Here is a 115,343-nt window from a genome sequence, read left to right as displayed (position 1 = left end):
CCAGATGCTCTCGCTTGCAAATACGTACTCGCAAGAAGAGGTAACGGATTTCGAAGCACGCGTCACGAAACTCTTGGGGCATGCACCGGCACACGGTTATACATGCGAGCTGAAGTTCGACGGCGTCGCGATGAGCCTTACCTATCGCGATGGCAAACTGGTGCGCGGCGCAACCCGTGGCGATGGGACCACCGGAGACGATGTGACAGCCAACGTTCGAACGGTGCGCTCGGTCCCGCTCACGATTCGTTCGAAGAAGACGAAAGCCGGAACGTCGTTCGAGGTACGCGGTGAGATATTCATGAGCATCGAGGGCTTTCGCAAGATGAACCGAGAGCGTGAAGAACTCGGCGACGAGCCATTCGCTAACCCCCGCAACTCGACGGCGGGCACGTTAAAGACGCTCGACGCGCGCGAGGTCGCAAAACGTCCGTTGCAGTTCGTTGCATACCAATTGTTGCTCGAAGGCGATGATCGCGCCGTATTGCCGACCCAGACGGCCCGGCTCGAAGCGCTCAGAGACCTCGGCTTTCCTGTCTCGGAATACACGAAGAAGGTCAACGATATCGACGAGATCATGGCGTTCGCCATGAAGTGGCAGGAAGCGCGCGATACGTTACCGTTCGAGATCGACGGTGCGGTCATCAAAGTGAACTCGCTTGCCGAGCAGGACGAACTCGGGACGGTCGCGAAGTCGCCCCGTTGGGCGATTGCGTATAAATTCGAAGCGCGACAGGCCCGCACGGTGCTCAACGACATTACGCTGCAAGTCGGCCGAATGGGGACGATCACACCTGTTGCCGAACTCGAACCGGTGCAACTGACTGGTATTACGATCCGCCGGGCAACACTGCACAACGCCGACGAGATCGAGCGCAAGGATTTCCGGATCGGCGATACAGTGATTATCGAACGCGGCGGCGATGTGATCCCGAAAGTGGTCGGCGTCGAGTTGGCGAAGCGTCCGAAGCACGCAAAAAAGTATCACTACCCGACAACATGCCCTGCCTGCGGAAGCGCTATCTCGCGGCCGGAAGGGGAAGTCGGCTGGTATTGCGAAAATCCGGAATGCCCGCCGCAGGTGATCGCGCGCATCACGCACTTTGCTTCGCGCGGCGCGATGGATATTGCCGGGCTCGGCGAGCAATCGGTCGAGCAGTTCGTCTCAGCCGGGCTGCTACATACGATCGCCGATGTGTACGAACTTGCCGACAAGCGCAATGCATTGCTGTCACTCGATCGCATGGGCCAGAAGAAACTGGATAACTTGCTCGACGGGATCGAACGCAGTAAGCAGCAACCGGCCGATCGTGTACTTTTCGGATTGGGCATTCGTCACGTCGGTGCGAGCATCGCAAAGCTACTAATCGGCGCGTTCGGTTCGATCGACGTTATTGCGGAAGCAGAGGTCGATGCGATCGACGATGTTGCGGGCATCGGACCGGAAATCGCCGCAAGCGTGCATCGCTACTTCCGGCAATCGAAGAACGCCGCGATCGTCAACCGCCTGCGCAAGGCGGGGCTGCAATTCACCGCCGCAGTTGCCGAGCGGATCGAGTCGGAGTTCTTCTCAGGCAAGACGTTTGTATTGACCGGGACGCTCACGTCGATGACACGGGACGAAGCAAAAGAGAAGATCGAGACGCGTGGCGGCAAGACGAGCGGATCGGTCAGCAAGAAAACGAATTATGTCATTGCGGGCGCCGAAGCAGGCTCGAAGCTCGAGAAGGCGCAAGAACTCGGCGTGAATATTTTAAGCGAAGAAGAATTTCTCGCGCAACTCGGATAGCACATATTCTTTATCATCATCGATCATGATCCCATCGCGTCCCCTCGATTTCGGCGGTATTATCAACGAAGCGCTTCGCATCATCAAACTGACGTGGTGGCGAACGGCGCTGTTGTATGTGCTTTGCTCGATCCCTTCCGTACTCGTCTTGCTTGTCGGCGTGCATGGCTTTGTGGCCGAGGCAACGAACAGTGCAGACCGCTACCTTGGTCGTTCCGAGGAAAACCTCCAGGCATTTCGCGATTACACGCTTGCTCATTCCTCGCGGACGGACCAACTGACACTCTATCGCATCCAATTCCCGAGTGTGGTAGATGCGGTCGATAGTGTACGCGAGGTGGTGCAGACGGCCTATCCCGATTCGTCGGTCGCACGTGCGACACTGCAGGTGCGTGTGGATAGCATCGTCAACGCAGCCAACCGCGGAGTAGCGCCGACATTCTCTCAGTTCGTCGAACCGTACCTGCAATCGCTTTACTGGATCGGGGCGGGCATGCTGCTCTTGTTGCTCACCGGTGCAGCATTCACGGTCGGATCGTACGATATCGCTGCGCGCGCATTCGAACAACGAGCGCTTCCGTTGGCACGGGTACTGAAGCAGTCGGTACAACGGTGGATGTGGCTGTTGGTGGTGCAGTATGTTGCGATCGGCATGGCGATGCTCGTTGGGCTTGGGCTCGTCGTCGGTCTCGGTTCTGTACTGGGCGTATTCGGCGAGGTGATGTCGGTTCTGTTTGCGTTCGGCCTCGTCATCTATGCGCTCGTGCGAGTGTCGTTCGCGCCGGTTGCGCTCGTGAGCGAAGATCTTGGCCCGATCGAAGCAGTGAAGCGAAGCTTCGAATTGACGGCCGGGTATTGGTGGCGGATCGTCGGTGTGCTAATCCTCTCGGCGATCATGATCGTGACGGCCAGCACCATCGTCAGACTCCCGTTCTCGTTCATGGCACAATTTAATGAGCAATTCCTGATTGATGTCATCCATGCGCGAGCCGGGAGCGTACAGATGTTGTTGCAGCATGTGCTCTCGATGCTCGACACCATCGCATGGGTGGGGCTTATCCCGAATGCGCTCGTTGCGTCGCTCTTTCCGGCAGTCATTACGACGTTCTATTACGACTTACGTACGCGTCTCGACGGACCGCTCGAGTATCACTCCGATACGACACAGTTGACGCCGGCTGCGGATACCCCGACGTCCGGAAGCTCCAATCCGTCCGAGCCGCCGGCAGGTAGCGATTCAGTTTGAATAGTGAGCAATGTAGCGTCATTCTGAGCGAAGCGAAGAATCCCTCGATGAAACGCAGTGAGGCTCCGCCACAGGGATTCTTCGCTTCGCTCAGAATGACAGTGTGAATATCAGAATGACAGTGTGAATAAAGCCATCGGAGTTACTCCTTGCCGACACCCTACTGAGACGAACCGACACGAATAATTGTTAGCCACTTTGAAAGCCCGCGGTGCGAAGTCTCGCATCGCGGGCGTATTGTGCTTTTTAAACTATTCGTCGTGACTTCGTTACTGTCAACTCTGCAATCTGTCGCTGCCCGCCTGGAGGGGATAGCCACGTTGATCGAATCGGTGGGGGATGTGAATACGCGCATTCGCCTTGCAAATGTCTTCGCGTCGTTCGATGCCGTGGTCGTCTCCGAGATATTCGCCAATTCCCAGCGCGAGATCCTGCTCACGACCGAAACCACGGCCGATGCCGAGCGACTCTACGACGATCTCGTCAAACTCATCGGCGAAGAATCGGCAGTGCTCTTCGCGCGCATTGAGCATCAATCGAAAGTGACGGCGGCGCTCGGGAAGAATGTCGTGGACACCGAGAATGTCGGGCAGTTGCTCGAAGGCCTCGAACGGATCAGCTCTGCCGAATCGCCGCTCGTGATTGTCGCGCAGGCTGATTGTCTGTCCATTCCCGTACCCGCTCCTGCCGAATTCAAACGCGAGACACTCACGCTGCGAAGCGGTGAAGAAGTTGGCTTCGACTTATTGCGCAAGTGGCTTCGCGAGCACCGTTTCGAACTCAAGAATTTCGTTGACGGATGCGGCGATTTTGCCGTTCGCGGTGGCATTGTCGACATCTTCCCGTTCACCGAGACCGTCCCGTACCGCATCGAGTTTTTCGGCGACACGATCGAGTCGATCCGCGAGTTCGACGTCATTAGTCAGCGGTCGATCGCACACCGGCAGGAGCTCGTGCTCATCCCGAATGCACTCGAAGGCGAAGAGGTTGTTCGTACGGCAAGTGTATTCGAATATCTCGAGGAAAATGCAATAGGCATCACGATCGAACCCGAACGAGTCGCCGGAGTGCTCGAAGAAGCGGGCCTTGCGGAGGTGGCCCTGAGACTCAGCGAACGCACCAATATCGCCATCTCGAACTTCGACGTGCCGGGATACTCCACACTCGATCTTGGCATTCGAAGACAACCGAACTTCCAGGCGAACCTGAAGTTGATCCGCACCGAGATTGACAAGCTCCTCGCCGAAGGCACAAACGTCGTGCTGATGGCCGAAACGGCGGACCTCGTCGGTCGATTAGAAGACCTCCTCAACGAGCAGATTCATCCCGAGCACGAGAATGAGTTCGCTAGCGAAGAACAACGGGGGAGCGTGCAGTTCGTCACACCCTCACTGTCGTACGGATTTAGCCTTCCTGCCGACCAGAAGACGGTCGTCTATAGTGAGCATGAACTCTTCGGCAGACGCCGTGAGAAGGGCACGGCAAGCAAGAAGCGCAGCTCCCGTTCAAAAGGGATCTCGTTGCGCGAACTCCGTTCGCTCAAGCGCGGCGACCTGCTCGTGCACGAGGATAAAGGTATCGGCAAGTTCATGGGGCTCGATACGATCGAGATCCAGGGCTCGAAGCAGGAGGTCGTTCGACTCTCGTATCGCGATAACGATACACTCTTCGTCAATCTCGACTATATTTCCAAACTCTCGCGATACAGCGCGGCCGAAGTCGCGACCGAGTCGGTTACGCTGTCGAAACTTGGATCGGCGGAGTGGCAACGCACTCGCGAGAAGACGAAGAAGCGGCTCAAGGACATTGCACGTAATCTCATCAGTCTCTATGCAAAGCGCAAGAAGCAGACCGGCTTTGCATACAGCAAAGACGACGTGCTGCAGCATGAAATGGAAGCGGCGTTCTTATATGAGGATACACCCGACCAGGCGCGTGCGACAGAAGACCTGAAGAAGGATATGGAAAGCGGTTCGCCGATGGACCGGCTGGTCTGTGGAGACGTCGGGTACGGCAAGACCGAAGTTGCCATGCGTGCAGCGATGAAGGCAACGCTCGATAAGAAACAGGTCGCTGTTCTTGTGCCGACAACGATCCTCGCCGAACAGCATGAGCGCTCGTTTCGCGACCGTCTCGAACGCTTCGGGGTAAGTGTGGCTTCGCTGTCACGCTTCAAGACCGCCAAAGAGCAGAAAGAGATTCTCGCAAAGCTTGTGGCCGGCACTGTGGACGTTGTTATCGGCACGCACCGGATATTATCGAAAGATGTCATCTTCAAAGATCTCGGTCTCTTGATTATCGACGAAGAGCATCGCTTCGGCGTTGCGGCGAAGGAGAAGCTGCGCGAGCTTCGAGCGACGGTGGATACGCTGACCCTGACGGCAACACCGATTCCGCGAACGCTCAACTTCTCGCTTCTCGGCGCACGCGATCTTTCGATCATCGAAACGCCGCCGAAAAATCGGTTGCCGATCCAGACCGAGATCATTACCGAACTTGAATCCGACACTGTCCGCAAGGCCATCCAGCGCGAGATGGAACGAGGCGGACAGATCTATGCGATCAACGATAAGGTGCAGGATATGGAGCTCTTTGCGACGAAGCTCCGGACACTCGTACCGCGAATGCGTGTAGGGATTGTCCATGGACAAATGCCTTCGACGTCGATCGAGAAGGTGATGCGCGATTTCCTCGAACGCAAGATCGACGCCCTTTGCGCGACGAAGATCGTCGAATCGGGTCTCGACGTGCCGAATGCAAATACGATCATCATCAATCGCGCCCATAACTTCGGTCTGGCCGAGCTCTATCAGCTTCGCGGTCGCGTCGGTCGCTCGAACGAACAGGCGTATTGCTATTTGGTCACACTGCCGATTAAGAATCTCTCGAAAGACTCGCTGCGACGGCTCGAAGCGATGGAAGAATTCTCGGAGCTCGGTGCAGGCTTCCAACTTGCGATGCGCGATCTCGAAATTCGCGGAGCGGGAAATCTGCTCGGAGCCGAACAGTCCGGCTTTATCAACGAGATCGGTTTCGAACTCTATCAGAAAACACTGGCCGAGGCGGTGGAGGAATTGAAAGAAGAGGAGTTCAGCGATCTGTTCAAAGACCTGCCGAGCGATCGTCGTACGAACCCATACATCAAGCGTTTCGACGACGATGTCGAGACGGTCAAACTCACGCTTGGTGTCGATGCGCTCATTCCCGAGCATTATGTCGAGGACGACGCAGAGCGTTTTGCGTTCTACCAACGCTTCGCACGAATCACGAAACAGCCGGAGCTTGACGAACTCACGAAGGAATTTAAGGATCGCTTCGGACCGTTGCCGGAAGAAGTACGTAACCTTGCGCATATCGCATCGATCCGTACACTTGCGATCGCGCTCGGCTTCCGCAGCCTGGGAGTCGACGATGCCTCGCGCACGCTGCGTATTTCGCTTCCGCCGGAAGAGCAGACGAAATACTACCACGAGTTTTTCCCGCGAATCCTCGATGCGTTCAAAACGATCGGAGAGGCACGTGTCAGATTAGTACCGGATGGAAAGAAACTGCGAATCCTCGTGAAGCTGCAATCGGCGCCTCGTTCGATCGAACGATTGGTCGAGATCGAGACGGTTCTTACGACGATCCTTGAGTCGGCAGCTGCAGGCGCCGTCGCAGTCTAGCGGTAGAGTGCGTGCGTTTCGATATACTCGATCACCGCATCCGGGACCATATACCGGATGCTTTCGCGGCGGGTAACCCGCTCGCGGAGCATCGTCGAAGAAAGCTCGACGATCGGGGAGTCGAGTTCTTCGACCATACTGCGCAGATGCTCGTCGATCGGCTCGCCTTCGGTCGTGCGTTTGCACACCACGACTCGACATTCCCTGACCAACGCCTCGACCTGATGCCAGCGTGGAAATTGTTCGAGGTTATCATGACCGACAATCAACACGAGTTCGTCCGGGGCATGCGTCGCTCGAAGTTCGCGGATCGTATCAATTGTGTATGACGGTCCTGTACGGTGTAACTCCATCTCCGATAGCTCGAACGCAGGGTTACTTGCGATTGCGAGGCGGGTCATGGCGAGACGATCGTCCGCCGATGACTGCGTATGATTCTCTTTGAGTGGATTCTTATCGGCCGGGATGAAGAGGATCGTATCGAGCTGTAGCGACACGCGGGCATATTCGGCCACGATAAGATGCCCGAGATGCGGGGGATCGAACGTGCCACCGAAAACGCCGAGGCGCATTATGAACGTTTACGATTGAGAATACGGAATTCCGTGCGACGATTCTTCTGACGGTTCTCCTCGGTGTCGTTCGGCGCGACCGGTCGGCTGGAGCCGTAGCCTTTGGCAATTACCCGCGAGGCTGCGATACCGTGCGAGACAAGATACTCGCGAACGGCATCCGCACGATCTTGCGACAGCTTGCGGTTGTATTCTGCCGTACCGACGCTGTCGGTATGTCCGGAGATCTCGATCTTCAGCTTTGGATTTTCCGAGAGCAACTTAACCAGATTGCGCAACTCGGTGATCGACTCGTTGCGAATGGTCGCTTTGTTGAAGTCGAAGAAGATATTATTGAGCGTGATCGGCTCGGCGCTCGAATCGCCTGTCTTGTTGCCCGTGTCGCTTGGCTTATGTGTATCGGTAGGTTTCCCGGTGTCGGTGGGCTTGCCGGTGTTCGTGGGAGTTTCTGCGATAAGATTGGTGTCAAGCGACGTCAACTCGATTTTGTAGGTGATCTCGGTGTACGATGCCGTATCCGGTACGGTATAATGCTGCGAATAGAACGCATGTCGCGGTGCACTTGCCGTGATACCATACTGACGGCCAGCCGTAATCGGGAAGTAGAACAGCCCGGTGATTGCATTCGACGCATACGAGCCGACAGGTTCGTCTTTGACGAGGTCCGAGAGTTCGATCTTTGCGCCGAGCGGCCGGCCGGTTTGTTTCTCGATGACCAAGCCTTTGACGAGCGTCACCGGATGCGGCGCCAGATCAGGCGGCAAAATCCCCTGATAAATATCGAGCCCCGCACTGCCACCGCGATCGCTCGAGAAGTACACAGTCTTGCCTTGCGCCGGGACGGTGAGGAATTCGTCTTCGCCGCTCGAGTTGATCGGCGAGCCGAGATTGATTGGGTCGCTCCAGGTGCCGTCCGGTTGTTTGCGCGTAAGAAACAGATCGTGCCCGCCGTACCCAGGATGTCCGTTCGACGAGAAGTAGAGGCTGACGCCATCCGACGCGATGTACGGGCAGCGCTCGCTGTATTCGGTGTTGATGGTCGGTCCGAGATTCACGGGCTTTCCCCACGAACCGTCGGAGTTGCGATACGATACCCAAATATCTTCCGAGCCGTCGATCGATCCCGGTCGGCGGCTGCTGAAGTACATCGCATTTCCGTCCGGTGAGATGGATGGCTGCGCATCCCATGCTTGCGAATTCACGTCGCGTCCGAGGTTCTTCGGTCTGCTCCAGTTCGTGCCTTCGAGTGTGCTATAGTAGATGTCGCAATCACCGAAACCGTCGGGGCGGCGACAGAGCGAATAATAGACCGTTTGTCCGTCTGGGCTGATCCCGATCGCTCCTTCGTCGTCGTTAGAGTTGACCGGCGCCGGCATCGCGATGCACGCACCCCAATTGCCATTGCCGTCGCGTTTGCTTGCAAAGATATCGTCGCCGAAATCTTTCGTCTCGGCAAATCGGCGCGCATTCGTCGACGGGCGGCGAGATGTGAAGTAAAGAATAGAGCCGTCGGCGGTGATGGTCGGGGCAAAGTCGTCGTACGACGAGTTAATATCACCGGCAACTTTTGCAGGATCCGAGGTATTCTTGGGCTGCTTTTGCAGCTCGATCGACTTTTCGGAATACTGGATGAGAAATGTTGCATCGCGAACCGCCGCCGAATCCTCGGGGACGAGCGGTGTCATGCGCCAGAGGAACATCCGATAACAGATCACCGCACTATCGAGCTGGTGAAGCGCTTTATACGACGAGCCGAGATTATAATAGTTGTAATCGTCGAAGGTCGAGTCGAGGGCGATGGCACGGCGGAAGAACTGTACGGCGCGCTTGTAATTGTGCAGCTTCTGATACATCGCACCGATGCGGGCTACGGGGTACGGGTACTTCGGATCGGCAGCAATCGCTTTGTTGTATTCGAAGAGCGCTTCGGGATACTTGCTCTGCTGCTCCAGTTCGAAGCCGTAGCGGCTGGCATCGAGCGCATCTTTCTTTGGCTGTGCCCGAAGCGAAGGTGGCGAACTAAGCAGAGAAAACGTTAGTATCGTACACAAAACGACGAGGGAGCCGATACCGGATGGTACACAGCGCAGTGACCGCGATGAGCGGTTCGTGATGTCGGCGGTAAGCTGGTTCAAGTATTTTCCGGCTTTCTCTCGATACGTACCTGGATCACCTCTTTGGGTGTACGTTTGACAACTACCAGTCGTACGTTGTCGGTTTCAAAAGATTCGTTGGTCTCGGGGATATGCCCGAAGAACTTGGTGACGTAGCCGCCGACCGAATCGTATTCGTCGGCTTCGGGGATACGAAATCCGTCCAGAATGTCGTCGATCTGCGCATTGGCATCCTCCACCGGCAGCGTCGCCGAAAGCGTCACGCTGTGGTGTTCGGCATCGATGGTAACGGCCTGTTCTTCGTCGTACTCGTCCTGGATCTCGCCGACGATCTCTTCGATAATATCTTCGAGCGTGACGATGCCTGCCGTGCCGCCGAATTCGTCGATGACGATGGCAAGGTGGAGCTTGCGAAGCTGTAGTTCGCGCAGCAGTTCGGAGATGAGCTTCGTTTCGGGGACGAAGATCACCGGACGAGTTATGTCGTAGAGGATGATCAGGTCCGGATGCTCGATGAGCGCCAGGACATCTTTCGAATACACGACACCGACGATCGTATCGAGCGTATCCTGATAGACAGGCAGGCGGGTATAGCCTTCGGCAACGATCCTGCGGATTACTGTCTCACGTTCGCTTTCGATATCGATCGCGACGATCTTCGTGCGCGGGACCATCACCTCGCGAACGGTCTTCTCGCGGAAATCGAAAATGTTTTCGATTAACTCATTCTCCGTTTCGTCGATCACGCCCGTTCGCGTGCCTTCTTCGAGCATGACAAGGAATTCCTCTTCGGAAATACGCGACTCCGAAAAACTCGCAGAATCCTTGAACGGCTTGAGCACGACGTTCGCAATGATGACCGGCAGTCTCGTGACCGGTTTTGCGAACGGTAACGCCCGGAGCACAGGCAGACCGAACAGGAGGGAGAAGCGGACGTTGCCGTGAAGCGCGATCGACTTCGGGATGAGCCCGCCAAACGTCAGCAATAGCGGTGCAAGCGCGAGGATTGCAACGGCGAACCCGATTGCCGTCGAAATGACGCTGCTCGTATGCAGAAGCGACGAGGCAAGCGCCTGCAGATCGTCGAGCGCTATGAAGCTTGTGAATGTCGCAGCTAATACTACCGCAAGGATGGTCGCGCTCTGGACGAAGGCGAGAAATTCCTCCGGCCTCGATTTGATCTCGAGCACCGCTGCCGCACGGTCGCGGACCTTCTGGCGCTCATGCTCGTCCTCGATCAGTTTGCGCAGTCGGGATTTGCGGACCGTGAGAATGCTCGTCTCGACCATCGAGAAGACGGCATAGACGGCAAGTGAGAACACGACAAGCGTTATCTCAAGCGATAGGGGTAGCATGGTTACATGCTCTCGGGCGCGGAAACGCCGAGGATCGTACAACCGGCCGCGAGCACATACTTCGCTGCCAATGCGAGCGCAAGACGCGCCGACTGCAACGGCTCGGGCTGGCCGACGATACGACAATCATGATAAAACTTATGGAATCCTGCCGCCACCGTACGTAGATACTCGCAGATATGGTGCGGAGCCGACCCTTCGGCCGCCCGCACGACGAGCGTGGGGAATTGCGAGAGCAACTTCACGAGTTCGCGTTCGCTCGGGTGGGTCAGGACGTCGAGGTTACTCTCGGCGAGCTTCGTCGTATCGATCTGCTGGTCTGCGGCAAAACGCAGGATGCTCGCGATACGGGCATGTGCATACTGCACGTAGTACACCGGATTCTTTTCCGATTGCTCCTTTGCAAGCGAGAGGTCGAACTCGAGATGCGACCCCACTGCGCGCATATTGAAGAAAAACTTCACGGCATCGACGCCGACGTCGTCGATCAGTTCGTCGAGCGTGTACGTCCCACCCGATCGTTTCGAGAACTTCACTAGCTCGCCGCCATTCATGAACGACACCATCTGGTGGATGATCACTTCTACGTTCGCGGGGTTGTATCCAAGCGCTTTTACCGTCGCCAGAACGTCGGGGATCGTCGCAATATGATCGGCGCCGAAAATATCGACGATATGATCGTACCCGCGGGATAGTTTGTCGCAGTGGTAGGCGATATCCGGCAAGCGATATGTCGGTTCGCCGGTGGACTTGACGATCACGCGGTCCTGCTCCATCCCCATTTCCGAAAGCTTGAGCCACACGGCTCCGTCTTTATCGTATGCAAGCCCTTTGGCCTTCAACTCGGCAATAAGATTGGCGATCTTGCCGCTGTCGTAGAGCGACTGTTCGTTGAAAAAGACGTCGTGCTTGACCTTCAGGCGTTCGAGAGTTTTTTTAATGCGACTGAAATTCGCTTCTTCTGCAAATTTCTGGAATGCGGAAAGCTCGGCTGTACGGTAGCCTTCGCCGTGCAGCGCGATGAGTTCTTTGGCGATCTCGATGATCTCGACACCATGATACCCATTCTCGGGCAACTCGATCGATTCGCCGAGCTCCTGTAAATACCGCACACGGGTAGAGATTGCGAGGTTTCGCATCTGGTTGCCCGCGTTGTTAAAGTAATACTCGCGCACGACGGTGTACCCGGCCGCTTCGAGCAGGTTCGTGATCGCAAGTCCGAGGCAGACTTGGCGGCCGTGTCCGGCATGCAGATTGCCGGTCGGGTTGGCGCTGACCCATTCGACGTTGACCGTCTTGCCCGCATACTTCGTCGAGCGGCCGTACTTCGGTCCGGCGCTTAGAATAGAGCGCAGACTGTCGGAATATTGTCCCTGCGAGAATTTGATATTAATAAACCCCGGTCCGGCTACTTCGATCGTATCGAGCCAGCCGATACCTGTCGTGGACCGGATCCGTGCGGAGATCTCGTCGGCGACGGCACGCGGCGCCTTCTTCAGCGGCTTCGCGAGTTGCAGCGCGATATTCGTGGCGAGATCACCGTGGTCGCTATTCTGCGGAACGGTGAACTCGATGGCTCCGGCAAATTCCGGATGGATCTCTTTGACGGCCGAAAGAAACAGTTGTTGTAGTTGTTCGTCCATTACAGGGTTCGCAAGACTCTAATCCTCGCTGTCGGCGCCAGGCGGCGCATCGGCAGACGAAAACTAAATAACGCGGTTTTCGCTTCTAATACTCCTAACCTATTGGAATTTCAATAGGATTGGACTTAACCCTTTCAATCGAAGGAACTTGAAGATTCTCGTTACCGGCGGTGCCGGCTTCATCGGAAGCCATGTCAGCGATGCCTTTATCGGCGCCGGCCATGAGGTGGTGATTCTGGACGATCTCTCGAGCGGCAAGCTCGAGAATGTCAACGCGAATGCGGAGTTCGTCCATGGCAATATCAAAGATCGCGGATTCGTCGAAGACCTCTGCGAACGCTCCCACTTCGACATCATCGACCACCACGCCGCGCAAATCGACGTCCGCAAAAGTGTCGCCGACCCCGCCGCCGATGCCGATACCAATATCCTTGGTTCGCTCAACCTTATGGAAGCGGCTCGCAAATTCGGGGTGAAACACTTTATCTTCGCATCGACCGGCGGAGCCATCTATGGAGAACAAGATTATTTCCCGGCAGACGAAGAGCACCCGACCCGTCCCGAATCGCCGTACGGTGTGGCAAAACGCTCCGTAGAGTTATATCTCGAATATGAACGCAAAGCCTACGGAATGCGGCACACGATCTTCCGGTATTCCAATGTGTACGGACCCAGACAGGATCCTCATGGCGAAGCGGGCGTCGTGGCGATCTTCTGCAACGCACTGATCGAAGGCCGCCAAAGCTACATCTTCGGGGATGGAAAGCAAACCAGAGATTATGTCTATGTTGCGGACGTCGCAGCCGCACATCTCGCTGCGTTACATACGCTGACAACTTCGAATACGTATAACATTGCAACCGGGATCGAGACGGATGTCAACACACTGTTCTCGGTACTCAATGAACATCTCTGTGATGCGAAGGCAACGGCAGAGTATGCTCCGGCACGGCTCGGTGAGCAGTTGCGGAGTGTGTGCGATCCGGCGAAGGCTGCACGAGAACTCGGGTGGAAGCCGGAGGTGTCGCTTTCCGAAGGATTGCGCCGAACGGCTGACTATTTCAAGCAAATGTTAACGGCATGATGCGACGCCTCGCATCGCTGCTGCTGTTGTTGCTGGTCGCCGGTTGCGCCGCGATCCAGCCGCCTCCCGGCGGAAAAGAGGACAAAACACCTCCGAAAATCGAAGAGGTTACGCCGGCGCCGCAGTCGCTCAACGTCTCGCGCACGACAAAACTCCACTTCCAGTTTCAGCACAATCTTGATCGTAGTTCGTTTACCAATGCGATTACGATCACGCCGTATATGAGCGGCGTCGTCAAGTACGATTGGTCGGGGTATGACGAAGTCACCGTGAATTTTCCGGACACGCTTCGTGCGAACACTACCTATATCGTGACACTGACAAAAGAACTGAAAACGATCCGAGGTGGCGCGCTGACAGAACCGTACCAGCTTGTATTCTCGACCGGTCCGGCCATCGACACAGGATTTATTCAGGGGAATATCCTCCCGGCGATCACAACAGGTGCAGCAGTTGACCTGAAGAATGTGTCGGTGTTCGCATACGATATCAGCACGATCTCGGCGGATACGCTGCATCTCGACCGCGTTCGACCCGATTATATTACCCAACCGACCGACAAGGGCGTCTTCGAATTTCGTGCGATGAAGCCATCGCACACGTACCGGATGTTTGCGATCGTCGATGAATTTCGCAATCGGGTCTTCGATCCGGGGATCGACGCCTATGGCATGCCGAATAGCGATGTAGAACTGCGGGGCGCCGCACGCTATGGTGTTCGCATTCGCATGATGCCGAAGGCAGATACGTCGAAGCCACAACTCACCGATGCCGAGGCCAACGATGTGTATCACATTCGGGCCCGATTCTCGAAAGCGCTTGACAGCGCCAGTGTGCGCGCTTGGAATTTCACTGTGTCAGACAGCGCAACTGGTGTGCGACTTCCGGTTGCCGCAGCATTCCGAGGAAATATCGAAAAGGCCGCGGGCACTGTGATGCTGATGCTCGGTACGCCGATGTCGAAGAACGCAGTGTACAAACTCACTGCGCTTGCCTCGGTGCATGACATGGCCGGCAATGCACTCGATACCGGTGCGAACGTCAGTTGGATTCGCCCCCTCTCGGCGCGCGATACATTTGCTGCTCCGCATTTCGGCGGTATTCCATTCCCGGACAGCATTCGAGGCGTGCTGCCGGAGTTCATGCAGGTGCTTAGTTTCAGCGACGCCGTTGATACCGCGGCGTTCGAAGCAGGTGTACGCTTGTTCGATTCGACAAATAAGCCCGTCACACTGCAATTCACCTGGCTTGATGGTATTCGCGTGCGTGTGGAAACAGCACAACCATTGTTGCCACGTGCGCTCTACCGGTTCGAGTTCAAGGGTACGTCTGTGGTGCCACCATCCGCGGTTCACGCAACGGCGAATAAAGATACCACGATCATCACGCACTTCTTCACCGCAGAGAGAACCGAATACGGAACGGTCAGTGGTTCGGTCACTACCGCCGATTCGTCACGATCGGGCGCGAGCATTGTTGTCCGGCTTATCTCGAGTGACGGAGCCTGGAACAGAACGCTCGCTCTGCCAGCCGGAACACACAACTATGTCTTCGACAAAGTCCCCAAAAATCGTTATCGAGTACAGGCATGGTTGACCGAACGTCCGGATAGGGGATACGAAGGCGGGACGCCGATCCCTCTTAAATTTGCATTGCCAAGCGGCGACTATCCCGATGAGATCGATGTGCGCCCGAAGTGGACACTCGAGCACATCGACATACAATTACAGTAACTACCCATCATGAAGCATCTGAAACGTGCACTGACGCTCTACCCGACGACGTCGATCGTTGTGGGTTCGGTCGTCGGCTCCGGCATATTTGTCGTGCCGGTATCGATGGCCGCCGAACTTGGAAGTGCAGCGACAATGCTGCTCGTCTGGGTCGGTACCGGGATCCTGACACTCTTCGGAGCGCTGACGCAGTGTGAACTCATCGGACAGATGCCCCGCACCGGCGGCCTCTACGAATATCTTCGTGAGATCTACGGCGATTTTATCGGCTTCCACTATGGGTGGGCGAACCTGATGATCGCCGGCTCGGGCGCGATCGCCGCGATAGCGTTGATCTTCGCAACATATCTCGGCGAGTTCGTCTCACTGCCTGTTCTCTTCGGCTCGCTTGCAGAAGTACCGTTCCATATTCCGTATCTCGGGGATGTGTTTCCCTTCGCACATTTCACCGAGAAGCTGATCGCTGCAGGCTTGGTCGTGTTTCTGACATATATCAACGTTCGGGGTGTGAAAGTCGGCGCGATGCTTCAGAGTATCTCGACAACTGCGAAGGTTGTCGCATTGCTTGGGATCTGCGCCGTTGCCTTCATTGCCGGGTCGCATGTAGGGTCGGTCTCGCATTGGACGAGCATGGCCCCGAAGGGAACGACACTTTCGTCGTGGACGCTGCTCGGGGCGGTTGCTACGGCGGTCACAAAAGCATTCTGGGCGTATGACGGCTGGGGGAACGTTGCCTATATCGGCGGCGAGGTGAGGGAGCCGGAACGGACACTGCCTCGGGCGATTATCCTCGGGACACTCGTCTTCACCGGATTATATCTTCTGCTGAATCTTGCATACCTCTATATTCTTCCGGTCGCAGAGATAGCGGCTGTTCCGAATCAACGCGTTGCCTCCGCAGTCGTAACCGCAGTGCTTGGCGCCGGTGGAGGAGGGGTGATTGCAGCGCTGATCATGCTTTCGACGTTCGATACGACGAATTCGACGATCCTGACGAATGCGCGCGTGTATTATGCCATGTCGCGCGATAAGCTCTTCGTCCCCGCTGCATCGTCGGTACACGAGCGGTATCAGACGCCGAGCATCGCGCTCTGGCTGCAAGGCGGATGGGCATTGTGCCTGCTCTTTAGCGGCTCGTTCGATTTGCTGCTCGATATGTACATCTTCGTCAATTGGGGACTCTATGTATTGATGGCGCTCGGCGTGTTTATCTTGCGCGTGCGTCAGCCCAATCGCGACCGTTCGTTCAAGGTACCCGGCTACCCATTCGTCCCGGCAGTCTTTGTGATCTTTGCAACTTCTTACCTCGTTGTGACACTCATCAAAGATATCGCCGCGTACAATGCGGGGGAACAGCCGATCATCAGCAGTCTTGCCGGTGTTTTGCTCGTCCTGAGCGGCGTGCCGTTCTACTATTATTGGAAGAACAAGCGCGAGGTAGCAGCGCATGACGCACGATCATAATCATTCCTTACCGTAGCGAGACGTATGAACAGACTCGATATTCTTGGCATTGCAGCGCATCCGGACGATGTAGAACTCTCCTGTGCCGGCACATTCCTTGCCGCAAAACGCAGCGGGAAGCGAACGGGTATTCTGGACCTGACACTCGGCGAGCTTTCGACTCGCGGAACGCTCGAGACACGAGCGCAAGAAACCGCCGAAGCATCGCGTATTCTCGAACTCGATTATCGTGCGAATCTGCAATTCTCCGACGGCAATATTCCTGTTGACGAGGATTCCATTCATGCCGTGATTCGCCAGATTCGTGCGACGCGCCCGTCGATCGTGTTCTGTCCGCATTTCAGCGAGCGCCACCCCGATCATGAAGCGGCTGCCGAGTTGACGCACCGTGCCGCATTCTATTCCGGTCTGGCGAAAATCGAAACACTCGGTGAAGACGGCAAACCGCAGGAGCCGTATCGTCCGCTGCTTGTCCTGCATTTTATGCAGACATATGTCTTCGAACCGAAGATCATCATGGATGTCACGAATGTGTTCGACGATCGTCTGCGCTGCGTGCAGGCATACGGATCGCAGTTCGGCAGAGGAGCACGCGGCGCAGCGCTTGAAACAAACGAGCGCGAGACGTTTCTTACTCAAAAGGGCTTCTACGAATGGATCGAGGCCCGAGCCCGACACTATGGGATGCAGATCGGCGCGCAATTCGGCGAGCCGTTCTGGTGCCAGGGGACGCCGGGTGTTACGAATATCTTCGATATCGTGACGAAACGGATCGCATAGGTCGTAGTACCGTTGCGTCTGCGTTGTTTCGCCGATATCTCTTAGTATGACCACCCACGTTCGCATCGTCGCAGCTTCGGTTTCGATCCTCTTGGTCGGGCTGCTTGCCGCATGCTCGTCACAAGTGCCGGCGCTGCACGAGACTCCGTGTTACGTGCCGACGATCGAGTGCAAACCCGGCCAATACAGCGGGGTGGGGCTCGATACGGCGAACGTACAGAGCGACGGGTATCGGTATCACATCGATCTGCTGCCGTCTCCGGTCAATTCCGATTTCAACGACAACGCGATCGTCTTCCTCGACCAATCGCATGCGGCGATCAGCGCAGAACGTACGTCGCGCGGAGCAGGCCGCCAGCCGAAACGCGATGCCGATTCGATCTACGAACATCAACGCCTCCTGCTCTCGACGTTCGGGGGTGATCTGCAGTTCTCGCCGCTTCGTGAAGTGCAAGGGACCGATTCGTTGGAGACTGTCGGCGCATGCTGGTACAGCGTGGCCGATGGACTGCTCTACTTTACCGCGAAAGCTCCGAATGACGATGCCGACGATTACGATCTCTATACTGCGCGCATTTCGGTTGCCGGAGATATTGCGACGCTTGACGATATCAAACGACTTTCTTCGGTCGATCAGCCGAATGCCTTCGACGGGCAGCCAACCGTTTCGCCGAATGGTTTAACACTGGTCTTTACTTCGGATCGCCTCGGCGGATACGGCGGCACCGATCTGTGGATGAGCCGCCGTGCTTCGGTCTCCGTGGTGTGGCCCGAGCCGACCGCGCTGCCCGGCCCCGTGAATTCCGAGTGTGATGAGATCACCCCTTCATTTTCGCGCGACGGGAAAAACCTTTTCTTTGCGTCGGATGGCCATGCAACCGTCGGCGGCTACGATCTCTTTAGTACAACGACCGACTGGAAGAATGTTCGCAATCTCGGAGCGCCTGTCAACTCGCAAGCCGACGAAGTCTTTCCCTACGAGTTGAGCGACTCGCAGTTCTTCTATAGTTCAAGTCAGAAGGCAGACTTTAAAGGGATGAATCTCTTCGAGGTTCGACGCACGAAGATTGATCGTCAGGTTGCCTCAGCAGATCCGCGGCAGCTTCCCGATTCGATCAAACTGCACGGGCACGTACTCCTTCCGAAGCTCGACCGCAGCGGTTCGCCGGAAGTATTTGTCCGCGATGTCGCACGCGATACCGAGATTGCGCGAAAACCGACCGATACTACAGGCGCATACGCATTTACAGTACAGAACGGTCGGCAATACGATGTCGGCGCGGACGTACAGGACAAGTTCTACGATGTGCACCGTGTCGATCTTCGTCACGAAGCGGAGCCTGTTGTAGAGGTGCCGCCGCTATCGGTCCCCGACACGCTTGTACTGCGGATCAATTTCCCGTTCGATGACGATGCGCATCCGTACGATTTCGTCTATGACGACGGAGGGAAACGCTCGGACACAAAGTGGCAGACATCGCTCGATCTGTTGGCACATTCGATCAAGTCGAGCTCGTCATCGTTGAACCGTGTGTTGCTCTATGGTCATACCGATTCGCTCGGGACAGATGAATACAACCGGGCGCTGGCGATGCGCCGTGCAACCTTCATCGCACGAGAACTCGAGAAGCGGGGGATCGCCGCCAAATTATTAGTGATCGCCTCGAAAGGCCGCACGTCGCCGGTTGCACGGCGCGAAGGGGAGGATGACGAGACGTACCGTCTGCGGTGCCGGCGCGTGGAATTTGTCAAAGTGTTTGGGAAGGAGACTACTCGATGAAGCCGCTGCTTCTGCTGCTATTGCTTGGGACGGTGCTCGCCGGCTGCGTCACGCGCACCGAACTTGACAGCTATACGATCACCGTACGGGATACTTCGTACCGTGCACGCGTGCGGAATGTCCCGGGCGACGACAATGGCGTCATCTTCCCATCATCGCGGCTAACGAGCGTACATAACGGGACGATCTCCTACGATTCGACGTATGAGCGAAAGTACCCTGACTTCCTGCGATATGGCTTGTTCGAATTCGGCGGGTTCATCACCGGCGCAAGCGGGCCGGGCCTCGGCGCGGGGTTGCTCGGCGTCTATACCTTACTCGATTCCAACGAGATCAAAAGTCTTGCAGCCCCGCGAGAGAATAGCATGTTCAAAGGCCGCCTCGTTCGCGTGCTGCCGTTGGAATACCGGCTGCGATGGTTCGACGATGCGCCGAATTGGACGATCGGCTGGAGCGCATACGAAAGCATTGCGCAGAACACCGATTCGTCGAACACGCTTACGAGCGTCGGGACGAACCTCTACATTCGCAAGCGGTACTGGTTCCGCGACCATGCGCCGTTTCTGTTTGCATCGCCGTTTTTCGGTATAAGTTTATATCCGTCGTTGTATGTAAATCTTGGGGGCGAGCTGACGTTCGGCTCGTTTGGCGGTTTCAATATTCGTGGGTATCTCGGCCTCGCAAGCGGCTTTACATGGCAGGGCGCGTTGCCACAAGGGGCGACGGCACATTCGATCACGACGGTCTATACCGGTCTCGGCGTCAGTGCGCTCGATTTTGTCAACAAAGTATCCGAGACCGAGCATGAGTGGATCGATTATCTGCACTCTGCCGTCGAGGTGTCGGCCGTGGACGTCGATCTGTATTACGGCACGGCCGGGTACTCGAATCTCTTTTCGAAAAATGTCAGTCTGCCGTTTACGGGCGTTGGAGTACAGGTCGCGACAGCGCATTTTCCGTTGGGCATTCTCAATGGGAAGTTTTGGGCAGGGACGTCGCTCTTCAAGTTCTTTGCGCTTGGCTACGATCAAGCGCTTATGAGTGTGCTGCCGTTGCGGTTTGGATATCGCGAATATTTGATCGCCGAAGATCTGACGGTCGAGCCATTCATCGAAGCCAACTATTATCCGTCGTCGTTCATCAACCTTGGCGCACGCTTGAAGCTCAACACATTTCGCGACATCACCGTCGGGATCAATGCTGGGTACGCGGCAGGATCGAGCGGTGCGTTCTATCCGAGGATCTTTACCAATAATGCCAGTGTGATCCGTGGCGAACTCAGCTCGTTCTATCTCGGCCTTTCGCTTGGTCTGAAAGACCGCTATAACACTCCCGAACGAGTTCATCAACTCGAAAGGATCAACGAGCAATGGTAGTCCGTGGTACACGCATGCTGATCGTCTGCGCTGCGCTCGCCGTATCGGTACTTGGTTGTTCCGATCCGTATCGATTTACGATCGCATCGAGCGATCCGGTCGATTGCAGGGTGTTTACGGCGTTGCATAGTGTCGAGCGTGTCCCGTATGGATTTCAAATGAAACCGAACTCGGTGGTGGGCATGACTTCGCTGGAGTATACGCAATTCATCTGGCGTGGGATCGTCCGAACGCACGGTGGAGAAGGATTCGCGCTCTTGCTGCGACCGACGATCGAAGAGACGGTGCGCGACTCCGGACTCATCCTGCACTTCTACACATCAGGCGGCATGGCGCTCGATTCGGCAAACACACGGCTCGAACGCAACCCCGCATTCCGATTCCCACAGGATTCGAATGCGCTTGTAACGATCTACAACGACGAAGATTTTTTGCAGGTGACCGTTGGGTGCGATACGGTGCTGCGCCGACATTCGATGCGCATGGAATCCGACGATCTCGGGATTCGCTCGGGCGAGGGGACGGAGGTTACGGTACTTGGTCCGGTCTGGAAACAACACGCGCCGCCGATCGAGATGCATGTACGATCCGGCCGGGACCTCTAACGCAGCGGGTCGGCACGGAGCAATTGGCCGAAAACAAAACACGCCCGGCCTTTCGACCGGGCGTGTTCGTACTATCGTGCAATAACGACTTACTTGATAGCGTCCTTGAGGCCCTTACCGGCAGCGAAGCGGGGAACCTTGCGTGCTGCGATCTTGATCGTTGCACCGGTCTGCGGGTTGCGGCCCGTACGAGCCGAACGCTTCGACACCTTGAACGTGCCGAATCCGACAAGCGACACCGCGCCGCCCTTCTTGAGCGTCTTGGTGATGGTTTCAACGATGGCTCCAAGCGCGCGGTCGGAATCTGCTTTCGAAAGTCCCGACGCTTTCGCCACGGCATCAATGAGTTCTGCTTTGTTCATAAGAAGTGGTATGAATGAGAGTGTAAAACAGCGTACGAATTTCTTTCTCTGTCCCGCATCGTATGATCATGGCAGCAAAGAAAGGAACTCGAATATACAACAAAAATTACCTCGTCGAAGCAAATGCTTCCAGCGATTCGCATACTGCTCCGGTGCGTGTCGACCGATGGGGTCACCCCGTTGAGAGTGCCGTCTGGCGGGCGTTCCGCGCTGGGGAAGTAGACGATACAAAGATAAGGAAGAATTGTCGTGCCCGCAAAAAATCAGAATGTCCAGCGTGCGGCCAATCGTCCTTCGACAAGCGGTGCACTCGACGATCGATGTGCATCGTACTCGTCATGTACGAGTGTGCTGTACCACAAACTTCCATAGAGTCGAAGCCCCAACGCATCGACATCATCGAGCACCACGACGACGAGCGGACCGAAACGGGCGATGCGTTCCTGCAGCGACAGCGATGTCGAGATCGCAGTGTTCGGTGCGGATCGTAATTGATAGAACGCCCGTGCGCCAAGGCGGACAAGCGTCGGCGAATGTGCCGAGCGGTCGTCGATGTCGAACGTTACTTCGCCCGATATCTCGCTGGTACGAAGCAACGGACGCTCGCTGAACGCATCGACGTTATATGCGCCGCGTTCATACAAGCCCACCGTTACATTCGACGATACGGCGCCGAAGGCCCGCGGAAATAACGGCATGCGGCCGGTCCTGATGCGCACGCTATCGCTGCCGTTGACGCCGCGGATGAGGTAATCGCGACCCGCGATCGGATCGATCGTCGGCAGAGTAAAATCATACACGGCATAATTCGAAAACACCTCTGCCGAGAGGACATTGCGAAGCGATCGGTTCTCGAAGAGCGTCGAGCCAGTAAACGAGATTGTCTTTCCCGTGTAGTTCTGTGCGCTGCGGTCGCTTTTGAGATACACCAAATGACTGCGTGCGAGCCGCAACTGCGCCGAAGCCGAAAACCGGTCGTTGAACACATGTGTGTAGAGTAACAGCGCGTTCAGATATAACTCATCGCGGTCATCGTGATTATCCGGGCTCGGCGTATCGTAGCGCAAGAGCCGTGAGGAAACGAGTGCGACGATCGAGTCGCGTGCGGCGACCGGAATACCGATGTCAATACCTGCGGTCGATTGTCTGCCATCGTAACTGGTCGCTTCGAATATATCCGACAGCCGCTTGAGCAAGGTGTTCGACGCGAACGGAAATGCCGATGCGGTGACGTCGTTCGTCTGTGAATTCTCGACGTAGCGTACCGAGGCGCCAAATGTCGGCGCTCGGCCGTTCGTCCATGCAGCGGGCGACCATTGCAGGCGGCTCGAGAGATCCAGATCGAATGCAGTCGTCGATGATGGCAGCAAAAACGATGAGGACGTGAGAAAATTTGTCGGGGTCGTCGAAAGGTCGATCCCCTTGGTCTGACGGTCGATCGTGCGCGGCGTGACCGTGCCGTCGAAAAGAAAATCGAGCCGCCTGGGGACAATGGGGTAATGCAGCGAATTACGAATGTCCACGGTCATCTCGGAGCGTTCTTGCCGTGCATAGGGCGCGAGCGAATCGACGTTGAAGTAAAAATCCTGCCGTTTGAGCGTGAAGCCGATCGACGATTCGTTCGAACCTCCGTCACCGAGCGAGGTCACATAATGGATTCGGGCGCCGTCGTTGCGGCCGGCTTCGCCGAGCGAAGGGAAGCGGCGCTCATCGAGGCGGGCGCTCAGATCGAGCAGTGAGCCGTCGGCGACACTGATTGGCTCCGTCTCGGCTCTGGCCTGGATAATGCTGCCGGTCGATTTGCCGTAGAGAAACGATTTGTATGCAAGCCCTGCGCTTGCCGAGACATTCAGTTCGTCGAGCGCAGCATAGTCGGCTCCGGCAAGTGCATAGCCGTCGCTCACGCGTTGCAGCGAAGAGAAGATCGTCCCGAGCGCCGATTGCGGTTGATTGAGCGAATATGTATTGCCGAAGAGCGTAGTACTCAGCCCAAGCGTGCGCGCGACGACCGGGAAATCGGAGCGCAGATACGCCGTCCCCTCGTTTGTTCGGGTGCGCGTATCCTGACGAAGTTCCGAACGCGCTTCGCTGGAGAAGGAGATCGACGGGTGATAACTGAGCGGGTCCTGCGGATGAAAGGAGAGCTGCGACCCCGCTGACCAATTATAGAGCGAACTGGTATGATCGAAGCCGAACTCGAGCGAACGCACATCATGGAATTGCGTCATCGAGTCGATTACGGGCAGCGAACTCACCGCTCCCGGATGCCACCACGAGCGCGCAAGCGTATCGAACGTCTGGGCCCAGACTGTCGATACGCCAAGAAGGAGAAATACAATGACAGCGACGACGCTCTTCACAAGTACGAATATACCAGTGAAGATCGGTACAGATTACTTATTGCTTCGGCTTGACGAACACGGTGATCGTATCGCGCGCAGCGCTGCCCCAGCAGCCGATGCCGCCATCGATGTGATTAAGCGACGGCTGATAGGGGATGATCGTCTCGGCGCCATAACCGATGGCGCGCTTGTAATCGACCCAGTTGGTGTCCATCGCTAAGAGCGTGATGCGATTCGGGCCGAACCAGCCGAACAAGCGAGAATAGATCTGCATGTTCGGCGCCGTCTGAATAAAGCCGTAGCGGACGTATGCATTCGTATCCACCGGTGGGCCTTGCACGCCGGTATTGATCTTCCCGAATGTCGTATCGAGCGCCGTGATCTGAAGCATGTATTTCCGATTCGGCTCGTCGACGGGACCACCCTTCAACGTAAAGTTGAAGTTCGTCGCATTGGTCGTATCGAGGATCAGGATGCGATCTGTCGGAAACGCAGTCTCGCGATTGGTGATCTGGATCGGCATCGGGACGATCGTCGCACTGGTCGCAGTCTGTCCGCCGGCTGTCACTTTGAGGAAATACGTTTTCCCGCCTTCGACGGTGAGTGCTGATTTCGGCAGCGAATAGCGACCGGGACGGTTCGGGATTTCCGACAGCGAATAGTCGGTGCCATCGACCGTGACCGTCACGCTTGCACCACGAATCGCAGAAGCAGAATCGCTGAAGGGTTTGGTGTATTCGGTCGTCCAGTGCAGGATCACCGAATCGATCCCTTCGCCGGGATAGATGAACCCTTGGATCACGATCTGAGGGGCATATTGCGATTCGATCGCGCCGTCACAACCGGCGAATGCAGCAGCGGCAAGGAGCAGAGTAATGAGTGATTTCTTCATGGCGCTTAAAATTTTACGGTGAGACCGAATGTGGGAAGGATCGGCAGTAAGCGAACGTCCTCGCTCGTTGCCGGATCGGTATCGGTATTGATGCGTCGGAACCACACGTTACGGTGGTTGTAGACATTATAGATATCGATGTCGAACTGCGCGTTCTTCTTGTCGCTGAAGAAACCGAAGCTGTAGGTTGCCGAGAGATCCAGGCGATGATATGGCTCAAGGCGCAGTCCGTTTTTCGAGCCGCTGATCGGGATCAACTTTCCGCCGTAATCCGGCTCGTATGCCTCATAGAGCGCGGTAGTCTGCGAGTAGGGCTGGCCGGTCGCATACACAAACGTTGCGCCGACGGTCCAGCGGTCGTTGATGTGGTAGCTGCCGACAATGTTCAGATCGTTGCGCCGATCGTATGTCGGTGCAAAGGGAGCGTTGTTATCGATGGCCGGAAATTTGCGGCGTGTGTATGCGAGCGAATAGCCGATCCAACCGGTCCAATCGCCAATCTGCTTTTGCAGGAAGATCTCGAAACCATACGACCACCCGTTGCCGACGAAGAACACGTCGCTGAGTTTGCTGCCAGTAATAATATTCGGCTTCAACTCGACGAGGTTTGTCATGTTCTTATAGTACGTCTCGACCTCGAGTGTGAAATCTTCGAACGGCACGGTCGAGAATCCGAGGACGTACTGTTCGGCCCGCTGCGGTGCCTGTGTGCTATCGACCGGCATCCACAGATCGAATGCAGAGAACAGCGGGTTCGATGCGAGATCGAGATATTGGTGATAGATGCCGTAGCTGCCTTTAATCGTCAGGTCCGGATTGACGATATAGCGGGCACTGATGCGCGGATCGATGCCGACATCGTTGCGGGTGGAAATACCGTCCACACGCAGACCGGGCGTCAGTGCGAGGCGGTCGGTCGCTTTCCATTCGTCCGAGACGTATCCTGCATAATACCACGGACGTTGATCGATATTCGCGTTCGGGGGATTGTCGCCGGCGCTGATTTTCAGCAGGAAGTTATACTTCGATAGCTGAATGCCGGTCTTGAGCACGTTGGAAGCAGAGGAAATGTACTCGAGATCGCCGTGCAGCGAGTAATCGTAGATCTGGTTGTCGAAGGAGAATGATGAGGCTCCGAGCCCGAATTTGAGCAGGGAAAAATAATGGCTCCCGGTAAAGTTGAACTTCGTAAAAAGATCGGCAGAGAACAAGTGTGTCCAGTTGATCGACCCCGACTGGTTGCCCCAGCGGATGTCTACTTGTGACGCTTGTGCTCCGTTATCATAATACAATTTGTCGAGTCCGCCATAGCCGGAGACGGCGATCTTGTCATTATCTCCGAGCGACTGCACGAACTTGCCGTTGAGGTCGTAGAAATAGTAATTCGGCAAGTCCAGGCTTTCGCGCAGCCCCGTTGCGCCGAGAATGGCATCGAGATAGGTACGTCTGGCCGAGAACGTCATCGCGCCGTTGCCGACCGGTGTTTCGATCGACGCTCGGCTTGAGATGAGGCCGAGATACGCCGTGCCGTGCGTGTTGTAAAGGTCGCCGTCGTTGTTCGTGACACTGAGCACCGCAGAAAGTCTTCCGCCGTACTGTGCTGGAAAGCCGCCTTTGATCAGCTCGACATCTTTGATCGCATCAGGATTGAACGTCGAGAAGAAACCGAAAAAGTGGTTTGGGTTATAGAGGGTGCTGCCATCGAGCAGGATGAGGTTTTGGTCCGGCGAACCGCCTCGGATATAGAGGCCGGCTGAGATCTCGCTCACCGTCTGCACACCGGGCATGAGCTGTAGGATGCGGAAGATATCCGCTTCGCCTGCTTTCGGCAGACCGGCAACTTCCTGCGGGCGGATCGCGACGGTCGAGACTTGCGGCGATTCGCGTCGATCCTTGAATCGGTCGGTCTCGACAACCACCTCACTGCCCTGCAAGCTTTCGGGCGCGAGCAAGATGTTGAGCGTGCGTTTTTCGCCGTCCGACAGTCGGATGCGTTGTGAGTACTTTTTGTAGCTTAGCGACGTGACTTCGAGGAGCAAGTCCTCGTCCGGCGGCAGGTAGAGTGCATAATACCCGCTCTTGTTCGTGATAGCGCCTCGCTTGAGCGCCCGCACGCGAACGGTAGCGCCGATGATCGTCTCGCCGCTTGCCGAGTCCTTCACGAAGCCGGAAAGTAATGCCGAAGCAGAATCGGGTGGCACGACGATTGCGCTGCGAACAGGCTCGGTCGGTGCTGCAAATGCTGTCGTCGCCAGGGTGAGTAGCGCGAGTGTTGCCAGTAGAAGTATCCGTTTCATCGCCACAACAGACGATGTATTCGGGGGAATATTGTATGTCATATTGAGTGAAATTGCCGGTCCGCGGGCGAGCCGGTGGCCGATATCGGCCGAACGTGAATGTGATAATCGAAATACGATTTGCGCTATGCTACGCGGCAAGCACGTGCCTGTTACACACATCCGAGAATGTGTACGGAAAATCCTCTTGGGGTGGATTGCGGCCTACTGTACGATCGGCAGGATCGTCCCGGGCTGTTCGAGGCCCGTTTGCTCATTCGGTTCGACCGTCGAAATCAGGAGCGGGGTAAGATCATACACGACTTCGCCGCGGTCGTGGCCGCGCTCGGCAACATGGGCAGATACCTTCACATCAATGAGCTCGCCGAAGAGTGTCGCAGAGTTCGAACGCAGGATGCGCACACGGCGGTGTTCGCCAACCTCGGCGTCAATGCGCGGGAAGACGACCATCTTATTGGTATCGGTACGGCCTTTCCACTCGGACTCGTTCTTCTTCGAACGGCCTTCGACCAAAATGGTGTGTTCGGCGCCGATCTCGGCAAGGTTCTTGCGAGTCGAGATCTCGTTCTGCAACGTGATGATCTGGTTCAACCGACGTGTCTTTTCTTCGAGCGGGACGTCGTCTTCGAGCGTGTCATACGCCTTCGTGTTCTGACGCGGCGAGTAGTTGAACATATACGCACCCTCGTACTCGACCTCGCGCATCACCGCCATCGTCTCGAGATGATCCTCGAGCGTCTCGGTGCAGAAGCCGACGATGATGTCGGTCGAAAGCGCGGCCTGTGGCATTGCCTTCTTGATCATCTCGATGATGCTCATGTAGTGCGCACGCGTGTACGTGCGGTTCATGAGCTTCAGGATGCGATCGGAGCCGCTTTGCAATGGGAGGTGGATATACTTGCAGATGTTGTCGTACGAGGCCATCGTATCGACGAGCTTCTGGTCGAAATCCTGCGGGTGGCTTGTAGTGTAACGAATGCGCACACTGGGGACTGCCTTTGCGCATGCGGCGAGCAGATCGGAAAAGTCTTTGCCTTCGTCCTCGAACGAGTTCACGTTCTGCCCGAGGAGTGTGATCTCGCGGAAGCCTTGCCCTTCGAGCTGCTTGCATTCGTCGGCGATCGACGCGATCGAGCGCGAGCGTTCGCGGCCGCGCGTGAACGGCACGACGCAGAACGTACAGAACTTGTCGCAGCCGCGCATCACGGAGATAAACGCGCTGATGCCTTCGGCACGGAAGGGAAGAATGTCGTCGTAGGTCTCTGTTCGAGAGAGCTTGATGGCGATGCCAGCTTCGCCATCGGCGCGGGTCGATTCGACGAGCTGCGGAAGTTTGCGGTATTCGTCCGGGCCGACGACGAGATCGATGATGTTCTTGTCGCTCTTCAGCAGGTCCTTTCGCAGATGCTCCGCCATGCAACCCAGCACGCCCATTACCATCTCAGGCTTGCGCTTCTTGAGGCTGCGCCAGTGGGTGAGGCGGTTCCACACTTTGTCTTCCGCGTTCTCGCGGATGGCGCAGGTGTTCATCAGGGCAAGATCAGCCTCATCGAGCTCGGCCGTAGGCGTATAGCCCGCCTGGTTGAGCACCGAGAGCACGACCTCGGTATCCGCCACATTCATCTGGCAGCCATAGGTCTCGATATAGACTTTTCGTTGCGACATAGCGGTATATAAACCCTCTCGGAGCCGGAGGGGTTCGGGGCTCTGGCAGGCAACACAAAGCGCGGCCCGGAGTCTTAGTGCACGAATGGGATCGAGAGTGTCTTCGTCTCGCCGGAAGCTGTACGGGCCACGCAGAGATAGCTACCCGATGACAGTGCGGCGGCATCCCAGTTGAACGTGTGGTCACCTGCGTCGAGATCGCCTGAGTAGAGGGTGGAGACCTCGGAGCCGAGAATGTTCGTTATCACAACCTCGACATGCTGCCGGCGTGTACTCGTCAGAGTGAACGACGTTCTGCCAACGGAAGGCTGTGGCAGTGCCCGAAGTGCAATAGTAGCTGCTTCGCCGCTATTTGAGGTTATCGGCACCGAGCGGTCAGTGGCATCCCTTTTCCATATTCCGGCTCCCCACGTCGCTGCATATAGTTCTTTCCCCCGGACGGCCAGGTTGAAGATGCTCCGTTCTTTACCGTGGGAGGTCATTCCCATCCCTTCGTTCATGCTCTTCCAACTCGATCCGAAGTCTGTCGAGACGTACACTCCTCGAGCGACCGTGCCAACGAATACTGTGGATCCGATGACCGCCATTGTCTCGATCGTCGTATCGAACCCGTAATTCGCGCTGATGTTTGCCCAATGATCTCCGTTGTCGTCCGAACGAAAGAGTCCGTCATACGTCCCGAGAAAGAGATGTGGCCCGACGGAAGTCATGCACATGATCTCAAGATTAGTCAGACCGGTGTTCACGGTCTTCCATGTCGCTCCGGCATCGGACGACCGATACAATCCCGTTTCGGTGCCGCCGGCAAACAGGTAGGGCCCGATCGGGGTGAAGGTCCCGATGGATTTGTTGCTCAACCCGGTAAGTTGCCATGTCAATCCGTCATCGGTCGAGCGATAGAGTCCATCATAAGTGCAAAAGAATAGCGTCGTGTCAACCTGTGCAAACCCGTATGCACTATGGTAGATTAGTTCGGAGGTAAGGCTCGACCAACTCACACCGGAATCTCTTGACCGATACAGTCCGTCGTCGGTGCAAGCGTATATGCTCTGGCCCTGTGGAATGATAGAGCCGATGATTCCGACCCCGATCTCCGGAATTCCGTCGGGGGGCAAACCTGAGTCACTTGGCACCCAGTGTAGCCCGTCGTCGGTGGAGCGAGCGAAATGGCTCCAACCAGCGCCGGCCGTTAGGATGCCGAAATCCCCGACGGCGACACACCGTTCAAAACCGCTTGTGAGTCCGTCATTTGATTGGGGCCATTCGCGAACGGTTCTGCCGCTCCGATAGACGCCACGATAGTCTCTGCCGATCAACAAACCGCTGTCAGTTGGCGTTACTACATCGGTATACTGCATGAAAAGACCGAGGTAGCTTACACCCCATTGCTCGCTTCGGGAAAGCTTGTACAATCCTCCTCCCTTGCTGGCAACCAGAAGGCTCGTGTCGTCTGCGACAAGAGCCCGAAATCCCTTCAACTGAGAAAATCCGATCGTGTCAGGCGGGGCTACTGTCGAATCCCACGTATTGCCGTTGTTGGTCGAGTGCAAGAGCCCATCACCACGGATCGCAAATATGTCAGACTGGCTGACAGCGAGAGCCGTAATGTTGTTGAACGACGATGGCGTGGTTGTGGTCCAGGAATTCCCGTGATCGCTCGAGCGGAAGATGGCGCTATCGCTACCAGCGAAGAGCGTTGTGTCGGACACAGCCAGGCAAGTCATGCCGTCTCGGTATCGCAAGCCTTGGCTAACGCTACTCCACGTGAGGCCATGATCGAGCGAGCGAAACACTCCGTTCTGGGCACAACTGACAAACAGCTCGCTGCCGAGGAGTACGATGGCATTCACGTTCAGAAGTCTCGGGTCAGAAGAGATCATCGACCAACTTGCACCGCTATCGAGAGATTCATACACGCCGGAGTCTGCGCCTCCAAATATGCTCGAACCGGCTACCGTAAAGCATCCTATCCAGTTGCCCACGACCCCGGAATCACTAGGCGACCAGTGATGACCGCCGTCGGTCGATGCGAAGACCCTTGAGTTCGTTGCGGCCAGTACCCGGCGTCCGATCCTTCCAAACGCGGCAATACTTCCTCCGCCGGGTCCGTTGAGCTGTTTCCACTGCGCGACGGCATCTGCGTGCGGCAGTACCTGCACGAGAAGGACGAGAAGTGCGAACCGGATCCGGTGTTTCATCTGTACGACCTCGTGAGTGATTGGACGCTTGGACATTACTGCACTCAGAATAGTGACAACGACACAAAAGATTCCAGCGGGCAAATCTCCAAAGCTCACCATCTAATGCTCAAGTACGTTCCAGAAGCTCAGATTCTCCTCTCAGGGATTCGTTCTCCGCACAGATCGAGGTCCGTAAATCAACTCCGGCACAGGCAGCCGGTTTACTCCATCCTGCGCCTAATTCAGGAATGACTGACCTATCCCTTTCGTTAAGTCAAGCGGGAAGCGTTTGTTATTCTTGAGGATACAACTATGAAGATCCGTCTCACCCTCGCCGCAGCACTGCTCTGCATTTCGTCCGCCATTTCGTACGGTCAATTTTGGCACGTCATGCCGCCGCTTGATAAGGATAATAGTATCAACGTGTGCTATGCCAACGATGACAAGCGCATTTTTTACCTTGGGAAGGACGACGGCGGGGTGAAGAATATCTTCGCCATCGACGTCAAAACGCTCGCGGTGACGCAGGTGACGAAATTCTCCGATGCTCCGGTCGTGCGGTTCGTGGGCGTCCCCGGCAAACCGTTCTTGATCTATATGCGCGCATCGGCGGCACACCCGACAGACTATCATCTGTATAAGATCGACAATAACGGCGTAACCGTGCCGGAGGATCTCACGCCGACGGGAGACGGTATCGCGAACACGATCGTCGGCGCGCAGTATAACGGACGCTATATCTACTATTCGTCGAACAAGACGAATCCTGCGAAGATGGATTTCTACCGGTACGATGTCGCACAGAATATCTCCGAACTGGTATTCGCCAACGACAAGAACTACTCGTTGCACGCATGGTCGCGCGACCAGAAGCATGTACTCATGAGCGATGCCGCCGGTTCTAAATTATTCATTTCGGATGTCGAGACGACCGAGCGATTCCCGCTGTATTCCGCACCGCAAGCCCATTCGATCGCTGCCGCGATGTGGACGCCCGATAACAAGCAACTGCTTGTACTCGAAAGTGACGGAACGACGAACGAACTGAAAGTCATGGACATGACGACGCCGGAATCGGTAAGTCCGACAACCAAGACACTCGATACGGGCGCGGTGACCATGATCGGCGCGTCGATCAACGGCCGTTGTTTCTACGAACGGAAAGGGGATGTGCTTGCGGTCAACGATTATCAGGGACAGAATATCACGATGCTTCCGAATGGCATCGACGTCACGACCAATGCGAAAGAAACGATGATGCTGCAAGTACAGCACGGAGCCGACGGGGTAAAGCTTCGCATCTACGATATGACGAAGAAGGCCGGTGCCGAACCGATCATCATCAAGAACTATTAGACTGCCGTCGGGCGTCTCGTGGTATTTTTGTAGCGATCACTTCACTCTGATCCATGGACGCTTTTCGCATTGAAGGTGGAAAACCCTTGCACGGCTCTGTTCGTGTGAGCGGCACGAAGAATCTGATCTCCAAACTCATCGTCGCGTCGACGCTTGCCGATTCTGCGAGCGTCCTGACGAACGCACCGCTGACGCTCGGCGAAACGGAGATCACCTCCGATATTGTCCGCTCGCTCGGCACGAAGATCGCCACGAGCACCGACGCGCACGGCACGATCACGCCGCATACTCCCACCTTCGAGACGTCCGTCATTCCCGACCGATTCGCACTGCTGAACCGCATCCCGATCCTCCTGATCGGACCGTTGCTGCATCGCAGCGGCAAGGCGAGTGTCCCGATCCCGGGTGGCGACAAGATCGGCGCGCGGCCAGTTGATTTCCATATCAACGCGCTCCGCAAGATGGGCGCGCATATCGAGCATAAGGATTCGTACTACCACTGCCACGCCGATTCGCTGCGCGGCGAACATATCGAGTTAAAATTCCCGAGCGTCGGCGCGACGGAGAACATCATCATCGCCGCGACGCTCGCCAAGGGCACGACGATCATCGACAATGCGGCCGTCGAGCCCGAGATCGTCGAACTCATCAAGTTCTTGCAGAAGATGGGCGCGATCATTTCGATGGGCACGAACCGCCGCATCATCATCGAAGGTGTCGATCGCTTGCACGGCGCCGAGCATCGCATCATGCCCGACCGCATCGAAGCGGCATCGTTCGCGTGCGCGGCCGTGGCCTCGAAAGGGGATGTGTTCATCGAAGATGCCGACCAGTCGGCGATGCTCACGTTCTTGAACCAACTTCGCCGCGCTGGTGGAGATTTTGATATTACGAACGACGGCATTCGCTTCTATTATACCGGCAAGCTCAAAGCCATCGCCATTGAGACCGACGTTCATCCCGGCTTCATGACCGACTGGCAGCAGCCGTGGGTGCTGATGATGACGCAAGCCGAAGGACTTTCGGTCATTCACGAGACGGTGTACGAGAACCGCTTCGGCTATGTGCAAGAGCTTCGCAAGATGGGCGCGCATATCGAGCTCTATAATTCCTGTCTCGGCGGGGGAGAGTGCCGCTTCACGACGCTTGCGTATCCGCACTCAGCGGTGATCTTCGGTCCGTCGAAGCTCAAAGGCGCGGATATCGTCATCCCAGATCTTCGCGCAGGGTTTGTCTATCTCATCGCCGCAGCGATCGCAAACGGCACGAGCACGATCACCGGCATTCACCACGTCGAACGTGGGTATGAGAATATTCAAGGCAAACTGCAGGCGCTCGGCGTGAGCATCGAACGGATCCAGGCCTGAGGTTCGTAGGGGCGACGCATGCGTCGCCCGTGGACGGGGTGTGTGCGAGAGTTGCGGGCGAGGCATGCCTCGCCCCTACGAAATATTGATGTTGTCGTACAAAAAAAGGCGGGGTAACACCCCGCCTTTTTAGTAGACGCTTCAGTGAAGCACTTATTGCTTCTTGATACCGGTCGTCTTCTTGCCGACTACGCCACCCGGGGTGGTCTTTGCGGTCTCGTGCTTGGTCTGATCGACCTTGCCTGCAGCCGGAGCCGTTTTGGCCGGAGCGGCCTTCGGAGCTTCTTTCTTTGCGGGCTCTTGCTTCGCAGCGTCCGGAGCCGGACCGGCGATGAACGCCGTGATGTCGGCGCCGAGCTTCTTGTGATCGTCCATTGCCTTCGAAGCGCTGCTGGTGCATGCCGAAAGCTGTGCGTTCAAGCCGGCGATTGCAGCCTTGAGTTCGTCGTTCGTCTCGGTCTTGGCGTTGGCGTATGCCTTGAGGCTGTCATGCATCGCGTTCATGGCCGGCATCATGTCGTCCATTTTCTTGATCTCTGCCTTGAATGCAGCGATCTTCGCGGTGTCGGCCTTCGGGGCCTTGGCAGCCTCGTCGAGCTTGGCAAGCCAGGCCTTGTGATCGTCCATCATCTGCTGAGCCTGCTTGGTATCGTCACCGATGACCTTATCGGCTTCCGCCTTCTTCGCATTGAACTCCGTCACGAGCGCTTCGTCGCGCTTCGCACCGCAACTTGCCAACGTGATGCCGAGGGCAAACACGAATAGCAACGAAAAGAAAGAAAAGTGCTTCTTCATAGTTGTTGTGATTGAAATGAATGCTTCGTAATAACCAGAACGCAAAAACATCATTGTGAGCCCGGGCGGTTTCGAACCGACGACCCTCTGATTAAAAGTCAGATGCTCTACCACTGAGCTACGGGCTCTGCCAACCCCCGAAATACCAACGTATAACGAGAGACCGCGTATAACGTGGATTTGGAGAACTGAGTGCCCTGCCTACAGTTGCAACCCCGTCCTGCTTGCCAAGGGGCCGATTCGGTCAACTTCCCCGGTTCGGTTGTGCGATGGGGTGAATTATTCATATCCTCTCTATGCAGATAGTGAAGAGTTCTAATAAATCAGCGTTTATGTTGGGTAGCCTCATTTGAGGTTGGTGATCGATTGGAATCAACCACCCCAACCCCGCCTTGAAAAGGCGGGGCGTCTTATCTACTTCGCTTACGCAGGATTGAGGGGTATGAGGATCGTTAGTTTCGTAGCTGTTGAAGCAAGTAATCAATCCATTGTTTAGAGTAATCTTCATTGATAGCGTAAGCAGAGATAATGATAACCCCTCCTTTTCAAGGAGGGGCTGGGGTGGTTGATTCGAGCTTGCCGCCTCCCCCTCGTTTGATCTCCTCGATTCGCTTGATGATATTCGTCACACACCTGTCTACGCTAAAGTGTACTTCGCCGTCGGTGAAGCGTATCACATCGATATTGTTTGCATTGAGGTAGGCAGTTCGGCGGAGATCATATTCTTGTTGTTCGGGTGATTCATCTGTTGTGCCGTCGATCTCGACAGCGAGGTGAAAATCGGGACAATTGAAATCGACGATCTACGGCACGAGTCCGTGCTGACGGCGGAATTTGTAGCCGGAGCGGTGGTTGCGTAATCCGTGCCACATCTCACGTTCGGCACGAGTAGGATTGGAGGGTAGTTCGCGCCGGCGTTCCTTGTGCTCAGTCGTGTTGTAGAACTTGCGGAGCATGTGCGAAGATACGAATCAACCACCCCAACCCCGCCTTGAAAAGGCGGGGCGTCTTTTCTACGTTGCTTACGCCGGTTTGAGAGCTGTTCGGATATCCGGCTTTGCAGTTGTTGAAACATACTATCGCTTTCTCAGCGAAGTATTCTCACTGGACGGCGTTCGTAGGGTGCATCGTGAATTTGGATTGCTGGGATGCGGACGAATCTAAAATGTATGGTGTGAAGTATGCATTCGTTCAAACCTTGAGGGATTCTTCGCTTCGCTCAGAATGACGAGCGGGGGGGGGGGGGGGGGGTACGGGGGGGGGTTTATCGGTAGCTCACGACCATCTTTCCTACGCCGGTCGAGAGGCGGAGGGTGAGGATCGGGGCGCGGGACTGGTCGAAGCCGACGCTGGTGTAGTAGCCGTCACGGCGCTTGTTCAGGCCGCTGAACGAAAAGGAGCTGAAGAGATTGTCGTCGTAAAATGCCTGGACTCGGGCAGCGCCGGGCGGGATATTAATGACGACTTTGCCGCAGCCTACTTCAACATTCGCGTCGAGATCGCGCTGCATGGTACCCGTGAAGTTGAGTTCGTAGTAGCCAATGCCGCCGGTGAACTTGAATGTCTTGACGTTGTAATTGCAGATGCCGTCCATCGTACATTCGCCAAGCCCTGCATTGACATTGCAGAACTCCATCACCGAGCGATTCTGGGTGCGGGCAACGATACGCGACTTCGACGCTTGGTTCTGAATGCCCATGCCGACAACTGCGAGACCGCTGATGTCGATCACCGACTCGCCGAAGCCGGTTTCGGCCCAAAGGTTGATCGGGATCGTGGGGTTCAAAAAGACTCGGGAATAGTCATCGCTGCTCTTGGCGGAAGGGACGGGAGAGTAAAAATCGTTGACATCGCGGACGTAGTGAGTGCCGCCGTCGGTTTGGATCGTCCCGGCGCCGGTGAGGGTAAATCGTCCGTTGCTGGCCCAGGTACCTTGCGCAAGCTCTTGTTTTCGCTGGAGCATTCCGTCGTCGGAGCCGAGGGTAATGCGCAACGTACCGATCGAGTAGTCAGAACTTGTCAGGTATCGGTAGTGCATCGGCGGCGGATCGTCCTCGTCGTCGGCCTTCGTCTCGATGATGGCGGCAAGGTTCGGGTCTCCGTTTCCATAGACGCCGACGGAGCCGTAGGGCGCTTTGATGATGACGTTCATTCGATTCTCACGATGCTGCGGATCGCGGTCGACGGCATATCGCCACAGCTTCGCAGCGGCGTATGCGGTCGATGCGACAGCAAGGACCGAAGCAGCAGCGATAGCCGCCGTCCGGTTGGAGAGTCTGAATGGTTGCGAAATTCGCAAAACCTGTCCCTTTGTGTCGGTGATCAGAGAGTGAAACGTACACCACATCCTCGGGCATGGGCCCGGGTATCATCTGACCCTACGCGAAGCCGGTGCCAAATGTTACAACACGCGAAGTGAAGAAATTTTTGAGAATTTGGGCATTTCGCGGTGCGAACCCGAACACGCGGCGAAGGTGAGGTGTTAATTGTACAGAGAGGTGGCCCCGGCCACCCACTCTGACAGAAGGTTCGGCGGAGGAAACGATAGGGTCAACAACGCCAAAAAGAACCTTACAATTATAGACTATGGGCGACTGATCCGATTTGTACCGATTGCAGGCCTCACCGTCCGCAAGGACGGAACTCCAATACCGGTGCGCCGTGCTGCTTGCAGCGCCGCCACCTGCGGGACAGTGGAAGCAAAAAGTAACAAATGCAGATGCCCACTGTATCAGGGCTCGGTTCTTTTAGCCCTTGTTCCGACGGGAAACCGTCGGCAGACTTCGGTTCGGGATCCTGCCGATCCATGTATGCTCTTGAGCATGCGTCCTTCGGCGAACGGTGACTACCCGAAGCTGTGTCCCTGTCGCGGATCTCGCCGCCTTCTGTCAGAGGATATTTCGTTCGCCCGATCACGGGCGCAGCCAGTCTATCCAATGCGCGCACTTCGAGTCGGGATCACCGGAAAAATCGGCAGCGGGAAGTCCACCTTCTCCGATGTCCTGCGCGAGAAGGGAGTCGAGGTGATCGATACCGACACCCTCGCGAAGGAAGTGATGTCCTCCGACCCGACACTACGGGCAGAACTCGTTGCGCTGCTTGGTCCTGATACGTATCGCGACGGTTCACTCAATACATCCTTTGTAGCTTCACAGATATTTAGTGACGAATCGAAGCGTCATGCGGTAGAATCGCTTGTTCATCCGGCAGTGATGCTGGAGGTGGAACGACGTATCGCCAATGCAACGGCCGGAAGCGTCGTCGCAGTCGAGTCTGCAATTCTGGTTCAGACGGGGTACGATGAGCTTTTCGATGTACTGGTAATGGTTTGGGCAAGCGATGAGTCCGTCATTGAACGAGGCGTCGCAAGCGGAAAATTTAGCCCAGAGGATATCGAGCGGCGGTTGAGGGAACAAGATTATAGTGATGAAATTAAAGGGTTTGCCGACTTTCTAATAGAGAATAATTCGACAAAGGACGCACTGCGGTCCAAGTGCGATACCATTTTTGGTATAATCCGGGCGATGGCTTTCGGTGTATTACCTCCCGAGCCGTTACGCTCGATCGAGCCTTCGGAGGAATAGTCGCCCGAAGTGTGGATAACCAAGTTGTCCACAAAATGCTTTTGCCGGTTCAGTCGTAACAATTTGTTAATATATTTGTATCGTAATTCTTTGCTCTCTACATCTGATTTTTTCTTTACTCGAACATTTCTTTATTTCACATTGGAGGAACATACATTATGTCACGATTCCTACTGAAATCCTGTCTCACGGTACTTGTTGTTGCATCGCTTGTTAGCCTGTCGCGCGCGCAGGACGACGAAAAGATCGTCCGTCCGAGCACCAAAGCAGGTTCTGCAGCGTGGGAGTTCAGCTTCGGCGGTCTCTCGACGCTCGGGATGGCTTCGGTACCGATTGCAAACGTGAACGAAGGTGGCACCCCGATCGCGGTCGTCGGTGCAGGTTACAAGTATTATCTGTCGGACGATATGGCCTTGCGTGCATTGCTCGGCTTCTCGACCAGCAGCGATGGTGACGAGGATGTGACCAAGTCTGCGACCGGAAAGACGACGAACACCAGCTATGGTATCGCCGTCGGTGTCGAAATGCACACGCATGCGGTGTACTCGACCTCTCCGTACTTCGGCGCACAGCTTGCATTCGGCGGCGCAAGCACCGATAACAAGCGCACCAGCGGCGGCAACACCACCGAGAACAAGGGCAGCGGTACGACATTCGGTATCGGCGTATTGGCCGGTTTCGACTGGTATTTCACGCACGGACTTGCCGTCGGCGCAGAGTATATGCTCGGCTTCAGCTCGATGTCGTCGAGCACGACGACCAGCTCGGGCAGCACCAGCACGACGACCGACGCACCGTCGAGCACTGCGATCGGCATCAGCAATGCCGGCAACGTGCACCTCGTCGTACACTTCTAATTCGATCATAGCACTGCATGATCATGAAGCGTATTTATACATCGCTTTGTGCTGTCGCAATCGCGCTGACGATTACCTCGTCAGCGCGAGCGCAGGATCAGTCGCAGAGCATCCGTCCCATCACAACCAAAGGGACGATGGCGATGGAGTTCGCCTTCGGTGGCCTTAGTTCGATGCAGATGGGTGCTGTGGATCTGGCGCAGATCTTTCTTCCTTCACAAGGTGAAGGGGGAAGCACACAAACGTATCTGGCGGCCGCAGGCGTAAAGTACTACATCGCCGACGAACTGGCGTTGCGAGGTTTGCTTGCGTTTTCGACGTCGACCTCCGGCGATCCCGATCCGACGAAGTCTTCGAATGGGAAAGACGTTCAGACGCTCTTCGGCATCGGTGTTGGGGTTGAGATGCATACGCATCCGGTCTATGCTGTGTCGCCGTATTTTGGCGCTCAGCTAACCTTTGCCACTTCCGGGTTGACAAATACGAAGAATCAAGTCGATCGTGCCGACAGCAAGGATGCATCCACGCTGGCCACGACAACGGTCGAAACAAAGAGCAGCGGCAACGGAATCGGGATCGGCCTCCTCGCCGGTTTCGATTGGTACGTGACGCATGGTATCGCGATCGGTGCGGAGTACACCTTGGGCTTCAGTACTTCGTCGACCAGCGAAACCGTATCGGGAACGACGACGGACTATCCGTCAACGACCATGATCGGTATCGCCAGCGGCAACATCCATATGCTCGTACACTTCTAAGCAATCGATCGAACCCGGTCGATGTTCACGATGCCCCTCGAAATCGAGGGGCATTCGTTTTCTATCAGGTTTGTTAGACGGCCCGTGAAAGAAACAGACGTACTGATCCTTGGCTCCGGCTCGGCCGGGGTGTTCTTCGCGTTGCAGCTCGCACAGCGTTCGAAGCTGCGAATCACGATCGTGACCAAGAAAGAACGCTCCGAATCGAATACCAACTACGCGCAAGGCGGCATCGCATCGGTGATCGATGCCCACGATAGCTACGAATCTCACGTGCGCGATACGCTCATCGCCGGTGCCGGCCTCTGCGATCTGACGGCAGTCGAGACACTCGTGCGTGAAGGCCCTGACCGCATTCGCGACCTGATCGATCTCGGAGCTCGGTTCACCACCGACAAATCCGGCAACCTTCACCTCGGCAAAGAAGGCGGTCATTCGGCCAATCGCATCGTCCATGCAAAGGACCTGACCGGGCGAGAAGTCGAGCGTTCGCTGCTTGCGGCGATGTCGCAACACAAGAACATCACCTTGCTCGAGGATCACTATGCCGTTGAACTTCTGACCGATCATCAGCGCGTAGGGCGTAAGCCGCGCAACGGCAAGGCGACCAAGTGTTACGGCGCGTATGTGCTCGACGAACGCACCGGGAAGGTCCATATCGTCCGTGCTCGTCAGGCGGTCATGGTCGCAACCGGTGGCTGCGGGCAGGTATATCTGCATACGACGAATCCGTCGATCGCGACCGGCGACGGTATAGCGATGGCCTACCGTGCAGGTGCGACCATTGCCAATATGGAATTTATCCAATTCCATCCAACGGCGCTCTATACCGGCACCGAAGGCAATGCTTTTCTTATCTCCGAAGCGGTGCGCGGTGCAGGCGGTGTTCTGCGCAACAAACAGGGCGAGCGGTTTATGAAGCGCTACGATCCCACTCGTCTTGAACTTGCACCTCGCGATATTGTTGCACGCGCAATCGATGCCGAACTCAAGAAGCACGGCGACGACTATGTACTGCTCGACCTCTCGCATCTCGATGGCAAGCACGTTCGCGACGAATTCCCGAATATCTATGCGCAGTGTAAAACGATCGGCATCGACATTACGAAGCAGCCGATTCCAGTCGTCCCCGCAGCTCATTTTAGCTGCGGCGGAATTCTGACTGACCTCAACGGTCACACCAGTATTGCCAGGTTGTATGCTTGCGGCGAAGTCGCCGTGACGGGTGTGCACGGAGCGAACCGGCTTGCGAGCAATTCATTGCTGGCGTCGCTCGTGTTTGCAAAACGTGCTGCCGACGACTTGCTCGAGGATCTGCTGGCGAAGTCCGACGTGCCGGATGTCAAACTCGAGGAGTGGGATGAATCCGGCACTGAAAACGCCGAGGAATGGGTTGTCATCCAGCATGATCGCCGTGAAATCCAACAATTGATGTGGGATTACGTCGGCATCGTGCGCTCGAACTATCGCCTCGAACGTGCAAAGCGCAGGCTCGAGCTCATTGCGAAAGAGATCGAGCAGTATTATCGAAAGACGAGGGTGACGCTGCCACTGCTGGAGCTGCGTAACATTGCGATCACTGCGCTCCTGGTGGTACGCTCGGCGAAAGCACGTAAAGAGAGCAGGGGATTGCATTTCACGACCGACTATCCGCAGCAGAACCCCAAACTCGCAACGAAGAATACGTTGCTGCAACAACGATTGTAACTACTTCGCGAAAGGAGAGACTCATGGCTCATGCACAACCGGCTCATGCGAAAGATGCATTCAGCAAGTCCGCACTTGCTCATATCGCCTCGGCCATCGCAGATGCCGAACGTGATACCTACGCCGAGATCCGAGTAGCCATCCACGACGAGCGAGAGACGGAGCTTTCGGGCAAGCCGCTAGCGGACGTCGCGAAATCCGAATTCGCGAAGCTCGGCATGCATAAGACGGCGGCGCGCAACGGACTGTTGCTCTTAGTCCTGTACTCCGAACGCAAGTTCTACATTTATGCCGACGTCGGTATTCATAGCAAGACCCAACCCGAAACATGGACCGATGTTGCGGCACAGCTTGGTAATGATTTCAAGCAAGGGCATTTTGAAGAAGGCGTCACGAACGCTCTGAAGAAGATCACCGAGCATTTGCGTGGTGTACTCTCGAAACCTGCCGAACGCTCGAACGAACTCTCCAACGAAGTATCTATCGGCTGAGTAGAATGCCCCTCCAACCCGCTACCATCGCCCTCGCACAAACAAAAGCTGTCATCGGCGACGTCGCTGCGAATGCCGCTCATCATGCCGAGATCACCCGTCGCGCAATTTCTGCTAAGGCCGATGCGATCGTGTTTCCCGAGTTGTCGCTGACCGGTTACACGCTTCGCGATCTGAACATGGATGTCGCGCTCGATCCATCAAACTCGCCGCTGTTGGCAGAGTTGCGCGAACTCAGCAAGGAAATTACGATCGTCTGCGGCGGCGTCGAACGTGCATCAAATGGTGGGCTGCACAATGCCGCGTTCGTGTTCGAGGATGGCTCGCTCATCCATACCCATCGCAAGATCTATCCTCCGACCTACGGCATCTTCGAAGAACAACGTTATTTTCTACCCGGCAACAAGGCGCAGGCGTTCGAATCGCGCCGGCTCGGGACGGTTGGTGTACTCGTCTGCGAAGACTTGTGGCATCCGTCGCTGCCATATCTACTGGCATATCAGGGGGCACAAGCGATCATCACCATCGCTGCAAGCCCGACACGCCTGGCCGGTGTGGGCGATGAGGATGGCCCGACGAATTACAAGATCAACCGCGAACACCATGTGACCTTCGCACGACTCTTCAGCGTGTATGTCGCGTTCTGCAACCGTGTCGGCGTCGAGGATGGGGTAAATTTCTGGGGCGGCTCGGAAGTCGTCAGCCCGGACGGCTCAGTACTCTCTCGCGGAGCATTCTTCGATGAAGACCTCGTTCTCGCAACGCTCGACCCTTCGCTCCTCGCCCGCACCCGTGAAACCTCTCGCCACATGCTCGACGAAGACCTCCTGCTCATGCGGCAGATGATGGACGAGACGGTGATGAAGAATCGTTCTTAGCTCGACACGATGCAATTTTGTCGGGAAAGAATCCGCCATCCCGCTTGTTATACTACGCTATCGAATAAGCCCCCTGTTGGCTTGAACTCAATGCTTAGTTATTAGTATGGCAAAGAAAACCGCAGTGAAACCCTCGGGCAAACGCCGCTTCAGCGACGAGGACCCGGCGAGTTACAAAGAACCAGCTCCCGTGAAAGGCACATCCGCTGCCACCGCTCACCCGCACGAGAGTCCGCTCGAGTCCATGATGCGGCGGTTCGACAAAGCACAAGAAATTCTCAACCTCGAACCCGGCATCTATCAGTACCTGAAGACGCCGGTAAAGTCGGTGATCGTCTCGATCCCGATCGTTCGCGACGACGGCTCGACCGAAGTATTCGAAGGATATCGAGTCATTCATAACGATATTCTCGGACCCTCGAAGGGCGGCATTCGCTATGCTCCCGATGTTGATCTCGACGAAGTGAAGGCGCTTGCCGCGTGGATGACCTGGAAGTGCGCGGTCATCGATATTCCGTTCGGCGGCGCCAAGGGCGGCGTTCGCTGCGATCCGCGCAAGCTCTCGCAGCGCGAGATCGAAGCCATTACCCGACGCTACACCTCCAACATGCTCGACGTTTTCGGGCCGGAGCGCGACATCCCGGCACCGGACGTGAATACGAACGAGCAGGTCATGGCCTGGATTCTCGATACGTATTCGATGCACATGCGCCGCACCGAGCCCGGTGTTGTTACGGGCAAACCATTGGTGTTGGGCGGCAGCCGCGGTCGTCGCGAAGCAACGGGGCGTGGCGTCATGCATGCGACGCTCAGCGGTCTGAAGAAGCTCAAGATTTCGCCTTCCAAGGCAACAGTTGCCGTCGAAGGCTTTGGCAATGTCGGCTCGATCAGCGCAGCGTCGCTCGAAGATCAGGGCGCGAAGATCCTCGCGATCTCCGATGTTACCGGCGGGTACTATAATCCGAAGGGGATCGACATCGACAAGGCGATCAAGTGGTCCGACGATCACGGTCATCTGCTCGAAGGATTTCCGGGTGCAGAGAAGATCACGAACGAAGATCTGCTCGAATTGAACGTGGACGTCCTCGTGCCGGCAGCTCGCGAAGACCGAATCACCGAGGACAACGCTGCGAACGTGAAAGCGAAGCTGATCGTCGAAGGCGCCAACGGCCCGACGAGCGCCAGCGCCGACTCGATCCTCGAATCGAAGGGCATCATGGTCATCCCCGACATTCTTGCGAATGCCGGCGGTGTGAAGGTGAGCTACTTCGAGTGGGTACAGAATCGCATGGGCTATTACTGGGATCTCGAGACGGTCAACAAGCGACTCGAAGATGCGATGGTTTCGGCCTTCGACCGCGTGTACGAGAATTCGCAAAAGCACAAAGTGTCGCTGCGTCTGAGCTCGTACATTCTCGCGATCGATAAGGTCGCTCGTACGCTTCGTCTGCGCGGTATCTACGGTTGATGCCCGGACGTTCGTATATCGTGTGTGCAATGGTGTTCGCCCTTGTTCTTACAAGGGCGAATGCATTTTCGCAAGGTGTGGCCGCGCTTTCCGATGCGCGCTTCGATTCGCTCGGCCGAGTCGCGATGGCGAATTTTGTCGAAGGGAAGTTCTTCTGGAAGACGCATTTCGATCTGCTCGTGCCGAAGGCTGACTCCGCGCTTTTCTCGCAGTTCGCCACGCAACGAAAGGACAAGCACGTGTTCTATGGCACTGACGCAGCGGCGGTGCCGAAAGTCGCTGACGACACCGAGCGGCAGTTACACGTCTTCTCTTCGATTCGCCGTACGATCAGTTACGAACAGGGCGGGAAAGACACCGTCTTTGAGCGTGCGACGATCTCGGTCAACGGCTATACGCCCGGATACGTGACAACGCCGTTCGTTTCAACATTTGAGGTATTTCGTGACACAATTGTACCGTCGGTGCGTAGCATACCCATGGCGAGCGGCGACGAGCAGCACTCGTTTTGGGACGGAACGTTGAAGCCCGTTCTCGTGACGGTTGGGGCAGCGGCAATTGTCGCACTCTTTTTTCTCATTCGCAGTTGAACCGTTCTTGTGAAGAACCTACTGACGATCGCACTTGCATTCATCGCCGCAGCGCTTATCTCCTGCGGTCCGACGAAATCCACCGAAACATCGGTCGGGAAGTATTCCCCCGAAAAACGGTTCGCCGACGGCAAAGCGGCCTATGGAAAAGAAGACTGGCTGCTCGCGACTTCCATTTTCGATGAAGTCCGGTTGCAGGCGCCGACCTCTGAATTTGCTGCCGAAGCGGCGTTCCTCGAAGGGATGTCGCGCTACAAGAGCGAGACATATATCAGTGCCGCCGTCGATTTTCGTGCGGTGCGGCGCAACTACCCGAATTCCGAATTTGCCGACCGCGCACAGTTCATGGTCGCCGAATGCTACTACGGTCTCTCGCCGCGAACGGAGCTCGACCAGACATACACTGGCTACGCCATTACCGAGTATCAGACGTTTCTTCGCGATTGTCCGAGAGCCTCGAAACCGCTCCAGGATAGTGCCACGTCGCGCATCGCGGAACTCCGAAACAAGCTCGGTGCGAAGGTGCTGATGTCGGCGGAGCTGTATATTAAGTTGATCGACCGGAAGTCTGCATTGAAGTATTTCGAGCGCGTGCTCGATCAATACTACGATACGCCGTCGGCCAGCGAGGCGCAGCTTCGCATCGCGGAGGTGCAGTACTCGCGCAAAAAGTCTCGCGAAGCGATGGATGCACTCGATGCGTTCGATCAGAAGTACCTCTCGTCGGCAACGCCGGCGCAGCGCGAACGCGCGATGAAGCTTCGCCAGCAGATCTCGCTCAAATAACTCACCCCACCACCACCACCATGAGCAAGCAACGACCGAAACGCGTCAGCGCATCGAAGATCGAGATGACCGAACTCGTCCTGCCGAACGATACTAACGTCCTCGGCAACCTCCGAGGCGGTACGCTCATGCACTGGATGGATATTTGCGCAGCGCTTGCCGCAGCAAAGCACTCGGGACGCATCTGCGTGACGGCCAGTGTCGACGAGATCAACTTTCTCGGTCCTGTGAAGTTGGGTCAGGTCGTGCATCTTCGAGCAAGCGTCAACCGCGCGTTCACGACTTCGATGGAAGTCGGGGTACGTGTCGAAGTCGAAGACATTCACACGGGTCACCACCGTCACGTCAATACCGGTTACCTGACGTTCGTTGCTATTGACGAGATCGGTCACCCTGTGCCGGTGCCGGAAGTCGTCCCGGTAAGCGCCGAGGAGAAAGCCCGCTACAATGCTGCTTCCGTGCGTCGCCACGACCGCCTTGCTCGTCGCCGCCATATCGCCGAAGAAGAAGCGAAGCTCGCGAAGGCGGCCGCCAAGAAACGCTCGAAGTAACAACCCACCGTGACGAGCACCGCCACGCTTACTGCCGAAGGACTCACGAAGCGCTTCAACGCTGCGCCTCTATTTGCGCCCGTCTCGTTCGAACTGCGTGCCGGCGAGATCGTCGCGATCACCGGTTCGAACGGCACCGGGAAAACAACGCTACTGAAGATGATAGCAAGCGTGCTCTCGCCAACGAAGGGAAGCGTTGCCTATCACGTCGAAAGCAAGCCGATCCCGAAGGACGAGTATCAGCCCTATCTCGGCTACGCAGCTCCGTATCTCGAACTCTACGCCGAACTCACGGCGATCGAACATTTACAGTTTATCGCCGAGCTCAAAGGCAAGAGCATGGATAGCGGCGAGTGCGTCTCGCTGCTGACATCTCTCGGCCTCGAGGCCGCCGTTGCGCATTCCGATCGTCAGGTGAAGCAGTATAGCTCCGGCATGCAGCAGCGCGTGAAGCTCGCAATGGCCTTCGCACTTGCGCCACGATTTATCTTCCTCGACGAGCCGAGTTCGAATCTCGATGCCGCCGGCATCGAACGTCTGTTCCATCACATCACCGACGCCGCACACAATGGCGCCATCGTGATGATCGCCACAAACGACGCGGCCGAAACGGAACTCGCGACCAGACGAGTAGCGGTCGAACGATACGTCGCCCCCTCACGCCAAGCTTGATGCGTCATTCTGAGCAAAGCGAAGAATCCCTTGAGGTTGACGAGACTATTCAGGTGTCCCGAAAGAGATTCTTCGCTTTGCTCAGAATGACAGCTAATTGAACGATTGCTTTGAAATTTACCCTCACCCATACCGACCCCACGACCAAAGCCCGCGCAGGCGTGCTCGAGACCGATCACGGTACGATCGAGACGCCGTGCTTCATGCCGGTCGGGACGCTTGCAACCGTGAAGTCACTCACGCCGCGCGATATCTGGGAGACGGGCGCACGCATTCACCTGGCGAACGCATACCACCTGTATCTGCGCCCGGGCACCGAGATCGTGCGCGAAGCCGGCGGCATTCATCGCTTCTCGAATTGGCAGGGTGCGGTGCTCACCGATTCGGGCGGGTATCAAGTCTATTCGCTCGGCGATCTGCGCAAGGTGACCGACGAGAAGGTGACGTTCAAAAGTCATCTTGACGGGTCGAAGCATGAGTTTACGCCGGAGAAAGTGATCGAGATCGAACGCGATCTCGGGCCGGACATCATGATGGTGCTCGACGAATGTCCGCCGTCGAACGCCGAGAGGAAAGTGGTATCGCGCGCGGTCGAGCGCACCATCCGCTGGGCGCATCGCGCCAGCGAGCACTTCCATGCGACCAAGCCGCTGCATGGCTACGAGCAGGCAATGTTCCTCATCGTGCAGGGCGGTGTGCATCACGATCTGCGCTCCGAGTGCGCCGACGAACTCGTGAAGCTCGATTCGTTCGGCTATGCGATCGGCGGCCTTGCTGTCGGCGAACCGAACGAGGTGATGTATGAGGTCACCGACCATACAACCAACCATCTTCCAACCCACAAGCCGCGCTATCTGATGGGCGTCGGCACACCGATCGATCTCGTCGAGTGCATCGCACGCGGCGTAGATATGTTCGATTGTGTGATGCCGACACGCAACGCCCGCAACGGCCAGCTCTTTACCCGCAACGGCAAGATCAACATCCGAAACTCAAAGTTCAAACACGACTTCACCCCGATCGACCCCGAGACCGATTCCTACGCCTCACAGAATTTCACCCGCGCATATCTGCACCACCTCTTCAACACCGGCGAAATCCTCGGCCCCGTCCTCGCGACAATGCATAATATTGCGTTCTATCAGGGGGTGGTGAAGGAGGCAAGAAAGGCGATACAGGAGAACGAATATTATCGGTGGCGGAGGAAGTTTGTGGGCAAAATCAAGCAGATTTGAGGTTAAGCTACCGAAGTAAAAATTGGTTTGAAGCTAGGTCTTGACTTAGTGCAGTTATTGAAGTACCAATCCAGAGTTTCTGGGCGGCAATACATTCCTCCCGAACATAGTGCTTTAGGAGGAATACATGCAATAAGTTATATATAAGAGATTTCTATCGCTGAAATACTCACCCCCTTGGTTTGTGTGGTTAGCTGACTAATGTAACTAGTCAAAGCTACTATGGGAATATTAACAAGACTGTCTTGTTAAATTACGTCTAACTGCGCTTCCTACAAAATCTCGTGTAGAGTAACAATTTTTATATAAGAACTCTTTAGATTATGGAGAAAATCTCAGTCCAGTAATAACCTTCAAGAAGAAGAATTGGAAAGTCTGGAGTCGCTTTAGTCCCAAGTAAAAGATGGCTGTGCGATAATTGTCGTAATAGGGGTCCTGCTAGAATTTGTTGTACACCACCACGTCTTGGAGGCCACAATTTCGTTCTGGTGGGACGATATCCCGACGATGATCATTGCTGTGGAGATAGAGGGGGAGATATTGAGTTCTCATAGAGCTCGTGCAGCGTCCACCACACGCATCGAACGGCTATGGAGTAACGCAACGTATGCAAAGATGAGAAGCATGTCAAGATACCTTCGAAGAGAAAAGTTTGCACTGGCGCTGTCTGATAAGCCAAAGTCGGACGTTGAACTGGCCTTTAAGCCCGAAGATGAGGAATCGTACTTTCTTGCTTCTCAGCTAAAATGGGCGCTCGAAAAGGCCAGCTCGAATATCGTTCGAGTAAGACCTATTGACGAAAGCGAAACGGACCCAAGATATGTGGATCCTTCATCACCAATCTGCTCGAGAATTGGGGTGGGCTTCGGTGGTATTGTTTTGAGAACCAGGGAGGGTGGTGAACCTTTCGTCTAATTACGAGGCGATCATGCGGTGGGTGCTCTTTTGCATGCGATTTGGGCTGGGGATATCCATCATGCGGGAACAACCATTACCGACCCTAAAATGCCTGCTGGACTCATAGTGGTATATGTTACCCCAAGAATACAAGGATAATTTGGGCACGTTCTCGTCAAAGAGTACCCGCTGTTATTTGTGAGTTTCCTTCTTCTTTTCGCACTGTGTTCGTTCAGCGGACAACCCGGATCTGTATCCAGGTATAAGGTTGAATAACAAACTGGCGGGCCACATGCTCTGTGCAAGAGCAGCCCGACCACCGAAGAACCCTACAATGAACGTAGAGGCCACTCTACCGACCGAGTCGCGTGGTTTGAATACAGCAGCACTCTTGGCAAGTTCGAAGTCTGCTTGTTGAGCACGTACAAGTCCTTCAGGCGAGAACCAATGAACCCCTCCGTCTCCCCAAGAATTTTGTGAGACGTATAGACGTAAGTAATTGTAGTCCATGTCGTGTCTACAACATGCTCGATCGAGCTCATCCAACACTTCGTTACAGTGAGTCTTAGTCGAATCGCAGTCATTGCCAGCTCCACACCAAAAACCATACTTTTGGTCTTTGACAAGTCTATGCATAGCCTTGACCTGTTCGTGGGCCTGCGCGGGTATAGCAGCATTTGCCTTCGCTGTCGCAGTCTGATGTCCGACGGCGTCATCACCAAATTTCCTTTGGACTGTTGCCCAATCCGTGGGAGCGTACGCATGCTTACGGTTGATGAAGCCATTATCCGACTGAGTGGTGCGTCCACCCCCCCCCTGTTGCACTGTATGCGTCAGTTCATGCGCCAGCAGATGTTTGCCGTCGGAGGATTCGGGGGAGAACTTGCCGGAGTTGAAGAAGATGTCGTTGCCGACGGTGAACGCTTGGGCGTTGAGGTCGCGCGAGAGTTGGACGGCGGCTCCATCGGTGTGAACCCGGACGCCGCAGAAGTCCGTGCCGAAGCGGCTTTCCATGAACGACTTTGTCGGCGCAGGCAAGGGGGTTCCGCCGCCTCTGTTCGCTTCGATTGCGGATGCGATCTCGGGGCTTGTTTTGAAGCCGTCACCACGTCCTGCTCGTTGGATGAAGGAGGCGGCAGGCATTCGATGGATCTTCTCCTCATCGCTGCAGGCGGCGCACTTACGTTGGATGAATCCAGGCTCCGGCATTCTCATGACACGATCGGCGACTGCATCGGCCTCGTGTTCGGCGGGGTCGTGAGCAAATCCGACGGTCATTGCACGCTGAATGCGAACCGCACTTGCGGACGCTGTGGAAGTCGTTTGTGGCTGCGCTATCGTGGCATGTCGTTCTGACATAGGACAACCGATTATACCAAGGCTCTAACTTACGAATATTTTCGGAATATCCGGTACACATTTTCCTCACAAAATGAAGGAAATGTTGAGGGGTGCCCGTAACATTAAATCATTGACGGGCACCTTGACAGGCTGGGGAAGATGTTGTATCTTGCCGCTGATATGTATGGGCACCATGTTCCGAACGACGAAGCATGAGAGGAATGCAACCGGGCGAACTACCCGATCATAGTTCAAAGCGTATGGCTCCGAGCTACCCAAAGTCCGCACCCGCGGACTTTCGTGTTTCTGGGAGGAAGGGTACGTGCGTGTGCACAACGATCTCGTTGAATAATAATATGGTTGCAGGTATAGGTGCTCGCAAATTATTGAAGTTACGGGGAGGGGGGAAGAATGTAAAATGTAAAATGCAAAATGTAAAATTGGGCCGTTGCGAGGGTTTTCAGGTCTGGGGGGAACGACCTCCGGCCGCTTGGGCCTGTCGAATGTTTCCGTAAATCCGTCTGTTTTAGTGGTTCTGTAAATTAACCTGAACGCATGAATCTACTTTCTTACGGCATTCTCTTGATGGCACCCCAGCAGGGTGGGCAGGACGCGGGCTCGAGCATGGTTTCGACGCTGGTCATGTTCGGCTCGATCATCGTGATCTTCTATTTCATGATCTATCGTCCGCAGCGCAAGCGCCAGAAAGAGCGCGAAGAGCTCATCACCAAGATGGACAAAGGCGATAAGGTCATTCTCTCCGGCGGCATGCACGGCACCATCAGCGCAATCGAAGACAAGACCGTCCTCGTGACCGTTGCCGAGAACACCAAGATCCGCTTCCAAAAGAGCGCGGTCGCAGAAGTGCTGCCGAAGAATTGAGAATCAGGAATTGAAAAGAGATCGTCATTCTGAGGAGTGGCTCTAGCCCGAGGAAGAATCCCTTCAGGTCTGCACGAATGATCGAGGCACACGGGAAGGGATTCTTCGCTTTGCTCAGAATGACGATCTTGTTGAAGAGGTGAGGTACGTATGCTGAACACGATTGACGAAGCCATTCAAGACATCAAGGCCGGGCGACTGGTCATTGTTGTTGACGATGAAGAGCGCGAGAACGAAGGTGATTTTATCACGGCCGCGGAAGTCGCGACGCCGGAGACGATCAACTTCATGCTGCGCCACGGTCGCGGTGTGCTCTGTACGCCGATCACCGAAGCCCGGGCTGCCGAGCTCGAGCTGCCGATGATGGTGGATGTCAACACCGCGCTGCATGGCACACCGTTCACGGTCAGCATCGACTTCATCCACGGCACGTCAACCGGCGTCTCCACGAGCGACCGTGCCGCGACGGTCCGCGCCATTGCGAATCCCCGAACACATGCCAAGGACTTCGCCCGTCCGGGTCATATCTTCCCGCTGCGTGCAGTCGAAGAAGGTGTGCTGCGCCGCGCAGGACATACTGAAGCGGCCGTCGATCTCGCACGCATGGCCGGGTTCTATCCTGCGGGTGTGCTGGTCGAGATCTTGAACGAGGACGGCACGATGGCCCGCTTGCCGCAGCTTCGCAAGCTTGCCGATGAGTTCGGCATGAAGATCATTTCGGTGCAGGACCTCATCCGTTACCGCACCGAGCGAGAGAAGATGATCGAGAAGATTGTCGAAGTCTCGCTCCCGACCTATTACGGAAATTTCCATCTCCACCTCTACCGTAACAAAGTGGACGGCAAGGAGCACATCGCCCTCACAAAAGGCGATATCTCCGGCGGCGAGCCGCCGCTCGTACGAGTACACTCCGAGTGCTTCACCGGCGACACTCTCGGTTCGATGCGCTGCGACTGCCAGGATCAGCTTCACGCCGCGATGATGATGGTCGAACGCGAAGGTCGCGGCGTCGTGCTCTATATGCGCCAGGAAGGCCGAGGGATAGGCTTGGCGAACAAGCTCAAAGCGTACAAGCTGCAAGAACAGGGCAAGGATACGGTCGAAGCGAACGAAGCGCTCGGCTTCAAACCCGATCTTCGCGACTACGGTATCGGTGCGCAGATCCTCGTCGATCTTGGCGTGCGCAAGATGAAATTGATGACGAACAATCCGAAGAAGATCGTCGGGTTGGGAAGCTATGGTTTGGAAGTCGTTGATCGCGTCCCGATCGAGATACCAGCCAGCGAGCAGAACGCGAAGTATCTCGCGACAAAGAAGTCCAAGCTCGGCCACCTCCTCGGCGGCCACACACACGGCCTCGAGAGCATCGTACAGGACCTAACGGATACGCCGTAAGGTCCCGAGAAATGGAACACTTTAGTTATAGGCCTTCGTTTTAGAACTGCACAACGGGAGGTATCTTGCCCACACCGGCGAGATGCCTTCTTCCTTTTTTGTAGGTAGACGAATATGTCCGGTAAGTTATACGTGACCAAAGAGCGCCTCTCGGAGATCGAGAAGGAGCTACAACATCTGAAGATTCACGCCCGCAAGGAGATCGCATCGAAGATCGCCGAGGCTCGCGCGCAGGGTGACCTCAGCGAAAATGCAGAGTACGATGCCGCGCGCGAAGAGCAGGGGCTCTTAGAGCTTCGCATCCATAAGATGGAGGTGATGCTCGCGAACTCGTCGATCATCGACGAATCGCAGATCTCGACCGATAAAGTTGGGATGATGTCGCGCGTGCATGTGAAGAACACGAAGACGAAAAAGGTCAACATCTATCAACTCGTCAGCGCCGACGAAGCGGATTTCGAAGGTGGGAAGATTTCTGTGTCTTCGCCGATCGGGAAGGCGCTGCTCAATCATGTCGTGGGCGATACGGTACAGGTAAAAGTACCGGCTGGCACGATCGAGTTGCAGATTACGGAAATTACTCTCTGAGGAAACGAGTTTACAGTGCTCGAAAATTGAACGCCGCCCGGATGGCGAAATTGGTAGACGCAGCAGACTCAAAATCTGCCGCCAGCAATGGTGTGTCGGTTCGAGTCCGACTCTGGGCACAATGATCCGATCGGTCGTGGACTTGGGCCGACGAAACCAACCGTTATTCGGCCTCGCGTGATTCTCTGATCTTCTCCCACAACTCGGCGACCAACTCCTTTATGTTTGTTCCTGCAACGGCGCTGATGATCATCGGCTTCTTGCGGTCGAAACGAAGCGCTTCGTAGGACTTCAGTTGTTTGCTCTCAAGCACGTCGGCTTTTGTAATGACCACAATGCGAGGCTTTTTCAAGAGAGATTTATCGTACTGGCCACACTCTTCTTTGAGGATCTTGTATGCAGTCGAGGGATCTTGTTCGGTGTCGGAGCCGTCGAGCATGAACAAGAGGATCGCGCTGCGCTCGATATGGCGCAAGAACTGGTGCCCGAGGCCCCTGCCTTCGCTGGCGCCTTCGATGAGCCCGGGAATATCAGCGACGACAAACGAGCGATGTTCTTCGGGCGCTTGGACGATGCCGAGATTCGGGACAAGCGTCGTGAACGGGTAGTCGGCAATCTTCGGCTTTGCGGCGGAAACGCGGCTGATGAGCGTTGACTTGCCGGCATTCGGAAAACCAACGAGCGCAACATCGGCCAGCAGCTTCAGTTCGAGTTCGATCGATCGTTCTACGCCGGGTCGTCCGTCGGTTTTATGACGCGGCGCTTGGTTGTTGGCGTTCTTAAAATGGCTATTGCCGAATCCTCCGCGTCCGCCTTTGGCAATCACGACTTGTTCGAACGGATCGGTAAGATCGGCAAGTTGGTCGCCGCTTTCTTCATCGCGAACGACCGTGCCGACCGGCACTTTGATGATGACATCCTTCCCGTCACGACCCGTCATGTTGTTGATGCCACCCGGCGCGCCGTTCTGCGCTTTGTACTGACGAATGTAACGAAAATCGAGAAGCGTCGAAAGCTGTGGGTCGGCCATGACGATCACATCGCCGCCGTGACCGCCGTCACCGCCGGCCGGCCCGCCTTTGTCGACGTATTTCTCGCGTCGCCAGGCAATGATGCCATTGCCGCCATTACCGGCGGCGATCGTAATATGTGCCTCATCAACGAACTGCATGCGTCTCGCTTCCTTGAAATTTCATTCTGATTACCGACGCCCATTTCACCAGGAGCTTCGGTGTGTGCTCGGCCTTTTGCAAATGGATGACAGTTTCGAGATTCAGTAACGCATCCTCATACCCGACGGCTGCGTCGATCATCGAGACGAGACGCTGGTACTCGAACGTGTTGCCGTGGAACAGATCGTCGATCGTCTGTTTACGAAGCTTGTTCGAAATGAACAGCGAGATCGGCGGCATATTATTGCTCTGTTGCTCCTCGCTGTGCCGCATGTGCGTTGGCAGTGGCAGATGTACGCCTGCTTGTCGAAGCTCGTCGAGAAATGCTTTATACCGTTCTTCATCGGGAAGCTCGGCAACGACTGGTTCGGTTACCGCTTCAGGAGGTTTCGGTACCTCAAGCGGACGAATGTTCGACTTGATGAACACTGCAAGAGCGTGCAGATCGTTTACCGAGTGATCGGCAAGCGCAGCAGGTTCGATTCCTTTATCGGTAACGATTGCATGTATCAGTACAGCGAGCACGCCTTCCTCACTGAATCGCTCCTGAAAGAATCCATGCACCGGTTGGAGGTACGTCGCGATCTGCTCGACACTCGCATTCGAAAGTGCGAGATACTCGGTGTGACGAACGAACGCACGGCGCGCATCACGATCGGAATTGGCACCATTAACCCGAAACCACTCGAACAGAAATTCGCCGTAGTAGGGATAGTCGGTCAGTGCCGCAAGTTTATCGACAACCGATGCGCCGTGATCGGTATCGAGAAAATCGACGAGGAAGGCATTCGGCGTGAGCAGATATCGTGCACAAAGCGAATGTGCTTCGCTGACAAGGTGCTCGCATTCCGCCGGGGTAAAGAGCTGTTCGTCGTCCTGCTCGCCGAGGAGCATGCGAAGAAACGCCTGAACATTGGAGGGCATCACGACGACGTCGAGCACGCGCGAAAGCCGGAATCGCTCGGTCTCGGCCGGTTCCTGTGCATAGAGCCACGAAAGGACGCGTTGCGTCCTTGTGCTGGCTACTTCGTTGACGATTTCGGGTACGGTCATGGGTCGTTCTGCGACGCTACATAACTCGATTTTGAGCTAAAAGGATGCGCGAATCTCGGCTCGTGCTGTATGTGTCAAATGGCTGCCGGAGGCCGATGGTTCGGAGCGTCCATCATAGGAAACATTGACGATTACGCCACGCGATATCTCTTGATCCGCACCGAGCGACCACTGCCATGTGATACCTTGTGCCAATCCGTCAGAAACGCCGTACGGAAGGAATGTTGCATCGGCAGTATGGGCGATGAATTCGTTTCGTGAGAGTTCTGCCCGAAACGAAAGGGCTGTTGAAATTGCATAGCGAGCAGAGGCGCGGAGAATATCGATCGATGCAGGACGATCGGCCAGATATATTGCGTCTCTGATCGATGCGAACGAAGCAAAGAGCGAATAGCTCATGCATGCACCAAGCGGATCGAGCGATAAGCGAAGATCGCCCCAATACCTGCGCGATTGCTGCGGACGATTCGACGACAGCGAAGAGGTCGCGACATTTTCAACAACCTGTCCGCCATTCTCCTCCGAGGTAATCTCATCGGAGAGCCGAAGCCGTGAGCGGAGGCTCAGCTCGCGATGATACGATCGTTCGAGACCGGTCGTGTATTGCGATGCAATCCGTCGTTCGTTCCACCGCATGCGAAATGAGGCGCTCGGATTGTTGTCGAGTACATCGATGTCTTGCTGAAACTCTTGTATGCCATGGATGGTGGTCGAGTCGCGGAGAAAATGCGAGAGCCGATAGAGATAAATATCCGAGGTGGTGCGATCGGTGCTATTTTCATCGACGCGGATATACGATTCGAACGAAAGAGGTGAAAGCAACTGCAACGGATTCGACGCCGGAAGCTGCGAAGGCATGAACCGCAGACGATAACTCGAATGAAGATCGACGGTCGGCTCCAGTTGATCGCTCGGGATCGTAAGCAAAATATATGTTCCTTGATCGGCATATCGGGCAGGTTGGAATTCCTCTGCATCCTGCTTCCCATTCTTATTGAGATCTCCGAGGTACATATAGTTACCTTGTCCGGGCGGGACGGCGAAGAACAGGCGTTGCATGGCCGCAGTACGCAGCTCTGAGCCTTGATAGTCTGCTTCGACGGACACCGCACCATTCCCACTGCGGTACCGAGGGACAATGTGCAGCAGCAGACTGGAATTGTCACCACCATTGATTGCTTTCGACAGACTATCGAGAAATGTACGAGAGTGCATACCGAGATCAACCTTCGCCGAAAAACCGGAATGCGGCGTCAGCGAGGCCGAGAGGACGAATTCGGAGGCGTGTGAAATGTCCTGCAGCAATGCGTTGCGTACACTATCGTCTGTTCGATATGTGTACCGGGCACTCAAGGTACCGGTGCCGGTAAGCGATGCTGCAACACCACCGCCAATTTCGGAGAAACGAAAACTCTCAGGGAGAAGAGAATCATTTGAGAAAGAAGCGCCATCTGTGCTCTTTCGGACGGCGTGTGTGTATGATAATGTCGGCTGCAGAGAAACAAGCGAATCGGAAATGACTTTTGTCACTGCCGCCGCGAACGTACTCCATCGCGAATCGACGTTGAGCGACGAGTCGCTTGTTGGGGTCAACGAATATGCAAGCCGTAGATCGGGAAGAGGTAAATGTGTGCCGTCGAATGTCGCGCCGTATGAGTAATTGGTTGCCGAGTATGCATTGCTACCGAGCGAGTACGAACCTACATCCATAGAAAGAGCGAGGCGTGAAAGAGCCAGACGTATCCCGGCGGTCTGTTCGTGTTCGTCGCGACCGAGCTGCGCGGTGCCGAGCGAACCATTTTCGAGACCATACGCTCGCATCGATTCGACGTTGCGGATGCGATCGAACGGAGCGAACTCGGCGGCGGTGAATGCGTCACTTGCCCGCACGGATGCAACGATGGGGAACATACCGTGCGCGATCGTATCGTTGTAGTCCGCACGAAGACGATATGCATTCGCCGAGACTGCGCCGAGAGACGAAAATCGGTTCGCGTTGAGTGCGCTGATCGCCCCGTCTGCGTACAAACCGAGTCCGTCGAATGGCCGCAGTGTCAAGGTTGCACTCGCGAGTTGATGTAATTGGGGAAACGGAAGAAACACCAAGGTGTCGTAATCGCCGCGTCCGGGACCGACGTAGGAATACTGACCAACGCTTTCGCGTACGTACTGACCTTTCCCTTGCCCTGCGAATCCAAACGAAATATTATAGATCGAGTTGATGGTATCGAAGGGAGCATATCGGTAAAAGCGGCTGCTTGCACCTGCGATAACAGTATCGACGGGGGAGTAGTACCCGCGGGCCCGTCCATTGCTATCGCGAGCGGCGATCGTGACCCCGCTTTTCGATGCGTTCGAAGGATCGTTGCCGGCTGCGGAGAGAATACTCTTGTCCGAATCACTGAGCGATAGTTCGCGCGGATTGTTCGGGTCGTCGCCTTCACGCAGATAGCTTGTGGTGAAATTGATTCGATTGCCCAGGAACGACGTCGATTGCTTGGCAACAATAAGTTCGCGGCTATATTGTTCGGCGGTATATTCGAAATCGACGGTGATACGCGACGACGCGGTTACGATGCGCTTGGTTGTGAACTGGATCTGAGCGAGACCGTAGTCGATGACATAGTCGTTCTGCTCACCTCGGGTCATGAGCACACCATCGATATATACATGTTCGGTCCCCGCAATGACGATGATGGCTTGCTCGCCGTTCTTGCCTGTGAGTCTGTACGGCCCCTGTACACCGTCGAGACCCTGAAGACTGTTGGTGACGAACTGGCCTTTTGTCACAGAATATCCAGCTGCGACAGCCGTCGGGCCGATTTCGACGGCGGCCATTGCGCCGAGCACTTTGCGCGAGATTTGATCGAAGTATCCTGAGGACGGCAGCGAATCTTGGCGGATATTCGATAGTGCGAGCGGAAAGTCGCCAATAGTGGCACTGAACCGCTTTGGCGAGTGGAGTTCAATATAGATTCTGTCGATGTCACGAAGTGTCTGGGTGTTGCCTTCCGGTTGCAAGGGGGTAGATTCTTCGCTGAGCGCACCTTTGAATTCGAGGTCGTCACCGAGTGCGCCAGAAAAAGATAGATTGAAACTGTTATTGAACGTTGCGTCCTGGCTGGTACCGACTTGCACACCTCGGGTGATGCCTCCGGCCTTTGAAAATGTAAAGGGCTCGCTTGGCTGAGGAGACGGTGTCGAAGATGTTCGTGATCGGGTTACCGCGCTGTCGCGTATTGCATCGGCAGTATTTGTATCTGCGCTGAACAAGGTATACGATCGCTTGAGCGATGTTGCACAGAGATCGCAACTCACATCGAGCAGGTGTGTAGCAGAATGTTCGCCGGAAAGCGATGCGCCGAACAAGAGCGAACGAACGGATGGAGCGAGTACGATACCAGGTACGCCGTCAGAATCATCGATCGTGAAGTCAACCCCATTGCGTAGTGTCAGCGAATTGTCTACACGAAGTTGCAGCGACGAGAGTACGAAGAAGGAATCTGCGAGGACGACGACGGAGTCGGTGGCAGAGGTGAGGGTGAAGGTATGGGCGTATCGCTGCGCACACGAATCCTGCGGATGGTAACACAGCAGCGCGAGGAAGCACAATACGAGTAGGGTACTGCGACGTGGCACGCTTGTAGAACACGCAGGAGCCACCGGTTAATTGCGGCGACGAGGGTGATGGGAAGTCACTTTTGCATCCCTACGCGCGGGGTGGGCCCCTTCGATGACAATGACGAATTCGCCTTTGAAGGGGTGCGCCGCGAAATAATCGCAAATCTCGCCGATTGTCCCGCGCAGGATACGTTCGCCGGCCAGTGTCAGATCGAGCGCGACACATGCTCTGCGTTCGACAGGGAGCCCGTGTGCAAGATCGCTCAGTACTTGCTGAAGCCGGTACGGCGCTTCAAGTAGCACCAGTGTTTCGGTTCGGGTGCGAAGCTCGCGAACGGCGGTGGCACGACGATCTTTTTCGCGGGGCAAAAATCCGATGAAGGAGAATTGCCGAAGCGAGAATCCACTGACCACCAGCGCAGCCAATACGCTCGATGCACCGGGTACCGAGACGACGGGGATCTGTCGCGCAATACACTCGCTTACAAGCGCATCGCCGGGATCGGCAAGTAACGGGGTACCGCAATCACTGATAAGCGCAATGTTCTTGCCTGCTTCCAGCTCGGTGATAATATCCGTTTCTGCCGTGCCGGTGGTATGTTCGTTGAGGAAATGAAGGGGCTTGTCGATCTCGAGTCGTCGCAGGAGCGCACGCGCGGGTTTGGGCTCTTCGCAGGCAATGAGATCGCACGTTCGCAGGACGTCGATGGCGCGCAGCGTAATATCGCGCGGATCGCCGATCGGCGTGGAAACGATGAAGAGCGTACCGGCTTGACTCATTCGATGCCTTTGCCGGAAGCAACCGCCTGACGATATTCTCTGGCGAAGAGCATGATTACACCGGTCGTCGGTACGGCGATCAGCATCCCAAGAAAGCCGAGGAAATACGCAAAGACAAAGACAGACGCCAGAATCAGGATCGGCGGGATGCCGACACCTTTGCCGACGATGCGCGGACCGAGGAAGTAGGTTTCGAGCATGTGCATCCCAAGGATGATCGCTGCGCCGATTATAAGATTGCCGGCAGTGATTGGCATCGTGATAACGATCACGATCTCCACAATCACGACACTCGAGATAAGACCGATAAACGGAATCAGGTCGAGCAGCATGATCATCACACCGAGCAGCGATGCGTACGGGACGCCGGCAATCGTGAGCGCAATCCCCGAGAGTGTGCCGATAATAATTGCCACGATCGACTGACCGCGGATGTACCCATACAGCACCTTATCGATACCATCCATGAGCGCACTCCAATGTGGGCGGCGTTTGGCCGGGACAAAGCCAAGCAGGCTCGGGCCCAACTTATACCAGTCTTTCAGCAGATAGATTGACGCGATAGGGATCAGGATCAGATCAAGCGTACGCTGCAACACCGAAGGCAGAGCCGAGACGATCGAGAGCGCAATACTCGGAAGTGTCGCCGTGAAGTTCTTAAGGGCCGGGTAGAGTTCGTTATTAAGGAATTGCGTGACGTATTTCCCGGGAATGCCGAGCGAAACGAGGAAACGACGGATGCTCTCCTCGTCGAAGCGGATCTCGTTATTCTGGAAGAAGTCCGAAAGTGTCCGAAGCAGCGCCTCGGCTTCGTTGACAATGAGTGGGACGATCAGGTAACCGGCAAATCCGACGACACCCACCAGCAGTAGTACAATGATGATCGACAGCCATGTTCGCGATAGCTTCCACTTCCGGTGCAGCGTGGTCACCAACGGATTGAACAAATAGGCGATCACCATTGCAACGATGAAGGGCAGCAAGATGCTTGCAAGTGTCGATACGAGCCATAAGCCGAACAGTGTTGCGCTCGTCAGCAGGATCAATCTGGCTGCACGATATTCGCGCAACGGGTAGAGCAACAACAGGATCGTCAGGACAAGCAGGAACGGCTGAATACCGTTTGCGATCAAGTAGAAGAGTGTTGCAAGAGCGAGTGTGCCGGCCGCGATTGCAATTCCGTCGAAGCGGTTCGCATGCTCGCTTCTGCGTGCTTCCTCTTCGGGGGGCAGGGGTGGGGTGGTCCCCGAAACGATCAGGTTCTCCTGGTTCGGCACAGCGGGTTCAATCTACGTAATAGTACGTTCAAATATACGCCGTAACGGACGCAATGCTACGATGTTATGCATTGAGTGGAACGGTAGCGGGCGGCAACTTACTTGCCGGAGGCAGGTGTGCCGATGGCGTAGGTCGGCGTGCGCAGCACGTCGGAGAGGGGGCGGTGGAAGAGGCCGTAGTCATTCGCGTCGGCGAAGACGTTATTGACGACCTCGAGACGGACATGCGCCGTCCCACGATTGTTAAAGCCAAGCTTTGTTGCGGCCGCTTCAGAAACGTCGATGATGCGATGGCCGACGTACGGACCGCGGTCGGTAATCTCGACGATGCAGCTCGAGTCGTTGTCGAGATTGACGACCCGCACAAGCGTACCGAAGGGAAGCGTCCGATGGGCAGCCATGAGCGCATTCTTGTCGAACGCCTTACCGGAGGCAGTCTTACGGTTATGGAACCGGTGACCGTACCATGAAGCGGTCCCTTCCATTGCCGGGGCAGAGCGAACCTTGAATTTTTTGTGGTGGCTGCGATTCGCCTGGATGCGGCGCTCGCGGGGAGCTTTGTCTTTGCCTACAGTCTTTGCGACCGCTTGTGCCGCCGTTGCGCCGATCGAGACAATTGCGGTAAGCCAGAGGAACGTGGTTGCGAGCGCAACGCGAAGCGTGGCCTGTACGCGACGGCGAAGGCGCTCCTCAGCCGTGATCACAGCCTTGGGCAGGGCCATCACCACCTGAGTGGAGGTGTCAACGACCTCTTTGGAAATCCGCCGTATGTCGGTTACCGTATTCAAGTGACCCTTACTACGTTTCCCGTGCCGGAATAGTTTCAGTTGCGCTACATGCAATTCTCATGCCATATTATCAATTCCGGCACGTAATTTCTTACAAAACAGTAATTTATTTCACTACTCAAGATCGTCGTCCGATTGCTGCTCGTCGGAATACGCGCGTTCGACGATGCGACGGTCGAGCAGGAGGTCGTTGAAGTCATTGATCTTTTTTGACCGAGTTGGTTCGGGGTCAAATTCCGCATAACCGATTATTTCCTCATCACTTGAGAGGAGAACCGCAACCTTCCCATTATAGCCGATGATGGCGCTTTCGCCTCTGAAGGTTAGCTCTTCGTCGCCAGTCTCAGCCTGGAGAGTCTCCGAACCAGTGCGATCGGCAAATGCGACGATGACCTTGTTCTCGAACGCGCGGACCCGGAGCGTGTCGAGGAGCATCCCGGTCGTGGTCACGATATTCGACGGCATCGCAATAACCTCGGCTCCGGCCATCGCAAGTTGGAGTGTGACTTCGGGGAAGCGCCAGTCGTAACAGATCTGCATGCCTATCTTGATGCTGCGGTCTTCGCGAAGGGCGAGATCGAACACCGGGTAGCCCAGGTCGCCGTGCACGAAGACCATCTTTTCATAAGAGAAGAGATGAACCTTGCGATAGATACCGGCGATGTCGCCGAAGGCAGAGATGGCGACGGCACTATTAAAGACGTCCTCACCGTCGAGTTCGGCAAACCCGAGGACGACGGCTGTCTCGGTTTGGGCCGCGACTCTGGCGATGCGCTCGATCTCGGGTCCGTCGGGTTGAACGGCGAATGGCGTTGCATCTTCGGTCGAGGAGAATGCATATCCACAGAGCGCTAGTTCGGGAAAGACGAGGATGTCCGCGGTGCTTTCGCGAATGAAGCCGCAGATCCGCTCGATGTTCGCATCGATATCCTTATGGACCGGCGCGAACTGGACTACTCCGATGACGGGCAAGTGCCTCTCTTCTTCTTCTTCAATCATGGCGTTCTCGTTTGAGTCGTTTCATTGCGATCCGGACGTAGTCCGGGTTCATTTCGATACCGGTAAACATACGTCCGAGCCGCTTGGCAACGACCGATGTCGTCCCGGAGCCGCTAAAGAGGTCGAGCACGCGGTCACCGGGGTCGGATGAAGCTTCGATAATACGCTCGACAAGTGCTTCGGGCTTTTGGGTCGGGTGCTCGGTGTTCTCGGGCATCGACCAAAAGGGGACGGTAAGGTCTGTCCAGATATTCGACGGATGTGTGAGGCGTTCGCGCTCACCGTCTGGGGTCTCGTACCAATCTTTCGGTTTGCCGTTTTCGCGGTATGGCGCAATGACGCGTTTGCGAAGCTTGACCCGTTCTATATTAAAGGTATAGTGCTTTGGGTCTCGCACGGCGAACCAGATGTCCTCCATGTTCTGCTTCCAGTTATGTTTTGCGCCTCGGCCTTTCTCGCGCTTCCAGGTGATGCGGTTGAGAATGTGAAATCCGGCTGATTCGAGGACGTCCTGATAGAATCCGCTATGCACCCAATCGGTACAAATATAGATCGATGCATCCTTGCGCAGCACTGAGGGGAGCAGTGCGACCCATTCGGCAACCCATGCGCGGTATGCCGCCTCGGTCTGGCGGTCGCTGCGATTGCCGAAGTCTACGCCGTTATTGTAGGGCGGATCGGCAATGGCGAGTGGAAAATTCGCTCCTTCGAGCTGCTTCAGCGCCGGTACTGCGTCGCCGAGGAATATCTTGTTCTTAGTATTGGTGCGTGGATCTGTGAGCCGCGGAAGTGGTTTCGCCCTGTCGGCGGCCGTGAGCCTAAGTGTTTTATTGCGAGGTGAGGGCATCGTTTAGAAACCGAACGCGACGGAAAGCGTGATACTCGTATCCTTATAATTATACTGCTTGATCGTCGATTTGTACTTCGAGTACTGGACGGTCAACTCCGGCGTGAACGAATCGAACGCACCGAGGAGCCGGTCGTCGAAGACGAATAGGCGGGTGAGGTCGAGTGTTGCGATCGTGCCGTCATCGGTTCTCGCCGGGATATTGGCTTTGACATTTGTTCGGACTAATCCTTTCCCGTATTCGCGGCGCTCGAACGCGAGGTCGAACGTCGGGCTGATATCCCAGAATATCCGTGTCGTAGCGAAGGCCGAGTATCGTGTTAGCTCGTAGGAGTAGGGATCGTCCGACGCCTGGCCGCCGATCTGGCTGCGGCCGAGAATCGCATTGAAGAGATACGGATGCAGTTGTGACGAGCGAGTAAGAGCACTTGCAGCCCCGAGACTGAGTCGATCGCCAAGAAAGAACGCCGCACCGAGACCGATTGCGGTCATCGAGAAATTTGACGGTTCGGTATATTCACTGATGATCTTTCCGCGCGGTCCGGTCCGAACCGAATCGAACGGGTGCAGATAGTTTGCAAAACTCATCCCAAACTGCGCGCTGAGCACGACCACCGATCCAACGGACAGGTGTCCGTCGAGTCTGAACTTATTCTCGTTGTAGGTATAGAGCGTATCGTTTGGGTATTGGTGCGAACCAAAGCCGTATGTTGCGCCAACACCGAAATGCTCGGATGCGTAATACGAAATACGCGGCTCGAAGGTGAACTGGGTGTAGGAAAACGCCTTGTACTTCGTCGAGTTTGTCTGTTGTTCGTACACGGCTGGAATCGACAATAGCGTCGCAAGTGTCGTGCTTGTTTTTGTGGGCGCATCTTCGCGGATGCTCAGATCCTGCGAAGAACTTTCCGACAAGTCAGTGATCGCATCGACGAGCGTAATCACCGGGGCATTTTCCGTCGCTACAGCGTCCGACGGTCTGAGCTTTGCGACGATCGGCGCTGGCAGAGCCTTTTGCAGTGTATCGATCGGTGCGGAAGCAAGCGGTGTGAGGTCATTGACGGCACTTGCTCGCTCCATCAAGCCCCGAGAGGCGACCAAGACCCGACGGATACTGTCGCTGACCACCGGCCCGACAGACAGCTTGGCAAGAAGGCCGAGCTCCATACCAATCTCTTCATTGAGGACTTGCTGGACGCTGGATGTAAACTCGCCGGAGCGGAGCACTTCAGCGACAGCGGCTACCGATTCCGATAACGAGTCTTTGAGCGAGTATGCTGCATCCGACGAATCGTCGCTCATTCCTACAGCATCGATATCAAGCGAATCGAGTCGAGTGCTCAACTGCTCGAATGCGATTGCAAGTCCTTCGATCGAGTCTTTTGCCGATTCGGGAGCAGGGGGCGCCAATTCCTTTACAGCCTGCGTCGTGTTGACAACGGGAGGCGTGGTTGTCCTGGGTGGGACAGGGAGTGGTTTCGGAGTGTCTTCGTCGAGGTAGAATGCAGCAGTGATGCCGAGGTCGTACTTGAAATAGGAATTGTTGCTTGAAACCGAAGAGTAGTACGGGTTCGTCGCGGCTTCGAATGTCAGGCTATTGATGCGCGAGAGCGCAAGTTTGTATTGCAGATCGACCGAAGGCAGAAACGGGCGGTCAGGTGCGGTGGTGTCGGTGCCGGCGGCGTTCGAAGACGAATTTACGCCGATGCCGACATTGCCGCTAAACTGCGCCCGGGCTGCTACTGCAACGACAAGCAGCAATGCGACGAATGTTCCCGTGTGTAGAACAGATCGGGGTACGAATGAACGTGAGAAGAGTCTCACGATCTTGGGGCGTTCACTGCGGTCCGTGTACAAGATGAGTATAGAGTGCCGAATACCTCGGATCGGCGCCGAGCGAGAGCAGCAGATAGCACAGCCACATTGTAATACCGACCGAACTCGGTACGGAAAAATTATCGTCGAGCTTCAGACGTACGCTCATCGCCTCGACGAGTGTCCCGACCAGCACGCCGACGAAGCCAATGCCGTATTCAATGGGCAGCCCAAGCACCTTCGGAGCGAGGGCGACGACGATCATCGCACTCACGAGAAATGCGGTCGAACCCTCGACCGATTTATCGAAGAATCGGTGGCGCCCAAACCGCCTGCCGATGAGCGCACTCGTCGCATCCGAGACGATTAGCGTCGCGAACGAGGTGATCGCGATCACCTTCGGAAACAGTACGACACAGAACACAGCGCTGATCAGGACATACGTTCCGCCGGAAAGTAGCTTCTTACGAGAATCTGTTTCGTGGGGACGAAGAATCTTGCCGAAGACCATCTGGAACATCTTATCCACGACAGGGACGTAATGACGTCCGTAGTCGATCACGAACGCAAGGATCGTCAACGGCAGCAAAATCCACAGTAGTGTGGACTCCGGCACGAATGCGTAAAAAATCACGATGGCGAGCGACGACAAATGAATGGACTTGCGCACAAGTTCATTCGACATCGAGATCTGTCGCTCACGCGGGGTCACAGGGGTTGTTGCGATTTCCATAGAAACGAACTGCGCAAAAATACGAGGATTTGTACGCATGGGGCGGATATTGTAACAACCCGAGTGCCTGCCGAGTAGCGATTGCGACGGAATGGCACCTGCCGCACTTGCTGTTATAGGTCCGATTCATCAAGAACCACATCGCGTGAACGGCTTTCGATCAGTGTATTCTATTATCATCGCGGCGCTCTTCCTCCTGCAAGTGCCGGCTCGCGGGCAGAGTGTACAATGGGCATCGAGCGTCATCTCGTTTTCATCGCAGCTTGGCGACAAGGAATACTCTGCCAAGCAGGTCCTCGGGAAGCCGAACAAATGTCCAGCTTCGGGCGACAGTCCGTGCGCATGGGTCGGAAAGAACGACGGCCTCAGAGGCGGAGGCGAGGAACGTATAAAAGTCGGCTATACAACGCCGATGCGGATCCAGCAGGTCGCGATCGCCGAGAATAGCGGGCCGGGCGCTGTGCAGCAAGTGATCCTCTACGACCACGAAGATAAGCCGCACCGGGTATTTTACGGCGAGCCGGGGTCGGTCGCTGTTGCTTCGCGTGTCATGAATGTCTTTTTCAAGCAGACGACCTACAAAGTATCGGCCGTCGAGCTTGTATTGCAATGCGGGAAGGTGCCGGGATACAATGAGATCGATGCGATCGGGATCTCGGACAGCAAAGATCCAGTCAAAGCGACGATCAATATTGCCCCCGATTCCAAGGTAGCCGGTTCGAAAGAGAATCTTGGGTACGGGGTAAATTCTCCCTACGACGAGGTGTTCCCGGTCATCTCGCCCGATGGACACACGCTCTACTTCGATAGAAAAGATCACCCCGGCAACTACGGGTATTCCGATAATATTTGGTATTCCACTCTCCAGTCGAATGGGCAATGGGGACAAGCGATCAATCCCGGCCCACCGCTCAATAGCGGTCGTGGCAGTTACCTCGCTTCCATTACTCCGGACGGTACGATGGCGCTGCTCGGCGGTGCGTATCCGAAAACGAAAGGAAGCTACGAAGTTGAGGCCGGCATCTGGACATCCACGCGGACCAAGAACGGCTGGGCGGCACCGGTCAAGCTACAGATAGACAGTTTTTACACCCGGCATCGCTTCATGGAATTCTGTCTGGCCAACGATGGAAAGACGATCCTCGCGAGCTTGCAGCGATCCGATTCATACGGTGTTCGAGATATCTACGTGTGTTTCCGTCGTGACAACGGCACCTGGACCGCACCGAAGAACCTTGGCCCCATCGTGAACTCGGCCGCTGATGAAGGGATGCCGTTTCTCGCTTCCGATGGAAAGACGCTCTACTTTTCGAGCGATGGCTTCGCGGGCTACGGATTAGTGGATATGTACCTCACCCGTCGCCTCGACGACACATGGGAACACTGGAGCGAACCGCAGAATCTCGGTCCCGATTTCAATACTCCGGATTGGGATGCATACTACACGGTCCCGGCATCGGGTGACTACGCCTATTTCGTCTCGAACAAAGGGGCGGTTGGCGCGCTCGATATTTTTCGGGCTAAGCTTCCGCCGTCACTGAAGCCGAACCCGGTTGTGCTCGTGAGCGGGAAGGTGTATGACGAGAAGTCCGGCAAGCCGCTCCAGGCGGAGATCCGCTACGAAATCTTACCCGGTGGGAAGGATGCGGGCATTGCACATACGAACCCGACCGACGGAAGCTATAAGATCGTGCTTCCGGCCGGGAAGATGTACGGCTTTCGTGCGGAAGTGAAAGGATATATTCCGGTCGATGAAAATTTGGATGTGAAGAAAGTCAAGGAGTACGAGGAGATTACGCGTGACCTGAAACTCGTGCCGTTCGAAACGGGACAAACCGTTCGCCTCAATAACATCTTCTTTGATTTCAACAAGAGTGTGCTGCACGAAGAATCATACGCCGAACTCGACCGCCTGGTGGAGATGATCAAATCGAACCCTGCCATGCACATCGAGATCGCCGGACACACCGATAATGTCGGTTCGCCAGCGAAGAACCTCCGCCTGAGCGAAGACCGCGCGAATGCTGTCAAGACATACCTCGTAAAGAAAGGGATCGACACCAAGAAGTTAAAGGTCGTCGGCTACGGCAGCAGCAAACCCATCGCCAAGAACGATACGGAAGACGGACGCCAGCAGAACAGGCGAGTGGAGTTTACAATCCTGAAGTAACCTAGCAACTCCGGCTTGTTGCCATTATAATTCGAGATGGAGGTGTCTATTCACCCAATACACCACCTCGCTCTCATCGCGCACCTACCATATAAATAGAAGGATTTACACAGGAGCTTTTGGGAATAGGGATAAACGAAAAACCCCGGATGACAGAAGCCATCCGGGGTTTTGAATAGTAAGATTGCGTGCTTACTTGAGATCGACCTTTGCGCCGGCTTCCTCAAGCTTCTTCTTGAGAGCCTCGGCATCAGCCTTCGAGACTGCTTCCTTCACAGTCTTCGGTGCGCCATCGACCAGATCCTTAGCTTCCTTGAGGCCAAGACCCGTCGCTTCGCGGACGGCTTTGATGACGTTGATCTTCTGTGCGCCTGCATCAGCAAGAACGACGTCGAATTCGGTCTTCTCTTCGGCTGCTGCCGGTGCAGCACCGCCTGCGGCAGGCATCATGCCTCCCATCATCACCGGTGCGGCTGCAGTCACGCCGAACTTCTCCTCGAGCGCCTTCTTGAGCTCGGCGGCTTCGCCAAGCGTCAGGCTCGAGATTGTTTCAACGATTGCATTGATATCTGCCATGATTCTGCTCCTCGGTTATAAAACGTGAATAGATTTGAAGCTATACGTGAGTGCGTAAACTTGTTAGGCTCCTGCTTCGGCCTTTTTCTTCTCGATCGCGTCGACGACATAGACGAGGTCGCGCTGCAACGCGCCAAGCACGCCGACGATCCCGGAGATGGGGGAGTGCAGGCTGCCGACGATGCTGGCCATGATCTCTTTCTTGGTCGGCATCGAAGCGAGCGTCTTCAGCTGCTTGCCGTCGTACATCGAGCCGTCGAGCCACGCTGCCTTGAACTGGAGCTTCTCGACCTTCTCGGTAAACTCTTTGAGGACGCGAGCCGGAGCAGCGGGATCTTCAAAACCGAATGCGAGGCCGGTCTGGCCTTCAAGAGCGGTATTGATCTGGTCGTTCGAGATGCCTTTAGCATCGAGCGCACGCTTGATCAGCGTATTCTTTGCGACCTTATACTTCGCGCCGGCCTTACGGAACTCGTTACGGAGCTCGGTTGCCTGAGCGACGGTGAGTCCTTTATAGTCGGTAAAGTAGATGCTCGAAGCTGATTCGAGAATCTCACTGAGTTCGGCTACGGCCTGTGCCTTTTCTTCGCGCGTCATTGCTGCGTCGGGTTTGCGTATCCTGAAAAATCGGTTATTTTCTCCCTCATCCTTTTTGAGGGAGCCACTGTAAACTGTTGGTATGGTTGAAAAGTTCAAGAATCGTACCGAAAAATGTGCATATGCAACCTGCGGGGTGGGGATGCGTAGGCCACTGGGGAAGCCCGAGGTTCGGAAACTTTCCCCCGTACCTCGGCATTCTATATTATACGAAGTTTTTTACTCATTTTATTATTGGAGAGATTGTATGCGTAAAGTATTGATGCTCATTGCGTTGGGCTCGTTCATGGCAACCGCGGTTACTTCCTATGCCTGCGACGGCGACAAGGCGTGTGCCATGAAGGGCAAGAAGGCCAGCAGCTCCTGTTGTGCAGCAAAGGGGACGAAAGCGGCGGCCACCAAGGCGGACCCGAATTGTAAGGTCAAGAATGGCAAGGACTGCAGCAAGGACCCGAACTGCGTCAAGGAAATGGCCGGAAAGAAGTCAACGAAGAATTGCTGCGCGAAGGACGCCAACAAGAAGTCCTAAGTCAGGATCGTATACCCTGAAAAAGCACGAGGCGCCGCAATATGCAGGCGCCTCGTCTGTTTTTAGAAGGTTCGTACAGCGTGGCTATGGTCGTGTGACGGTCATCGTATATACTTCATTGTAGTTGACATCGCGAGCGTGGATGTAGGCCACGCGATCTGCCGCGGGTGAAAGTGCCACAAGACTCAGCACATCGCGGGTCAATTGTTTCTCAACTCCGGTATGCAGATTCCGGGCATACATCGCAAGCGTCTTGGTCGAGTCGGAATTCAGATCGTAATGATTATACACGAGCAGTCCTTCGTCAGCCGAGATATCGAAACTTTCGACGTCGATCGGCACGACGGTAGCCCGGGCCATCGTATTAAGATCGACCTTGTCAACGGAGTAATCGGTCGTCTTTCCGGACTGGTTTCGAAGATAGAGGGCATTGGTACTCGCAACATACACGGCATTATGAAAGGCAGTGGATGCTCCGCCGAGTGTCGTCCGAAGCGTTCCGGTCGTATCGTAGATGACAACCTGAGAGCCTGCACTATCGCGAAGCGTCAACGCGAATTGCCCGTTGCCAAGCCAAAGACCCGGCTGCTGCTGAAGGTTCGAGACGTCGAAGCTGGTCACCGTCCGTGTTGCGGCTGAGCCGGTCTGCAGATCGACGACGACGACGGTTCGGATCGTTCGGTTCGACGGCGATATTGAGCCGATAGCGTAGTGTAGATCCGGCGAAACAGCATAGAGATGAAACTGGAGATACCGTTTGGTGTAGGCGTTTGTGCTTGGGTTAATCGTATAGAGGTCTCCACCGAGCTGCGTTGCGACAAGCGAATTATCCGGCGTCGTAAAGACGGAATACGAGACGTCGGGCACCGCGGACTGATCGCAAGAAATTGTTTTATTAAGCGAACCGTCGGAATTGAACCGTGCCAGATTATATGCGGCGGTCGGTCCGGTTTGGTACTGCGTCAGGGTGTACTTCTGGATCAAACCGTAGATTGCCCCGCCATCGTGTTGCCAGCGCAGCTCGACGATATCTTGCACATCGACGGTCGACGAGATATTGTCGCAGCCGCTCAGAAGCGCAGCGAATACAGCGATGACGGCAACGAGCCGGAACGGAAATGGATGAGTCTTACGCACGATTCTATTATATGACACGTTGAGCGAACGGAAGTTTCGAACGAAGGATGAACATCGTACGACGAAGTTCTGTTAACAGGAGCTTCCATAATAACGAGACTGGACGCATGCACGCCATTATTCCTGTTGCTGGGGTAGGGTCGAGACTTCGACCGCATACCTATACGCTTCCGAAGGTTCTCCTGAACGTTGCCGGAAAGCCGATCCTCGGCCACATCCTCGACCGATTACATTCCGACGGTGTTACCAGCGCGACGATCGTTGTCGGCTACATGGGCGATCTCGTCGAGCAATATGTCCGCGATCATTTCCCGGAGTTGACGGTCAACTTCGTGACGCAGGAAGAGTTACTCGGCTTGGGGCACTCGATCTGGGTGGCTCGCGAATTCATCCCGGTCGATGGCAGTCCGCTGTTCATTATTCTCGGCGATACGATTTTCGATGTCGACCTCAAGAGTGTCTTTACATCGAATGCTAGTGCGCTGGGGGTGAAGGTTGTCGATGATCCACGCCGGTTCGGTGTGGCAGAACTTTCATCGGGATACATTTCGAAGCTGGTCGAAAAGCCGGATAATCCGAAAACGAATCTTGCAGTCGTCGGGCTGTATTTTATCAAGAACCCGCTACTCCTGCGCCAAACGCTTGACGAGATCGTCTCGGGCGATCGTCGTACGAAAGGCGAGTATCAGTTGACGGACGCGCTGCAACTGATGATCGATCGCGGAGAAAAGTTTTCGACCTTTACCGTCGACGGATGGTTCGACTGCGGAAAGCCTGAAACGTTGCTCAGCACAAACCGTCACTTGCTCCAGAAGAATCTGACGACACGCGATGTTCCGGGCTCGGTGATTATCCCGCCGGTGTATATCGCACCGAATGCGGAGATCACGAATTCGATCGTCGGCCCGTATGCGACAATCGGGCTCGGTGCCAGCGTCACAGATTCAATCGTACGCAACTCGATCATTGGTGACGATTCTCGAGTAGCAGGTGTTCTTCTCGACAACTCGATCGTCGGCAACAATGCCGATGTCAAGGGAGGATTCAAGCGTATCAACGCCGGCGATTCTTCCGAGATAGATTTTCAATGACGATCGTCGCAGCCTCGCACAATGCTGCGCGCTCATTTCTGAACAAATACTAAGGCAATACGATATGGCATACCTGTTCACGTCCGAGTCGGTTTCCGAAGGACATCCGGATAAAGTTGCAGATCAAATCTCCGATGCGATCCTCGATGCGTTGCTTGCGCAGGATCCGAATTCACGTGTCGCATGTGAAACCTTCGTGACAACCGGTCTTGCTGTCATCGGCGGCGAAGTGACGACGAGCGCGTATGTCAATATTCAAGAGGTCGCGCGTGAGGTCATCAATCGGATCGGATATACGAAGGCAGAGTATATGTTCGACGGGAATTCCTGCGGTGTCTTGAATGCAATTCATTCGCAATCTGCCGACATCGCAATGGGCGTCGATACCGGCGGAGCGGGCGATCAGGGTATGATGTTCGGGTATGCGACGAACGAGACACCCGAGTTTATGCCGGCGACGCTCGTCTATTCACATAAGTTGGTGAAAGTCCTTGCAGACATTCGACGCAACGAAGCGGCATTGATGCCGTACCTGCGTCCGGATGCGAAGTCGCAGGTCACGATCGAATACGATGGCCGTCAGATCAAACGCGTTCATACGATCGTCGTTTCAACCCAACATGACCCCGAAGTGACGCAGGAACAGATTCGTAAGGATGTCATCGCGCATGTGATCCCGCGAGTGATCCCCAAAGAGTTGATGGATGCCGATACGATCATCCACGTGAACCCGACGGGTCGGTTCGAGATCGGCGGGCCGCACGGCGATACCGGTTTGACCGGTCGAAAGATTATCGTTGATACCTACGGCGGTAAGGCTCCACACGGCGGCGGTGCATTTAGCGGCAAAGATCCGTCGAAGGTGGACCGCTCTGCTGCGTATGCCGCTCGCCACGTTGCTAAGAATATCGTTGGTGCCGGATTGGCGGAAGAATGCACGGTTCAGCTTGCCTACGCGATCGGCGTTGCTCAGCCGGTGTCGGTGTTTGTCACGACCCATGGCACGGGCAAGATCGGCGATGAAGAATTGTCCGACATCATCATGAAGAATGTCGATCTCACGCCGCGCGGTATCATTACCCGTTTGGATCTTCGCCGTCCGATCTACCAGGCAACCGCTGCCTATGGGCATTTCGGTCGTGACGAGTTCTCGTGGGAGAAGCTCGATCTCGTCAAGATGCTCAAAGCAGAAGCCGAGAAGGTTGCCGTCGCCGCGTAAGTGCCGGACTGAACGAACTATGTTCGTTCGTTGATTATAGAATGGAGCGATCTACGATAGTGGATCGCTCCATTTGTATATATGGCTTTCGATGTCGTCGGTATTGGGGAGGCGCTGATCGAGTTCGCAGAGGTCGAACCGAACCGCTACGTGCAGTCCTTCGCCGGCGATATCGTGAACTCATTATATTATGCCACGCGCCTCGGTCTACACACCTCCTTCTATTCTACCATCGGAGGCGACACGTTCAGTACTGACCTCCTGAAGTTCTTCGATCAATGTGGTATCGACCGCTCTTCGCTCAAACGGAGCACGAAGAATAACGGTCTCTACATCATCCGCACCGATAGCAATGGCGAGCCGTCATATACCTTTTTTCGTGACGATTCTGCGGCCCGTACTATGTTCGACTCGGTATCGGACGATGAATTCGAGCATGCCGTTAACGATGCGAGGGTATTGTTGTTCTCGGCAATCGGACTCGGAGCGTCGAGTAACCGCGAACGCTTCATCGACCTGATCGTGCGGCGCCCGACAAACCAACTCGTATTTTTCGATACGAATGTTCGGCGAACGCAATGGAATGATATGGGTGCGTTGCGGTCGTACGTCAAAATGCTTGCCCCACGGATCGATATACTTTCCACGTCGAGATCTGATGATGAAGCAATGTTCGGTTCGCGATCGGCGGACGAGGCGTTGCAGTATTATCGTCAGTTGGGAATTCAGCGAATCATCCTTCGGCAAGGGAGCGATCCGGTCGAAACGCTCTTTGACACCACCCGGCAAACGTTCGTCGTGCCGTCAGCGCCACGCGTGATCGACACGACCGGCGCAGGCGATGCATTCAACGCGGCGTTTATCGCTGCGTTCTTGAAAACACGGGACACTGCAGCCGCCGTCCGGATAGGGATAAAGGCGGCAATACAAGTGATCGGATTTCGTGGTGGAATCGTCCCGCAATTCGATCCAGTACTCGTAACTTCTACCGTATGAGCATTCATCTTATCGGCAATGCACATCTCGACCCTGCCTGGATGTGGCGCTGGGACGAGGGATTTGCTGCATTTGCAGCAACCTGCCGCTCGGCGCTTGATCGTATCTCGGAATCGGATGAGTTGATCTTTACAGTATCGAGTGCCGCTTGTTTTGATTTTATTGAACGCACCGATCCGCAGTTATTTGAGCGTATACGAGACGTGGTGCGAGCCGGGCGATGGTCTCTTCAGGGAGGCTGGTGGGTAGAGCCCGACTGCAATCTGCCGAGCGGTGAATCATTCATCCGACAAGGCCTTCATGGGCAATCGTATTTCGAATCGCGATTCGGGGTTCGATGCGATACGGGGTACTGCATCGATTCGTTCGGTCATAATGCAAACCTCCCTGTGCTATTGTGTGCATGCGGGATGCAACAGTACGTGTTCATGCGACCAGAAGAACGCGAGATGCATCTTCCCGGTGCGCTGATCGAATGGAGTTCGATGTCCGGCGATCGTGTGCTTGCATATCGGTTGCCGTTGCATTACTCGAACTTCGAATTCTCAACTCGCCGAAAGTTAGAATTGCTCTCAAGCGATCCGTCGTATGATGCGTCCAAGACGTGGATGATTTTTTTCGGTGTCGGCAACCACGGAGGAGGTCCGACGAAGGCAGAGATTGCGGATATTCGTTCGATGATGCAAGAGAGGGAGGATCTCACATTTAGCGATCCATCGAGATTTTTTCAAGTAGTACGGAATCAGCGGCAGACAGTACCGTCATTCACTGGCGAGTTCTATCCCCATGCCATCGGTGCATACAGTGCAAATGCACGGATCAAGCGATTGAACAGAGAAGCAGAAACCGGCTTGGTTCGTGCTGAAGTATTGTCGGTACTCGGTGAAATCTCCACCGGTCACTTCGCCGATTGGCAGGCGTTGCGTTCGGCATGGGATCAAACCCTCCTCAATCAATTCCACGATACCCTCGGCGGAGTGTCGACAAGGGAAGTAATGCACGATGTCGAGCTTGCATACAGTGAAGCGATCTCCGTTGCAGCAAGACAGGAACGCATCGCAGTAGCCCGGATTGCTTCTACGATCGATACTACCGGTGCGATTGAATCGTTGATCGTTTTTAACCCTACAAACTCTATCAATCATCGTGTTGTAGAGTTCGAGCTGTGGCACCCTGAAGCAAGTGAACGGGGTGAACGCCTGGAACACATTTCGCTCCGCGATAGCAATGGTCAAGTACATCCTACTCAGATCGTCGAAGCCAGCGGCAAGATCGGCGGAGACCGTGTTCGCGCTGTGGCTATGGTGGATGTTCCTTCGCTTGGTTGGTCCACGTTCGACATTCTCCGACATTCGGCCAGCCAACCAACTTCTTCGCCTCTGATTGTTTCCGAAGCCGGCTTATCAAATGGTCTCGTTTCGTTCTCGCTCAACGAAGGTGCCAGTGCCGACTGGGTGTATCGAAGTCCGACTGTGCACCGAGACGAGAGCGATACGTGGGGACATGGCATTACTGGGTTTGGAAACCCGATCGGCGAATTCACGATCAAATCAGTCAAACTGATCGAATCCGGACCGCTTCGGTCGATGCTACGGATCGAGAGTCGGTATTCTTTATCGACCCTCATTGAAGAGATTATAGTCTACGCCGAGGAATTAGTAATCGAGCATCGGATCCGACTCAATTGGCAGGAACAGGGAACAGTCTGCAAGTTGCATTACCCATTGCCTGCCGATACTACCCTCGGTACATGGTCTATTCCGTACGGCGTCATCGACCGCCAATTCGGCGAGCAGGAATATCCATTTGGAGGCTGGTTCTTCGCACGCGGGGGGAGTAAAGGGATTGGGGTTATCGCTCCGACCAAAACAAGCGCGAGTTGCGACGGTACCTCCTTGGGGCTGACGATTGCTCGTTCGGCTCTGGCAGCTCACCATGTACCACCCCATGTGCTCGGGGAAAATGAGACTCTCCATTACCTCGATCAAGGTGAGCAGGTGTTTACAAACTATGTTGTATTGGGCAAGCCCACTTGGCAAGACGCAAGGATGCCCCATCGATACGACCAGCTCTCGAAGGGTACTCCGCATGTGATCGAAGGGGAGCATCCAGGGCGACTGAGCAGGACAGTCTCGGTATTTGAAATTCACTCCGACGGTCTACTTACGACCTTGAAACGTCCGCATGTAAAATCCGAACCAAAGGAGTTAATTGCAAGAATTATCGAATCTTATGGTAATGCTAATTGCATGCTGGGCCTTCGCAATGCGCAAGGCCAATTAGAGAACATCGAGCTAACGCCATGGGAGATTGCAACAATACTTATACAGAGTTCAGGTATCCGCAAGACTTCAGCACTTGAAGACTAACTGCCCACAAGAGAATTCAGCAAACGTGCTTGTAACTTTAGAATATGCCCGGCGTTTCTAATCTGGAGGCACTGAGCGCATCGTATATGAGCGAAAAAGCGCAGGATATCAAAATCGCCCTTTCGGACGAGGACTTATGGGCCGCTTTTACCGAAGGCGAGGAGTCTGCCTATACGCTCCTGTACTATCGCCATGCCGATCGGTTGTATTCGTACCTGAAGATGCTCTTGAGCTCGCCCAAGTTTCGTTCAAGCGCAGACGATATCTATCAGGAAACGTGGGTTCGGGTATTTCAGGGGCGAGGGAAGTTCACGAGTACCGGGACTGGCTCGTTCGCAGGATGGTTGTTCCGGATTGCGCATAATTTGTCAGTGAGCCTGATGCGCCGGCCGCATACAGTGACAAACTTCAACGAGCTGCCGGAAGATTCGAAGGCATTGCGTACGGCATCGGTTCCGGCCTACGACCCGCTGAGCGATAACCGGAGCGTCGATGAGGTGCTGGCGATTTTGCATCGGGTGGTCGACGAGCTGCCGATGCCGTTCAAAGAAGTGTATCTCCTTTCGGAGTTCGAGCATTTGAGCATCGAACAGGTCGCCGAGGCAATCGGCATCACGAAAGGGAATGCGAAGGTCCGTTTATATCGTGCTCGCCAAGTAGTTCGCGAGCGAGTACTATCCGAGTTGGGGGAGGAGTTTGACGAAGCCCGCTCGGACATAGAATTATAGAAAGAGCACTGTCTATGAGTACGATCAGTAGCATGGAAGAGCAAATACTGGAATTCCTCGACGGAAACATGGCACCGCATGAGGAAGAGGAGTTGCTGCACCGTCTTGCGGTGTCGCCGGAGCGGCGTGCATTGCTGCGCCAGCACTTGCAAGTCCGAGAGATGGTCGGCAATCTTGCCAAGAAGCAGCGCTTGGCTGTCCCCGTAGCGCTTACAGCCGGTGTATTCAAGGCTGTTTCAGATTTGGGGTACACGGGTCCTACACCGATGCCGAACGCCGCCCAAACACAGCCGGAAGTGGTCCCGGTCGCAGCATCGACATCGCGTATGTTTTTCTCGATGCGCGGACGCACGATCGCGAGCATTGCTGTTGCATGTTTGCTTGCCGGCAGTGCGATCACGTATTATCTCATTGGGGCGAATACAACGTCCGGTGCGCTTGATCGCGCGCCGCAGGTTGCCACGCTCTCTTCGTCCGGTGTAGCTTCTGTGACGACAAATGCCCCCGCAGGGGCCGCAGTTGCACTTCCTACTACAGGTTCAAATTCCGGCACGGTTTCTGCTCTTGGTTCGGGCTCTGCTCACATGAACTCGGTGGGGCGGCCTGCCAAGTTAGCCAAAATGTCTCATGCTTCGGGCACTTCTATTATAGAAAACCAAGAAGCGGTGTCAACTCCAGTCGTGGTTGCCGACAAACCGGCAAGCAATGTGCCGACGAATCCTGCAGTCAATACCGCAGTTCGCTCGCCGGAACAGACAAGCATAACGCCACCTGGTGTGCCTTCACAGCCGTCGAACGATATCCGAGACCCCGAGACATCACAGCGTAAACCCAATCCGTTGGATGGGAAAACACTTACCGGAGGGAATGCGGAAACGCTGCGTCCGTTCCAATTCTCCGTTCGCACCGGCGGCGGCAAATGGCCCGGGAGCGAACAGGGATTTACGGGTTCGCTCGCAGAGGTACGCGGGAGTTATTTCTTGACGAATTGGCTGAGTGTGACCGGCACTCTCGGTCTGTTCACCCCTTCCGAAACCGGCGTCGATAGCGTCGGGTTGGAAGCGGACGGTTCGATCGACCTCGGGATGAAACCCCATTTACAGTACCGGACGATTGCCGGTATCGAGCTTGGCACCCACTTCTCCGTGCTCTCGATGCCGATCGATCTGTCGTTCGGAGGAGCAACGGATTTTAGCGGGATGCTAATGCCGCGTGCGTCGCTCTTTACGTCGGTCGATCTGCAGGAGAATCTCCTGCTGCGTGTCGGCGTCGAAGGAATGGGGTATTCGAATAATAAGATCAACGGGGCGCTTTTGGCAGCGCAAGCAAAGTATGCGAAAATGCACTCATTGTTGATCGGGACGGTGAAACCCTCCGAGATCGACGGCTTTATCGGGCCTTCGATCGAATTATCCTGGAGATTCTGACACGCTTGATGAACCTCCGAAATATTCTCATTGCGGTGCTCATTGCATCGAGCCTCGGTTCGTGTGTTCCAAGCCCGAACTCAAGTGAGGATGCTTTCCCGCAGTTCACACTCTTGAGCACCTTCTATGCCCCGAGAGATACGGCGACTGTATATGTCTGGCATGACTCATCAGTCGCTCTATTGACCTCGAGCACAATATTCCATCGCTATCTTGGCGAGCGTGCATCGAATTTTGCGGCCCCCTACACCCATGCTGCTCACTATGAAATTACCGACAGCGCAACGGGGAGCGTGACTTCTACGGATGCGATCGTGACGGACACCGTCGTGATCGAATCGTTGCAACTCAACGGATCGGTCAATGCCGTGGCGCGCCTGAGCGGGCTTCTGTCGGTTGGCACGAAATGGGTGGCGTGTGCGCAATTGACGACGTCAAATGCTTCGGTTGTGACCGTTAGTGCGACTGTCGATAATTATTTCTCCTCGACATCGGTGGGCGCAAAGAGCTATTCGAATGTCTATCATGTGACGTATCAGGTCACCGATGTTGTGGGGCCCGGAGTCCCGGTAGAACCGGAGTATCAAAACGGGGCTACTCTCGGCGTATATTATGCGAAATCGGTCGGTCCGACATATATGGTCTGGAAGGATGCATCGGGAAGGACGTTGCGCATCGCACAGCTTGCAGAAACTAGGCCACGCTGATCTGAGTTGTGGCATTTGCCATGTTCTATTCAACCGATTCTTTGATGATCCGTCTTCGCGGTATTCGCGAAGGCGAACACCCGCTCGATATTACCGTCGATCCGGCGACGCTCGGGGTTGAAGATGCAATCCGACCGATCTCGGTGGTCGGCTCGCTTCTTGCCTCGGATTCCTACGTGTTTCGCCTCACGGTCTCGACGACGCTCCGACATACCTGTGATCGCTGCGCCGACGAGTTCGATGCATCCTATGTTGTTCCACTCACCGTCACATACACACCCGCAGAAGAGGGGATAGAGCTCGAAGATACCGGGTATGTTCATTCGTTTGATCCGCAAATGCTCTTTGAGGTCGATCTGACCGAGGATGTACACGATGCCCTTCTGCTTGCCGTGCCGATGAAAAAACTCTGTTCGCCGGACTGCAAAGGGCTCACGCAGGAATCGGCACCAGCTCCGTCGGTCGATGAGCGGTTTTCCGCGCTCGGAGCCCTTTACGAGCGGCTTCGCAGCGAAGAAAAACCAGGGTAACTCGTCTCGGTCGCCCCTAAACTTGTTTCCAAGCGCTACTGTTAACGATAACCGCATTCGCTTCGGGCATCGGAATTTGCACCAACGCACGCGAACCCTTGCGCTCGGCCGAACGTAGTTTCCGGCAGGGGAATCGCTATCACACGTACGCATTCTGACTTTCGACGCTTCATGAGAGATCTTCGAAGACATTATAGGACTGTCCGGCTCTGGTGCTCGACCGCTATGGCTGCGATAGTACTATTGGCCCTTGCCGACACATCGCACGCGCAGTTCACTTCGCCCGAACGTACGATCGAGAACCGGACTGCTGTCGCCGATACGACCGTTGAACGGTTGATGTCGCAGCGGCAAATGATCAGGGCCGGAGCGGATCCGCAAGCGCTGGAATCTGCGGTCGATCCGTCAACCTATATCCTCGGCCCCGGTGATGGAGTCTATCTCAATGTCTTCGCGGCACACTTCCTCGACCAGGATCTGACGGTTACTCCAGAAGGAAAGCTCATCTTACCGCAAACAGGGGAAGTAACCGTGTCGGGGCTGACGGTCCCGGCCGCCGAGGCAAAACTCAACAAGTTGCTCCTGCACGACTACCGTAATCCGGACGCCCATTTATCGCTACGCAAGCTTCGCTCGTTGAAGGTCAGCGTGCTCGGTGAAGTGCTCTTCCCCGGAGTGCAAACGATCACGAGTATGATGCGCGCGAGTGAGGTAATCCAGAAAGCGGGCGATATGAACTCGCATTCCTCGCTGCGCAATATCGAGATTCGCCGAGCAGACGGGTCACTTCGAACGAAGGCAGATCTCAAGCGATATTATGTAACAGGCGATTTGGGGTCGAACCCCATCGTCGAAGGAGGGGATGTGATTGTGGTCCCGAAAGTGACACGATACGTCATGATCAACGGCGCCGTAGCGACACCCGGCACGTACGAATTTGCCGATGGCGATAAGCTCTCGACACTCATTGCCGTAGCAGGCGGCGCGTTGCCGTCGGCGCGGTTCGATTCTATCGAACTCTCACGCTTCGTCGATGGCGCCTCGAATGTCGCACAGTTATCATACATCGATTTCTCAAAGGGGAATGACATTCTTCTTCAGGAAGGTGATGTCATCTCCATCAGAGGGGCCGGACAGTATCACGAGCCTCGGGTTGTCTCGATCGCGGGAGAGGTTGAATATCCCGGTCGCTACTCCATCACGCTTGGGCAGACGCGATTGCGCGATATCCTGACCCGTGCGGGCGGCATACTCAGCAGCGGCTCATTAGACGAAGCGGTCGTCTTGCGACGTGCAGGCGTCGGGTCGTGGGAAAGCGATCCTGAGCTGATCATGCTCGAACGAACGCATGTCACCGATGACAAGCGCGTCACCGACGACCAGTATAACTATTATATGGCCCGCTCACGGCAGCTTGGCCGCAGTGTGATGGTTGTGAATTTCCACGATCTGATACTCAAGGGCGACGAATCACAGAATATAATCTTGCGCGATCGCGATTCGATCTGGGTGCCTCGCGCACGTGGATTTGTCTCCGTGCTCGGCAGTGTGGTGAACCCCGGGAATGTGATGTACATTGAGGGGCATACGGTTGACGATTACATTCGAGCAGCCGGGGGCTATACTTCGTCGGCCGATAAAGGTGGCGTCCGGGTAACCAATTCCCGCACCGGTACATACATCGATCCGCATTCCGACAGTCAGTACCAGATCGGATCCGGCGATACGATCGTGATCCCCCCCGAGCGGCCGACCTTCTGGCAGAATTTTCAGTTAGTCACCGCTGTGACGGCGCAGATCATCACGATCATCGCCGGTATCCTCTTGCTCAAGAAAGCCTAACGACCCGATGAATCACGAACATCCGCAGCCGACGACGCCGAGCGAGACACCGGGGTATGCACGCAAGCGAGATCCGCATATTCTGGATTTCGTCTCGGTGCTTGCCAAACACAAGCGTACGGTGATCGTCGTGACGTTCCTTTGTGCAGCACTCTCGATCGGGATTTCATTCGTCATGCCGTTTACCTACGAGGGAATTGCTACACTGATCCCACCGGAAAAGCAATCGTCGGGGAGCCAGCTTCTTTCGTTCCTGAGCGGTTCGTCTGCGCTGGATATGATGAAAGGTGCGGAAAATCCGGCTTTGGATATGTTCAAGAACGTCATCGACTCGCGCACGGTCTCGGAGGAAGTCGCGAAGGACTCGGCGATGTATAAGTATTTTTCCACGTTCGATACCTCGGTCGATGCCATTGCCGGCAGCATACGCGAATGTTTGACGTCGGAAGCGTTGCGTAACGGTATGTTCAATGTCCAAGTGGATGTCAAGACCCATTGGCTTCCGAGTTCGGCAGAAAAAGAACAAGCGCGGCATCTTGTCCCGAAGCTCGCACGGCTCTACGTGAACCAACTTGATCGCTATAATCGCGAACGCCTGATGACATCGGCACGAAATACGCGAATCTTCACCGAGAACGAATACAATGCTCGGCTTCGATCGCTGGATACTGCCTACGCGCGGCTCCAAGCCTTCCAGGAGCAAAACAAGGCCGTCGCGTTGACCGAGCAGTTGTCCGCTGCCGTGACCGGTGCCGCGCTCCTATCCTCACAGCAACAGCAGTTGCAGATCGAACTCGGCGCTGCAGAGCATGATCTTTCGCCGGATGCGACCCGCGTCCAGTTATTGCGTCAGCGACTCGATGAAACGACGAGGGAGTTGAAGAAATATGACGATGGTGGCGTCGGTGAGTATGTGTTGGCATTGAAGGACGTCCCCGAACTCGCTCGTCAGCTTGCGAAACTCATGCGTGAGGTGAAGATGCTCGAGACGGTATCGGCGTTTCTCCGCCAGCAGCTCGAACAGGAACGGATCAATGAGCAACGCGATCTTCCGACGTTCACTGTTCTCGATTCGGCAACACTTCCGCTTCGCAAGGCGTCGCCGAAGCGGTCGATCATGTTGCTACTCGGTACATTTGTCGGTGTTGTGCTCTCGATTATCACGGTATCCTGGATGAAGTTTCGGGAAGATGTCACATCGAACCCCGAGGACCATCAGCGCTACCTGACGATGATGGGGTATCTGCGCGGTCGAAGGGCTTAAGCAACCCCCTCAACACCGATCCGCTATGCCCGGACACGATTTTAAGGTGCAGGCAACTCGTGGGTTCATTTGGAACTACCTGTATAAAATATCCGAGTTCGGGCTTCTCACTCTCTATACTATCCTTGTTGTCCGGCGGCTTGGTCCGGAGGTTTCCGCTCCGTATTCTATCTTTCTTGCAGTCGCTATTGCACTCGCCATGTTCGGGGCGTTCGCGGTTGACGGTGTGCTGCTTCGTTATATTCAACGTGTCGTTCAGAATTCCGATGCAACTGTCGAACGATTCGATTCGATCGAGACACTTTCGCTCTCGCATTTTCTCAATACGCTGCTCTCGTTCCGATTACTGACAATAACCGCCATCGGTCTGTTGGTGAGCGTTGTGTTGATCGTAGTGCCGTTCGTATTCCCTTCGACTTCTGGGCTGTTCGGTTCGTTACAGCATGAGGTGCCGCTTCTGCTTGTGTTTCTCTACGCACAGGCGATCGTGGCATTCTCGACCTTGGCGCTTACAGGGCTGCTCGAAACTCGCCGCGTGTTCGTCGCCAGCGTCGTTTCTCGGTTGCTCCTGATCATTGCCGGATTCGGTCTTCTGCAATTCGGACAGATCACTGCAAATCGGGCGATCGGTGTTTATGTAGGCTCGTATATCATCTCTGCCGCGATCTTGTTCGCTTCGCTGCGTAGCGTTGTCCGAAGTCATGTGCAAGCACAGGGTAAGACTCGACACATGTCGCTGAAGGTGATGGGGCGGATGATCTGGTCGCTCGTGAAAGCTCCTCGGCAGGTAGCAGTGTTGCTTGCGACCCCCATGATGCTCTATGGAATAACAACCTGGGGAAACGACATACTCTCGATGATCCTCGGGAAACAATCTGACGTGATGGTCATGGGAGTCATGCTCGGCGAGCATTCTGCGCAGATCGGATTCTACCAAGCGGCGTCGGTCGTGCTGTTGGTCACGGAATACGTCTTCCTATTCGGGTTAGGGGGTGCATTGACATCTGTATTCTCGAAACTCGTTCATGACGACGAGCATGCTACCGGTGGCCGCGGATATCCCACGCTTTCGAAAGCACGTCACGAGATCGCGGGTTCGCAGAATGTACTCCTCATTCCATTGTGCATCTATGTCCTCTTCTTCACCGACACGATCGTAGCGGCGTTATTCGGGCCGCAGTTTGCCGAGAGCACTCCGATGATCCGTGTCGGCCTTGCGGCATTAATCACGAGTGTGGGGTTCTTCGGAGGCGGAATGCAAATCACGACACTCGTGGCGATCGGTAAAGAGCGCCTGGTGTTTCGCAATCGGCTGTTCTGGGGAGTTGCCAACATGGCGGCGAATATCCCTCTGATTTACTATTTCGGAGGGATGGGCGCACTGATCGGCACACAATATGCCAATCTTGCTGCGGTGGCGGCAGAGTGGTATTTTTCCAGATCGATCGTCGGAAATTCGACCGATATATCGGGCATGTTGCACATCCTTGTTGCATCGGTCATTGCCACCGGAATTTCCTATCTTGTTTTGCACACACCACTTATCACTGTTGGTCCGTGGCCCGTAGCGATCGGAGGAGGGATCATCAACGCGTTGTTGGTGCTCGTACTCTACCGACTATTTCGGGTGGGGGAGGTGGATATGCTGATACGGCGATTGCGGTCGGCAAGTTCGTAACTGGTTGATCAGTATTCTATTACCCCAGTCCGACCACTGGTGGGTTTGCCAGAGCAATTTTCGCAACTTTTTACGATTTGGCGGGTTTACTATGTGTTACACGGCAAAGGGCCGTACAACTACTACTAACCATCACCAAACCAAGCGCTGGTATGAATAAACTTGTTACTAGATTTCTGTTTCTTAGCGTAGTCATCGGGCTCTGCTCTCCCGTGTTGGCCCAGGGTTCTGCTGTTGCGAAGACTGGCAACGCATCCCTGACTCGCCGTGTAACGGCAGCCAAGGTTTCCAATGCCGTCTTGCCGCACGTGTCATTGACCGGCAAACCCGCCAACCCGGCTGCATTCCGTTATGATAGTATGTTTTATGTAGATACGACAGTACTACCGCTGTTGTATTCGTACTTGCCGAGCTACATAAATACATCCGACGGGGCTGGCGGCAGCTTCGTTGATACGATCACGTCGTACCAGATGCGTATGTCCGCTCCGTATGCATGCTATGTGGATACGATCGAGATCGCCATCGCCATTCCGAACCTCGTTCAGATGGCGACAGATAGCCTCAACGCCAATGCGCTGACCATCAAGTTGCGTAACAATTTCCAACCGAGCGGCAATCGTTTGCCGTACGCAGCGTTTGGCAAGGCCATCGATTCCGTTGTGCTTTCCTTCGACGATCTTTCGGGGCTTCCGACTGACGGCTCATTCTTCCCGCTTCGGGTTCCGATGAATCACAAACGTCTCTCGAAGGACTTTTTTGTCGAGATCCAGCCGGCAATCGATTTCGTCAATGGTACGAGTAGTTCAACGCAGAACTACTTCGCAATCCTACATGATTCGGTGTTCTTTGACCTCAATGGCAATGGCGTCGATATTACGAAGGTGCGTGGGTATTTTACCCGTGCCCACAATGACACTTCGAGTATCTCGATCTTTATCGATCAAAGCCAGAACGCGTGGTCAGATAATTACTGGGTGAAGGCATGGGTGACCAACAATCCGAACTTGCCGGATGCTGTTGACGGGGAAACCACGATCAGCAATACCCTTGGCCAGAACTTCCCGAATCCGTTCAACCCGTCGACCGAGATCCATTACAGCCTTACCGAGCGCAGCAATGCGACGTTGAAGGTCTATAATACGCTTGGTCGTGAGGTTGCTACGCTCGTCGATGGAATGGTCGATGCAGGCCAGCATCAGGTCACGTTCCACGCAGAGAACCTGCCGAGCGGTACCTACTACTATACGCTCAAGGCCGGCGAATTCAGCCAGACCAAGCGCATGGTGCTTGCGAAGTAATTTCCAGTCGTGATGGTTACGCTTCACACAACGAGGCGGCACACTTTGTGCCGCCTCGTTTGTTTTATGGCCTTTCTATTTTCGACTCGAACCCAACTCTCAACCAAATGAAGAAAACAGCACTACCGACCGCAAAGAACTTCCTCGGGCTCGAGAAGCAGTATTCGAGCTACGATACGAGCAAGGTTGCGATTATCCAGGCTCCGTACGAAAAGACGGTCAGCTACGGGAAGGGGACTGCCAAGGCACCGGCTGCGATCGTCAATGCATCGCAGTATGTCGAGTTCTTCGATGACGAGTTCTTTCAGGAGTTGTGCTTCAAGACAGGGATCGCAACACTGCCACCGTTGCGCTACGGCTCGCTGGAAGGAAAGAAGGCCCTCGACTTACTCGAACGGGCCGTCTCCGAAGAACTGGTAGCTGGTAAGTTCGTTGTGACGCTCGGCGGCGAACACACGATCTCGACCGCGCCGATCGCCGCGCACTTCAAGAAATACCCGAAGATGTCCGTGCTGCACTTCGATGCACACTCCGATCTCCGCAATGCGTATAGCGGTACCCTATATAGCCACGCCTGCTTCATGCACCGGGTTGCCGACGATGTCCGTTTCCCAATGAACCGGGTAGTACAAGTCGGGATTCGCGCGCAGTGTATCGAAGAATACGAGTTTATCAAACGGGAGAAGATCAGGACCTTTTACGCAACCGATATCCGTCGGGGGAAGTATTCGGCCAATTGGCAGCGCAAGGTGGCAACCGCCTTGCCGACGAACGAAGTATATGTGACGTTCGACGTGGACTATTTCGATCCGTCGATCATGCCAACGACCGGTACGCCGGAACCGGACGGCTTCTACTGGAACGAGACGATGCAGATCTTTCGCGAGCTACGCAAGGCAGGGAAGAAGATCGTCGGGTTCGACGTCGTGGAATTGGTCCCGAACCCGGCACAACAACATGCGACATATTTAGTCGCGAAGCTGGTATATCGGCTGATGAATTTTGCGCTTGCGAAGTAAGCGCTCGCTCGAGACTTACGCCTCGACGAGATGCTCGGGGCGTTTGACTTTCACTTCTGCCCAGTGGTGGCAAGCGACGAAGTGTCCCGGTTCCTGCTCGACGAGCGCGGGCTCCTCAGCCAAGCACTTCTCGGTTGCATACGGACAGCGTGATGCAAAATTGCATCCGGGAGGATAGTTCGTTGGCACCGGTACGGTCCCTTCGATCGTCATCAGGCGGTCGGATTCGACGTTCAGTTTCGGGATAGAACCAAGCAGCCCGATCGTATACGGATGCATCGGGTTGAAATACACTTCATCGGCCGTCGAGTACTCGACGATGTGGGACGCATACATCACGGCGACGTTGTCGGCATGTTCTGCGATCACGCCAAGGTCGTGTGTGATAAGGATCACGCCCATACCGAGGGACTCCTGCAGGCTGGAAATGAGCTCCAGAATCTGGGCCTGAACCGTCACGTCGAGTGCGGTGGTCGGTTCGTCGGCGATCAAAATATCCGGGTTACAGGCAAGCGCGATGGCGATCATGATACGCTGGCGCATACCGCCCGAAAGCTGGTGCGGATACTCGCCGTAGCGCTGCTCCGGTGCGGGGATACCTACCTTGCGGAGCATCTCGATCGCGCGCTCTTTTGCCTCTTCTTTGGTGCACTTTTGGTGCAGGAGGATCGATTCGGCAATCTGGTCGCCGCAGGTGAACACCGGATTGAGCGATGTCATCGGCTCCTGGAAGATCATGCTGATCTTGTTGCCACGAATGGCACGCATTTCTTCTTCCGGCAGCTTGAGCAGATCGCGGCCTTCGAAAAAGATCTCGCCGCCGACAGTCTTGCCAGGCGGATTGGGGATCAATCGCATGATCGAGAGCGCCGTCACCGATTTGCCGCAACCGGACTCGCCCACGACGCCAAGCGTCTGCTTGCGATCGACTGTGTAGGAAACATTATCAACCGACTTCGCTACGCCATCATCGGTAAAGAAGTACGTCTGCAAATTCTTGACTTCAAGAAGCGCCATTTATGTGCAATGGAAGAAGTTAGAAATTCGGGTTATCGCTTGAGTTTCGGATCGAACGCATCTCTGAGCCCGTCGCCGAAGAGATTGAACGCAAAAACTGCAAGCATAATTGCCAGAGCCGGATAGATCGTCAGGCCCCAGTTCGAACCCGCAGCGATAAAACCATACCCGTCATAGATCATCTGTCCCCACGTCGATGTCGGCGGCTGAACGCCGAGTCCCAAGAAGGAGAGCGATGCTTCGTAGATAATGGCCGTCGCAAAGCCGGCTGTCGCAATGACGATGATCGGACCGATCGCATTCGGTAGGATATGGCGAAAGATCGCACGAATATTGCCAAGCCCCAGCGCACGCGTCGCTTCGACATACTCCGTCTCGCGAAGCGAGAAGAATTGGCCGCGCACAATACGCGTCATATCGGGCCAGCCGGTAATGCCGATTGCAATGACGGTCTGGATAAAGCCGAGCCCCAAGGCGATTGAGATCGAAATAACCAGAAGGATCGTGGGGATCGACCAAAATACATTCGTAATCCAATTGATGACCTCGTCCACCCAGCCGCGATAATACCCTGCCAATGCACCGAGCACTACGCCGATGAGCAGACTGAGGATCTCGGAGAAAAACGCTACCGTCAAGGAGATACGCGCACCATAGATCAACCGGGAAAGCACATCGCGGCCATAGCGGTCGGTGCCGAGATAATACGTCGGTTGTTTATGCCATTCACGTTCGGAGTTTCCGTAGAGCTTTGCGATCAGAATATGACGCGAATTGCCCTCGTCCGATAGGTACTGCACCTCATTTCCCGAGATCATATAGCTTTGGATCGGGATCGGTACCGGTCCCTGTCCCGGAATATCGTTGGTGCGCAGGAGAATATTTCCTTGGAAGCCGCTTGGCTTTGTGGAGTATTCGAGAATCTGAAGATTCGGGTCTGCCGGCGAAATAAAATTTGCCAACAGCGCAATCAGTACGATCAGAATCGTCACATAGAAGCCTGCCATCGCAAGGCGATTTCGCTTGAGGCGCTTCCATGAATAGTACCACAACGACCGCGATTGCGTCGTCGGGAGTGCGAGTGGGTCGTGAACCCGGGGTGTTACGCTCATCGGCCGGAGAGTTTTACTTTCGGGTCAAGCTTGGCGTAGAGGATATCAACGATGTAGTTGATCACAACGAAAATCACCGCCGAGAACAGTACCGTCCCCTGAATGGTCGGGAAGTCGGACCGAGGGATGGCATCGAAGCCAAGCGCGCCGATGCCGGGCCAGTTGAAGATATACTCGATGAAAAACGCACCCGTGAGCAGCGATGCGAGCCACGAGCCAACAGTCGTAACCACCGGATTAAGTGCATTTCGTAAGCCATGACGGAATATGACTTTACGGGCTGACAAACCCTTCGCTTTAGCAGTGCGAATGTAATCGCTTGTCAGGACGTCGAGCATGCTCGAACGCGTCACCCGTGCGATGATCGAGATCGGTCGAAGCGCGAGCGTCAGCATCGGGAGCGCCAAGTATTCCCAATGGAAATTCCAGAATTCGTACCACTTCGAACTGTCCTGGATCACATAACCTGAGATCGGGAAAATCTGCAGCCACGATCCGAAGGCAATAATCATTAACAGGCCAAAGACGAACGAAGGCACGCTGATTCCGACGAGTGCAAAGATCATTGATATGTTATCGAGTAGCGAATACGACTTCACTGCCGACAGGATACCGATGCCAATGCCGATGAGCGTAGCGAGTACCATCGCACTCAGCGTGAGGATCGCTGTCGCCGGAAAGCGTTCGAGGATGCTATCGAGCACTGGGCGATTCGACGAGTACGAACGACCGAGATCGCCGGTAGCCGTCTTGGTAAGAAAATTCACGTATCGCTGCCAGACGGGGAGGTCGAGGCCGAGTTCATGACGGATCGCTGCCTGGGTGCTGAGATCTGCACGCTGCCCCTGCATCATGCGAGCCGGGTCTGGCAGCAGATTCATCACGAAAAAGATCACGCTCATCACCCCGAAGATGATGAGGATCGAATAGAAAAACTTCCTGATCGTAAATACGAGCATTCGCGCCGCAATAGCCGTTACATCAGACAAAATTACACACTCAATCGACATTGAGTTTCAAATTCGTATATTTGTACTACGAAGTTCATTTTCAAATGCGTACGGTGTCCATCGCCAAGGCGAACGAATGGCGATGGGTGAAAAGGGAATCCGGTTAAAGTCCGGAGCTGACCCGCAACTGTAACTCTCGAATCTGATCCACTGGCCGAAGAGCCGGGAAGGATGTTCGCACTGAGAGGAGCCAGGAGACCTGCCGATACGTATACTATTCACCGATCGCCTTCGAGGGAAGAGGCAGGGGAGTATCGCGGATCCGGCCACGCGCTGTGTGCCACCGATCGTTCGAACGCTCCTATGTCTTTGTCGAGGCACAGGAGCGTTCATGTTTGTACGGATCGTTTTCGTGTGCGTGCTGCTCGTCGCAGGGGCGTGCCTTCAGGCACAGCCTGTGTGGCATGTGCATAGCGAAACGGTATTGGTGCAGGACTCGGCGTCCCTCGAACGCTCTGGAGTCGTCTCGATTACCACCCCAAGCCAAGAACTCACCGCACGTTCGGGTTCGACCGAACTTCCCGCCGCCGTTGCGCTTATCAGCCCCTCGCTCGCAATTCGTTCGTATGGTTCGCAAGGCTCCATCGCCTTCGGTAGTTTCCGTGGGATGCCTGCAGAATACGTGAGCATCGATTACGGAGGCTTCACGCTCACGAATGCTCAAAATTCTCTGGCCGATCTCGGATTATTCAACATCAACTCCGTCGATCGAGTCGATCTGCGCAGTGCAAATTCAAACGCAGCCGCTTCGTCGGTAAATGGTGCGGCCTCTATCGGCTTGCATCCTCTGCAACCGACGTTTGGCGGGACGTATGCAACGATCGGCAGCACTGCGACGAGCTACACCGACCGCATTCGTGCAGCAGAACGCGAAGGCAATTTCCGTATCACCGGTCCCGTAACTCGCGACCTTGCGTATGCCTTCGGCGCTTCGCTGTCGTCTGCAGATGGTAACTTTCCGTTCTACCAGCAGTCGTCCGATTCGACGATCCTTCGCTCGAACAACGACTCGCATCTGACGAATGCGACATTCGGTCTAACCTACCGACCACTTGACGACCTCGAATGTTCGCTGACCTCGCTCTATCTTCGTTCGGAGCGTGGTTCGCCGGGGGCGGTGACGATCGACGGTATCGGCGCGAGTCTGCCGTACACGCGCTTGTTCGACGAGCGATACCTGCTCGGTGTGTCGATGAAGCATCGGCCGCTGCCGGAGTTCGAGTACACGATCAAGACGTCGTACCAATCACAGTTCGAATCCTATGTGGATTCAATTTCTCCGCTTCGTATCAATGATCGATACACCAACCGCACGTTTTCGGCAGGGTTCGATGCGGTATCGCATTCGAAATCATGGCTCGATCTGATCACCCTTGTATCGGTCGATCGCAGCACGCTCGTCAGCAACGAGAACGTGAAGGACAGCTCGGATGTGATTGACCGGGGAGTGTATCGCGCGAATGTAGGGGCCAAGCTCCTGCTTGGCGAACTGAATATACTTGGGTTGCTCAAGACGGAGCAATATTCCGATCTGCCGAAGCCTGTTGTGTTACCACAGCTCACTATTCGATATGGCGAGGACATTGTACTCGCTGGCTTCGGGATTGGGGGATCGTACACCAAGCTGTACCATGCGCCAACATTGAATGAATTGTACTGGAAGGTTGGCGGAAATCCGTCGCTCTCGCCGGAGACGGGCGATGCATTCGAGTTGGTTGCAGATGCACATATTTCCGATGTGATCGGCCTAACGCTCTCGGGCTTCTACAATTCTCTCTCCGATCAGATCGTCTGGCGTGCCACAAGCGGCGGTGTGTACAGCCCGTTCAATGTCAAGAGTTCTCGCGCTATCGGTATCGAGTCGTCGATGTCGCTGCGATTTGAAGTGGACGAGGATATTTCCTGTAGGGTTGACGCCGCGCTGACCTGGCAGCAGACCGAAGACCGGACACCGGGATCCGAATCGTTCGGGCACGAACTGCCATACACTACGCCGATTTCATGGATGCTTTCGGCCTCGACTCAGATCGCAGGGTGGGGGGCCGTCACGCTGACCGACCACTACCGGGGGCATCGATACCCCGATCTGGCGAATGAGCTGAAGAGCGTCTTACCGGGCGTTGCGCTGCTTACGATAGACCTTCGGTCGCGTCAATTCAGACTCTCCGATGCGCTATCGTTCGATTGCGCACTGAGCGTGCTCAACGCCGGCAACGAACAGTACGAGGAAATACCCAGCTACCCGATGCCGAGACGATCGTACAAATTTGGCATATCAATCCACCATTCTCATACCAGTCATGAATAGATTCACTTCATTTGTATTGCTTTGTTCGCTCGTCGCACTTGCGTCGTGCGATTCGACCACCAGCGGCCCGGCAACGGTCGGTACCACGAGTGGAGGACGAGTGTTCATTCTGAACCAAGGCAACTACACTCATAACAATGCCAGTCTCGATGTATGGACGTGGAAAGACTCCCTTATTTCGTCCGACCTCGTTTCTCCGCTTGGCGATGTCGGCAACGACTTGCAACTGATCAACGGCAAACTCTATGCCGTGTTGGATAACAGCTCGAAGATCGTGGTGGTCAATCCCGATTCTGCGGCAGATCACACGGTGATTCAATTTCCACCGTTCAGCGCACCGGCAAAGATCGTCAAGAGTAGCGCGACCGAAGCGCTGGTGCCGGAGCTCTATCGGAACGAGATCGCAGTAATCAATCTGGCGTCTGGGACGATTGCTTCAACCATCCCGGTAGATAGCGGGCAATATTCGATCGCAATGCTTTCCGGCAAAGCCTACTCGGCCAGTGCTTCGGGCAAAGTACTTGTGATCGATCCGGTTACAAAGCAGATCACGAAGACCAGCGCATGGATCGATCCCAACCCCGCGCAGATCGTCGCCGATAGCGCCCACAATGTTCTGATCCTTGCAACCTCGGGCGATTATACCACTACCCCAGGCAAGATATACTGGATGGATCCCTCGACTCTCGTCCTGACCGATTCGATCGTGTTACCAATGACTTCGTCATTCAATACAATGTTCATCGGCGGTAACAAGGCGTATGTGTGCTTCTACGTGCAGCAGCCCCAGGTGATCGATCTCGGCACGCACAGCATGGCTGCCGATCCGATGTTGACGAAGAACTATTTTGGTGGTATCTACGACGCTGCATCGAAGTTGTTGTATATGGGGACAGTCTCGGACCTCATTCATAACGACGGAGTGGACGTATTCGACCTTTCTTCAATGAAATTGGAGAAGTCGTTCACTGCCGGGATTGCACCGGGCTTCTTTGTCGTTATGCACTAACCGAAACGATGGCGTGAGCCCGCATTAGGGTCACCGACTACCATTCGTTCGTATTTTTGTATCAAATATGAAAAATACCCACACACAAAGCAAGCAGGAATTCTATCTCGCCCTGGCGCTCATCGCCATCGGGATCGGGACGCGACTGCTCTGCAATGTCCTCGGACTCTATAATTTCAGTGCGGTCGGAGCAACGGCGATCTTTGCCGGCGCATTTCTTCGCCGCAATAAATGGTCGTATGCAATCCCGCTCGTTGCGACGTTCCTGACCGATCTGGTGATCGGGTTATACGGGACGTCGGAGATGCTGGTTGTCTATGGCTCGTATGTTGCGATGATGCTTGTCGGCTCGCTGTATGCGAAAAAGCCGTCGTTGCTGTCGTATGTCGGCGTAGCGCTCGGCGGATCGGCTGCGTTCTTCCTTGTGACGAACTTCGCCTTGTGGCCGTTCTACGCGCAGTACCCCCACACGTTCGCGGGGGTGATCGAGAGCTATACGATGGCGTTGCCGTTCTACCGCAACTCGTTCGCCAGCGATATGATATTCAGTGCGATCCTGTTCGTCGGCTATGAGTCGGCGAAAGTATTCGTTACTCGCGGCAAGCAGGTTGCCGCACAGGTCGGAGCCTAAGTGCATCGCCGATCATGGTTGCAAAAGGCTTCTCATTTGTAGAAGCCTTTTTTTTGAATGTTTGTGAAGAGAGGGACAAGAGTATGAATGCACGTTTAGTACTTGAGAATGGGGCGGTATTTCAGGGCAGCGCCTTCGGTGCGGTGTCCACGGCACAGACCGGCGGCGAAGTCGTATTTACGACGGCGCTCACCGGGTATCAGGAAATACTGACCGATCCGTCGTATGCCGGGCAGATCGTCACGATGACGTACCCGCTCATCGGCAACTATGGCGCGAATACCGAAGACCTTGAAAGTACTGCGCCGCATGTATCCGGCTTCCTCGTACGCGAACTCTCGGAAGTGTTCTCGAACTGGCGCAGTGACTGGAGCCTCGATGAATACCTCTCGAAGAGCGGCGTCCTTGCAATGGAAGGGATCGATACTCGCAAACTCGTTCGTATTCTTCGCAGCGAGGGATCGCTTCGGGGCGTGATCTCTACCGAAACGGTGAGCGATGCCGCGCTCGTGTCGAAAGCGCGCGAACTTCCGCTGATGACCGGCCTCGACCTGACAAAGGGAGTGACGACGAATAAACTCTACGAGATCGAAGCCAAAGTTCCGAATGCCCCGCATGTCGTTGTGATGGATTTTGGCATCAAGACGAATATTCTTCGGAAACTCTCCGACCACGGCGCGAAGCTGACGGTCGTGCCGTCGACGACATCATTCGACGAGATCCGCAATCTCGCACCCGATGGTATTTTCCTCTCGAACGGCCCCGGCGATCCGGATGCGGTGAAGGACGGGATCGAGACCGTGAAGGCAATGGTGAAGTATGGACAGATTCCGATTTTCGGTATCTGCCTGGGTAACCAGTTATTGTGCCTAGCGATGGGAGGCGAGACGTATAAGTTGAAGTTCGGCCACCGAGGTGCGAACCACCCCGTCAAGAATCTGCGTACAGAGAAAATCGAGATTACTTCCCAAAACCATGGCTTCGCGGTGCAGTGGTCTTCGATGCCCGATTCGTGCGAACTCACGCATCTGAATCTCAATGACAATACCGTCGAGGGATTCCGACACAAGGAATTGCCTATCTTTTCTGTTCAGTACCATCCTGAGGCATCGCCCGGACCCCATGAAAGCGACTACCTTTTCGCCGATTTCATGGATTCCATTGCGAAATAGCCTACCCGGATAACATTTGCGGGCATCCTTCGTAAAGACTTTTCTGAATATTTATTGTTATGCAATTGCCGGCTCCGAGCCGGCAATTCTATCTTATCGTATGGCTAAAGAACGTACAGTTCGCAAGAAGAAAAACGAGTCTTCATCGAAATCAAAGAAGACCGAGCAGATCTCGATGGAATCGGAGATCAATCTGTCCTCGTTCGTCGGCACCGACGATCGTGTCGACCTCAAAAATCTTCCGCATCGCATCCCGGTACTCGCACTGCGCGATGTGATCATTTTCCCGTATATGGTATTCCCGGTGCTTGTCGGCCGCGAATCGTCGCTGTCGGCGACGATGTCCGCGATGGCGCGCGAACGCTATTTGTTTCTGGTTGCACAAAAGGACTCTGCGGTCGATGAGCCGAATAAAGACGAACTCTACAAGTACGGGACACTCGCACGCATATTGCGCATTATTCGCCTGCCGAACGGCTTGGTAAAGGTGCTTGTCGATGGGCTCGAACAAGCGGAAGCGAAGCAGTATTTCAATTTCGAAGGCCACATCGAGGCTGAAGTGGCGGTCATCCATCCCGAAGCGAGCGAATCGGCGGAGTTGGAAGCGCTCGTTCGGCATACGTCCGAGCAGTTTCGCAACTACGTCCGTTCGTCGCCGACGCATCCGGCCGAGACACTCATCTCGTTCGAGAACATCACCGATCCGCGTCGCAGGTTGTTCTATATCGCAGCACATCTGACGAAAGACTTGCAGGCGAAGCAGCGTATCCTCGAGATCACGGAGATTCGCGACCAATACCTTCATATCAGTGGCCTGCTCGCATCGGAGATCGAAATTCTGAAGCTCGAGCAAGACATCGATCAAAAGGTCCAGAGCTCGATCCAGAAGTCACAGCGCAAGTATTTTCTGCAGGAACAGATTCGTTTGCTGCAACAAGAACTCGGAGACGACGTGCTCGAAGAGCATCCCGAGCTTGGCAAACTTGTCGTGCAGCTTCGCGAGGCCAGACTGCCGGAATTGGCACAAAAGAAGGCCGATGAAGAGCTGGAGCGCCTGAAGAAGACGCCGGCCATGTCGCCCGAGGCTGGCGTCATTCGCACGTACCTCGAGTGGCTCGCGCAGGTGCCGTGGCATAAACACACCGACGATAATTTTAATGTGACGAACGTAAAAGAGGTACTCGACGCCGACCACTTCGCGCTCGAAAAACCGAAGGAGCGCATCCTCGAGCACATTGCGGTGCTCAATCTGGTCGAGAAAATGCGCGGGCAGATCTTATGTTTTGTCGGGCCTCCGGGCGTCGGTAAGACGTCGCTTGCGCGGTCGATCGCACGTGCCCTCGGGCGCGAATTCGTTCGGATGTCGCTCGGCGGCGTGCGCGACGAGGCCGAGATACGCGGCCATCGCCGGACATATATCGGTGCATTACCGGGGAAAATCATTCAGTCGATGAAACGCGCCGGGGTAACGAATCCGGTTATCCTGCTTGACGAAATCGACAAGATGTCGATGGATTTTCGCGGCGACCCGTCGAGCGCGTTGCTCGAAGTGCTCGACCCCGAGCAGAACAATACGTTCGTCGATCACTATCTCGATGTTGATTACGATCTTTCGAACGTGTTCTTCATCACTACGGCGAACGTTGCTTACGAGATCCCGACGCCGCTGCTCGATCGAATGGAGCTGATCGAGATTCCGGGCTACCTCGAACACGATAAGCTCGAGATCGCAAAACGTCATATCATCCCGGCGCAGCGTACACAGCACGGCCTGACGGAAAAGAGCCTCGTGATCACCGACGAAGCGCTATTGAAGATCATCCGTAACTATACGGAAGAAGCCGGGGTGCGTGAGCTCGTGCGAAAGATCGCGAAAGTCTGTCGCAAGGCAGCGCACGATATTGTCACACGCATGTACGCAGAAGGGAAGGTCCCGCCGCAGCCGGAAAAGAAGACGACGGAGCCGCTTTCGAGCGTGACGGTTTCCGAAGACGGGAAGCTTGAATCTCAGCTGAACAAACTGCTGATCATCGATTCCGATATCATGATCACGGTGGATCCGAAAAAAGTAGAAGAATATTTGGGCGTACCGCGCTACAACACGAGCAAGAAAGAGCTCGATGCAAAGGTCGGCGCCGTTATGGGGCTCGCATGGACGAGCACCGGCGGCGATGTGCTGCCGGTTGAGGTTACGGTCATGAGCGGCAGCGAACGCCTGACGCTTACCGGACAACTCGGCGATGTGATGAAGGAATCCGCTCAGGCGGCGCTGAGCTATTTGCGTTCGCGCGCGAAGGAGTTCGGTCTGAAGTCGGATTTCATGAAGAACAAAGAAATCCACATCCATCTGCCGGAAGGTGCGGTGCCGAAGGATGGCCCCAGCGCCGGTATCACGCTTACGATGGCGATGCTCTCTGCTCTCAGCGGCAAAGCCGCGCGCGGCGATGTAGCGATGACCGGAGAGATTACCTTACGTGGAAATGTATTGCCGATCGGCGGGCTTCAGGAGAAACTTCTCGCAGCGCAGCGCGAGGGGATTAAGACCGTCCTGATCCCCGAAGAAAATCGCAAGACACTGACCGAAATTCCGAAGAAGATCACCGACGCACTCGAGATCATCCCGATCGAAAAAATCGATCAAGCGCTGGAGCATGTATTTGCATCCGGACCGTCGAAGAAGGTCAGCAACTCAAAGAAGAAAGCTCCGGCAAAAAGCGCAAAAGCCTCGAAGAAGACAGCAAAGAAGCCCGTTGCGCGTAGGAAGCGTTAGCGCAGAACCACCTGATTCGAGACGAGTATTTCTGGACCGATGTTCGCAACGATATGATACACACCGTTGGAGAGACCTCGTGTATCAAACCGGAATGTTCTTGGATCGGCACCGATGATACCAGCGAACAGGCTCATCACCCGCTTGCTCTGTGAATCGTACACACCGATCACGGCGTTCGCACCGGTCACATTCGTTACGGTGAATGTGACCTCTGCCGAAGCAGGGTTAGGCTTCGGATCCGAAAGTACTACCGCCGGAGGCCCGACGACGTCGACCATGCCGACCAGTGACGTTCCAGATATATCCAATACGATGGAATCCTCTGTGCACGGTGCCGATGTTTGGACTATGAGTCGTGTAGAGTAGGTTTGTTGGAAGGTCGAAGGATTAAAACTTCCGGACATCGTGAGCATTCCGTGTGCGTCAATGCTTGTATGCGAAACCAAGGGACCAAGAGAGAACGTACCGTCATTCAACTCCAGATACATACTATCAATACCGATTGCGCAGTCGGATGGATTTGATAGAACGACCGAGAAGGAAGAGTGTCCGCCAACAGATACCGGAATTATTGGGGAGAAATTTACTTGGATCCTCGGACAGTTCATCGTGATCGAGAATGTATCCGTTCTTGGTCCGATCATGTTCGGGCTTGTCACCTCGACTGAATCAAGGAGTCTCCCGGAATGATTCGGTCGGATAACTATCAATGGGCTGTCGATACCCATGTGAGTGATGGAATCTGCAGGAGCGCGAACGATTGTATAATCTGCAGTATCAGAACCCAATAGCCGCATGTGCGGATACACTGCATCATTCGTCGTAGAGAAAATCATTACTCGAAGTGTATCGCCTTCGCCCGGACAAACGTTGCTCCTCGAGTGATCAACTCTCACAACCATATCTGCTGCTCCACCGCCTCCAACCGGTCTAATCGGTTGTGCATACGAAAGGCATCCAATGGAGCAAGAAATAATTAATACGAGAAGGAAGTTTCGCATTCCATGGTACGAAAAGTAACATTAGTATCGCCCGTTTGCGCAGACGGAGGTGGCTCAGAGCCGCTTCTTCGTATGCCGTACAAACAGGGTCGTTACCCGACAACCGGCTACCAGTCTAACCGACCGATTAATTGGTTGGTGCCATGTTCGAGGTTGCATGGGCTGCATACGAATGGGAGGCCAGACTAAGATATGCGACCACTGCCGTGCTGTCTGATTGGCTCATTGTCGTCTTCGACGCCATTTCACCAAAGAGCTTTTTCCAGTCGTCGGGCGAATGCTCGGCGGGGGAGTGCAGCGTATGGCACGCGCCGCAGTTTTTGATATAGACTGCGCGACCGTGTTCGAGATCGACGTTGGCCCATTCTGCGGGTACCGATGCTTTCTCGGAAGAAGAAAGATGAGGGATGGCGCTCGCGCATCCGAAGATTGCGAACGCCAACCCTGCAAGGAGCGGGTATGCTCCGACTCTGCGATAGATGCCGGTGAGGCTCGTAGTCTTCATCACAATTCGAACGAAAGAAGGAATCGGACCTCAAGCTTTTCATGCTCGAGCAGTTCGAGATTCTCGTTGGTATTATTCTTATTTGCGCCGATACCGATCTGCGGCATCACCGATGCAGCAGCCCACCAGTTCTTTCCGCTAAACGAAAGCGACGGTCCGACGAACAGTCCGCTATAACTCTCTTCGCCAATCGTTCTCGTATGATGACGGGCTTCGATCCCGACCGAGAACTCGTCGATGAGATAGGCGATACCGAGTGTTGCTTCTGCCGTATTGTTCGTTTCGTTGCCAAGGGCAGGAAATTCGTGCTCGAAGGTGCCGTTCGCGGCGAACAGCAGATTGCCGACTTGTTTGTCGAGAATCACTTTGCCTTCGAGTTCGGTCGCGTCATGTTCGACGGTCCACTCTGCATAGAGCGCCGAGCCAAGTGCGTCGGCGACAGGATTCGTCAGGCTCCACTTCCATTCATTCGAGAAGCTATATTCCGATTCGCTCGCAATTCCGCCCAGGCCATCCGCTGCCGATTCGGAGCTTAGATTGAAATAGAGCGAGCTTTGCAGGCCTGCGCCGAGCCCCCACTCCAATTCCATCCGGTGGTCCAGTCCTCTGAAAAAGGCGCCTTTATCGGTTCGAAGGGTATTCCAGATTTCGATCTCCCGGCTGCCGGAGGGCAGTACCGGGCTTTCATACGTGTAGGTAAAATGGCGACGGTTCGCCTGTGCCGTTTGGACGAGCATCCCCAGCAGGAGCGCTGCTGCGGCTACTCGAATGGCCGATATGGTGGTTCGGTTGATCATCTCGATACAAATATACGACAATGTAGACTGAGTCTTAATAAATTCGCAATTAAGACTTCGTATCAATTGCGAACGTTGCCGTTCGATTCCCTCGCTTGGGAAAAATCCGTCACTTGCGGGTTAGCTCGAACTTGGTATTGTCTCTACTCGTTGCAAGAATGATGCCAAGCCGCATTTCGCCGAAAATAGCGCCATTCGCCACAATTCTGCTGCTCACAGCGATCGTGGGGTCGTGTACGTTCTTCAGAAATTTTACGACGTATTTCAACGTCCTCTACCTCGCGCAGTGGCACCTCGACCAATACGAATCGCTGGTCAGCGCGGAGTCGAGCACTCAGAACGGCGCCATTGCCGCAGCCTATACCCATCATTGGATGGAAGAGGAGTTGCTCAGTTACGAGGTCCGGCGCAAGCAGGGGCCGCCGGTCATCGCGTTTCCTCTTGTCTGCAAACCGAAGACCACGATCCTGAAAGGTGCGGCCTCGATGCATCTCGATTCAGCCGTCATCCTCGGCTCGAAAGTGCTTGCGGCGTCAAAGCCAACGAAATACACCGAGGATGCTTTGTTTATCGTTGGAAAGGCGCTCTATTATAAAAGCGATTACGCCGGCGCCAAACGGAAGTTCTACGAATTGCTCTATCGCTACCCCGATACAAAATATGCGAATGAGACGGGGATGTATCTCTCCGAGTCGCTGGTCGCAACTGGTCAGGCCGATTCTGCGACGACATCGCTCGAAGAGATCTTGAAAAAAGAGACGAGCGGGGATAAAGAACTTCGCTCGCAGATCCATAAGACCTTCGCCGATCTGTTGGTCTCATCGTCATACGACAATTACGAACGCGCAGCCGATGAGTTGAAGCAGGCAGAAGAGGGAATTTCCGGCAACGAGTTCGCCCAGATGGAATACGATCGTGGCCGCTTGCTCTTTGTAACCGGTCATTTCGATCTCGCCGAACAGGCGTTCGCAAACGCGGCCTCGGCAACGAACGATAATACATTCCAAGGCGAGGCGCTCAGCGGGGAAGGCGAGGCCCAGCGTCGTCAAAAGAAGTACGATGCTGCCCGCCAGACCTTCGAACAGATCGTCGAGAAGTCGCGCTTCGCCCCGACACACCCGGCCGCGAATTTCGAGCTTGCCTATACTGTCGATATGACCGAACGCGATGCCCATGCCGGCGAGTTGCGAAGCCAGAGTTTTATCGAACAGTCGTTTCCACGGGTCAGAGCAGCGTACTTCGCGCTCGATACGATGTATCGCAGCACCTCCCAGGCAGTCATGGCCCGCTCGCGCTTTCGCCAGGCCGAGATTTTCCGCGAGATCGGACAGTATGACTCGGCTGCACGACTGGCGAATATCATTATCGGGACGAAGGACTTCTCGACGATCGAGATGAACGACTACGTCAATAACCGCATGCGTGCGCTCTCACGCTTTGCCGAATGGAAGTATCAATTGGTCCGCATCGATACCATGGAGCGCATCCTCGGCAAGATGCGCAGACATCCCGGGATGCAGCAGACCATCGAATCGGAACTACACAACGATGCGATGAAGGAGTATATCGGTTCGAAGTGGTCGCCCGGTGAGAATTATACCGTCCCCCCGGCTGATGAAAAGAGGTTTAACGATATCGTCGAACGCCTCCGCCGGCAGAAGGCGTCGAGCGGGGTAAACGTCTTTCAGATTGACTTCTCGGACACTGCCCGCTATATCGACAGCGTGCATCGTACGGCTGCGCGCGCGCATTTCGAGATCGGTCGCGCGTTCGAGAGTTTCGATGAGAATGACGAGGCTGTGAGTGAGTATCGCAAGGCTCTCTCTACTACGTACTATCGTAACGACACGGCATCGATGGCGCTGCAGGCGCAGGTACTCTTCTCGTGGGTCCAGTTGGAGCATGAGACCGGCCATCCGGAGGTGCGGGATTCGTTGATCGGCGTTCTGCAAAAAGATTTTGGCGAGACAAAATATGCACAGCAAGCCGCGATCGAGTATAGTGGCAAACGAGGGAAAGATTCGCCTGGCGAAATAGCTTACCGAAATGCCGGAGCATCGTTAAAGACCAGTTCGATCGAATTCGTGAAGCCTGCGTTACTTTCCATTGTGGCACAATATCCCCGCGAAGATGTCGCCCCGCGTGCGCTCTATACGATCGGGACTTACTACGAAGATGGCAAGAAATACGATTCCGCGTTGGTCTACTATTCCCGGGTCGTGAAGGAATACCCGTTCTCACGGTATGCCGAATATCTCAAGCCCAAAATTGCATACGCTCTTGCCGACATCGAGCGTCGTCGTACCGCCGTCAGACCCGTTCAGGATACGACGAAACCTGTCGCGCCGAAATGATTATTGCACGCGTATCGTTTAGAGACATTCACTTCTTTCGTACGCAGTGCTTGCACCCCTCGTCGCAAAGCGAACACTAACACACGACCTCTTCGTCCTGCGCCTCGCGGCTCCTACGATTGCTTCGTCCGTTCAGCCGGGACAATTCGTCAATATCCTTCCACGAACGGGTGCCATTGACCCGCTATTGCGTCGTCCGTTCAGCGTCTATCAGACGGGTGAAGGATGGATCGAAGTGATCATTCAGATCCATGGGAAAGGGACGGAGGAATTATCGAAGGCACTGGTCGGGGATTCGCTCGATGTGATCGGGCCGTTAGGATCGCCTTGGAAATACAATTCGGGATCATTTTCAACTGCCATTCTATTGGTTGGTGGCGTTGGTGTTGCCTCGATGCCATCGCTTACGCAAGCGTGTGAGTCCAGCAATATCCCATTCGAGACATATTACGGTGCGCGCAACGAACGTCTCTTTGCCGATGAGTATCTCAAACGCGTCCATTACGCAACAGACGACGGCAGCAAGGGATATCGAGGGTCCGTTATCGATCTTCTGCGAAGCGATCTGCGCTCCGTCGCGTATGCTCACCCCAAACTGTTCGTCTGCGGTCCAACACCAATGATGCGTGCTGCAACGACGCTTGCGGCAGAGTTCGATATTCCTTGCGAGGTGAGCCTCGAGACAGAGATGGCCTGCGGCGTCGGAATCTGCCAGGGATGCCCTGTACAAACCACAGCGGCAGAACTCGAGAAAACTGGAAAGAAATTTCATTTGGTCTGCACACACGGACCGTCATTCGAACGGGAGCAGATCGTATTCTAATGAGCGTGAACGAGAAATCTTCAAAATCCGCAACGACCGTCAATCTGGGAATCGAGATCGCGGGCGTACGATTTGCCAATCCGATCTTCGTAGCCAGCGGGACGTTCGGCTATGGCTCCGAAGCTGCCCGTTTCTGCGATATTAGTGGTATCGGTGCGATTGTAACGAAATCGGTTAGCTGGAATCCGCGCCCTGGTAACTTCCCACGCCGCATTGTCGAAACGCCATCCGGGATGCTCAACTCCATCGGTCTTGCAAATGTAGGTGTCGATGCATTCGTCACCGAGAAATTGCCGTATCTCGCAGAGTTCGACACAAAGATCATCGCAAACATCGCCGCGTCGAGCGTCGGGGAGTATTGCAGTGTGCTCGAGAAGATCGAAGCAAATGCGACAGGTAACTTAGTAGGCTATGAGATCAACGTAAGCTGCCCGAACGTCAAAGACGGGGGACTTTCGTTCGGCACGAATGTGGGGATGGTCGAAGAAGTTGTTCGGGCACTGCGTCCGCTGACAAAAAAACTGTTGGCGATCAAACTCACGCCGAACGTCACGAGTGTAGCACCGTTCGCACAGGCATGCGAAGATTGCGGTGCCGACGCAATATCGCTTATTAATACGGTTGTCGGCATGTCGGTGGATATCCGGACGAAACGTCCGAGGTTGTCGACGGTCACCGGAGGCCTCTCCGGTCCTGCAATTCGTCCGATTGCAATTGCGAAAGTCTACGAAGCCCGAAAAGCTACGAAACTCCCCATTATTGGGATCGGTGGGATTGCCACTGCTTCCGATGCGATGGAATTCTTCATCGTCGGCGCGAGTGCGGTGCAGATCGGTACGATGAACTTTGTGCATCCGGATGCGTCGATCCGTGTCCGTGACGAACTGACGCAACTGCTCACATCGCAGGGCTGTTCGTCTATGAAGGACGTGATCGGAACGCTCGAGGTCTCGGGCGAGATGCGGTCGCTCGGCTGGTGATCTCTACTTCGTGAAGATCAAATATTTTTCATACGGTCTGCTGCTTGGTGTTGTGCCGCTGGCACTGCTGTTCTTTCTATTTAATCGCAACGGAAATGTCTCGGGTGCGGGCGCTTCGGTCCTTGTGGATACGATCGGCTCGCATACGATATCGGTTACTGCGGTAACCCCTCCGACGAATGTCGTTCTCTTCGGCAAGCAACTGCCGCTGCTTGAAGATTGGGAGGTCCGGGAGCGGTTTGAGCGCGAATTCTATTATAATCTCGTCAATTCGGATCAATTAATCCTGTGGTGGAAACGTCTGGGCAGGTGGGAGTCTATGATCGATTCGTCGCTCGACGCGAACGGCCTCGATCGCGACCTGAAGTACCTGATGGTTGCCGAAAGCGGCGTGCGAAACGTCGAATCGCCGGCGAAGGCTCATGGTTTTTGGCAGATGATCCCGCCGACGGCCCAGCGGTGGGGCCTGCGTGTTGACGACGACATTGACGAACGCCTCGATCCGTACAAATCGACAGGTGCTGCGATCAGGTATCTCGCAACACTGAAGGCCCAGTTTAACGACTATTTGCTTGCCTGCGCTGCGTATAACATGAGCGAGGACAATGTCGCGGAGGTGCTGCGGTACCAACACCAAACGAACTATTGGAACCTCTATATCAACGAGGAAACTATGCGATATGTGTTCCGTATCGCAGCAATAAAGGAATTGCTCGAACATGGTGACCGATATGGACTCAAGTTCGGTCACGTGCCGCGATACAGCCTGCACAATGTCAAATCAATTAGTGTGAACGGGCCGATCGAAAGCATCGCAGACTGGGCAGTGGGGTTGGGGTATTCGTATAAGGATGTGAAAATTTACAATCCCTGGCTTGTCAGTCGCCGTATCCCGAGCGGGACGTTCACGATTACGGTGCCGGCCGACGATACGTCCAGAACGACCGTCCGCTAAGCCTCGGCTGAACTTCGGCGGCAGGGGGTGTGTTGCAAATTCAAGAGAAGGAATCCGATATCTATGAAATCGTTTTTGTACAGTAAGCGCCGACTTGCCTCGCTCGCAGTCGTGCTTGTGGTTTGCAGCGCACTGCTTGGCTCCCGTATTCAGCAAGCGTTCTCCCTCGATAACGAGTACCAGCAGCTGGTAAAGTTCAAAGAGGTGTTCACCCTCGTCTCGCAGTATTACGTCGACAAGGTCGATCTCGGCAAGCTCAACGAAGCCGCGATCGTCGGGTTGCTCAAAGAGCTTGACCCGCATTCGGTGTATATGCCGCCGACGAACGTGAAGCAGTCAGACGAAGATTTCCGAGGCAACTTCGAGGGAATCGGCGTGTCGTTCGCGTTGAACCACGACTCCATTCTTGTCGAACAGGTTATTCCCGGCGGCCCAAGCGAGAAGGTCGGTTTGCTTGCCGGCGATAAGATCGTGCTGATCGACGGCCGTGCGACGAAAGGGTTTACCGAAGACTCCGTCAAAAAGAACCTTCGCGGGCCGAAGGGGACACGTGTAACGGTATCCGTTGTGCGCAGCGGTTCGCCTGACCTCCTCCATTTTGAGATTACCCGTGATGTTATCCCGCTTTCCAGCGTCACCTCGCACTTCATGGTTGACGATAAGACGGCATACATTGCACTGACGCATTTCATCCAGACCTCGCATGACGAGATGGTAAAGGCACTGGAAGATCTGAAAGCGCAAGGGATGAAGTCGCTGATCCTCGACTTGCGTGGAAATCCGGGCGGATATCTCGAACAGGCTGTTGAGATCGCCGACGAGTTCATTGGCGGTACAAAGACGATCGTCTATACCAAAGGCCGCGTATCGAGCTTCGACGAGGTCGATTTCTCTCATCCGGGGCAGGCATACGAAAAGCTTCCGCTCGTGGTGCTCGTGAGCAATGGGTCGGCCAGCGCAAGCGAAATCTTTAGCGGTGCGATGCAGGATCTCGATCGTGCACCGATCGTCGGAGTCACGACATTCGGCAAAGGGCTTGTGCAGCGCCAATTCCCGTTGGGCGACGACGGCAGCGCCATTCGCCTGACGATCTCGCGGTACTACACGCCGAGCGGCCGCTCCATCCAACGCCCATACGACGGCGCGAAGTATGTGAAGGGGATTGTGAATCCTGACGGTGATGACGAAGATAATTTCTCGCATAGTATCGACGTGAACCAGGCGGACTCTTCGCGTCCGAAGTTCAAGACCGCCGGCGGCCGTATGATCTTTGGTGGCGGCGGCATCACGCCGGACTTTATCGTGAAGGCCGATACACTGACGAAATCGGGAATCGAAGTTTTCGCTTCGGCTGTGGTGTATGACTATACCAAGGATTACGTCAGCTCGAACGGTGCGTCGATGCATAAGCAGTACACGGCCGATTCATATTTGAAGAATTTCACGGTCTCCGACGAAACGATCAATTCGTTGATAGCAAAGGCCAAAGACAAGATTGCAAAAGCCGAGGAGAAAGCAGGCAAAACCGTCGATAAGCGTACAAAGCTCGACGATAAAGAACTCGAAACAGATCGCAATTTCCTCAAGGACTGGATCCGCGCCGAGATCGGCTACCAGCTCTTCGGGTACGACGTCCGTGCGAAGATTCTCTTAAAGAGCGACAAGCAATTCCAGAAAGCCTACACCCTCGTCGGCGAAGCGCAGAAGATGGCCGAGTTTTTCAAATAAGTCTTTACGATCTCTGTACTATAGAAAGACCGCGTTTCAAACGCGGTCTTTCCATTTCTATCAGACTCTCGACACGAGGCGCTCCAGAGTCTATACTTGCATATCCTCACTTCGACCAAGCGAGTGGCGGCGATCACAAAATAGCAAATTGGTTGAATCGGATGTGTTGAATTACTTTGCCTGTGATCGGAATAAGAAGTTCTCGTTGGGAAACATGGCTGTTGTTCAGTTTCAACGATTACAACGATGCCATTCTGAGAGCGGCGATTAATCGTTCGCCGAAACACACTGAGGCCCCGCCATTGCGTTTCTTCGTTGTGTGCAAGGATTTTCAGTGAAGCATCAGACCTCGCTGCTTTACCGACAATCTTCGCACACCACGACTGTTGCGCCGGGTTCGGGTACTTCGGTGCGGACGATCGGTTCGTCGGTGAACGAGCTGATGCGCACTTCGGCCGAACGGCGCCGGTCGAAGGGGATGTCGTGTTGATCGACTGCGCGACCGACGGCGAGCACGGTTAATAAACCCGACGCTTTGAGCTCGCGGTACTGGGCGATCTGTTCGGTCCAGAGGTTATCAAGGAGTACGGCGAGGTTGTAGGCGCGCAGTTCGGATAGTAATTGATTGCCGCCATACCCATATTTCTTCATCGGCGTGTCGTGACGGAAGTGCGACTTCATCGTATCGGGCACTTGCACGAAGCTCTTCGTGAAGTCGATCGTCGCGCCGAAATAGTGGCAATCGCTTCCGTAGCCACGTGGATCGGTAAAGCCTTCGACCACGACCTGCACGGGTTTGCGTTTTGCAACTGCTCGCCGAAGACATGCACTGCCAAAGGCCGATTCCATTGCCTTGAGGTGCTCGTCGATCGCATCGTCAACATCGGTCGCAAATTGTTTCCCTTTGGTGTCGAACTCGTTGTAGTCGATACACTCACTATGCGTGGGGTCGGTTGTGATCTTGAAACTGTACAGATCGTTATTCGTGCATGGTGGCTGCTCGCAGGCCGAGTCGATGAAGAGTGTCGGGCAATCTTCGTACTTCGCGAACCGCTTTGTCGTGGGACACCAATAACCTGTGACGAAGTACTGCACCTTCTTGATAGGAAATGTGTCGATGCAACTCGGTTCGTAGTAGACTGATGTATCCCACAGGAAGAGCGTATGCTGGAGCGTGTTGCGGCACAGACGAGAGGAGACGATCGTATCGACGGCACTGATGAAGCGCCCCGAATCCGGCTCGGCGCGGAGGATTGTTTGAAAGAACTTCGGATCGTTCATCGGCGACGGAGACTCGGGAAGAAAATCATCGGGCTTCAACTGCATTGGTCCCGTAACAGGGGACCGTATGATTTTCTCGTAGCCGTTTGTTGTAAAATGTACGAGTACCGACGCATGTTCCGTGGATTGATGCCGGCGCTTTCTGGTATCGAGTTCGATCTGTGCTTGTTCGCTGGTCGAGCGCACCCAACGAATATCGAAATCTTTCTTGCGACCGTTCGCTCCGGCATTCGTCGAAAACAGAAAGAACGAGCCGCCGGGAGAGATGCACGGATGCGTTTCGTCGGAGCCTTTGAAGTTGATCGCGTCGTAGGGCATTGCCTCCGGTGTGCCGCTCGGCATGCCATCGGCCGTGAGATGAACACGATAGATATCGTAATCGCCGGTCTTGTTCGATGAGTAATAAAGGTAGCCGTCGTCGCCGACAAAGGGTGTCTCTTCGCTGAACTCTGTGGTATTGATTGCATCGAGCGGTCGCGGTTTCGTCCACGCACCGCTTTCGAACGTACTGATGAACAGATCGGCCGTTCGATTGCCGGGGTTCAAGCGATCGGATGAAAAATAGAGGCGTGTGCCATCGGCCGAGAGCGCGGGGGAGTCGTCCCAATCGTTCGAGCAGACGGCATCGAGACGAGTCACGGTCCACTGCTCGTTGTGTTCTCTCATCTCATATATGTCGGTGCCGAAGTATTTTCCGTTTACGGTGCGATTCGAGGTGAACACCCCATGCGACGGGTCGCACGATGCGAACGACGGCGTTCCGTCGAGTAGTACATCATTCTCGCGGCCGTGCGATTGGTTGATCGGCGAAGATACTTCAAGCGTATTTGCAGGACAGGTCGAGTCGGACTCAAGCATGAAGATCGAACGCGAACGGCCTTGCTTCGTCGCTCGGGCAGAGGTGAACCACAATTCTGTACGACCATTCGCAAAGCTGCGGAATGCAGGGGCGTAGTCGTCGGCGGACGTATTGAGTTGCGCCCGAGCATCGGCGATCCAGAGTATAGTGATGATGAGTGCCGTGGCGCGCTTCATGCTAATTGATAGGGTATGAGGCCTGGAATACCGCGACCCAGATGCCGTTCGATTGATAGATGTTGTCGATGTAGATCAGTCCGCACCGGCCCGCCGAACTCTTGAAGAGGATGAGGTCGTGTACATTCGCCGTGATGGTCGAACTACCGCCGCCGCTCGTACAGAGTGTCTGTGCCGCGGGCGGAACTGGATCGTCGCAGAACTTGATCCCCGGCTTCGATGGTGTATAGTTCGACTGTACCTTCTGAAACTGCGTCCCGCTATTCGACACAAGCGTCAACGATGTCGCGCCGACATTCGACGCGTAGATATCGGGCGTTACGTTCGGATCGGAATTGAAGGTAAACTGATCGTTCGCCTGGAAGATAAATCCGCCATACGATGTGGTGGTGATCGCATACTGGCTGATCGCGCCGTCGAGACAGTGGATACATTGCGGAAGCGCCTGCCCGACTACCGGTAGTGTGATCGAGCACGGATCGATGGAATTCTTGAAGATCGTTGTCGGCGGCGTAGTGGCGAATACCTTCCCTGCGTCGGGAATAAAATGCAGTGTGAAGCATTGGGATCCGCCTACGGGAATCACGACGTCCTCTCCCCGATAGACGATGCCGGTGGGGTCGTAGTGGATCTCGAATTGCGGATCGTTCTGCGCATAGGTGAACGTGAAGTGCAGCTTGCCGTCGCCGGTATTTTTGATGCAAATGTAGCGACTGTTCTTATCCTCGCCGACGCAGTTGGTGATGGTATCATTTTTCAGATACGAATCGGTCGACGAGTTCGTGCTCGGTGTGTCGATACTGCAGAGTCCTTGCCCGACCTTGCCGTGATAGATAACCGGGAGCGTATCGCAATCGGTGATGGCGCCGCTTTGCGAGCGTTTCTGTACCTTGTAGAATGCAGTATCGACGAACTCGCCTCGTGTCTGCGCCGTGAAGTCGACGACCATCGACCCAAGCGACGCATGCGAGCTCAGCGTTACGCTACCACCGCCCGACGAGCCCGAGAAGGAACGCAGATTGAGCTGCGGATTCGAAAAGTTCTTAATGCGGGTGAAGAGCACGTCGCAGCCAGCGTCGTTCGAGTTGTTGATTGCGGAGAGGTCGATCGTCGTGGTCTTCGTCGGATCGCCGATATCTGCCGCATTCGTATCTTTCCCGCTCTTGTCGAGTCCGAAGCTGACCGAATCATACGAAGGACAATCGCAATTATCGCACACAATGCCTTTGCCTTTGAGATGGATGGTGATCTTCACCGACGGCGAGGCATCGATGACAATGTCGTTGCCGTCGAAGGTCACCGGTTGATGCAGAATAGACGTAAATGCGATTCGCACGGCGAGCGGTCGGGCGGAAGCCCAGGTCGCAGGGAAGTTGGTGATCGGGGTTTCGGGCGAACGGAAGAACGGCGTGATGGTCAGCCCTGCGATCGTTGGCGACGTAATCGATACGATCGACGCGCTGGGGCTACAGCCATGTGTAAAATCACCGGCGGTAAATGTTAGCGCGGTGTCTTTGTCGACACAGATCGTGCCAAGATCCACCGTCCGCTCGAATGTCGTGGTGCCGCAGGGAATACTGTCGCGACGTTCGAACACGAATGTCTCGCTGTGATCGGTACAGGGCATGACAAAGCGGATGGTATCGTGTGCGGGCGAGTACTTCGTCAAAGCGGTAGATACTGGCGGCTCCGCAACTGCAAAATATCGCTCGCCGAGGATCGGGACTGTGAGCGAATAGAAACTCGTCGATGCTGCATCGTCGATCGTATTCGGGACGACAAGCGAACTATCGGCTGCGCGGTAGAGTGCAATATGCGCGCCGGGCATGGCGATGCCGGACGAATCGCGAACGAGCAACCGCAGTTTGACCGGAACGGTGTTCGTCCCTGGTTGTGTCGGAAGCTGGCAACTGAGCCCCGCGATCACAGCCATCGCAAGCAGGGCATAGAACGATCTGGTGCGAATGGCTACCATGAGAGTCGGTATGCTCCTTTGAGTGTGATACTATGCACCGTGTTTCTATTGATGACGGAACGATCGACGCATTCCTCACACGGCGTTGCCAGATGTAGCTGCATGTAGCGATACCCGAGCGTCAGAATCAGAATATCGGCGATCGGTACGCCAATCCCGGCGCCGAGCAAGATCGGTTTCCGTGCTTCTGGGTTGACTACGTTATCGGGTGTTCCGCTTCCGGTAAATTTGCTATCGAAGAGCGTACCACCTTCGATATACGCGAACGGGCGGAATGACGGCCGAATAAGCACATGATCCTCTTGCAAGATCACGCTTGAGTCTTCGGCAGAGCCGGTCGGACGTGCTTCATACCCATCGGATGCAACGGCTGCGGTTAGGCCGAGTGGCGTGCGAAATGCACAACTATCCGGTAAGAAGGTATTGATCGTCTGGTATTGCCCGTGCGCGAACAAGTCGTATCGAAGCTGTAGGTACAATGGGAATCGTGTTCGCCCACCTTCGAAGAGCGCCCCGCCGCCGACGGCTGCCGTGAAATGATCGCCGAGTGCGTCGCCAAGTGGTGCGAATATGGCTTCGAGTGCGAAGTAGGTTGAGGTAAAACCGATCTTGCGCCCCGACGTATCGCTGCCACCGTAGCCGACAAGCCCGGTGAATTCTACAAAACTGCGTTCGTCTTTGGTGAGGGTATGGTTGAATACTTCACGAGCAGGCAGTACGGGATAGCGAAGCGGATCATGCGTTCCGCCGATGCCTTCGTGTAAAAATGAACTGACGAACGCGGCATCCACTGTCGTGTCGTGGCAGCGGCCTCCTTCGAGATAGGTGAGTCGGATGGCCTGCCGGTCGAGTCCGCCGACGCTCATGATGGTGCGATTGGCCGACCGGACGCCCCGCAAGAGCGTACCGTCGGAGAACTGGACGTCCATCGTCGAGTCGGAGAAGCTGGCCATGGCGCCGGGCCGCTTGCAGGGCTCGCAGTCGTTTGTCTGCGACCGAGCCACTACTGCCGCTGTCAGCAGCAAGGCGGTAACGATAATGATATGTCTAATTTGGGCGAATTGCATGAACGCATGTCCGTGATCCGGTTGACAAAGATACGGTCGTAGAATATGGGATATTGTAACTCAGAAATGTTTTAGAGTAACAAAATCGTGGTCAAGGTGTTTGTTATTATTGTCCAGTATTTCATCATCGGATTATTCTCTATGAAGCCCCTCGCACAGTTGTGGCTGTTTCAAATCCTCCTCATCGCCGCGGCGACGAGCTTCGCTCAGCAACCGATCCACGTAACCGTCCATAAATCGGATCGCGCAAGTTCGCTTGCAAATGCCTCCAAACTCGGCAGGGATTACTGGTTCGCGATTCCGCAGAATTTTCAGGCAAATGTTGACCCAACCCGATACTTTTACCTGTATATATCCTCTCCGAATAATGCCACTGTATACGCGCAGTTTGGCAACGGCCCTGTGCTTCAGCGTCTCGTGAACGCAAATTCGTTCGTTGCGCTCGCGTCGAGCGTCAATGACTTCGGGAAGTCGATCGAATTACAGAGTTCGGGGATAATAGAGAACAAGACTGTCCATGTCTGGTCACCGGACGCAGATATCGCCGTTTCTTTTCTTTCACGAGCGCCGTTCACCAGTGACGGGATGTCGAGCTTGCCGGCTTCGGGGTGGGGGAAGGACTATGTAGTCGCAGCGTACAGTGCGTTCCTGGTCGATCCGAGTCTTGCTGATATGCCTTCCGAGTTTGTCGTTGTGGCGAATCATGATTCCACGACTGTTACGATCACGCCCAGCTTTGACATCCGCCAGAACGGGAAGCCTACGGCAGTTGCCCATGCGGCCGGGACTCCCTTCACGGTAATGCTTATGCGCGGCGAATGCGTGCAGTTCCAGTCCGTCGGTCCGGTTTCCGGGAGTGTCCCGGATCTTACCGGTACGCTCGTCCACGCGAATCATCCGGTCGGCGTGATGGGTGCGTCCGTCTGTCCCAACATTCCTGCTCCCGATGCATCGTGCGACTACGTTCTCGAAATGCTTCCGCCCACCCAAGCATGGGGACAGCACTATTTTTCCGGCCCGTTTGCCGGAAGACAGTACGGTGGAGATGCATTTCTCATTATCGGAACTCAGCCATCGCAGGCGATCATGCGCAACGGATCCTCGGTCTATTCGATCGACACGAAGATGGCTCCGTTGTTTCTATATGATATTTCCGACGCTTCCGAATGGACAAGTACTGCACCATTTCTACTCGTGCAGTATATCGAGTCCTCCACCCATACCGCACCATCGGTGAGCAAGCGAAATTCCGGTGACCCGGCAATGATGGTGCTGGAGCCGGTCGAGCAGTACTCAACAAGCGCAAGTTGCATAATTCCTGCACTTGGAGGGTCGCTTGGTGCGGGGCAGCCCGACTTTACGAATTATATAAATATCTTTACTCCGGTCGCCAATGACTCGAAAGTCATGGTCGATGGAATTGGCGTCAATCAATTGTTGGGCACGTCACGAGTCAAGAAACAGATCGGTAATTCAACTTGGGAGCATATCCAAGTCAAGTTCAATAGTGCGGGTGGTGGTGCGGGCGGCCATACCATTACCTCAACGGCCGAGGTAGGCGTTTCATCGTATGGCTATACGACCGACGACAGCTACGCGTGGCCTTCGGCGCTCGGACATCGCGCACTGTTCTTACTCGATACGGTGGCTCCGGACGCAAGTCTTCAAGCATCGGGCTGTTTTGGCGGCCTGGTTCAGTTGCGCGAGGCTGGATCGAGCCATTCCGGTTTGGGAGCGATCGTGATCGACTCGCTCTACAATGTCGGGTTTAACCCGTCGTTGAACGATCTGGAGGTGACAGCTGAAGATAGTGCGAGCTTTTCCGTTGCATCGCTCGATAGTACGAGAGAAGCCTTCGTCAGGCTTACCGTCACCGACCTCGCAGGCAACATGACGACCATCGACATTGCCATCGACGCAGGAGCGGCTCTTGCAGCTCATGGAAAGACCAACGTAGAGTTTGTCGCGAATACGCCCGATACGCTTTCCCTGACGTTAGTGAATACCGGAAAACTGGCAATCAATCTCAGCAACCTAAAGCTCGATCCGTCGGGGTCTGCAGGGTTCACGCTGCTCGACAAACCGTCGTCTTCGCTCGCTGCTGGTGATTCCATCGTCGTCCATGTTCAATTCGTTTCGAGTATTTCCGGGGCATACAGTACCACGTTACTGCTCGACGCCGATTGCATGCATTTTGCTCAGCTTCTGCTCGCCGGTTCGGGGCCGGTCGGCAAAGGATTCGTAATACCGTGCATCGCGGTCGGGACGTCGCAGATCGATTCGGTAAAGATCTCGAATTTGGGGATCGGTGACAAGGTCATCGATTCGGTATGGTGCACCCCACCGACGTCTTTCAATATCGTAACTTCTGTCACTTCGGCAAACCCGATCACCGTCTCATCC

91 protein-coding genes, 2 tRNA genes and 1 riboswitch (2 of these 94 cut by a window edge) are annotated in these 115,343 nt (G+C 55.1%); of the genes, 55 read left to right on the top strand and 38 right to left on the bottom strand.

The window, feature by feature from the left end; translation table 11 throughout:
* From ligA to mfd, 3 genes are all read left to right on the top strand, one after another.
* Window positions 1-1,789 carry the 3' portion of an NAD-dependent DNA ligase LigA gene (gene ligA, locus JSS75_13295; GenBank protein ID MBS1904676.1) on the top strand. It extends 242 nt beyond the left edge of the window, so only the last 1,789 of its 2,031 coding nucleotides appear in the window; the start codon falls outside the window, past its left edge; its stop codon occupies window positions 1,787-1,789.
* Between the two features lie 25 nt (window positions 1,790-1,814).
* Complete coding sequence (locus tag JSS75_13290) at window positions 1,815-3,035, top strand: hypothetical protein (protein ID MBS1904675.1); 1,221 nt, start codon at window positions 1,815-1,817, stop codon at window positions 3,033-3,035.
* A gap of 341 nt (window positions 3,036-3,376) precedes the next feature.
* Entirely contained in the window at window positions 3,377-6,700 is a 3,324-nt protein-coding gene (gene mfd / locus JSS75_13285; GenBank protein MBS1904674.1) for a transcription-repair coupling factor, read from the top strand.
* Here the strand turns inward: mfd and JSS75_13280 are convergent.
* Genes JSS75_13280 through JSS75_13265 form a run of 4 tightly spaced genes read right to left on the bottom strand, consistent with a single transcriptional unit; the run spans window position 6,697 to window position 12,384 of the window.
* Window positions 6,697-7,272 (bottom strand): nicotinate-nucleotide adenylyltransferase, encoded by a 576-nt coding sequence (locus tag JSS75_13280; protein ID MBS1904673.1) that lies wholly within the window; start codon window positions 7,270-7,272, stop codon window positions 6,697-6,699. The genes mfd and JSS75_13280 overlap by 4 nt on opposite strands.
* Window positions 7,272-9,407: a PD40 domain-containing protein gene (locus JSS75_13275; GenBank protein ID MBS1904672.1), complete on the bottom strand. Its 2,136-nt coding sequence runs from the start codon at window positions 9,405-9,407 to the stop codon at window positions 7,272-7,274. Before JSS75_13275 ends, JSS75_13280 begins: the two co-directional genes overlap by 1 nt.
* A complete protein-coding gene (locus tag JSS75_13270) occupies window positions 9,404-10,741 on the bottom strand; it encodes an HlyC/CorC family transporter (GenBank protein ID MBS1904671.1) in 1,338 nt (445 codons plus the stop codon). The genes JSS75_13275 and JSS75_13270 overlap by 4 nt, the downstream gene beginning before the upstream one ends.
* A 2-nt stretch (window positions 10,742-10,743) precedes the next feature.
* Window positions 10,744-12,384: an arginine--tRNA ligase gene (locus tag JSS75_13265; GenBank protein ID MBS1904670.1), complete on the bottom strand. Its 1,641-nt coding sequence runs from the start codon at window positions 12,382-12,384 to the stop codon at window positions 10,744-10,746.
* 148 nt (window positions 12,385-12,532) lie between these two features.
* Between JSS75_13265 and JSS75_13260 the strand changes: the two genes are divergently transcribed.
* The 7 genes from JSS75_13260 to JSS75_13230 are packed head-to-tail and all read left to right on the top strand — an operon-like array spanning window position 12,533 to window position 21,206.
* Window positions 12,533-13,468 (top strand): GDP-mannose 4,6-dehydratase, encoded by a 936-nt coding sequence (locus JSS75_13260; protein MBS1904669.1) that lies wholly within the window; start codon window positions 12,533-12,535, stop codon window positions 13,466-13,468.
* Window positions 13,465-15,201 carry an Ig-like domain-containing protein gene (locus JSS75_13255; protein ID MBS1904668.1) on the top strand — a complete coding sequence of 579 codons (1,737 nt, stop codon included), beginning with the start codon at window positions 13,465-13,467 and terminating at the stop codon, window positions 15,199-15,201. Before JSS75_13260 ends, JSS75_13255 begins: the two co-directional genes overlap by 4 nt.
* Before the next feature lie 9 nt (window positions 15,202-15,210).
* A complete protein-coding gene (locus JSS75_13250) occupies window positions 15,211-16,665 on the top strand; it encodes an amino acid permease (protein MBS1904667.1) in 1,455 nt (484 codons plus the stop codon).
* A 24-nt stretch (window positions 16,666-16,689) separates the two neighbouring features.
* Entirely contained in the window at window positions 16,690-17,445 is a 756-nt protein-coding gene (gene bshB1 / locus JSS75_13245; protein MBS1904666.1) for a bacillithiol biosynthesis deacetylase BshB1, read from the top strand.
* Window positions 17,446-17,491: 46 nt separating this feature from the next.
* Window positions 17,492-19,225 (top strand): PD40 domain-containing protein, encoded by a 1,734-nt coding sequence (locus tag JSS75_13240; protein ID MBS1904665.1) that lies wholly within the window; start codon window positions 17,492-17,494, stop codon window positions 19,223-19,225.
* Complete coding sequence (locus JSS75_13235) at window positions 19,222-20,601, top strand: hypothetical protein (protein ID MBS1904664.1); 1,380 nt, start codon at window positions 19,222-19,224, stop codon at window positions 20,599-20,601. The genes JSS75_13240 and JSS75_13235 overlap by 4 nt, the downstream gene beginning before the upstream one ends.
* The gene (locus JSS75_13230; GenBank protein MBS1904663.1) at window positions 20,595-21,206 is read left to right on the top strand and encodes a hypothetical protein; all 612 of its coding nucleotides are present in this window, start codon (window positions 20,595-20,597) and stop codon (window positions 21,204-21,206) included. Before JSS75_13235 ends, JSS75_13230 begins: the two co-directional genes overlap by 7 nt.
* An 89-nt stretch (window positions 21,207-21,295) precedes the next feature.
* On the opposite strand, the gene JSS75_13225 is transcribed toward JSS75_13230, so the two are convergent.
* The 6 genes from JSS75_13225 to JSS75_13200 form a co-directional block, all read right to left on the bottom strand.
* On the bottom strand, window positions 21,296-21,568 hold the full coding sequence (locus tag JSS75_13225; GenBank protein ID MBS1904662.1) for an HU family DNA-binding protein: 273 nt from the start codon (window positions 21,566-21,568) through the stop codon (window positions 21,296-21,298).
* A 263-nt stretch (window positions 21,569-21,831) separates the two neighbouring features.
* On the bottom strand, window positions 21,832-23,928 hold the full coding sequence (locus JSS75_13220) for a hypothetical protein (GenBank protein MBS1904661.1): 2,097 nt from the start codon (window positions 23,926-23,928) through the stop codon (window positions 21,832-21,834).
* 37 nt (window positions 23,929-23,965) lie between these two features.
* Window positions 23,966-24,802, bottom strand: a complete 837-nt coding sequence (locus JSS75_13215) for a DUF4249 family protein (protein MBS1904660.1) — start codon at window positions 24,800-24,802, stop codon at window positions 23,966-23,968.
* A gap of 5 nt (window positions 24,803-24,807) precedes the next feature.
* On the bottom strand, window positions 24,808-27,099 hold the full coding sequence (locus JSS75_13210; protein MBS1904659.1) for a TonB-dependent receptor: 2,292 nt from the start codon (window positions 27,097-27,099) through the stop codon (window positions 24,808-24,810).
* A gap of 204 nt (window positions 27,100-27,303) precedes the next feature.
* Complete coding sequence (miaB, locus tag JSS75_13205) at window positions 27,304-28,764, bottom strand: tRNA (N6-isopentenyl adenosine(37)-C2)-methylthiotransferase MiaB (GenBank protein ID MBS1904658.1); 1,461 nt, start codon at window positions 28,762-28,764, stop codon at window positions 27,304-27,306.
* 74 nt (window positions 28,765-28,838) lie between these two features.
* The gene (locus JSS75_13200) at window positions 28,839-30,962 is read right to left on the bottom strand and encodes a hypothetical protein (protein MBS1904657.1); all 2,124 of its coding nucleotides are present in this window, start codon (window positions 30,960-30,962) and stop codon (window positions 28,839-28,841) included.
* A 294-nt stretch (window positions 30,963-31,256) separates the two neighbouring features.
* Between JSS75_13200 and JSS75_13195 the strand changes: the two genes are divergently transcribed.
* Both JSS75_13195 and murA read left to right on the top strand, forming a co-directional pair.
* Complete coding sequence (locus JSS75_13195) at window positions 31,257-32,300, top strand: hypothetical protein (protein ID MBS1904656.1); 1,044 nt, start codon at window positions 31,257-31,259, stop codon at window positions 32,298-32,300.
* Window positions 32,301-32,353: 53 nt separating this feature from the next.
* On the top strand, window positions 32,354-33,667 hold the full coding sequence (gene murA / locus JSS75_13190) for a UDP-N-acetylglucosamine 1-carboxyvinyltransferase (GenBank protein ID MBS1904655.1): 1,314 nt from the start codon (window positions 32,354-32,356) through the stop codon (window positions 33,665-33,667).
* A 153-nt stretch (window positions 33,668-33,820) separates the two neighbouring features.
* Here murA and JSS75_13185 read toward each other — a convergent pair whose 3' ends face one another.
* From JSS75_13185 to JSS75_13165, 5 genes are all read right to left on the bottom strand, one after another.
* The gene (locus JSS75_13185) at window positions 33,821-34,462 is read right to left on the bottom strand and encodes a hypothetical protein (protein ID MBS1904654.1); all 642 of its coding nucleotides are present in this window, start codon (window positions 34,460-34,462) and stop codon (window positions 33,821-33,823) included.
* Between the two features lie 56 nt (window positions 34,463-34,518).
* A tRNA-Lys gene (locus JSS75_13180) sits at window positions 34,519-34,590 on the bottom strand.
* Between the two features lie 417 nt (window positions 34,591-35,007).
* Window positions 35,008-35,265, bottom strand: a complete 258-nt coding sequence (locus tag JSS75_13175) for a DUF559 domain-containing protein (protein ID MBS1904653.1) — start codon at window positions 35,263-35,265, stop codon at window positions 35,008-35,010.
* The gene (locus JSS75_13170; GenBank protein MBS1904652.1) at window positions 35,266-35,418 is read right to left on the bottom strand and encodes a DUF559 domain-containing protein; all 153 of its coding nucleotides are present in this window, start codon (window positions 35,416-35,418) and stop codon (window positions 35,266-35,268) included.
* A gap of 308 nt (window positions 35,419-35,726) precedes the next feature.
* Window positions 35,727-36,761, bottom strand: a complete 1,035-nt coding sequence (locus JSS75_13165; protein MBS1904651.1) for a hypothetical protein — start codon at window positions 36,759-36,761, stop codon at window positions 35,727-35,729.
* 637 nt (window positions 36,762-37,398) lie between these two features.
* Between JSS75_13165 and JSS75_13160 the strand changes: the two genes are divergently transcribed.
* From JSS75_13160 to JSS75_13100, 13 genes are all read left to right on the top strand, one after another.
* A complete protein-coding gene (locus tag JSS75_13160; protein MBS1904650.1) occupies window positions 37,399-38,046 on the top strand; it encodes a dephospho-CoA kinase in 648 nt (215 codons plus the stop codon).
* A 158-nt stretch (window positions 38,047-38,204) separates the two neighbouring features.
* A complete protein-coding gene (locus tag JSS75_13155; protein MBS1904649.1) occupies window positions 38,205-38,903 on the top strand; it encodes an outer membrane beta-barrel protein in 699 nt (232 codons plus the stop codon).
* A 23-nt stretch (window positions 38,904-38,926) separates the two neighbouring features.
* Window positions 38,927-39,661, top strand: coding sequence for an outer membrane beta-barrel protein (locus tag JSS75_13150; protein MBS1904648.1), 735 nt, complete (start codon window positions 38,927-38,929; stop codon window positions 39,659-39,661).
* 30 nt (window positions 39,662-39,691) lie between these two features.
* Window positions 39,692-41,368 carry an L-aspartate oxidase gene (gene nadB / locus JSS75_13145; GenBank protein MBS1904647.1) on the top strand — a complete coding sequence of 559 codons (1,677 nt, stop codon included), beginning with the start codon at window positions 39,692-39,694 and terminating at the stop codon, window positions 41,366-41,368.
* A gap of 23 nt (window positions 41,369-41,391) precedes the next feature.
* A complete protein-coding gene (locus JSS75_13140; protein MBS1904646.1) occupies window positions 41,392-41,859 on the top strand; it encodes a TPM domain-containing protein in 468 nt (155 codons plus the stop codon).
* Window positions 41,860-41,864: 5 nt separating this feature from the next.
* Window positions 41,865-42,737, top strand: a complete 873-nt coding sequence (locus JSS75_13135) for an acyltransferase (GenBank protein ID MBS1904645.1) — start codon at window positions 41,865-41,867, stop codon at window positions 42,735-42,737.
* A 106-nt stretch (window positions 42,738-42,843) separates the two neighbouring features.
* Window positions 42,844-44,205, top strand: coding sequence for a Glu/Leu/Phe/Val dehydrogenase (locus JSS75_13130; GenBank protein MBS1904644.1), 1,362 nt, complete (start codon window positions 42,844-42,846; stop codon window positions 44,203-44,205).
* Window positions 44,205-44,795, top strand: a complete 591-nt coding sequence (locus JSS75_13125) for a hypothetical protein (protein MBS1904643.1) — start codon at window positions 44,205-44,207, stop codon at window positions 44,793-44,795. Before JSS75_13130 ends, JSS75_13125 begins: the two co-directional genes overlap by 1 nt.
* A gap of 9 nt (window positions 44,796-44,804) precedes the next feature.
* Window positions 44,805-45,581, top strand: coding sequence for an outer membrane protein assembly factor BamD (gene bamD / locus JSS75_13120; GenBank protein MBS1904642.1), 777 nt, complete (start codon window positions 44,805-44,807; stop codon window positions 45,579-45,581).
* A gap of 20 nt (window positions 45,582-45,601) precedes the next feature.
* A complete protein-coding gene (locus JSS75_13115) occupies window positions 45,602-46,132 on the top strand; it encodes an acyl-CoA thioesterase (GenBank protein MBS1904641.1) in 531 nt (176 codons plus the stop codon).
* Window positions 46,133-46,141: 9 nt separating this feature from the next.
* On the top strand, window positions 46,142-46,804 hold the full coding sequence (locus JSS75_13110; protein ID MBS1904640.1) for an ABC transporter ATP-binding protein: 663 nt from the start codon (window positions 46,142-46,144) through the stop codon (window positions 46,802-46,804).
* Window positions 46,805-46,914: 110 nt separating this feature from the next.
* A complete protein-coding gene (gene tgt, locus JSS75_13105; GenBank protein ID MBS1904639.1) occupies window positions 46,915-48,039 on the top strand; it encodes a tRNA guanosine(34) transglycosylase Tgt in 1,125 nt (374 codons plus the stop codon).
* Between the two features lie 507 nt (window positions 48,040-48,546).
* Window positions 48,547-48,954 carry a hypothetical protein gene (locus tag JSS75_13100; GenBank protein MBS1904638.1) on the top strand — a complete coding sequence of 136 codons (408 nt, stop codon included), beginning with the start codon at window positions 48,547-48,549 and terminating at the stop codon, window positions 48,952-48,954.
* Window positions 48,955-49,128: 174 nt separating this feature from the next.
* On the opposite strand, the gene JSS75_13095 is transcribed toward JSS75_13100, so the two are convergent.
* Window positions 49,129-50,214, bottom strand: a complete 1,086-nt coding sequence (locus JSS75_13095) for a DUF4157 domain-containing protein (GenBank protein MBS1904637.1) — start codon at window positions 50,212-50,214, stop codon at window positions 49,129-49,131.
* Between the two features lie 618 nt (window positions 50,215-50,832).
* Between JSS75_13095 and yajC the strand changes: the two genes are divergently transcribed.
* The 4 genes from yajC to JSS75_13075 all read left to right on the top strand — a co-directional run bounded on the left by yajC (window position 50,833) and on the right by JSS75_13075 (window position 53,261).
* The gene (gene yajC / locus JSS75_13090; protein MBS1904636.1) at window positions 50,833-51,159 is read left to right on the top strand and encodes a preprotein translocase subunit YajC; all 327 of its coding nucleotides are present in this window, start codon (window positions 50,833-50,835) and stop codon (window positions 51,157-51,159) included.
* A 150-nt stretch (window positions 51,160-51,309) separates the two neighbouring features.
* A complete protein-coding gene (locus JSS75_13085) occupies window positions 51,310-52,554 on the top strand; it encodes a bifunctional 3,4-dihydroxy-2-butanone-4-phosphate synthase/GTP cyclohydrolase II (protein ID MBS1904635.1) in 1,245 nt (414 codons plus the stop codon).
* Between the two features lie 114 nt (window positions 52,555-52,668).
* Window positions 52,669-53,142 carry a transcription elongation factor GreA gene (gene greA / locus JSS75_13080; GenBank protein ID MBS1904634.1) on the top strand — a complete coding sequence of 158 codons (474 nt, stop codon included), beginning with the start codon at window positions 52,669-52,671 and terminating at the stop codon, window positions 53,140-53,142.
* A gap of 35 nt (window positions 53,143-53,177) precedes the next feature.
* Window positions 53,178-53,261, top strand: a tRNA-Leu gene (locus JSS75_13075).
* Window positions 53,262-53,305: 44 nt separating this feature from the next.
* On the opposite strand, the gene obgE is transcribed toward JSS75_13075, so the two are convergent.
* From obgE to JSS75_13025, 10 genes are all read right to left on the bottom strand, one after another.
* Window positions 53,306-54,313 carry a GTPase ObgE gene (obgE, locus tag JSS75_13070; protein MBS1904633.1) on the bottom strand — a complete coding sequence of 336 codons (1,008 nt, stop codon included), beginning with the start codon at window positions 54,311-54,313 and terminating at the stop codon, window positions 53,306-53,308.
* Complete coding sequence (locus JSS75_13065; protein MBS1904632.1) at window positions 54,300-55,367, bottom strand: hypothetical protein; 1,068 nt, start codon at window positions 55,365-55,367, stop codon at window positions 54,300-54,302. Before JSS75_13065 ends, obgE begins: the two co-directional genes overlap by 14 nt.
* A gap of 36 nt (window positions 55,368-55,403) precedes the next feature.
* Window positions 55,404-59,006: a hypothetical protein gene (locus JSS75_13060; GenBank protein ID MBS1904631.1), complete on the bottom strand. Its 3,603-nt coding sequence runs from the start codon at window positions 59,004-59,006 to the stop codon at window positions 55,404-55,406.
* 27 nt (window positions 59,007-59,033) lie between these two features.
* On the bottom strand, window positions 59,034-59,768 hold the full coding sequence (gene rsmI, locus JSS75_13055; protein ID MBS1904630.1) for a 16S rRNA (cytidine(1402)-2'-O)-methyltransferase: 735 nt from the start codon (window positions 59,766-59,768) through the stop codon (window positions 59,034-59,036).
* The gene (locus tag JSS75_13050; protein MBS1904629.1) at window positions 59,765-61,045 is read right to left on the bottom strand and encodes an AI-2E family transporter; all 1,281 of its coding nucleotides are present in this window, start codon (window positions 61,043-61,045) and stop codon (window positions 59,765-59,767) included. Before JSS75_13050 ends, rsmI begins: the two co-directional genes overlap by 4 nt.
* 98 nt (window positions 61,046-61,143) lie before the next feature.
* Complete coding sequence (locus JSS75_13045) at window positions 61,144-61,767, bottom strand: septal ring lytic transglycosylase RlpA family protein (protein MBS1904628.1); 624 nt, start codon at window positions 61,765-61,767, stop codon at window positions 61,144-61,146.
* Between the two features lie 180 nt (window positions 61,768-61,947).
* The gene (locus tag JSS75_13040) at window positions 61,948-62,832 is read right to left on the bottom strand and encodes a hypothetical protein (GenBank protein MBS1904627.1); all 885 of its coding nucleotides are present in this window, start codon (window positions 62,830-62,832) and stop codon (window positions 61,948-61,950) included.
* Entirely contained in the window at window positions 62,825-63,679 is an 855-nt protein-coding gene (locus tag JSS75_13035; GenBank protein ID MBS1904626.1) for a site-specific DNA-methyltransferase, read from the bottom strand. Before JSS75_13035 ends, JSS75_13040 begins: the two co-directional genes overlap by 8 nt.
* 3 nt (window positions 63,680-63,682) lie before the next feature.
* Window positions 63,683-65,503, bottom strand: coding sequence for a hypothetical protein (locus tag JSS75_13030; protein MBS1904625.1), 1,821 nt, complete (start codon window positions 65,501-65,503; stop codon window positions 63,683-63,685).
* A gap of 13 nt (window positions 65,504-65,516) precedes the next feature.
* Window positions 65,517-66,227, bottom strand: coding sequence for a dolichol kinase (locus JSS75_13025; GenBank protein MBS1904624.1), 711 nt, complete (start codon window positions 66,225-66,227; stop codon window positions 65,517-65,519).
* 145 nt (window positions 66,228-66,372) lie between these two features.
* Here JSS75_13025 and JSS75_13020 point away from each other — a divergent pair, with 145 nt between their 5' ends.
* The gene (locus JSS75_13020) at window positions 66,373-68,397 is read left to right on the top strand and encodes an OmpA family protein (protein MBS1904623.1); all 2,025 of its coding nucleotides are present in this window, start codon (window positions 66,373-66,375) and stop codon (window positions 68,395-68,397) included.
* A 192-nt stretch (window positions 68,398-68,589) separates the two neighbouring features.
* On the opposite strand, the gene rplL is transcribed toward JSS75_13020, so the two are convergent.
* Window positions 68,590-68,973 (bottom strand): 50S ribosomal protein L7/L12, encoded by a 384-nt coding sequence (gene rplL, locus JSS75_13015; GenBank protein MBS1904622.1) that lies wholly within the window; start codon window positions 68,971-68,973, stop codon window positions 68,590-68,592.
* Between the two features lie 63 nt (window positions 68,974-69,036).
* The gene (locus JSS75_13010; GenBank protein ID MBS1904621.1) at window positions 69,037-69,570 is read right to left on the bottom strand and encodes a 50S ribosomal protein L10; all 534 of its coding nucleotides are present in this window, start codon (window positions 69,568-69,570) and stop codon (window positions 69,037-69,039) included.
* A 247-nt stretch (window positions 69,571-69,817) separates the two neighbouring features.
* Here JSS75_13010 and JSS75_13005 point away from each other — a divergent pair, with 247 nt between their 5' ends.
* Entirely contained in the window at window positions 69,818-70,099 is a 282-nt protein-coding gene (locus tag JSS75_13005) for a hypothetical protein (protein MBS1904620.1), read from the top strand.
* Window positions 70,100-70,183: 84 nt separating this feature from the next.
* Here JSS75_13005 and JSS75_13000 read toward each other — a convergent pair whose 3' ends face one another.
* Window positions 70,184-71,236 (bottom strand): hypothetical protein, encoded by a 1,053-nt coding sequence (locus JSS75_13000; GenBank protein ID MBS1904619.1) that lies wholly within the window; start codon window positions 71,234-71,236, stop codon window positions 70,184-70,186.
* A 107-nt stretch (window positions 71,237-71,343) separates the two neighbouring features.
* Here JSS75_13000 and JSS75_12995 point away from each other — a divergent pair, with 107 nt between their 5' ends.
* From JSS75_12995 to speB, 13 genes are all read left to right on the top strand, one after another.
* Window positions 71,344-72,327 carry an NTP transferase domain-containing protein gene (locus JSS75_12995; protein MBS1904618.1) on the top strand — a complete coding sequence of 328 codons (984 nt, stop codon included), beginning with the start codon at window positions 71,344-71,346 and terminating at the stop codon, window positions 72,325-72,327.
* 64 nt (window positions 72,328-72,391) lie between these two features.
* Window positions 72,392-73,546 carry a methionine adenosyltransferase gene (locus tag JSS75_12990; GenBank protein MBS1904617.1) on the top strand — a complete coding sequence of 385 codons (1,155 nt, stop codon included), beginning with the start codon at window positions 72,392-72,394 and terminating at the stop codon, window positions 73,544-73,546.
* 81 nt (window positions 73,547-73,627) lie between these two features.
* The gene (locus JSS75_12985) at window positions 73,628-74,542 is read left to right on the top strand and encodes a hypothetical protein (GenBank protein MBS1904616.1); all 915 of its coding nucleotides are present in this window, start codon (window positions 73,628-73,630) and stop codon (window positions 74,540-74,542) included.
* The gene (locus tag JSS75_12980; GenBank protein MBS1904615.1) at window positions 74,539-76,911 is read left to right on the top strand and encodes a hypothetical protein; all 2,373 of its coding nucleotides are present in this window, start codon (window positions 74,539-74,541) and stop codon (window positions 76,909-76,911) included. Before JSS75_12985 ends, JSS75_12980 begins: the two co-directional genes overlap by 4 nt.
* A gap of 44 nt (window positions 76,912-76,955) precedes the next feature.
* Window positions 76,956-77,639 carry a sigma-70 family RNA polymerase sigma factor gene (locus tag JSS75_12975; GenBank protein MBS1904614.1) on the top strand — a complete coding sequence of 228 codons (684 nt, stop codon included), beginning with the start codon at window positions 76,956-76,958 and terminating at the stop codon, window positions 77,637-77,639.
* Window positions 77,640-77,653: 14 nt separating this feature from the next.
* A complete protein-coding gene (locus tag JSS75_12970) occupies window positions 77,654-79,066 on the top strand; it encodes a hypothetical protein (GenBank protein ID MBS1904613.1) in 1,413 nt (470 codons plus the stop codon).
* Between the two features lie 8 nt (window positions 79,067-79,074).
* On the top strand, window positions 79,075-79,773 hold the full coding sequence (locus JSS75_12965; protein ID MBS1904612.1) for a hypothetical protein: 699 nt from the start codon (window positions 79,075-79,077) through the stop codon (window positions 79,771-79,773).
* Window positions 79,774-79,817: 44 nt separating this feature from the next.
* Window positions 79,818-80,303, top strand: coding sequence for a DUF177 domain-containing protein (locus JSS75_12960; protein MBS1904611.1), 486 nt, complete (start codon window positions 79,818-79,820; stop codon window positions 80,301-80,303).
* A gap of 225 nt (window positions 80,304-80,528) precedes the next feature.
* Complete coding sequence (locus JSS75_12955; protein ID MBS1904610.1) at window positions 80,529-82,145, top strand: SLBB domain-containing protein; 1,617 nt, start codon at window positions 80,529-80,531, stop codon at window positions 82,143-82,145.
* Window positions 82,146-82,152: 7 nt separating this feature from the next.
* Complete coding sequence (locus tag JSS75_12950; GenBank protein MBS1904609.1) at window positions 82,153-83,409, top strand: hypothetical protein; 1,257 nt, start codon at window positions 82,153-82,155, stop codon at window positions 83,407-83,409.
* 25 nt (window positions 83,410-83,434) lie between these two features.
* Window positions 83,435-85,087, top strand: a complete 1,653-nt coding sequence (locus JSS75_12945; protein MBS1904608.1) for a polysaccharide biosynthesis protein — start codon at window positions 83,435-83,437, stop codon at window positions 85,085-85,087.
* A 152-nt stretch (window positions 85,088-85,239) separates the two neighbouring features.
* Window positions 85,240-86,388, top strand: a complete 1,149-nt coding sequence (locus JSS75_12940; protein MBS1904607.1) for a T9SS type A sorting domain-containing protein — start codon at window positions 85,240-85,242, stop codon at window positions 86,386-86,388.
* Between the two features lie 107 nt (window positions 86,389-86,495).
* Complete coding sequence (gene speB, locus JSS75_12935) at window positions 86,496-87,407, top strand: agmatinase (protein MBS1904606.1); 912 nt, start codon at window positions 86,496-86,498, stop codon at window positions 87,405-87,407.
* 15 nt (window positions 87,408-87,422) lie between these two features.
* Here speB and JSS75_12930 read toward each other — a convergent pair whose 3' ends face one another.
* The 3 genes from JSS75_12930 to JSS75_12920 are packed head-to-tail and all read right to left on the bottom strand — an operon-like array spanning window position 87,423 to window position 90,495.
* Window positions 87,423-88,424: an ABC transporter ATP-binding protein gene (locus JSS75_12930; GenBank protein MBS1904605.1), complete on the bottom strand. Its 1,002-nt coding sequence runs from the start codon at window positions 88,422-88,424 to the stop codon at window positions 87,423-87,425.
* A 32-nt stretch (window positions 88,425-88,456) separates the two neighbouring features.
* Window positions 88,457-89,536, bottom strand: a complete 1,080-nt coding sequence (locus JSS75_12925) for an ABC transporter permease (protein MBS1904604.1) — start codon at window positions 89,534-89,536, stop codon at window positions 88,457-88,459.
* On the bottom strand, window positions 89,533-90,495 hold the full coding sequence (locus JSS75_12920; protein ID MBS1904603.1) for an ABC transporter permease: 963 nt from the start codon (window positions 90,493-90,495) through the stop codon (window positions 89,533-89,535). Before JSS75_12920 ends, JSS75_12925 begins: the two co-directional genes overlap by 4 nt.
* An 85-nt stretch (window positions 90,496-90,580) precedes the next feature.
* Window positions 90,581-90,768: riboswitch (cobalamin riboswitch) on the top strand.
* Window positions 90,769-90,877: 109 nt separating this feature from the next.
* Between JSS75_12920 and JSS75_12915 the strand changes: the two genes are divergently transcribed.
* The 5 genes from JSS75_12915 to lon all read left to right on the top strand — a co-directional run bounded on the left by JSS75_12915 (window position 90,878) and on the right by lon (window position 98,436).
* On the top strand, window positions 90,878-92,854 hold the full coding sequence (locus JSS75_12915) for a hypothetical protein (protein MBS1904602.1): 1,977 nt from the start codon (window positions 90,878-90,880) through the stop codon (window positions 92,852-92,854).
* Window positions 92,847-93,863 carry a hypothetical protein gene (locus JSS75_12910; protein MBS1904601.1) on the top strand — a complete coding sequence of 339 codons (1,017 nt, stop codon included), beginning with the start codon at window positions 92,847-92,849 and terminating at the stop codon, window positions 93,861-93,863. Before JSS75_12915 ends, JSS75_12910 begins: the two co-directional genes overlap by 8 nt.
* Window positions 93,864-93,930: 67 nt before the next feature.
* A complete protein-coding gene (locus tag JSS75_12905; protein MBS1904600.1) occupies window positions 93,931-94,494 on the top strand; it encodes a hypothetical protein in 564 nt (187 codons plus the stop codon).
* Window positions 94,495-94,577: 83 nt separating this feature from the next.
* The gene (carA, locus tag JSS75_12900) at window positions 94,578-95,666 is read left to right on the top strand and encodes a glutamine-hydrolyzing carbamoyl-phosphate synthase small subunit (GenBank protein ID MBS1904599.1); all 1,089 of its coding nucleotides are present in this window, start codon (window positions 94,578-94,580) and stop codon (window positions 95,664-95,666) included.
* A gap of 175 nt (window positions 95,667-95,841) precedes the next feature.
* Window positions 95,842-98,436 carry an endopeptidase La gene (gene lon, locus JSS75_12895; GenBank protein ID MBS1904598.1) on the top strand — a complete coding sequence of 865 codons (2,595 nt, stop codon included), beginning with the start codon at window positions 95,842-95,844 and terminating at the stop codon, window positions 98,434-98,436.
* Here the strand turns inward: lon and JSS75_12890 are convergent.
* From JSS75_12890 to JSS75_12880, 3 genes are all read right to left on the bottom strand, one after another.
* A complete protein-coding gene (locus tag JSS75_12890; protein ID MBS1904597.1) occupies window positions 98,433-98,747 on the bottom strand; it encodes a hypothetical protein in 315 nt (104 codons plus the stop codon). The genes lon and JSS75_12890 overlap by 4 nt on opposite strands.
* Before the next feature lie 820 nt (window positions 98,748-99,567).
* Entirely contained in the window at window positions 99,568-99,945 is a 378-nt protein-coding gene (locus JSS75_12885; protein MBS1904596.1) for a hypothetical protein, read from the bottom strand.
* Window positions 99,945-100,742, bottom strand: coding sequence for a hypothetical protein (locus tag JSS75_12880; protein ID MBS1904595.1), 798 nt, complete (start codon window positions 100,740-100,742; stop codon window positions 99,945-99,947). The genes JSS75_12885 and JSS75_12880 overlap by 1 nt, the downstream gene beginning before the upstream one ends.
* A 161-nt stretch (window positions 100,743-100,903) precedes the next feature.
* Between JSS75_12880 and JSS75_12875 the strand changes: the two genes are divergently transcribed.
* The 5 genes from JSS75_12875 to JSS75_12855 all read left to right on the top strand — a co-directional run bounded on the left by JSS75_12875 (window position 100,904) and on the right by JSS75_12855 (window position 107,582).
* Window positions 100,904-103,096 (top strand): tetratricopeptide repeat protein, encoded by a 2,193-nt coding sequence (locus tag JSS75_12875; protein ID MBS1904594.1) that lies wholly within the window; start codon window positions 100,904-100,906, stop codon window positions 103,094-103,096.
* Window positions 103,097-103,142: 46 nt separating this feature from the next.
* Window positions 103,143-103,919: a dihydroorotate dehydrogenase electron transfer subunit gene (locus tag JSS75_12870; GenBank protein MBS1904593.1), complete on the top strand. Its 777-nt coding sequence runs from the start codon at window positions 103,143-103,145 to the stop codon at window positions 103,917-103,919.
* Entirely contained in the window at window positions 103,919-104,899 is a 981-nt protein-coding gene (locus JSS75_12865) for a dihydroorotate dehydrogenase (protein ID MBS1904592.1), read from the top strand. The genes JSS75_12870 and JSS75_12865 overlap by 1 nt, the downstream gene beginning before the upstream one ends.
* Before the next feature lie 10 nt (window positions 104,900-104,909).
* Window positions 104,910-105,854 carry a lytic transglycosylase domain-containing protein gene (locus tag JSS75_12860; protein MBS1904591.1) on the top strand — a complete coding sequence of 315 codons (945 nt, stop codon included), beginning with the start codon at window positions 104,910-104,912 and terminating at the stop codon, window positions 105,852-105,854.
* A 63-nt stretch (window positions 105,855-105,917) separates the two neighbouring features.
* Complete coding sequence (locus tag JSS75_12855; GenBank protein MBS1904590.1) at window positions 105,918-107,582, top strand: S41 family peptidase; 1,665 nt, start codon at window positions 105,918-105,920, stop codon at window positions 107,580-107,582.
* 357 nt (window positions 107,583-107,939) lie between these two features.
* Here JSS75_12855 and JSS75_12850 read toward each other — a convergent pair whose 3' ends face one another.
* From JSS75_12850 to JSS75_12840, 3 genes are read right to left on the bottom strand one after another with little or no spacing between them, the layout of a single operon-like run.
* A complete protein-coding gene (locus JSS75_12850; protein MBS1904589.1) occupies window positions 107,940-109,898 on the bottom strand; it encodes a PD40 domain-containing protein in 1,959 nt (652 codons plus the stop codon).
* A 1-nt stretch (window position 109,899) separates the two neighbouring features.
* A complete protein-coding gene (locus JSS75_12845; GenBank protein ID MBS1904588.1) occupies window positions 109,900-111,873 on the bottom strand; it encodes a hypothetical protein in 1,974 nt (657 codons plus the stop codon).
* Complete coding sequence (locus tag JSS75_12840; protein MBS1904587.1) at window positions 111,867-112,940, bottom strand: hypothetical protein; 1,074 nt, start codon at window positions 112,938-112,940, stop codon at window positions 111,867-111,869. The genes JSS75_12845 and JSS75_12840 overlap by 7 nt, the downstream gene beginning before the upstream one ends.
* Before the next feature lie 141 nt (window positions 112,941-113,081).
* Here JSS75_12840 and JSS75_12835 point away from each other — a divergent pair, with 141 nt between their 5' ends.
* Window positions 113,082-115,343: the 5' portion of a T9SS type A sorting domain-containing protein gene (locus JSS75_12835; GenBank protein MBS1904586.1), read on the top strand. It continues 429 nt past the right edge of the window; the window shows 2,262 of its 2,691 coding nt (coding positions 1-2,262); its start codon is at window positions 113,082-113,084; the stop codon falls past the right edge of the window.

The sequence above is a fragment of the Bacteroidota bacterium genome (assembly GCA_018266755.1).
In the GTDB taxonomy this organism is placed as follows: domain Bacteria; phylum Bacteroidota; class Ignavibacteria; order Palsa-1295; family Palsa-1295; genus JAFDZW01.
This window is presented reverse-complemented; position numbering and strand designations above follow the sequence as displayed.

What these genes read in the sequence shown, in the direction of transcription:
- JSS75_12970 (MBS1904613.1), top strand. Translation starts at nt 77,654, where the DNA reads ATGAGTACGATCAGTAGCATGGAAGAGCAAATACTGGAATTCCTCGAC.
- JSS75_13250 (MBS1904667.1), top strand. Translation starts at nt 15,211, where the DNA reads ATGAAGCATCTGAAACGTGCACTGACGCTCTACCCGACGACGTCGATC.
- greA (MBS1904634.1), top strand. Translation starts at nt 52,669, where the DNA reads ATGTCCGGTAAGTTATACGTGACCAAAGAGCGCCTCTCGGAGATCGAG.
- JSS75_12995 (MBS1904618.1), top strand. Translation starts at nt 71,344, where the DNA reads ATGCACGCCATTATTCCTGTTGCTGGGGTAGGGTCGAGACTTCGACCG.
- JSS75_13045 (MBS1904628.1), bottom strand. Translation starts at nt 61,767, where the DNA reads ATGGCCCTGCCCAAGGCTGTGATCACGGCTGAGGAGCGCCTTCGCCGT.
- JSS75_12865 (MBS1904592.1), top strand. Translation starts at nt 103,919, where the DNA reads ATGAGCGTGAACGAGAAATCTTCAAAATCCGCAACGACCGTCAATCTG.
- JSS75_13255 (MBS1904668.1), top strand. Translation starts at nt 13,465, where the DNA reads ATGATGCGACGCCTCGCATCGCTGCTGCTGTTGTTGCTGGTCGCCGGT.
- JSS75_13200 (MBS1904657.1), bottom strand. Translation starts at nt 30,962, where the DNA reads ATGAAACACCGGATCCGGTTCGCACTTCTCGTCCTTCTCGTGCAGGTA.
- JSS75_13290 (MBS1904675.1), top strand. Translation starts at nt 1,815, where the DNA reads ATGATCCCATCGCGTCCCCTCGATTTCGGCGGTATTATCAACGAAGCG.
- JSS75_12905 (MBS1904600.1), top strand. Translation starts at nt 93,931, where the DNA reads ATGAAAAATACCCACACACAAAGCAAGCAGGAATTCTATCTCGCCCTG.
- JSS75_13125 (MBS1904643.1), top strand. Translation starts at nt 44,205, where the DNA reads ATGCCCGGACGTTCGTATATCGTGTGTGCAATGGTGTTCGCCCTTGTT.
- miaB (MBS1904658.1), bottom strand. Translation starts at nt 28,764, where the DNA reads ATGTCGCAACGAAAAGTCTATATCGAGACCTATGGCTGCCAGATGAAT.
- JSS75_13195 (MBS1904656.1), top strand. Translation starts at nt 31,257, where the DNA reads ATGAAGATCCGTCTCACCCTCGCCGCAGCACTGCTCTGCATTTCGTCC.
- JSS75_13215 (MBS1904660.1), bottom strand. Translation starts at nt 24,802, where the DNA reads ATGAAGAAATCACTCATTACTCTGCTCCTTGCCGCTGCTGCATTCGCC.
- JSS75_12930 (MBS1904605.1), bottom strand. Translation starts at nt 88,424, where the DNA reads ATGGCGCTTCTTGAAGTCAAGAATTTGCAGACGTACTTCTTTACCGAT.
- JSS75_12945 (MBS1904608.1), top strand. Translation starts at nt 83,435, where the DNA reads ATGCCCGGACACGATTTTAAGGTGCAGGCAACTCGTGGGTTCATTTGG.
- JSS75_12940 (MBS1904607.1), top strand. Translation starts at nt 85,240, where the DNA reads ATGAATAAACTTGTTACTAGATTTCTGTTTCTTAGCGTAGTCATCGGG.
- JSS75_13005 (MBS1904620.1), top strand. Translation starts at nt 69,818, where the DNA reads ATGCGTAAAGTATTGATGCTCATTGCGTTGGGCTCGTTCATGGCAACC.
- JSS75_13140 (MBS1904646.1), top strand. Translation starts at nt 41,392, where the DNA reads ATGGCTCATGCACAACCGGCTCATGCGAAAGATGCATTCAGCAAGTCC.
- JSS75_12980 (MBS1904615.1), top strand. Translation starts at nt 74,539, where the DNA reads ATGAGCATTCATCTTATCGGCAATGCACATCTCGACCCTGCCTGGATG.
- JSS75_13155 (MBS1904649.1), top strand. Translation starts at nt 38,205, where the DNA reads ATGTCACGATTCCTACTGAAATCCTGTCTCACGGTACTTGTTGTTGCA.
- JSS75_13150 (MBS1904648.1), top strand. Translation starts at nt 38,927, where the DNA reads ATGAAGCGTATTTATACATCGCTTTGTGCTGTCGCAATCGCGCTGACG.
- rsmI (MBS1904630.1), bottom strand. Translation starts at nt 59,768, where the DNA reads ATGAGTCAAGCCGGTACGCTCTTCATCGTTTCCACGCCGATCGGCGAT.
- JSS75_13100 (MBS1904638.1), top strand. Translation starts at nt 48,547, where the DNA reads ATGATCATTGCTGTGGAGATAGAGGGGGAGATATTGAGTTCTCATAGA.
- JSS75_13270 (MBS1904671.1), bottom strand. Translation starts at nt 10,741, where the DNA reads ATGCTACCCCTATCGCTTGAGATAACGCTTGTCGTGTTCTCACTTGCC.
- JSS75_13265 (MBS1904670.1), bottom strand. Translation starts at nt 12,384, where the DNA reads ATGGACGAACAACTACAACAACTGTTTCTTTCGGCCGTCAAAGAGATC.
- JSS75_12975 (MBS1904614.1), top strand. Translation starts at nt 76,956, where the DNA reads ATGCCCGGCGTTTCTAATCTGGAGGCACTGAGCGCATCGTATATGAGC.
- JSS75_12855 (MBS1904590.1), top strand. Translation starts at nt 105,918, where the DNA reads ATGAAATCGTTTTTGTACAGTAAGCGCCGACTTGCCTCGCTCGCAGTC.
- bshB1 (MBS1904666.1), top strand. Translation starts at nt 16,690, where the DNA reads ATGAACAGACTCGATATTCTTGGCATTGCAGCGCATCCGGACGATGTA.
- JSS75_13095 (MBS1904637.1), bottom strand. Translation starts at nt 50,214, where the DNA reads ATGACCGTCGGATTTGCTCACGACCCCGCCGAACACGAGGCCGATGCA.
- JSS75_12985 (MBS1904616.1), top strand. Translation starts at nt 73,628, where the DNA reads ATGGCTTTCGATGTCGTCGGTATTGGGGAGGCGCTGATCGAGTTCGCA.
- JSS75_13135 (MBS1904645.1), top strand. Translation starts at nt 41,865, where the DNA reads ATGCCCCTCCAACCCGCTACCATCGCCCTCGCACAAACAAAAGCTGTC.
- JSS75_13025 (MBS1904624.1), bottom strand. Translation starts at nt 66,227, where the DNA reads ATGGAAATCGCAACAACCCCTGTGACCCCGCGTGAGCGACAGATCTCG.
- speB (MBS1904606.1), top strand. Translation starts at nt 86,496, where the DNA reads ATGAAGAAAACAGCACTACCGACCGCAAAGAACTTCCTCGGGCTCGAG.
- JSS75_13040 (MBS1904627.1), bottom strand. Translation starts at nt 62,832, where the DNA reads ATGATTGAAGAAGAAGAAGAGAGGCACTTGCCCGTCATCGGAGTAGTC.
- JSS75_13185 (MBS1904654.1), bottom strand. Translation starts at nt 34,462, where the DNA reads ATGAAGAAGCACTTTTCTTTCTTTTCGTTGCTATTCGTGTTTGCCCTC.
- JSS75_12990 (MBS1904617.1), top strand. Translation starts at nt 72,392, where the DNA reads ATGGCATACCTGTTCACGTCCGAGTCGGTTTCCGAAGGACATCCGGAT.
- JSS75_13170 (MBS1904652.1), bottom strand. Translation starts at nt 35,418, where the DNA reads ATGCTCCGCAAGTTCTACAACACGACTGAGCACAAGGAACGCCGGCGC.
- JSS75_13230 (MBS1904663.1), top strand. Translation starts at nt 20,595, where the DNA reads ATGGTAGTCCGTGGTACACGCATGCTGATCGTCTGCGCTGCGCTCGCC.
- JSS75_13035 (MBS1904626.1), bottom strand. Translation starts at nt 63,679, where the DNA reads ATGCCCTCACCTCGCAATAAAACACTTAGGCTCACGGCCGCCGACAGG.
- JSS75_13085 (MBS1904635.1), top strand. Translation starts at nt 51,310, where the DNA reads ATGCTGAACACGATTGACGAAGCCATTCAAGACATCAAGGCCGGGCGA.
- JSS75_12915 (MBS1904602.1), top strand. Translation starts at nt 90,878, where the DNA reads ATGTTTGTACGGATCGTTTTCGTGTGCGTGCTGCTCGTCGCAGGGGCG.
- carA (MBS1904599.1), top strand. Translation starts at nt 94,578, where the DNA reads ATGAATGCACGTTTAGTACTTGAGAATGGGGCGGTATTTCAGGGCAGC.
- JSS75_12885 (MBS1904596.1), bottom strand. Translation starts at nt 99,945, where the DNA reads ATGAAGACTACGAGCCTCACCGGCATCTATCGCAGAGTCGGAGCATAC.
- JSS75_13130 (MBS1904644.1), top strand. Translation starts at nt 42,844, where the DNA reads ATGGCAAAGAAAACCGCAGTGAAACCCTCGGGCAAACGCCGCTTCAGC.
- JSS75_12960 (MBS1904611.1), top strand. Translation starts at nt 79,818, where the DNA reads ATGATCCGTCTTCGCGGTATTCGCGAAGGCGAACACCCGCTCGATATT.
- obgE (MBS1904633.1), bottom strand. Translation starts at nt 54,313, where the DNA reads ATGCAGTTCGTTGATGAGGCACATATTACGATCGCCGCCGGTAATGGC.
- JSS75_13235 (MBS1904664.1), top strand. Translation starts at nt 19,222, where the DNA reads ATGAAGCCGCTGCTTCTGCTGCTATTGCTTGGGACGGTGCTCGCCGGC.
- yajC (MBS1904636.1), top strand. Translation starts at nt 50,833, where the DNA reads ATGAATCTACTTTCTTACGGCATTCTCTTGATGGCACCCCAGCAGGGT.
- JSS75_12875 (MBS1904594.1), top strand. Translation starts at nt 100,904, where the DNA reads ATGCCAAGCCGCATTTCGCCGAAAATAGCGCCATTCGCCACAATTCTG.
- JSS75_13240 (MBS1904665.1), top strand. Translation starts at nt 17,492, where the DNA reads ATGACCACCCACGTTCGCATCGTCGCAGCTTCGGTTTCGATCCTCTTG.
- lon (MBS1904598.1), top strand. Translation starts at nt 95,842, where the DNA reads ATGGAATCGGAGATCAATCTGTCCTCGTTCGTCGGCACCGACGATCGT.
- JSS75_12880 (MBS1904595.1), bottom strand. Translation starts at nt 100,742, where the DNA reads ATGATCAACCGAACCACCATATCGGCCATTCGAGTAGCCGCAGCAGCG.
- JSS75_13210 (MBS1904659.1), bottom strand. Translation starts at nt 27,099, where the DNA reads ATGAAACGGATACTTCTACTGGCAACACTCGCGCTACTCACCCTGGCG.
- JSS75_12950 (MBS1904609.1), top strand. Translation starts at nt 82,153, where the DNA reads ATGAATCACGAACATCCGCAGCCGACGACGCCGAGCGAGACACCGGGG.
- JSS75_12910 (MBS1904601.1), top strand. Translation starts at nt 92,847, where the DNA reads ATGAATAGATTCACTTCATTTGTATTGCTTTGTTCGCTCGTCGCACTT.
- JSS75_12850 (MBS1904589.1), bottom strand. Translation starts at nt 109,898, where the DNA reads ATGAAGCGCGCCACGGCACTCATCATCACTATACTCTGGATCGCCGAT.
- JSS75_12925 (MBS1904604.1), bottom strand. Translation starts at nt 89,536, where the DNA reads ATGAGCGTAACACCCCGGGTTCACGACCCACTCGCACTCCCGACGACG.
- nadB (MBS1904647.1), top strand. Translation starts at nt 39,692, where the DNA reads ATGCCCCTCGAAATCGAGGGGCATTCGTTTTCTATCAGGTTTGTTAGA.
- JSS75_12965 (MBS1904612.1), top strand. Translation starts at nt 79,075, where the DNA reads ATGAACCTCCGAAATATTCTCATTGCGGTGCTCATTGCATCGAGCCTC.
- murA (MBS1904655.1), top strand. Translation starts at nt 32,354, where the DNA reads ATGGACGCTTTTCGCATTGAAGGTGGAAAACCCTTGCACGGCTCTGTT.
- JSS75_13160 (MBS1904650.1), top strand. Translation starts at nt 37,399, where the DNA reads ATGCGCGCACTTCGAGTCGGGATCACCGGAAAAATCGGCAGCGGGAAG.
- JSS75_12955 (MBS1904610.1), top strand. Translation starts at nt 80,529, where the DNA reads ATGGCTGCGATAGTACTATTGGCCCTTGCCGACACATCGCACGCGCAG.
- JSS75_12840 (MBS1904587.1), bottom strand. Translation starts at nt 112,940, where the DNA reads ATGCAATTCGCCCAAATTAGACATATCATTATCGTTACCGCCTTGCTG.
- JSS75_13065 (MBS1904632.1), bottom strand. Translation starts at nt 55,367, where the DNA reads ATGACCGTACCCGAAATCGTCAACGAAGTAGCCAGCACAAGGACGCAA.
- JSS75_12920 (MBS1904603.1), bottom strand. Translation starts at nt 90,495, where the DNA reads ATGCTCGTATTTACGATCAGGAAGTTTTTCTATTCGATCCTCATCATC.
- JSS75_13115 (MBS1904641.1), top strand. Translation starts at nt 45,602, where the DNA reads ATGAGCAAGCAACGACCGAAACGCGTCAGCGCATCGAAGATCGAGATG.
- rplL (MBS1904622.1), bottom strand. Translation starts at nt 68,973, where the DNA reads ATGGCAGATATCAATGCAATCGTTGAAACAATCTCGAGCCTGACGCTT.
- JSS75_12845 (MBS1904588.1), bottom strand. Translation starts at nt 111,873, where the DNA reads ATGGTAGCCATTCGCACCAGATCGTTCTATGCCCTGCTTGCGATGGCT.
- JSS75_13010 (MBS1904621.1), bottom strand. Translation starts at nt 69,570, where the DNA reads ATGACGCGCGAAGAAAAGGCACAGGCCGTAGCCGAACTCAGTGAGATT.
- JSS75_13280 (MBS1904673.1), bottom strand. Translation starts at nt 7,272, where the DNA reads ATGCGCCTCGGCGTTTTCGGTGGCACGTTCGATCCCCCGCATCTCGGG.
- JSS75_13225 (MBS1904662.1), bottom strand. Translation starts at nt 21,568, where the DNA reads ATGAACAAAGCAGAACTCATTGATGCCGTGGCGAAAGCGTCGGGACTT.